Genomic DNA, 113,859 nt, shown 5'->3' with positions numbered 1-113,859 from the left:
AAGCAGTGCGTTACCGGTTGCAACGACAACTCGGGCGTGGCAAAAACATTCCACACCACGTAGGGGCGGCCAAGGTCGGCATATACCCGGTAGCTGCGGTTGTCTGGCAGTTTCAATTGCTGGCTGGCAAACACCCGCGCCTGTTCGGCCTGTTGCAGGTGCGCGCGCAAGGGTGCAGGGGTAGCAGGGTCGGCCAATACCTGCTCTACAGGCTGCCGCGCCCGCAGCAACTGCCACTGGCCCTGGGCCAGCTGCCCATAGTAGGAGACATTGCTGCAACCGTTCAGCAGGAACGCCGCAAGCAGCGGAACCAAACGGGTGAAAATGCGGTCGAGTGCCCCAAGGCCTGAGCGCTGCATAAGAAAAAGTCGAAGCATCCGGGACTGTCTGACTCGCTCAAGACCATTTCGCTCCAAGACTATCTCGCCAAGGGGGAGTTTCGCCATGCGTGCATTATTGGTCGCCGGCTCAGTGTTGTTGATCTCTGCCTGTTCAACATTGCCAGACCCAGACCCGAACCAGGCCTGGATCGACCTCACCCGCTACGACAATACTTCGCTAGACGCCGTGCAGGTCGATGAGCGTGACTGGGCTGACAGCCGCTATTTCGAGGTTCAACCCGGCAGCCACGAACTGACCGTGCGCTATCAGTTTCCGGTTAACCCCAGCAATATCGGCCCCGTCGATCAGCCACTGTGGCGCGATTGCCAGGTCAAGCTGACCTTCAAGGACTTCAGCGCCGGGCAGCGTTATCAGCTGCAGGCTGGCAGCATTGGCTTCCGCCCTTGGATAAAACTCTACGACCACCAGCAAAAACTGCTGGGTCAAGGGCTGCCGGCGGGTTGTCAGCGCACCTGAACTGCACAAACGGCGCTATGCTTGTTACTTGTAAATCGCAAGTGGGAGTTTTGCCATGCGCCAGCCCATGATGCTGATCGCCCTCAGTACACTGGGGGCTTGCGCCAGCCCCTTGCCGCCCGTCGACCCCAAGCAGGCTTGGGTCGATCTGTACACCATGACCCCCGGTCGGGTGATCATGGCCGACCGCCTCGATGGCAAGCGCCTGGACGATGGCCGTTACTTTCAGGTGACACCGGGCAAGCATGAACTGGTGGTGCGCTTCGATTATGAAATCTACTCGGGCGGCCTCATGTCACAACCCAGGGACCGAACCTGCTACCTGACCGTCCGCTTTGACAACTTCAAGGCCGGCGAGCGCTATCGCCTGGAAGCGCGGGCGCCGGTGATGGAGCCGCAGGTGCTGCTGTATGACGCCAACCGCAAGGTGGTGGTGAACGAGCCTAGCGACGTGTTCTGCATCCCGTGAGTGTGGGGCTGCTTCGCAGCCCCGGGCCCTGATGCTTATCGATCGTTCTTTTGATAGATGATCTTCTTCGTCCCGCCATCGCAGGTCCCGACGACCATGTTCTGGTCCTTGACCTCGCTGTTGGGCACGATCTCCAGCGTGTAGGACGAAACCCCTTGGGCCTGGATCTTGGCCTCGATCTCGGCTTTCAGCTCCTCGCATGGCTTGACGGCCGCCAGCGCAGACGTGGCGACAAGGGAAGCCAACACAGCGATAGCTACGCGAATCATGGAACGGCTCCTGGAAAGGGCAGTGGCGCTGCCGACGTTCTTTAGACTACAGCAAACCACCACCGTTGCACCGTTTCACCCCACCAGCGCCGCATCCAGGCTGATCTTTGCATTCAAAACCTTGGACACCGGGCAGCCTTCCTTCGCCTTGTTGGCAATCTCCAGGAACTGAGCCTCGCTGGCCCCAGGTACCTTGGCCCTGAGCACCAGATGCACCGCGGTAATGGCAAAACCGTCAGCTTGCTTGTCGAGCGTCACCTCTGCAGCCGTGTCGATCCGCTCTGCGGTAAGCCCCGCCTCGCCGAGCATCATGGATAGCGCCATCGAGAAGCAACCGGCATGGGCCGCGCCAATCAGCTCCTCCGGGTTGGTGCCGGGCGTGCCCTCGAAACGTGTGTTGAAGCCATAAGGGTTCTGCTTGAGTGCGCCGCTTTCGGTAGAAAGCAGACCTTTTCCATCCTTCAGGCCACCTTGCCAGATCGCCGATGCTGTCTTTTTCATGATGCCTCCTGGTCACTGGGTTGCTTACCTAGGGTTCAGAGGCCTGCCGCCTGCCGCAAGTTCAGAGCAATATGCTTGCAGGCATTGAATCCAACGAACGCGCCCATACAGAGTCAAAAAGGCCTCTGGCCAATCACTTTTGCGGAGGCTCCATGACGCAGCTGCGTGACCTGAAGATTTCCACCCTGGACCTGGTGCCCGTACGCGCCGACGCTGGCCCCGCGCAATCGCTGCGCAACTCGCTGGACCTGGCGCAGCATGTCGAGCGCTTTGGCTATAACCGCTTCTGGGTGGCCGAGCACCACAACATGGACGGCATCGCCAGTTCGGCGACATCGGTGCTGATCGGCTACCTGGCCGGTGGCACCTCACGTATTCGCGTGGGCTCTGGCGGGGTGATGCTGCCCAACCATGCGCCACTGGTGATCGCCGAGCAGTTCGGCACCTTGGCCAGCCTGTATCCGGGGCGTATCGACCTTGGCCTGGGCCGCGCGCCGGGTTCGGACCAGATGACGGCCTATGCCCTGCGACGCGACCGCGCTGGCGGCCCAGATGACTTCCCGGACGATGTCGAGGAGCTTTCGCGCTACCTCGGGCCACGCACTGATGATCAAAAAGTGATCGCCGTACCGGGGTACGACACCGACGTGCCGATGTGGTTGCTGGGATCCAGCCTGTTCAGTGCCCAGCTGGCGGGCATGCGCGGCATGCCCTACGCCTTCGCCTCGCATTTCGCGCCACGCTACATGCACGAGGCCATTCGCGTGTACCGCAACCACTTCAGGCCCTCGACCACGCTGGATAAGCCGTATGTGATGCTGGGCATCCCCATGGTGGTGGCGCAGACCGACGAGAAGGCCGAATACCTGGCCACCTCGGTTTACCAGCGCATCCTGGCGCTGATTCGTGGACAGAGCCTGATGCAGAAGCCACCCGTGGAAAGCATGGATGGGCTGTGGTTGCCCCATGAACGGGAGACGGTGGCCAGCTTCCTGGGGCTGGCCATGATCGGCAGCCCGCAGAAGGTAAAGGCCAAGGTAGAAGTGCTGCTGGAACAGACGGGTGCGGATGAGCTGATCTTTACCTGTGACCTGTATGAGCATGCGGACCGCATTCGGTCATATGAGCTGATGGCGCAGGCCCTCAAGGCCGAGTGACCCTCGTCGCGGGCTCGCCCGCTCCCATAGGTTGACTTGGGAGCGAGCAAGCCCGCGAATGAGCAAACACATTAGCCGCGGCGGTAAACAATCTCCTTGCTACCGGCCTCGCAGCTACCAATCACCTTGCCCGCCGGCTCGCCTTTCTTGACGATCTCCAGCTTGTAGCCAGTGACGCCCTTGGCATCCAGCTTGGCCGCAATTTCCGCCTTCAGTTCCTCGCACGGTTTGCCCGCTGCCAGCGCACCACCGGCCAGGGTCATCAGGCCCAGCGCCAGAATCAGTTTGTTCATCACTCGCGTTCCTTGTGCAGATGAAATCAGAAGGGGCCCCACCAAGGCGCCCCTTTTCTGAATACCTCATCACGCCGGGATCATACAACCCAATGTTGTTTCAGCTATTGGCGATACGGAAGCCGACCTTCAGCGTGACCTGGAAGTGCGCCGCTTTGTTGTCGCGGATATGGCCGCGGGTATCGACCACTTCGAACCATTCCAGGTGCTTGATGCTTTTACCGGCTTCGGCCAGAGCATTGTTAATCGCCTCTTCGATACTGGTGGGCGAAGACCCGACCAGTTCGATTTTCTTGTAGGTGTGATGATCGGTCATGAGTGCTCTCCGTGGTTGACAGTGAGATTCAGCCTAGCAGCGCAGGCCTGGTTTACCTGCGAGCGGTCACTGTCAGCGAAAGTTCGATCGCACTTTCACGCAGCCCAAGGGTCGCAATCCTTACAGCCCATACTGCAAAGGAGAGTCAACATGCACCGCAACTCGCTGCGTAAAACATCCCTGGAAAGCATGGAAGCGGAGATCGAGAGCCTTCTGAAAAGCTTGGAACACCTCAAGCATGATGCGTCGGAAGAGTCCCAGAAGTCGGTGAAGGCAATCCGCAGCAACGCTGAAAGCGCACTGCGTCATTCGCGCAGCCTACTGAGCGATGCGTACGAGGAAGTGAAGCAGCGCACCCGACAGACCGGCATAGCCACCCGGGACTACGCCCAGGAGCACCCATACACCACCGCCGGTGTGGCCATTGGTGCGCTGGGCCTGCTGGCGGCCTACCTGATATGCAAGCGAAACTAAGCGCTCTGCCGCGCAAGTTCCGCCCGTAACCACTGCGCCAACTGCTCGGCGCGCCCGTCTGCGGCGCGCCGTGGCACCCACAATGCCAGCGCCGCCTGGGTAGGTGAGAAGCCCCAAGGCGCACTCAAACGGCCCGCCCGCAGGTCATCGGCGACCAGTGGCTGCGGTGCAATCGCCACGCCCAATCCGGCCACGGCAGCCTCCAGCAGGTAATACAGGTGCTCGAAAGCCTGACCATAGTGAATGGCCGTCGGGTCCAGGCCCTGTTGCACCGCCCAGGTAGGCCACGCTTGCGGGCGTGAAGTGGTGTGCAGCAAGGCTTCGCCCAACAATGCCTTGGCGGGCGCCCCCTGCAAGCGCTGGAAACCTGCGAAATGTGGGCTGAGCACCGGCCCGATGCATTCTTCGGCCAGCACGTGCACCTGCATGTCCGCCGGCCACGGTGGCTCGGCATACACCAGCAACGCATCCAGCCCGGGCCGCCGCGGGTCCAAGTCGCCCTCACCCGCCGACAGGTGCAAGCGCAGCTCAGGCAAATCCGCCTGCAACCGCCCCAGCCGCGGGATAAACCACCGCGCCAGCAGGCTGCCCGAGCAGCCCAGCACGAATGGCGCGTCGCTCACATCACGGCTGAGCTCGGAACACACGCTGCGCAGCCGGTCGAAGGCCTCACCGCTGGCATCGCGCAGACGCACACCGGCATCTGTGAGTTTGATGCCACGCCCGTCCTTGACGAACAGGGCTACGCCCAGATGCTCCTCAAGCACCTTGATCTGCCGGCTGACAGCGCCGTGGGTCACGTGCAGCGCTTCCGCCGCCTGGCTGACGCTGTTGAGCCTGGCTGTAGCCTCGAAGGCGCGCAGGGCATTGAGGGGAGGGAGGTCGTGGGCCATTTTACCTGTGAGTTTTTCTGACAAGTTTACGCAATCTTATCGGTTTTCAGCCGAGCTTGCCGTGGTTAGAGTAAAGCCCATCACTCATTCACTACGCCTTGGAGCGCCCCATGACCCAGTCCCAATACCGCCCCGGCCCCGACGCCAATGGCCTGTTCGGCTCGTTCGGCGGCCGCTACGTGGCCGAAACCCTGATGCCACTGGTGCTGGACCTGGCCCGCGAATACGAAGCGGCCAAGGCAGACCCCAAGTTCCTTGAAGAGCTGGCTTACTTTCAGCGCGACTACATCGGCCGCCCCAACCCGCTGTACTTCGCCGAGCGCCTGACCGAGCATTGCGGCGGGGCGAAGATTTTCTTCAAGCGTGAAGAGCTCAACCATACCGGCGCGCACAAGGTGAACAACTGCATCGGCCAGGTGCTGCTGGCCAAGCGCATGGGCAAAAAGCGCCTGATCGCCGAAACCGGCGCCGGCATGCACGGTGTCGCCACCGCCACTGTCGCCGCGCGCTTCGGCCTGCCTTGCGTGATCTACATGGGTGCCACCGACATCGAGCGCCAGCAGGCGAACGTGTTCCGCATGAAGCTGCTGGGCGCCGAGATCGTGCCAGTTACCGCCGGCACCGGTACCCTGAAAGACGCCATGAACGAAGCCCTGCGTGACTGGGTTACCAACGTCGAAGACACCTTCTACCTGATCGGCACCGTGGCTGGCCCACACCCGTACCCCGCCATGGTGCGCGACTTCCAGTCGATCATCGGCAAAGAGACCCGTGCCCAGTTGCAAGAGAAGGAAGGCCGTCTGCCAGACAGCCTGGTTGCCTGCGTCGGCGGCGGCTCCAATGCCATGGGCCTGTTCCATGAGTTCCTCGAAGAGCCGAGCGTGCAGATCATCGGCGTTGAAGCCGGTGGCCACGGCGTACACACCGACAAGCACGCCGCCAGCCTGAACGGCGGCGTACCGGGCGTGTTGCACGGCAACCGAACCTACCTGTTGCAGGACCAAGACGGCCAGATCACCGATGCCCACTCGATTTCCGCAGGCCTGGACTACCCGGGCATCGGCCCGGAGCACGCCTATCTGCATGAGGTGAAGCGCGTCGAGTACGTCAGCATCACCGATGACGAAGCATTGGATGCGTTCCACGCAACCTGCCGTCTGGAAGGCATCATTCCAGCCCTGGAAAGCTCCCACGCCTTGGCCGAAGCGATCAAGCGCGCACCGAAGCTGCCCAAGGACCACCTGATGGTCGTGTGCCTGTCGGGCCGCGGCGACAAAGACATGCAAACCGTCATGAACCACATGGCCGCCCAGGAGAAACAGGCATGAGCCGTCTTGAACAACGCTTCGCCGAGCTGAAGGCCGAAGGCCGCTCGGCACTGGTCACTTTCGTCACAGCTGGCGACCCGGGCTACGACGCCTCGTTGCAGATCCTCAAGGGCCTGCCGGCTGCTGGCGCCGACGTGATCGAGCTGGGCATGCCGTTCACCGACCCGATGGCCGATGGCGTGGCCATCCAGCTGGCCACCCTGCGCGCCCTTGAAGCTGGCCAGACCTTGGCCAAGACCCTGCAGATGGTTCGCGAATTCCGTGTGGATAACCAGACCACGCCGATCGTGCTGATGGGTTACTACAACCCTATCCACCGCTTTGGCGTGGACACGTTCGTGGCTCAAGCCAAGGCAGCGGGCGTCGATGGCCTGATCATCGTCGACCTTCCGCCAGAGCACGACGCCGAACTGGCTACCCCGGCCCAGGCCGCAGGCATCGACTTCATCCGCCTGACCACCCCGACCACCGACGACGCGCGCCTGCCGCGCGTGCTGGAGCGCAGCTCCGGGTTCGTCTACTACGTGTCGGTGGCTGGTGTGACCGGTGCCGGTTCGGCGACCACCGAGCATGTGACCGAAGCCATTGCCCGCCTGCGCCGGCATACCGATCTGCCGATCAGCGTTGGCTTCGGCATTCGCACGCCGGAACAGGCTGCGAACATTGCCCGCTTGGCGGATGGTGTGGTGGTGGGCTCGGCACTGGTCGACAAGATCGCCCAGGCCAAAAGCGCCGATCAGGCGGTGACTGATGTATTGAGCCTGTGCTCGGCATTGGCTGAAGGGGTGCGTGGCGCACGCCGCTAAATCGCGTCGTCTGCTTCGCGGGTAAACCCGCTCCTACGGGGCCAGTGCCACCCTCTGGCTCTGCGATATCGTTGTAGGAACGGGTTCACCCGCGAAGAGGCCAGCACAGGCAACCCCCGCCTAGCCCCCAAAAACCGACAGATTCAATGGCCGCACGGCCCCCATCCAGATCGCATGATCCCGGTGATCCGCCAGTTCATCCCCGGTTTCCGGATGCATGAATACCACCAGGCCCTTGCGGTACAGCGCCAACCAAGGCAAAACCACTCCCACCACTTCGGGCCCGAACGCCAGCTGGCAACTCCAGTCCGGATGCGGCCCAACCGGTTTCTGATGCATGCGCCCCATGGTCACCGGGAACAGCCGCGCCGCCTCCTCGCACAGTTCGCGGGCCTGCTCCATGGTGGCTGCGTCGTAATAAACGTGGGCGTGATAACCCTTGATCCTCTGCACGATAACTCCTGATTGCGGTCCAACCATCACCACCTGCAACGGGAGTGATGCAGTGAAAAACGCCGAAACCCCAGTGTTCAAACTGGTCCTGTTCGGGCCTGAAAGCAGCCTGGGCAATGCCCTGATGGTCGAGCTGCTGTCGCGCCAGCACGAAGTCATTGCCGTGGTCGACGACCTCAACCGCCATTCGCCGCGCCCGGGCCTGCACTTCAAGATAGGGGGGCTGGGTGATGCCCACCAGGCGGAGCAGGGCGCAGCGGGCGGCTCGGCGGTGATCGCCCTGCTACCAGCGCTGGCGCCGGGTGACCTGCCGGGGCAGGCACGCTTGAGCGAGGCGCTGGTGGCGGGGCTTGCGCGTACGACTATACGCCGGCTGCTGCTTGTGGGCGATTTCGATGTGCTGGATGAACCGGGCAAGTACAGCGAGGAGGAACGGGAATGCGTGGCCCAGGTGGTTGATGGGTTGCAGCGCAGTGCCTTGCACTGGACGCTGATCAATGCACCGGAGGAACTGGCCGGGTTGGGCATGGAGCATTTTCGCAGTACCGAAGGCACGCTGGAGCCTGGGCTGGCTGAGCCGTTGCGGCGCTTGTCCAGGATCGCAGCGGGGATGGTGGACATGCTGGAGCTGGACTTGCACCGGGGCGAGCACCTGAACTTCGTGGTCTAGATTGCCGGGGGCTGCTGCGCAGCCCATCGCGACGCAAGGCCGCTCCCACATGGGCCGGCGTGCGCAGTGTTTTTCTGGGAGCGGCCTTGTGTCGCGATGGCCCCCAAAATCTCAAAGGCTGCGCTCCTGCTCCAACCAATCCACGAACCGCTCGATCAACGCTCCCCGCCGCTTGCGCGGTGGCAACACCGCGTAATAACCGCGTTCCGAGCGCAAACTCCCCTCCAGCGGCCGACACAGCAACCCTTGCTCCACCAACCTGTCCACCAGGTGCGCCCAGCCAATCGCCACCCCTTGCCCGGCAATCGCTGCCTGAATCAGCAAGGTATAGTTATCAAACCGCAGCTGCCCCGCCGGCGGTGGGCTGTCCACACCAAACCCACGAAATACCCCCGCCCAGTCAAACCAGCGGCTGGCCTGCTCGCCCTTCAAATGCAGCAGCGGCAATCGTTGCAAAGCCACAGCTGACAAGGCTTTGCCATGAATCAGATGGGGGCTGCACACCGGGAACACTTCCTCATCGAATAGCCAGCGGCTTTCTCCTTGGTGAAAGCGTCCATCGCCAAACAGCACCGCCACATCAATGTCCGGGCGCAACATGCCCTGGCTGCGCTCACCCGTCACCAGGCTCACATCCACCTGTGGATAAGCCTCATGAAAGCGCTGCAGCCTTGGCATCAGCCAGAACGCCGCAAAGGCAAAGTCGGTGGCGACCTGCAGCACTTCGCGCTGGCCGCGCCCGCCGGCCTGGGCAATACCGTCATCCATAGCCTGCAGCCCCTGATGCACCTGTTCGAACAGCACCTGGCCAGCCTCGGTAAGCTCGATGCCCCGGTAAATGCGGTCAAACAGGCGCGTGCCCAACTGTGCCTCCAGGCGCTTCACCTGCTGGCTCACTGCCGGCTGCGTGGTACCCAACTCCAGCGCGGCAGCAGTAAAGCCACGTAGGCGCGCAGCGGCCTCGAATACGCGCAAGGTATCCAGCGACAACCCAGCAAGGTGCTCAAACATAAGCTTGGCTAATCCCAGTCATTGCCCGCCATGGGCTTTACCCATGTTATCCACAGTCGCATCTTGGTAGGCAAGCGGTTCGCATAACCCTCAACGATGGAAGCCACTATGACGCGTCCGAATATCCTGTTCATCATGGCCGACCAGATGGCCGCGCCCTTGCTGCCGATCTACGGCCCTTCGCCCATCAAGATGCCGCACCTCGGCCGTCTGGCCGAGCAAGCCGTGGTGTTCGACTCGGCCTACTGCAACAGCCCACTGTGCGCGCCATCACGCTTCACCCTGGTCAGCGGTCAGTTGCCCAGCCGCATTGGCGCCTACGACAACGCGGCCGACTTCCCTGCCGATGTGCCGACCTACGCCCATTACCTGCGTCGCCTGGGCTACCGCACCGCGCTGTCGGGCAAGATGCACTTCTGCGGCCCGGACCAGTTACACGGCTATGAAGAACGCCTGACCAGCGACATCTACCCGGCCGACTACGGTTGGGCGGTGAACTGGGACGAACCCGATGTGCGTCCAAGCTGGTACCACAACATGTCCTCGGTGCTGCAGGCCGGTCCGTGCGTGCGCACCAATCAGCTGGATTTCGACGAGGAGGTAGTGTTCAAGGCGCGTCAGTACCTGTACGACCATGTGCGCGAAAACGATGGCCGGCCATTTTGCCTGACCGTTTCGATGACCCACCCGCACGACCCCTACACCATTGCCAAACGCTACTGGGACCGCTACGAAGGTGTGGATATCCCCATGCCCCGTGCCGAGTTCAGCCAGGCAGCACTCGACCCGCATTCGCAGCGCCTGCTGAAGGTCTACGACCTGTGGAACAAGCCACTGCCTGTGGATAAGGTTCGCGACGCCCGCCGCGCCTACTTCGGCGCGTGCAGCTATATCGATGACAACATCGGCCAATTGCTGCAGACCCTGGAGGAATGCAACCTGGCCGATGACACAGTGATCGTGTTTTCCGGCGACCACGGCGACATGCTTGGCGAACGTGGCCTCTGGTACAAAATGCACTGGTTCGAAATGTCGGCGCGGGTGCCGCTGCTGATCCATGCGCCGAAGCGCTTCGCGGCGGGCCGGGTCACTGCCTCGGTGTCGACCTGCGACCTGTTGCCAACCTTGGTCGAACTGGCTGGCGGCGCTGTGGATAAAGACCTGCAGCTGGACGGCCGCTCACTGCTGGGCCATCTGCAAGGGCAGGGCGGTCACGACGAGGTGATCGGCGAGTATATGGCCGAAGGCACCGTCGGCCCGCTGATGATGATCCGCCGCGGGCCCTACAAGTTCGTGTACAGCGAAGACGACCCATGCCTACTCTATGACCTGAGCCGCGACCCGCACGAGCGGGAGAACCTCACCGGCAGCCCGGACCACCAGGTGCTGCTGCAGGCATTTGTCGATGAAGCGCAACAGCGCTGGGACATCCCCAGCCTGCGCCAGCAGGTGCTGGCCAGCCAGCGCCGCCGCCGCCTGGTGGCCGAAGCGCTGGCCATCGGCAAGCTGAAAAGCTGGGATCACCAACCACTGGTGGACGCCAGCCAACAGTACATGCGCAACCACATCGATCTCGATGACCTCGAGCGCAAGGCACGTTATCCACAGCCCGCCCCCCTGGATTGAGAAGAGAGGCCGCCATGCACAAGTTCTCCGCCGCCGTGTTCGTCCTGGCCCTGAGCGCCACCACGGCCCACGCCGCAGACAGCGATGCGCAATGCAGTACCGTGAAAATGGCCGACCCCGGCTGGAGTGATATTGCCTCGACCAATGCCGTGGCACGCCTGTTACTGGAAAGCCTGGGTTACCAGGTGAAGATCGACAGCCTGGCCGTACCGATCATCTACGGCGGCCTCAAGGACGGCCAGGTCGACGCCTTCCTCGGCAACTGGATGCCGGCGCAGCAAGGCTTCCATGACAAGTTCATCGCCAATGGCGATGTGCAGCAGCTGTCGCGCAACCTGGAGGGAACCGAGTTCACCCTCGCAGTGCCCGACTATGTGTGGAATGCCGGGGTGAAGGACTTCGCTGACCTGCAGAAACACGCCGGGCAGTTCGACAAAAAGCTGTATGGAATCGGCTCCGGCGCCCCGGCCAACCTGTCGCTCAAGGCAATCATCGACAAGAATGAATTCAACCTCGGCCAGTGGAAGCTGGTGGAGTCCAGCGAGCAGGCGATGCTGGCCCAGGTCGACCGGGCGGTGAAGAAGCAACAATTCATCACCTTCCTTGGCTGGACCCCGCACCCGATGAACGTGAAGCTGAAAATGCATTACCTGACCGGCGGGGAAAAGTGGTTCGGCAGCAAGGGCGAGGTATACACGCTGACGCGCAAGGGTTATCCACAAGCCTGCCCGAATGCGGCGAAGCTGCTAGGTAACCTCAAGTTCACACTGGACATGGAAAACAGCATCATGGCCGAGGTGGTAGACAAGAAGATCAGCTTCGATGAAGCGGCCAAGGCCTGGGTGAAAGCGCATCCTGAACGGTTGGATGGGTGGTTGGCCGGAGTTACCACCAAGGCCGATGGGGATGCCCTGGAGGCCGTCAAAGCCAAACTGTAATCTCACAAAGCAACACACCAACCCTGTGGGAGCGGGCGCGCCCGCGAACACCGGCAAAGCCGGTGCCAAGCAACGCGTTGGCTTTTTCGCGGGCATGCCCGCTCCCACAGGGCTTGGCGACCCCTTAAGGATTGTGGATAACCCATGCATCGCCTCTCTTTACTGCTGCCCTTCCTCACCTGGCTTCCCCGCCAATCGGGCCGCAGCCTGCGCCAGGACCTGCTGGTAGGCTTGAGCGGCGCCATCCTCGCCCTGCCGCAATCCATCGCCTACGCCCTGATCGCCGGCCTGCCCGCCGAATACGGGCTTTACGCCGCCATCGTGCCGGTACTTATCGCCTGCCTGTGGGGTTCTTCCTGGTACCTGATCTGCGGCCCGACCGCTGCCATTTCCATCGTGCTCTACGCCAGCATCAGCCCGCTGGCCGTGGCCGGCAGCGCTGACTACATCACGCTTGTGTTGCTGCTGACCTTCCTCGGCGGCATTTTCCAGCTGCTGCTCGGGCTGTTGCGCTTCGGTGCGCTGGTCAACTTCGTCTCCCATTCCGTGGTGCTCGGCTTCACGCTGGGTGCCGCCATCGTCATTGCCTTGGGCCAGCTACCCAACCTGCTGGGCATGGCCCTGCCCAGCCAGGCCACCGCGCTGATGACCGTGCAAGACCTGGCCAGCCACGCAGGCGAGGTCGACCTGCCTTCCTTGCTGCTGGGCCTGGCCACCGTCGTGATCGGTGTGGCCTTCAAACTCTGGCGCCCACGCTGGCCGAGCCTGTTGATAAGCCTGATCCTGGTCAGCTTGCTGGCCTGGCTGATGCCGGGCTTCTTTGGCCATGTACCGCGGGTGGCAGCGTTCACCGGGCAACTCCCGCCTTTCAGCCCGCTGCCTTTGCTGGACGTGGAGCTCATGTTGCGTCTGCTGCCCAGCGCCGTGGCGGTAGGCATGCTGGGGTTGGTCACCAGTCTGTCGATTGCTCGCTCGTTATCGGCACGTTCAGAACAACTAATCGACCCGGACCAGGAAATACGCGCACAGGGCCTGTCGAACATTGCCGGTGCATTTTTCTCGGGTTACTTGTCTGCCGGCTCCTTCACCCGCTCGGGCCTGAGCTACGAGGCGGGCGCCCGCTCGCCCATGGCCGGGGTGTTTTCGGCGCTGTGGGTGGCGTTGTTCGCGGTGACTGGCGCCGGCCTGATCGCGCACCTGCCGATACCGGCCATGGCCGGCAGTATTCTGCTGATCTGCTGGGGGTTGGTGGACCACCGAGGGATCCGTGCATTGTTCCGGGTCAGCCGCTCGGAGTTTCTGGTGATGGCGCTGACGGCGGCAGCGACATTGCTGCTGGAGCTGCAGACGGCCATCTATGCCGGGGTACTGGCTTCGCTGTTCTTCTATTTGAAGCGCACCTCACGACCACGGATCCAACAAAGCCGTGAAGGGGACGCGGATGTATTGCGGGTAGGTGGGTCGATTTTCTTTGGTGCGGCGCATTACCTGCAGGTGCGCTTGCAGCGCTGCCAGGGGCCGCATGTAGTGATCGATGCCCGGCAGGTGAATTTCATCGATTACTCGGGTGTGGACATGTTGCACCGTGAGGCACGAAGGTTGCGGCGATTGGGGGGGAGTTTGACCTTGCACCGGGCCAGGCCCCAAGTGATCGAGGAGTTGCAGAAGCTGGAAGGGGTGGAGTTGTGCCCGATCCGGTTTGAGGAATGAGGTTGGGATTCTGGGGCTGCTTTGCAGCCCATCGCGACGCAAGGCCGCTCCCACAGAGGATCGGCGTACGACGTACTTTGTGGAAACGGCCTTGCGTCGCGATAGGGCCGCCAAGCGGCCCCGGCCATCTCAGCCCCGAGCGAGTTGCCGGCGCAGTTCAGCCAACACCGGCGCCGTATCCGGCCTCACGCCACGCCAGATAAAGAAGGCTTCAGCTGCCTGCTCAGCCAGCATCCCCAACCCATCCAGTACCTTGGCAGCCCCCAGCTTGGTAGCCCACTGGCAAAACGGCGTCGGCTCCTTGCCATACATCATGTCGTAGCAAACCGTACGACCCGCCTCGACCAAGCTGTCGGCAATCGGTGGTAATTCCCCGGCCAAGCTCGCCGAGGTGGCGTTGATGATCACATCCACAGGTTCCTGCAACCAGGCAAACCCGCTGGCCACCACCGGCCCCAGTTCATCGAACTCGCGCGCCAGCTGCTCGGCCTTTTCCACGGTACGGTTGGCAATCACCAGCGACTGCGGCTTGTGCGCCAGAATAGGCTCCAGCACGCCGCGCACGGCGCCACCGGCACCGAGGATGAGAATGCGCTTGCCCGCCAGCTCGACCCCGGCATTCACCGTCAGGTCGCGCACCAGGCCAGCGCCGTCGGTGTTGTCGCCCTGCAGGGTGCCATCAGCCAGCTTGCTCAGCGTGTTCACTGCGCCTGCGCGCCGGGCACGCGGGGTCAGGCTGTCGCACAGGCGGTAGGCCTCTTCCTTGAACGGCACGGTGACATTGCCGCCACTGCCTTGCTTGAAGAAGCCGCGCGCGCAGTCGCTGAACTCGTCCAGTGGCGCCAGCAGCGTGGCATATTCCAGGTCCTGACCGGTCTGCTCGGCGAACAGGCGGTGGATCAGCGGCGACTTGCTGTGGCCGATGGGGTTACCAAAAACGACGTACTGGTCCATGACGGCTCCTTGTTTATCCACAGGCTTACTGGCCGAGCCAGTCGCGGTCCTGCAGGAAGTACTCTGTCAGGCGCGCTTCTTCACTGCCGGGCGCGGCCTTCCAGTCATAACCCCAACGCACCTGCGGTGGCAGCGACATGAGGATGGATTCGGTGCGGCCACCGGACTGCAGGCCGAACAGGGTGCCGCGGTCATAGACCAGGTTGAACTCCACGTAGCGGCCGCGGCGGTATTCCTGGAACTCGCGCTGTTGCGGGGTGTAAGGCGTGTCTTTGCGGCGCTGGACGATCGGCAAGTAGGCGTTGATGTAGGCATCGCCGATGGCGCGGATGAAAGCGAAGCAGGTGTCGAAGTCCCACTCGTTCAGGTCGTCGAAGAACAGGCCGCCGATGCCGCGTGGCTCGCCACGGTGCTTGAGGTGGAAGTAGCGGTCGCACCAGGCCTTGTAACGCGGATACACGTCGGCGCCGAACGGTGCGCAGGCCTGTTCGGCCACGCGGTGCCAGTGGATGCAGTCTTCTTCGTTGCCATAGTACGGCGTCAGGTCGAAGCCGCCGCCGAACCACCATACGGCCTCTTCACCTTCCTTTTCGGCGATGAAGAACCGCACATTGGCGTGGGAAGTAGGCACATGCGGGTTGTGCGGGTGGATCACCAGCGACACCCCCAGGGCCTCGAAGCCACGGCCCGCCAGTTCAGGGCGGTGGGCGCTGGCCGAGGGAGGCAGGCCGGCACCAAACACATGGGAGAAGTTGACTCCGCCTTTCTCGATCACCTTACCGTCGCCGATCACCCGCGTGCGGCCCCCGCCACCGGCTTCGCGCACCCAGGCGTCCTCGACGAAGCGGGCACCGCCGTCTTCGGTTTCGAGGGCAGAGCAGATGCGGTCTTGCAGGTCGAGCAGGTAGGCTTTCACGGCCTCGGTGCGGCTAGTCATCGGGTCACCAGGAACGGGCAGGGAAGAATTCGCCGCGTAGCATACCACCGCCAGCGCGCGCGCCGCAGTTGACGACGACCAAGCAAAGGCGTCCGATAGAAGGCCTTTCCCGATCCCGACTACAGGAGTGCGAGATGGCCAAGCGTATCCAGTTCAGCCAGCATGGCGGCCCGGAAGTGCTGCAGTTTGTGGAATTCGAACCCACCCCGCCCGGGCCGCAGCAGGTGCGCGTGCGTAACCATGCGATCGGCCTGAACTTCATCGATACCTACTTCCGAAGCGGGCTGTATGCGCCGCCGTCCCTGCCTTCTGGCCTGGGTACCGAAGCGGCAGGTGTGGTAGAGGCCGTGGGCGAAGGCGTGTCCCGGCTGAAGGTAGGAGACCGTGTGGCACATGCCGGCGGCCCGCTGGGCGCCTACAGCGAGGTGCATACGCTACCGGAAGCCAACCTGGTCAAGCTGCCGGACACCATCAGCTTCGAGCAGGCGGCAGCGGTGATGCTCAAGGGTTTGACCGTACAGTACCTGCTGAAGCAGACCTATGAGGTGAAGGCGGGTGATGTGATCCTGTTCCATGCCGCAGCCGGTGGTGTAGGGTCGCTGGCTTGCCAGTGGGCCAAGGCCCTGGGCGCCAAGCTGATCGGCACCGTGAGCTCTGCCAAGAAGGCAGAGCGGGCCAAGGCGCTGGGGGCTTGGGCGACCATCGACTACAGCCGTGAAGATGTGGCCAAGCGCGTACTGGAGCTGACCGACGGCAAGAAATGCCCTGTGGTGTATGACGGCGTGGGCGCCGACACTTGGCTGACCTCCCTGGACTGCCTGCGCCCGCGTGGGTTGATGGTGAGCTTTGGCAACGCTTCCGGTGCAGTGAGCGGGGTGAACCTGGGGATTCTGGCGCAGAAGGGCTCGCTGTATGTCACCCGGCCGACCTTGGCCACCTATGCCAACAATGCCGAGAACACCCAGGCCATGGCCGATGACCTGTTTGCGATGATTGCGAGCGGAAAGCTGGTTGTGGATATCCAGCAGCGGTATCCACTGAGCGAGGCGGCCAAGGCGCAGGCAGAGCTGTCGGCGCGGCGGACTGTAGGATCGACTGTACTAATCCCCTGAGCCACACACATCCCCTGTAGGAGCGGGTTTACCCGCGAAGAAGCCACCGCGATGGATGGCACCGGCTTTGCCGGTGTTCGCGGGCAAGCCCGCTCCCACAGGTACTGCGTCGGCTTCGATAGCTTCGCTATGCCTGTGAGGGTCGGTTTGTCGGCGGTGGAGACGACTCGATGCCATCGAGTATCGCCTCGATCACACCCTCTGCCATCTCAATCGCATGCAGGTTCGACCAGAACATGCCACGGCCTTCTTCACGCATGTAGTCCAAAGCTTTGTAGCCGGTTTCGTAAGCGCTGCGCAGGTAAAGGGCTACGTGGACCAAAGCGTCCTCGGCAGAAATGTTTGGGTTGACGGTGAAGAGTGGATCGTGGCCGGCATCGCAGCGGCCGAAGGGGCGGGTGGAGGTGCATGGGAGAGGTGGATCGGGGACTATTTTCTTCATCATTGGAAAATGCTCCTCAAGGCCGCCAACCCTCACTACCACGTGAATGGGTGGCGACTGTACGCGAGGTGGTAGACCCGGGCATTTTCCAATCCAGGCAGGCTCGAAAGCCTCCCACGCACAGCCACCATAGACTGTCATGGAAAAAATGCATCCGGGCTACCACACCCGATCGCCAAGTTATTCGGCGACGGATAGAGCCTAGAGGCAGAGGTTCCCACTTAGAAGGTGATGTAAGGAGACGCGGGTCGTAGGATATTTCCGAAGTGCCCAGCTGGACAGACATTTTGGCAAAAATCAGAAAACCCTGATCACGTAGAAAGCCACAGAAGGCCCATCTATAGCACGCGAGAAAAAGATCCCGGCTTGACCGTACAGATTCGGAAGCGTAGCCTTTCTGCTTGAGGATGTGCTGGTGCGCCGGTTGAGTTTCAAGTTATCCGGGCGAGTGCATCCCCGCCATTTAGGCCGCTTAAGCGGCCTTTATTTTTTGGCTTGTTTCTATCCCCTTTCGGGATGATGGAATAGAGCTCTGCCTTGGGCTTGCGGGCCGTCAGTTCAAAAATCGCCTCATCGAAGACCTCGTTACCATAGCCATCATCGCGACCAAACGTGCTGCGAAGGGCAGTCATGTGCGTGGCACTCTTCCAGATCGACGTCGCAGCCAGTGCTGCCTTGATCTGCAGAATCATGTCATCGATGGTGTAACCATCTCGTACTACCCGGCTTCTGTAGGCATGGCTACCGATGAAAACGATGCCTGGGTCCTCAAGCTGTGGCAAATCCTGCCCGTCCTTCTGCCTATTGATCGCGTCAAACTGATCAGCGGTGAACCTACCAATTTCCACCGCCCTGACCCGGTGGTTGGACGCAAGCTGCTCAAGATTCGCCCTTATCAGGTACTCGGCATTTTCGAATAGCGGCATGTTCCCCAGTACTCCCGCCGATTGGCGACGGTTCTTGCTAGCGTCAAAGATCGAGCGCCGCACGTGCGACGCATGGCTAGCAAGCTAGAGGCTGGGGTTTATGCAGGGAAGGTGAAGACTGGGGACGCAGGGAGTAAGAAATTTCCCAAACTCAGTACCGGACAGCCATTCGAGACATAATCAGAAAAATCTGCGGTGAATTGGCCCTAACCTCGTGGGAGCGGGCATGCCCGCGAACACGGGCGAAGCCCGTGCCAGGCACCGAGTTGTATTCTTCGCGGGCGCGCCCGCTCCCACAGGGGCCCGAGACCCGAGCCAGGCGTGTGGATTGGTATCAACCCGGGCGAACGACTTCGCCGGTTGCCAGGTCGCGAATCACACTCGGGTTCTTCCGCCCGCCCAGCGCACCACCCAGCACCAGGTCCAACTGGCCATGGAAGTACTGCTCAACCCGCAAGCGGGTCTTCGCCGCCGGGCGCCCGCCAGGGTTGCACGAGGTGGAAATCAGCGGCCCCACCAGCGCGCACAGCTCACGCACCACCGGGTGATCACTGACCCGCAGCGCTACCGTGTCATGCTGCCCGGTCACCCATTCGGGCAACAGGTCCTGGTGCGGCACCAGCCAGGTGTTCGGCCCCGGCCAGGTGCTGCTCATGCGGTCGATCCAGTCTTCGGGGAAGTCCTCGAACAGGAAGTCGAACTGACGGATATTGTCAGCGATCAGAATCAGCCCTTTATCCACAGGACGCGACTTCAGCGCCAGCAGGCGATACACCGCGTCCTCGTTCCATGGGTCGCAGCCCAGGCCCCAGACCGCTTCCGTCGGGTAGGCGATCACCGCGCCCGCCCGGATCTCACGTGCGGCTTGTTGCACACGAAAACTGCTCACCATTGCTGTTTCTCCGCCTAAATACCTTGCATGTGAGCAGTGTACTTAGCCCGCGCGGGCAAACCAACGCCCGGCTTCATTGCTGACCCGGCCTTCCAGCTCCAGCTCGGTCAACTGCGCCAGCACGTCGGCCAGCGGCTGCTCGCTGCAGTGGGCCAGGCTTTCACTGGTCTGGGGTGCGGCATGCAGCAGGGCGAGCAGGGGGTGGTCGAATCTGTCCACAACCGCAGGCGGCAGGTTCTGCCAACCCTGCAAGCTTTCCAGGATCTGTTCCACAGTTTCCACCAGCAGCGCCCCATCACGAATCAGCTGGTGACAGCCCTTGGCCCCCGGGTGATGAATGGAGCCCGGAATGGCGTACACCTCGCGGCCTTGTTCCGCCGCCAGGCGCGCCGTGATCAGCGAGCCGCTGGCGAGGCTCGCCTCGACCACCAGCACACCGAGCGACAGGCCACTGATGATGCGGTTGCGCCGGGGGAAGTTGCCGGGCAGCGGCCCGGCATCCAGGGGATACTCGGAAACCAGCGCGCTGCCGTTGTCGATCATCGCCTGCGCAAGGTCCCGATGGCGCTGTGGATAAAGTTTTTGCAACCCCGTACCGAGCACGGCAATCGTGCCGCCGCCAGCCTGCAACGCGGCCCGATGAGCGGCACCGTCGACACCTACCGCCAGCCCGCTGGTAATGGTGAAACCAGCCTGCGCGAGGTAGCGGGAAAATGCCCGGGCGGTGTCGAGCGCCGGGGGTGTGGCACGTCTGCTGCCCACGATGGCCAGCTGAGGACGATCGAGCAAGGCAGGTTCGCCAGCGACAAAAAGCAGCGGCGGGGCATCGTCGATTTCTGCCAGCAAGGCTGGGTAGTCTGGGCCGTCCCACATCAGCAAATGCTGGCCAGGGCGCTCCAGCCAAGCCATAGCAGCCAGTGCGCCATCGCGTACCTCGGCACTGCGCCGGGCATCGATGGTGGCTTGGGGAATGCCCAGCGCTCGCCAGGCCGAAGCGGGCGCACTGAGCGCGGAGGAGGCACTGCCGAAGGCTTCGAGCAACGTTCGAAAGCGCCGCAGTCCAGCCTCGGGGAGGCGATGCAGGCGTAAGCGTGCCTCCAGTTCGGCAGGCGGGCAGGGCGACGAATGGTGACTGGGCATTGAGATCATCCTTGATCGAAACGGGGCCAATTACGTGGCACAACCTGTGGATAACTCTGTGAGTAACACTTTGAAAAGCTGTCCATTGATTGGGGGCTATCAAGCCCATAGTCACCCTAGACGAGCTTGCCAGGTGCCGAAATCCCCGTTTCCCTTTATTATGTGTGCTCAGGTGCGACACGCGTAGCGTGTCTCCTCCACCAAGCTGTATGGCCAGCTTGATGGGATTTCTGCAAGGAAATCGAATACTTGGGTATCCATCCCCAAGAAACAAAACCAACCCAGAAGTCCACTGCCTTCAAGGGCTTACCGCTGCGGCGGATGGCAAACCCCAAGGTCGTTCAGCTCTCGGTAGCACGACCGCAGAACCGGTACTCCCGGTTTTGGAGAGCCTCTTAGACTTAACCCACGCGGGAGTGTAGATCCCCGCAGGGGTCACCTCCTGCTCGTTTTCATTGCAGGAGGTAACAAATAACCGACCAACGGTCATTACCGTCTTGGCTCGGCTTTTCCTCAGGAGACATGAGCGGAAGCTCTGTCTGTCATTGTCCAACTGCCGCCCACACGGAGCAGTAGCGGACTCGTTGTACGACCAACGGTAGCCTACGACGGCATGCACTACTGGCAACGGTGGTGTGTGAAGCCCGTCTGACAATGTAGCCCCCATCTCGGGTGCATTCTCTCCGCGAGGAGGGGTGCAGAGACTCGGAGCAGTGCCGGGTTAAGGCGCTAGGCTGACTGGTATGGGCAACATATGTGAACTACTGATAAACACCGTAAACATAGCCAAGCCAAAGCTGCTGACAGGCTTGAACCAAAAGGTACGTGATCGGTTATTCCCGTCTGAGCTGGGGATACGTCGTCTTCCGAGATCACCGGTGAAAAAGGTAGGTCCTAACCCAGTCGTGTGACAGACAGGGAACGTGGTAAGCCCGTATCGCTGCCCTTTGGGCAGGTGAACCGTAAGGAACACTGTTGGCGGTGCGGGTATGGGATCGCAGAGAAAGCGAATGCCAGGTTGTAATGGCTTGGATAGGGGTTGGAACATCACCCCACGGGAAACCGGGCAGACTTCTGCGTGGTCTTCTGCCGCAATGACTCTGACTGAGACCGTCTCATCAACTTCAGGGCAGGCTTCATTGGCCCTTGATCTTCCAACCCTGACGGGGTGCATACGCCCCTCAGGGGTACGTGCGCATTCCGCTCGGGTGGTATCACTTTGAGAGGAAAGCAGCATGAAAGAGCTCAGCCAGCAAGGTGAGCCTGCGCTTTCCGGCACTCCGCAACAATGGCACGACGTCGATTGGCGTCGGGTTCAACGGAATGTCCGGGAAATGCAGGTGCGAATTGCGAAGGCTTGTCGGGAAGGCAAATGGCGCAGGGTTAAATCCCTGCAACGAATGCTTACTCGCTCGAAGTCGGCCAGATACTTGGCTGTACGGAGAGTCACGGAAAATCAGGGAAGCCGTACGGCGGGAGTCGATAGGCAACTCTGGGACACACCCATCGCGAAATGGAACGCGGTTGGTCAGTTGAAGACGCGGGGTTACCGGGCTCGGCCACTACGGAGAGTCTACATCCCGAAGTCGGATGGACGGGAACGCCCATTGGGCATACCGACCATGACTGATAGGGCTATGCAAGCGCTGTACATGCTGGCCCTATCTCCCATCGCCGAAACCCATGGCGATCCTAATAGCTACGGCTTCAGGATCGAACGTTGTACGGCGGATGCGATGGCGCAGCTCTTCCTGTGTCTTTCCAAACAGGCTTCCGCCTGTTGGGTTTTGGACGCAGACATCGAAGGGTTCTTCGACAACATCAACCACGAATGGCTGCTAAGGAATGCCCCTACGGATACCCGGATGCTTCAGCAGTGGTTAAAGGCTGGAGTCATCCACAAGGGGCAGTTGCACGCAACGGACGCAGGCACGCCACAAGGGGGAATTATCTCCCCGGTGTTGGCAAATCTGGCACTGGATGGTCTGGAAACACTCCTCAAGCAATACCTGGGAGTGGCAAGGGCGAAGAAACTGAAGGTGAATGTGGTGCGATACGCAGATGACTTCGTGATTACTGGCACCTCCTCGGAGGTGCTTGAGAACGAAGTAAAACCTTGGGTAGAACAGTTCCTCGCGACGCGAGGGCTGCGGTTGTCACTCAAGAAAACGCGTGTTGCTCACATCGACGAAGGCTTCGACTTCCTTGGATGGAGTTTCCGGAAATACGACGGAACGTTACTGATCAAGCCGAGCAAGAAGAACGTTAAGGCGTTCTATAGCAAGGTTCGAGAGGTGATCGACTCTCACAAGACGGTGAAGCAGGGCGACTTGATCCGAATGCTAAACCCGATGTTGAGAGGGTGGGCTCTGTACCACCAGCCAGTAGTTGCCAAACAAGCGTACAGCCATATGGACAACAGAGTGTTTATCAAACTCTGGCGATGGGCAAAGAGGCGGCACCCAAACAAGTCCCTCGACTGGGTCAGGAAGAAGTATTTTCGGGCCTCAGGGGACAGGAAATGGGTGTTCGCGACCACAGTATTGGAGGAAAATGGGACGAAACGGGAGTTCGAGTTGTACTCGCTTGCGAGTACTCCGATCGAGCGGCACAGAAAGGTGAGTGGGGAATATAACCCCTACGATCCAGCCATGGAGGCCATGGGTGAGAAACTCCGGATGGACCGGATGCTGAATAAGCTGAAGTACCGGAAACAAATCGGAAATTTATTCGCCAGCCAGAACGGCCTGTGCCTGCTTTGCAAACAACCGATCACCAAGGAAACAGGGTGGCACGACCACCACATCATCCACCGGGCCGTAGACGGTGGTGACGCTTTGGCCAATCGGGTACTCTTGCATCCTAATTGTCACAACCAGCTCCACACGCGTGGTCTGCACGTGAGCAAACCGGCTTCCATTGGAAGCTTGGTGAAGGCTTGAGCCGTATGCGCTGAAAGGCGCACGTACGGTTCTTAGGGGGGAGCTGGCCAGTAATGGCCGGTTCCCACCCGACTTTTCAACCGAACGCACAGTGACTGCCTGACCTTATGGCCATCTTGAACATTCTCGAATTCCCGGACCCGCGCCTGCGCACCCTCGCCAAACCGGTGACGGAGTTCGACGACGCCCTGCGTCAGCTGATCGACGACATGTTTGAAACCATGTACGAAGCCCCTGGCATCGGCCTGGCCGCTACCCAGGTGAACGTGCACAAGCAGGTTGTGGTCATGGACCTCAGCGAAGACCGCAGCGAACCGCGCGTCTTCATCAACCCGTCGGTCGAAGAGCTGACCCATGACATGGGCCAGTACCAGGAGGGCTGCCTGTCGGTACCAGGCTTCTACGAGAACGTCGACCGTCCGCTGCGTGTCCGGGTCAAGGCCCAGGACCGCGACGGCAAGCCGTTCGAACTGGAATGCGAAGGCCTGCTGGCGGTGTGCGTACAGCACGAATTCGATCACCTCAACGGCAAGCTGTTCGTCGACTACCTGTCGCAGCTCAAGCGCGACCGGATCAAGAAGAAGCTGGAAAAGCAGCATCGCCAGCAAGCCTGATCCCCACCTTCCTGAAGGCTTGCTCCGGCAAGCCTTTTTCTTTTTTGAAGCGAGAACTCCATGCGCATCGTCTTTGCAGGCACTCCAGAGTTTGCCGCCGAACACCTCAAGGCCCTGCTCGACAGCCCCTACGAGATCGTGGCCGTCTACACCCAGCCCGACCGCCCGGCCGGCCGTGGCCAGAAGCTGATGCCAAGTGCGGTCAAGGCACTGGCCGTGGCCCATGACATCCCGGTGTTCCAGCCGCAGACCCTGCGCAACGCCGATGCGCAGGCCGAACTGGCCGCACTCAAACCAGACCTGATGGTAGTGGTCGCCTACGGCCTGATCCTGCCGCAGGTGGTGCTGGATATCCCGCGCCTGGGTTGCATCAACAGCCACGCTTCCCTACTGCCACGCTGGCGCGGTGCCGCGCCGATCCAGCGTGCCGTGGAAGCTGGCGACGCCGAAAGCGGCGTGACCGTGATGCGCATGGAGGCCGGCCTGGACACCGGCCCGATGCTGCTCAAGGTAGTCACCCCGATCAGCGCCGAGGACACCGGCGGCACCTTGCACGATCGCCTGGCCGAAATGGGCCCGCCCGCAGTGGTTCAGGCCATCGCCGGCCTGGCTGACGGTTCGCTGCAAGGCGAAATACAGGACGATGCCCTGGCCACCTACGCGCACAAACTGAACAAGGACGAAGCGCGTATCGACTGGACCCGCCCCGCTGTCGAGCTGGAACGCCTGATCCGCGCCTTCAACCCATGGCCGGTGTGTCACAGCACTCTGGATGGTGAAAGCGTCAAGGTGCTGGCCGCCAACCTGTCCACAGGCCAAGGCGCCCCAGGCGAGATACTTTCCGCCAGCAAGGACGGCCTCGTAGTTGCGTGCGGGGACCAAGCCCTGAGCCTGACCCGCCTGCAACTGCCTGGCGGCAAGGCATTGAGCTTCAGTGACCTGTTCAACAGCCGCCGCGAGAAGTTCGCCGCTGGCAAGGTGCTGGGCCAATGAACCCACGCCTCGCCGCCGCCCGTGCGCTGGCCGCTGTGCTCAGCGGCAAGGCTTCGCTGAACAGCTCGCTGCCGGCGCAACTGGACAAGGTAGATGAACGCGACCGCGGCCTGACCCAGGACCTGGCGTTCGGCACCGCGCGCTGGCAGCCACGCCTCGACCTGCTGGCCGCACAGCTGCTGCAAAAGCCCTTCAAGGCAGCCGATGCCGATGTTCAGGCGCTGCTGCTGGTCGGCCTGTACCAGCTGTTCTACACCCGCATTCCGGCCCATGCCGCCATCGGCGAGACCGTGGGCTGTGCCGACAAACTGAAGAAGCCGTGGGCCAAGGGCCTGCTCAATGCCGTGCTGCGCCGTGCCCAGCGCGAAGGCGAGGAACTGCTCGCCGGCATGGAGCGCGACCCGGTGGTGCGTACCGCGCACCCGCGCTGGCTGCAGAAGGCGCTGAAAGCCTTCTGGCCAGAGCAGTGGGAGGCCATCTGCGCCGCCAACAATGCCCACCCTCCGATGATTCTGCGGGTCAACCGCCGTCACCATAGCCGCGATGCCTACTTGGCACTGCTGGCCGAAGCAGGCATTGGCGCCAGCGCATGTCAGTACAGCCGGGATGGCATCGTGCTGGCTGAAGCCTGCGACGTGCGCGGCCTGCCAGGCTTCGCCGAAGGCTGGGTGAGCGTGCAGGACGAAGCCGCGCAGCTATCTGCCGACCTGCTGGAACTGGCCCCCGGCCAACGCGTGCTCGATGCTTGCTGCGCACCGGGCGGCAAGACCTGCCACCTGCTGGAGGCCGAGGCTGGCCTGGCGCACATGGTGGCCATCGACCACGAAGCCAAGCGCCTGACCCGCGTGCGAGAAAACCTCGACCGCCTGCAACTGGACGCCGAGCTGATCGCCTGCGATGCCCGCGACACTGCCAGCTGGTGGGACGGCAAGCCATTCCAGCGCATTCTGCTCGACGCGCCGTGCTCGGCCACCGGCGTGATTCGCCGCCACCCGGACATCAAGATGACCCGCCAAGCCGACGACATTCCGGCTTTGGCCACACTGCAAGGCGAGCTGCTCGATGCCCTGTGGCCGACCTTGGAAGTGGGCGGCATGCTGCTATACGCCACCTGCTCCACATTGCCGACCGAGAACACTGAAGTGATCAAAGCCTTCCTCGCGCGCACCCCGGGCGCTCGTGAGCTGGACCTGGCGACCGAAGCCGGCCTGCGCCAGCCCCACGGCCGTCAGTTGCTGGCCCAGGAAGGCGGCCACGACGGTTTCTACTATGCCAAGCTGATCAAGATCGCCGCCTCGCGCGGATAAGAACAAAGGATAGGGAGTAGCGCATGAAGATCATCATCCTCGGCGCAGGGCAGGTAGGCGGTACGCTGGCTGAACACCTGGCCAGCGAAGCCAACGACATTACCGTGGTCGACACCGACGGCGACCGCCTGCGCGACCTCGGCGACCGCCTGGACATCCGCACCGTCCAGGGCCGTGGCTCACTGCCGACGGTACTGCGTCAGGCCGGTGCCGACGACGCCGACATGCTGGTGGCGGTAACCAACAGTGACGAGACCAACATGGTTGCCTGCCAGGTGGCCTATTCGCTGTTCCATACCCCGACCAAGATTGCACGGGTGCGCGAATCGTCCTACCTGACCCGCGAAGAGCTGTTCGACAACGACCATATCCCGGTCGACGTTCTGATCAGCCCCGAGCAGGTGGTGACCAATTACATCAAGCGCCTGATCGAACACCCAGGCTCGCTGCAGGTGATCGATTTCGCCGAGGGCAAGGCCCAGCTCGTGGCAGTGAAGGCCTACTACGGCGGCCCGCTGGTCGGCCAGCAATTGCGCCAGATCCGTGCGCATATGCCCAACGTCGACACCCGCGTGGCGGCCATCTTCCGCCGTGACCGGCCGATCACCCCGCGTGGCGACACGGTGATCGAAGCCGACGACGAGGTGTTCTTCATTGCCGCGAAGAAGGATATCCGTGCAGTGATGGGCGAACTGCGCCGCATCGACGAAACCAATAAACGCATTGTCATCGCCGGCGGCGGGCAGATCGGCGAGCGCCTGGCGGAGGCCATCGAAAGCCGATATCAGGTGAAGATCATCGAGATGAGCCCGGCGCGTTGTCGGCACCTCTCCGATACCCTGGAAAGCACTGTAGTGCTGCAGGGCAGCGCCTCGGACAAAGACCTGATGCTCGAAGAGAACATCGCCGACGCCGATATTTTCCTGGCCCTGACCAACGATGATGAAGCCAACATCATGTCGTCCTTGCTGGCCAAGCGCCTGGGCGCAGGCAAGGTGATGACCATCATCAACAACCCGGCTTATGTCGACCTGGTGCAGGGCGGCGATATCGACATTGCCATCAGCCCGCAGCTCGCCACCATCGGCACACTGCTGGCGCACGTCCGTCGTGGCGACATCGTCAGTGTGCACTCGCTGCGCCGTGGTGCAGCCGAGGCTATCGAGGCGGTGGCACACGGGGACTCGAAGTCGAGCAAGGTGGTCGGCAAGGCAATCGAGGACATCACGCTGCCACCGGGCACCACTATTGGTGCGATCATCCGTGATGAAGAGGTGATGATTGCCCATGACGACACCATGATCGAATCAGGGGACCATGTGATCCTCTTCGTTGTGGATAAAAAGCATATTCGCGATGTGGAGAAGCTGTTCCACGTCGGCTTGAGTTTCTTCTAGGAGAAGAGGGCATGCGCGAATCGCTGGAGAAGATGCTGGCCAAAGGTGTGGATAACCCGCTGCTGAGGTTTGGCCTGGGCAAGGCCTGGCTGGATGAAGGCAACGGCGCTGAAGCAGCGGTGCACCTGGCGCGCTGTGTAGAGCAGGATCCGAAATACTCGGCAGCATGGAAGCTGCTGGGCAAGGCCTATCAGCTGCAGGGCGAGCTGGCGGCGGCGCGCAAGGCGTGGGAAGACGGGATCGTGGCGGCGCAGGCCCATGGTGACAAGCAGGCCGAAAAAGAAATGACCGTATTCCTGAAGAAGCTCAACAGAGCAGCGGGTTGACGCGGCCCCTGTAGGAGCGGGTTTACCCGCGAATGCGATGTTGGATTCACCGACGCATTCGCGGGTAAACCCGCTCCTACAGGGGCGGTGAATGGCTTAATACCAGCGCGGCTCGCCAGCCGGGCGCTTCTTGAAGCGCTTCATGCTCCACATGTACTGGCTGGGGTACTCGCGCACATAGCGTTCGACCACCTTGCTCATCGCCGCTGCCGACACATTCACATCGGTGCTGTACATCTCTTCCGGCGCAGCTTCGAGGAACACCTTGAAGCCCGAGCCATCCGGCAACCGCAGCGCATGCAGGAACACACCTACCGCCTTGCCACCGGCCAGCATGTTCGGCACGAACTTGCTGGTCAGCGCCTGGGTGCCGAGGAACGGTACGAACACGCCCGCCGATTCCGCCGGCTCCGGGTCGGCAGGAATACCCACCTGGCCACCACGGCGCACTTCCTTGATCACGCTGAGGATGCCTTCCTTGGTCGACGGTGCCACGCGATTGCCCATCTGCACGCGCTGCTCGCGCAGCAGGTCATCCACCGCCTTCAGCTTCGGCGGGCGGTAGAAGATGATCGGCTTGCACTGGTTGCAATAGAAGTGGTTCAGCACTTCCCAGTTGCCCAGGTGGCTGGTGATGCCGACCACGCCTTTACCCGAGGCCAGGGCCTGCTCCAGCACTTCCAGGCCATGCACTTCCTTGACCAGCTCCAGCGAGCGTTGCGGCGGCCAGATCCAGGCACAGGCACTTTCGACAAAGGATTTACCGATATCCCGCAGCGCCTGGCCCACCAGTTGCTCACGGGCAACCGGGTCCATCTCCGGGAAGCATTTGGCCAGGTTGATCCGTACCACGTTGCGCGAACTGTTGGGGATTTTCCACATCAGCCAGCCAATACCGGCGCCGACACGCTGCACAGCGCCCCAGGGCAGCTTGGCAAACAGGCGCAGCACCCCGACCATCAGGGCGCCCTTGAACTTTTCCACAGGCGAATTCCTTATTTCAGCAAGGCGCGCATTGTAACCCCTCAGCGCAACAAGGCGGCGTAGCGATCGCAGTCGGTGGTGTGGTCCATGACCATGCCGGTGGCCTGCATGAAGGCGTAGCAGATGGTCGGACCGACGAACGTGAAGCCAGCTTTCTGCAGGGCCTTGCTCATTGCCTTGGCTTCATCGGTGACCGCCGGCACGTCGCTGCGCTGCTTGAAGTGGTTGATCTTCGGTGAGCCGCCGACGAACGACCACAGCCATTCGGCAGGGTTATCCACAGCCAGCCAGGCCTGGGCATTGCGCCTTGCGGCCTTGAGCTTGAGGCGATTGCGGATGATGCCTGCATCCTGCATCAATTCTTCGATGCGTTCGTCGCTCATGGCCGCCAGCTTTACCGGGTCGAAGCCGTACATCACCTCGCGATAACGCTCGCGTTTGCGCAAAACGGTAATCCACGAAAGCCCCGCCTGGAACCCTTCGAGCAAAAGCATCTCGAAGAGCAACGCCGGGTCGCGCTGTGGCATTCCCCATTCCTGGTCGTGGTAGGCCTGGTACAACGGATCGTCGGTACACCAAAAGCAGCGTGGCATAAGGCTCCAATGAGTAGAGGGCGAGGCGAATCAGGTTATACTCCCGCTCTTTACATCCGCATCCCCAGATACAGGTGAATTTCGTGAGCCAGCCTACGCCAGCCGTGCGTACCTTCCAAGACCTGATCCTCGCCCTGCAGAACTACTGGGCAGCTCAAGGTTGTGTGGTACTTCAGCCCTACGATATGGAAGTAGGCGCCGGCACTTTCCACACCGCTACATTCCTGCGCGCCGTGGGTCCAGAAACCTGGAACGCCGCCTATGTGCAGCCTAGCCGTCGTCCTGCCGACGGGCGGTATGGCGAAAACCCCAACCGCCTGCAGCACTACTACCAGTTCCAGGTGGTGCTCAAACCGAACCCGGCCAACTTCCAGGAGCTGTACCTCGGCTCGCTGAAAGCCATCGGTCTGGATCCGCTGGTGCACGACATTCGTTTCGTCGAAGACAACTGGGAATCGCCGACCCTCGGCGCCTGGGGTCTGGGCTGGGAAATCTGGCTCAACGGCATGGAAGTCACCCAGTTCACCTACTTCCAACAAGTCGGCGGCATCGAGTGCTACCCGGTCACCGGTGAAATCACCTACGGCCTGGAGCGCCTGGCCATGTACATCCAGGGCGTCGATTCGGTGTACGACCTGGTGTGGGCCGACGGCCCGTTCGGCAAGGTCACCTATGGCGACGTGTTCCACCAGAACGAGGTGGAGCAGTCGACCTACAACTTTGAACATGCCAACGTCGACAAGCTGTTCGAACTGTTCGATTTCTACGAAAGCGAAGCCAACCGCCTGATCAAGCTGGAGCTGCCGCTGCCGACCTATGAAATGGTCCTGAAGGCCTCGCACACCTTCAACCTGCTGGACGCCCGCCGCGCCATCTCGGTAACCGAGCGCCAGCGTTACATCCTGCGTGTACGTACCCTGGCCCGGGACGTGGCGCAAAGCTATCTGCAAGCCCGCGCACGCCTGGGCTTCCCGATGGCCACCCCTGAACTGCGTGACGAAGTGTTGGCTAAGCTGGAGGCTGCACAATGAGTGCTCAAGATTTCCTGGTAGAACTGGGCACCGAAGAGCTGCCACCCAAGGCCCTCGCCAGCCTTGGCGACGCCTTCCTGGCCGGTATCGAAAAAGGCCTGCAGGCTGCTGGCCTGAACTACACCGGCAAGCAGGTGTACGCCGCGCCGCGTCGTCTGGCCGTGCTGATTCGCCAGCTGGACGTGCAGCAGCCTGACCGCAGCATCAACATCGACGGCCCGCCCCTGCAGGCTGCCTTCAACGCCGAAGGCGAGCCGACCCAGGCTGCGCTGGGCTTCGCCAAGAAGTGCGGTGTGGAACTGGCCGAGATCGACCAGAGCGGCCCCAAGCTGCGCTTCTCCCAGCACATCCCGGGCAAGGCTACCGTTGGGCTGCTGCCGACCATCGTCGAAGATTCGCTGAACGACCTGCCGATTCCCAAGCGCATGCGCTGGGCGGCCAGCCGTGAAGAGTTCGTGCGCCCGACCCAATGGCTGGTGATGCTGCTGGGCGATCAGGTGGTCGATTGCACCATCCTGTCGCAGAAGGCCGGGCGTGAATCCCGTGGCCACCGCTTCCACCATCCGGAAAACGTGCTCATCACCACCCCGGCCAACTACGTCGAAGACCTGCGCAAGGCCTACGTCCTGGCCGACTTCGCCGAGCGCCGCGAGCTGATCAGCAAGCGTACCGCAGAGCTGGCCATGCAGCAGGAAGGCACGGCCATCGTGCCACCGGCGCTGCTGGACGAAGTGACCGCTCTGGTCGAGTGGCCGGTGCCGCTGGTGTGCTCGTTCGAGGAGCGTTTCCTCGAGGTGCCGCAAGAAGCCCTGATCACCACCATGCAGGACAACCAGAAGTACTTCTGCCTGCTGGACAGCGAAGGCAAGCTGCTGCCGCGCTTCATTACCGTGGCCAACGTCGAAAGCCGCGACCCGAAGCAGATCGTGCAAGGCAACGAAAAAGTCGTGCGCCCGCGCCTGACCGACGCCGAGTTCTTCTTCAAGCAGGACAAGAAGCAACCACTGGAAACCTTCAACGAGCGCCTCAAGAACGTGGTGTTCCAGGCTCAGCTCGGCACCGTGTACGACAAGGCCGAACGTGTTTCCAGGCTGGCCGCCTTCATTGCTCCGCTGATCGGCGGCGACGCCCAGCGCGCTGGCCGTGCCGGCCTGCTGTCGAAGTGCGACCTGGCCACCGAGATGGTCGGCGAATTCCCTGAAATGCAGGGTGTTGCCGGTTACTACTACGCGCTCAACGACGGTGAGCCGGAAGACGTAGCCCTGGCCCTGAACGAGCAGTACATGCCGCGCGGTGCAGGCGCCGAGCTGCCGCAGACCCTGACCGGTGCTGCCGTGGCCATCGCCGACAAGCTCGACACCTTGGTGGGTATCTTTGGCATCGGCATGCTGCCTACCGGCAGCAAGGACCCGTACGCCCTGCGCCGTGCTGCTCTGGGCGTGCTGCGTATCCTGATCGAGAAGCAACTGGACCTGGACCTGACCGGTGCGGTTGAGTTTGCAGTCAAGCAGTTCGGCGCCAAGGTCAAGGCCCCCGGCCTGGCCGAGCAAGTACTGGAGTTCATTTTCGACCGCCTGCGCGCGCGTTACGAAGACGAAGGCATCGACGTCGCCACGTACCTGTCGGTACGCGCACTGCAGCCAGGCTCCGCCCTGGACTTCGACCAGCGCGTACAAGCTGTGCAGGCGTTCCGCAAACTGCCGGAAGCCGAGGCCCTGGCCGCGGTGAACAAGCGCGTGTCGAACCTGCTGAGCAAGGCCGAAGGTGCCATCGCCGAGCAGGTCGAGCCGAAGTACTTCGACAATGCTAACGAGTTCTCCCTGTACTCGGCCATCCAGCAGGCCGACCAGGCCGTGCAACCGATGGCTGCAGCACGTCAGTACAGCGAATCGCTGGCCCGCCTGGCGGCCCTGCGTGACCCGGTCGATGCCTTCTTCGAGGCGGTCATGGTCAACGCCGAAGACGCCAAGGTACGTGCCAACCGTTATGCCCTGCTCAGCCGTCTGCGCGGCCTGTTCCTGGGCGTGGCTGACATTTCGCTGCTGGGGTAAGCCTTGAAACTGCTGATTCTCGACCGTGACGGGGTGATCAACTACGACTCCGATGCGTACATCAAGACGCTGGAAGAATGGGTGCCGATCCCTGGTTCGGTCGATGCGATCGCGCAGTTGAGCAAGGCGGGCTGGACGGTGGCCGTGGCCACCAACCAGTCCGGCATTGCCCGTGGCTACTACCCGCTGGCAACCCTTGAGGCCATGCACGCGCGCCTGCGCGCGCTGGTGGCCGAGCAGGGCGGCGAGGTGGGCCACATCGTGTATTGCCCGCATGGGCCGGACGAAGGGTGCGATTGCCGCAAGCCCAAGCCCGGCATGCTGCGGGCGATCGCCGAGCATTACCAGATCGGCCTTGAAGGCGTCTGGTTCGTCGGCGACAGCAAAGGTGACCTGGAGGCCGCCCTGGCCGTCGGTGCACAACCCGTGCTGGTGAAAACCGGCAAGGGCGAGCGGACCCTGGAAAAAGGCGTCCCGGAAACTACACTGATTTTCGACGATCTGGCAGCTATCGCCAGAGAACTAATTTAAACAGTGCGCCTTCTGGCGCATTTTTCTCAGGCGGGCATGCCCCGCAATGGTACAAGCCACTATGTCGATCCTGCAGGCGATCAGAATCTTTCTTTTTTACCTGCTGCTGGGCACCAGTTCGCTGCTGTGGTGCTCGCTGAGCTTCTTCGTCGCGCCGTTCCTGTCGTTCCCCAAGCGCTACAAGTTCATCAACGTGTACTGGTGCCGCTGCGCGCTGTTTCTGGTGCGCACCATCCTGGGCATCGACTACAAGATCACTGGCGCCGAGAACGTGCCAGCTGAGCCTTGCGTGATTCTGTCCAATCACCAGAGCACCTGGGAAACCTTCTTCCTGTCCCAGTACTTCTCGCCGCTTAGCCAGGTGCTCAAGCGCGAGCTGCTGTATGTACCGTTCTTCGGCTGGGCCATGGCCATGCTGCGGCCCATCGCGATCAACCGCGACAACCCCAAGGAAGCGTTGCGCCAAGTGGCGAGCAAGGGTGACGAACTGCTCAAGCAGAAGACGTGGGTGCTGATTTTCCCAGAAGGCACCCGTGTGCCGTTCGGCACCATCGGCAAGTTTTCCCGCGGCGGTACCGCCCTGGCCGTGAATGCCGGGCTGCCAGTGCTGCCGATTGCCCACAACGCCGGCAAGTTCTGGCCCAAGACCGGTTGGGGCAAGCGCGCCGGTACAATCGAAGTGGTAATTGGTGAGCCGATGTACGCCAACGGCACAGGGCCACGTGCCATCGCCGAACTCAACGACCGCGCTGCAGCTTGGAACGAAGCGACCCAGCGGGCCATGGGATCGCTGCCGCCAGCGGCGGAAAAACCTCAGGAGCAGATGGCTTGACCTTCTGTGGATAACTTGTGTGCAGTTTTTGGATTAAATGCTTGAATTGATAGCTAAGTGTATGAATTTGCTAGTTATTTCTTTGTATGAATTTTTTCTGAAAATCGTGCATAAGTTTTTTTGAGGCATAAGAAAACCGGCTTTTACAGCCGGTTTTTTTATGGCATGTGGACATCAGACTTTGTCGATATCTACATCCTTGGTTTCTCTCAGACAGAAGATCCCAACCACCAGGCTGATCCCGGTCACCAGCACCGGGTACCACAGCCCGTAGAAGATATCCCCGGTATAGACCACCAGCGCAAACGATACGGTAGGCAGGAAACCACCAAACCAGCCATTACCAATGTGGTAGGGCAGCGACATCGAGGTGTAGCGGATGCGGGTCGGGAACAGCTCGACCATCACCGCCGCCAACGGGCCATAGGTCATGGTCGCGATCAGGATCATCGCCACGATCAGTACCACCACCATTACCTGGTTGACCTGCGCAGGGTCGGCCTTGGCCGGGTAACCAGCCTGCTCGATTGCAGCACGCATGGCGGTTTCGTCAAAGCCGTTGATGGTCTTGTCACCGATGTTGACCACCACTTCACTGCCGGCCACGCTAACCGAGCTGTACGGCAGGCCCTGCTTGACCAGGAAGGTCTTGACCTTGTCGCACGGGCTGTCAAAACGAGCCTTGCCCACTGGGTCGAACTGGAATGTGCAGCCTTGCGGGTCGGCGGTGACCACGATCGGCGCCTGACGGCTGGCAGCGTCGATCTGCGGGTTGGCGTAGTGGCTCAGCGCCTTGAACAGTGGGAAGTACAGTACCGTGGCCAGCAACAGGCCGAGCATCAGGATCGGCTTGCGGCCGATACGGTCGGACAACCAGCCGAAGAACACGAAGAACGGCGCGCCAATCACAACGCTGATGATGAGCAGGGTGTTGGCCTGAGCCGAGTCCATTTTCAGCATCTGGGTCATGAAGAACAGAACGTAGAACTGCGCCGTGTAGAAGGTCACAGCCTGCCCCGCGTTGATGCTGAACAGGGCGGTAAGCACCACTTTCAGGTTTGGCCAGGAGGTGAATGACTCACGGATGGGCGACTTGCTGACCTTACCCTGAGCCTTCATTTTCACAAAGGCCGGCGACTCGTGCATGCTCATGCGAATCCAGGTGGAGATCGCCAGCAGCACGATCGACAGCAGGAACGGCAAGCGCCAGCCCCAGGTCTCGAACTGGTCGCCACTGATATACCGGCTACCCAGCACCACCAAGAGCGACAACAACAGGCCCAGCGTTGCGGTGGACTGGATGAAACCAGTGTGCAAGCCCCGCTTGCCGGGCGGCGCATGCTCGGCCACGTAAGTGGCTGCACCGCCCTACTCGCCGCCCAGCGCCAGCCCTTGAAGCATGCGCAGGATCACCAGGATGATCGGTGCGGCGATGCCGATGCTGGCGTAGGTGGGCAACAACCCCACAGCGAAAGTGGACAGGCCCATCAGCACGATGGTGACCAGGAAGGTGTACTTGCGCCCGATCATGTCACCCAGGCGGCCGAACACCAGCGCGCCAAACGGCCGCACCAGAAAGCCCGCAGCGAAGGCCATCAGGGCGAAGATGAAAGCGGTGGTATCGTTCACGCCAGCGAAGAACTGCTTGCTAATGACCGCTGCCAGCGCACCATAGAGAAAAAAGTCATACCACTCGAAAACCGTCCCGAGAGATGACGCGAAAATGATCTTGCGTTCTTCACGGCGGCTGGAGCTGCTGGCCGCCGCCCCCTGCTCTTGGATGTAATCCGACATCGTTGCTGTCCTCGGCCCTTAGGCCACAGTGATTATTCTTGTTGTTCCACTGTCGGCGACTTCTGACCGCAAGCCGCCGGTACTGCACGCACCCGGGTCAGGGCGTCGGTAACGCGTCTTGGTTCAGGTAGGTCTGGGTAGCAGCTCCTTTGAGGATCAGTTGCGCCGCCTTTTCGGCGATCATCAGGGTGGGGGAACAGGTATTGCCGGACGTTATGTGCGGCATGATCGAAGCATCAGCCACGCGAAGACCGGGGATGCCATGCACGCGCAGCTGGTTATCCACAACGTCCATGGCACCGTTGCCCATGCGACAGGTACCGACCGGGTGGAAGATGGTGGTGCCGATCTTGCCAGCGGCCTCGAACAGGTCTTCCTCGCTTTGCAGCGCTGGGCCCGGCAAATATTCCTTGGGCTCGAAAGCGGCGAGGGCAGGGGCCTGGACGATGCGCCGGGTAAGGCGAATGGCATCGGCAGCAACCCGCAAGTCCTGCGGAGCACTGAGGTAATTGGGGTCGATCAGCGGCGTGCTGTTCATGTCGGTGCTGCAGATGTCGATGCGCCCGCGGCTGGCCGGGCGCAGGTTACACACCGAGGCAGTAAAGGCCGGGAACTGATGCAACGGCTCACCGAAGCGTTCCAGTGACAGCGGCTGCACGTGATACTGAAGGTTGGCGGTGGCCTGTTCGGGGCTTGAACGCACGAACGCGCCTAACTGGCTCGGCGCCATGGCCAGCGGCCCACTACGGTCGTAGAGGTAACGCAGGCCCATGCCCATCTTGCCCCACAGGCTGTTGGCCATCTGGTTCAAGGTACGGGTGTTGCGGATCTGGTAGATCAGGCGCAGTTGCAGGTGGTCCTGCAAGTTGCCACCAACGCCTGGCATGTCGTGGCGAACACCAATACCCAAGCTTTCCAGCAACTGACGCGGGCCGATGCCGGAGCGCTGGAGGATGCCCGGTGAACCTACCGCCCCAGCACAGAGGATGATCTCGCGGCGCGCCGCAAACTCATGCCAGGCCCCTTGCCAGAGCGCCTTCACCGCCCTTGCGCGGGTGTTGTCGAGCAGTACCTGGTCAACCTGCACGCCGGTCAGCACAGTGAGGTTGGCGCGATCCTTGATCGGCCGCAGGAAAGCTTTGGAAGCGTTCCAGCGCACACCACTGCGCTGGTTGACCTGAAAATATCCACAACCCTGGTTGTCGCCGGTGTTGAAATCGTCGACCTTGCCAATACCGCTCTGCTCGGCGGCATCTCGGAAAGCATCAAGGATCGGCCAGCTGTAGCGTTGCCGCTCGACCCGCCATTCGCCCTCCGCGCCGTGGTGCTCGCTGGCGCCTGCAAAGTGGTTTTCGCTGGCCTTGAACAGCGGTAACACATCTTTCCACGCCCAGCCGTCGTTGCCTTGCGCGGCCCAATGGTCGTAGTCGGCGGCTTGGCCCCGCATGTAGATCATGCCGTTGATCGACGAACAGCCACCTAGCACCTTGCCCCTTGGATAACCCAAAGCGCGACCGCCGAGGCCAGGTTGTGCCTCGGTCTTGAAGCACCAGTCTGTGCGCGGGTTGCCGATGCAGTAGAGGTAACCGACGGGGATGTGGATCCAGGGATAATTGTCACGGCCACCCGCCTCCAGCAGCAGCACGCGGCAGGAAGGGTCGGCGGACAAACGATTGGCCAGCAGGCATCCGGCAGGACCGGCCCCTACGACCACGTAGTCGAAGACAGAATCGGCTGATGGCATGTGCAACCTCGCGCCTGTTTTTTATTCTTGTCCCGATCCATCTTAGTGAGTAATTTCGTGGATGAAACACGAGATTTCGCGCAGCCGCTGTGCGTTTTAGCACAGTGGCAAGCCTGTACCGACCTTTTCGCGGGCTCGCCCGCACCTCAGGGATCACGTTACCTTCAGGGTGTTCACCGCACCTGTGGGGCATGCCCGTGAAGAGGCCGGAACGAACTGCCATAAAGGACAAGCATGTTCGACTGGAATGATCTGCGGTTTTTCCTCGAGTTGCAGCGCAGCGGCCGCCTGCTGACCGCCGCCAAGCGCCTGAACACTACCCACAGCACCGTGGCCCGGCATATCGAGAGCATCGAGCAGAGCCTGGGAACCGCGCTGTTCGTGCAACATGCCCAGGGGTACGAGCTGACCCCCTCGGGTCAAGCCCTGCTCAAGCATGCCGAAGCCATGGAGAACGTCGCCCTGCTGGCACAGGAGGAAATCACCCAGGCCATCACCCCGCTGGGCAAGATTCGCCTGGGGGTAACCGAAGGCATCGGCATCATGTTCTTCACCCCACGCATGAACGCGTTGTTCGAGCGCTACCCCGGCCTGGAGGTGGAACTGGTAGCGGTGCCGCGCTTCGTCAGCATCCTCAACCGCGAGGCAGAAATCAGCATCCATCTGGAGCGGCCCAACGCCGATCTGCTGATCACCCGCAAACTCACCGACTACCGCCTGGCGCTATACGCCAGCCAGGACTACCTGGACCGCGCGCCGCCACTGCGCCACCGCGAAGACCTGGCCCGGCACAGCTGGATCGGCTACGTTGACGATTTGCTGTTCAGCCAGGAACTGCTGTTTCTCAACAGTTTCTGCCGAGCACCCAACGTGGTGTTTCGAAGCACCAGCGTGATCGCCCAGCAAGCCGCCGCCCGCGCCGGGCTGGGCATCGCCGTGCTGCCCAACTACATGGCCCGCCACGACCCGACAATGGTGCGCGTGCTGCCGGGTGAAACCATCCAGCGCAGCTACTGGATCTGCACCCGCCGTGAGCTGCACAAGTCTGTGCGCCTGCGGGTGGTGTGGGACTACCTGCTGGCGTTGTGCGCGGCCGAACAAAGCGAGTTGCTAGCCGAGTAGAGCCTTGCCGGCCAACAACAGGGCAGCGGCCCAACCTGCCACGGCAAACATCTGCTGCAGACGCGGCCCGGCCAACCTGGCTGCCAAAGGCCGCGCCAGCAGCAGGCCGAGCACCGCGCCGACGGCAAACGGGGCGCCAACCTGCCAGTGCATGACGCCCGCAAGGCTGGCGCTGACCACACTGCCGGTAGAGACCAGGGCAATCACCGCCAGCGAAGTGGAAACGATGCTGGCCATGCGCAGGTTGGTGTAGCGGTTCAGGGCAGGGATGATGACGAACCCCCCACCCACGCCGAGCAGGCCGGACAACAACCCGGACAAGGCACCCGTGAATGCCAATGCGCGCGCGCAGGGCAGGGTCCAGCGCAAACGACCCTGCAGCGGGTTCAGCACACACGGCTCGATAAAGCGATGAGCGTCATTGGCTTCGCCACGCAGCTCTTTGGCCGCCTTGCGCCATATGCGCAGGCAGGCATAAACCAGCACGCCGGCGAATACCACCTGCAACGGTGCATTCGGCAGGCGGTGCGCCAGCATCAGCCCGAACGGCGCTGCTGCCACACCAACCAACGCAATGAACAGCGCAGCCCGATAACGCACCAGCCCTTGGCGCAAGCCCAGCACGGCACCAACCGCTGCAGCCAAACCTACAGCCAACAGGCCCACCGGTGCCGCTTCGACCATCGATAGCCCCAGGCCGAACACCAGCAAGGGTACTGCAAGAATGCCACCGCCTGCGCCGGTCAGCGCCAGCACCGCGCCGATGATTGCGCCCAGGCCCGCCCCTAACAGTTGATGCTCGATCACTGCCCACCCTCGGCTACCAGCTGCGGGCGTGCCAACCACTCGCGCCCCTTGAGCATGCCTTGCCAATACAGCGGTGGCAGCGCCTGTGCCTTGAGCAGCCAGGCCAGGCGGGTCGGCTTGCGGCCATCCAGTAACCAGTTGGGGAAGCTCGGTGCCAGCTTGCCGCCATAGGTGAACTCGGCCAGGACGATCTTGCCGCGCTCGACGGTAAGCGGGCACGAGCCATAGCCGTCGTACTGAGCCAGGGTCGCCAGCCTGCCCAGCGCCACCAGCACATTGTTGGCGACCACCGGTGCCTGCTTGCGCGCCGCAGCGGCGGTCTTGGCATTGCTGGTGTTAGCCACGTCACCTAGGGCATGAACGTTGGTGTATTTGCGATGGCGCAGGGTATGCGGATCGACGTCAACCCAGCCGGAGCTATCAGCCAAGGGGCTTTCGCGAATGAAGTCTGGCGCCACCTGTGGCGGTACCACGTGCAGCATGTCGAAGGCCTCGATGCGCGTCTCGCTGCTGCCATCGGGCAAGGTACGCAAGAATGTAGCGCGCTTTCCCGGGCCGTCTACGGCAACCAACCTGTGAGAGAAGTTGAGATCGACGGCGTATTTTTCGATGTACTTCATCAGCGCGGGCACGTAGTCCGCGACACCGAACAGCACGGCACCCGCATTGTAGAAGCTGGCTTTCACCGCCCCCAAATGGCCATGGCGCAGCCAGTGGTCGCAAGACAGATACAGCGCCTTCTGTGGTGCACCGGCGCACTTGATCGGCATGGGCGGCTGGCTGAACAACGCGCGTCCTTGCTTGAGCTTTTGCACCAGTTCCCAGGTATAGGGTGCCAGGTCGTAGCGATAGTTGGAGGTGACACCGTTGCGGCCCAGGGTCTCGCTGAGCCCATCAATGGCCGCCCAGTCCAGCTTGAGGCCGGGGCAGACGATCAGCTGTTCATAGCTGATGGCGCGACCATCATCGAGGATGACCAACTGGGCCAATGGGTCGAATCCCTTTACCCGCGCCTTGACCCAGCGCACACCGCGAGGAATGGTCGACGCCATGGTGCGGGCAGTGCTGGGTGCCTTGAACACACCGGCACCGACCATGGTCCAGCCGGGTTGGTAGTAGTGCACTTCGGCAGGGTCGATCAAGGCGACGTCCAACGATGGGTCGCGGCTGATCAGGCTGGAAGCAGTGGCGATCCCGGCGGCACCGGCACCGACGATGACCACCTTGTGGTGGTCGGTATTGGCAGGGGACAACAAGGCAGGCATGGCGGTAAATCCTGGAAATCTGATTATGGGGGCAGGGCGCTTACAGCTTGTTCAGCGGGATCTTCAGATAGCTCACACCGTTCGCCTCTGGAGGGGGTAGCTGGCCGCTACGCATGTTCACCTGCACCGAAGGCAGGATCAGCACAGGCATTTCGAGCGTCTTGTCGCGGGCTTCGCGCATGGCAACGAAGCTGTCCTCATCGATACCCTGATGGATGTGAATGTTGTGGGCGCGCTGCTCGGCGACAGTTGTGACGTACTGCATGTCGCGGCCACCTGGCAGGTAGTCGTGGCACATGAACAACCGCGTCTGATCGGGGAAAGCCAGCAGGCGACGGATTGAGCGGTACAAGGTGCGGGCATCGGCCCCGGGGAAGTCGCAGCGGGCGGTGCCATAGTCGGGCATGAACAAGGTGTCTCCAACGAACACCGCGATCTCGCCGGCATCTTCGATCATGAAACTCATGCACGCGGGTGTGTGCCCAGGCGTGTGCAACGCACGGGCCTGCAGGTTGCCAATCCGGAAACCTTCCTCGTCTTCGAGCAGCACATCGAACTGGCTGCCATCACGGGCGAAGCCGGGCTCTGCGTTGAACAAGGCGCCAAACACTTTCTGCACCTGGGTAATGTGCGCGCCAATTGCGGTATGGCCGCCCAGCTTTTCTTTCAGGTAGGCAGCCGCTGAAAGGTGGTCAGCGTGCACATGGGTTTCCAACACCCACCGCACGCTGGCATTCAGTTCATTCACACGCTCGACCAAGCGATCAGCCGAAGCGCTACAGGTGCGCCCGGACTTGGGGTCGTAATCCAGCACGCTGTCGATCAATGCGCATTGTCGGGTTTCACGGTCCATGACCAGATAGCTGATGGTCGAGGTCGCCTCGTCGTAGAAGGCGTCCACGTGAAGGTTGTTGCCGATGATCATCACGTTCTCCAATTTATCCGCCCCGCCTTGTACAGGCGTAGGCAGTGACAGGAGCTTTATCAAGATGCATGCCAGGCTTTTTGCCACTCACTGGCCAGTAAAACCGGCCAGTTGCAGACCGCTGCGGGCAAAACTGGCAGCCAAGGTGGCAGTCGACTGACAGCCAATGGCAGTGTTTGGCAGTCCTTGTTACCCTGCGTCGGTCATCCATACGGTGCCGACATGCCTGAAGCCCATCCTCTCATCCTAGCTCTGGTTTCCTACCTCGAGCACGATGCCCTTCCGACCATCGTGTTGGACACCGACTACAACATCCTCGCCGCCAATGCGGCCTATCGCCGTCAGTTTGGCCGGCATGATCAGGCCCCACTGGGCGAGAAGTGCCACAGGGTTTCGCACCACTACGCTGTGCCGTGCGACCAGGCTGGCGAACATTGCCCGATGCGCAAGGCGTGGGACAGCAAGGTACCGGAGCGGGTATTGCACATTCATCACACACCACGCGGCCCGGAGCATGTGGATGTGGAGTTGCGGCCGATCCTGGATGAGCAGGGCAAGGTAGTGGCCTTTGTCGAACGCCTCACCACCATCACCCTCGCTTCGGCGCAGCCACAGGAGCAAGGGTTGGTCGGCCGCGCGCCAACCTTCAAGGCCGCGCTGGCCAGCCTGCAGCGTGCGGCACCGGCGCAGATCCCGGTGTTGCTGCAGGGGGAGTCGGGGACCGGCAAGGAGCTGTTCGCCCGTGCAGTGCACATGGGCAGCCCCAGGGCCAACGGCCCACTGGTGGTGGTCGACTGCACCGGCCTGACCGAGTCGTTGTTCGAGAGTGAACTGTTCGGCTATGAGAAGGGCGCGTTCACCGGGGCGAATCAGCGCAAGATCGGCTTGGCCGAGGCAGCCCATGGCGGCACCCTGTTCCTCGACGAAATCGGTGAAGTGCCGCTGGCGATGCAGGTGAAGCTGCTGCGCCTGATAGAGTCCGGCAGTTTCCGTCCTGTGGGCAGCCTGCGCACTGTCCATTCGGATTTCCGCCTGATATCGGCCACCCATAAACCACTTAAACAAATGGTCGCGGATGGCTCCTTCCGTGAAGACCTGTATTACCGCATCAGCGGCTTCCCGATTCGTCTGCCTGCATTGCGCGAACGGGTGGAAGATCTGCCGCTGCTCGCACAGAGCCTGCTGCAGCGCATGGCCGGCCAGCCGACGCCCAGGCTGAGTGAAGACGCCTTGCAGCAACTTGCGTTGCATCCGTTTCCAGGCAATATCCGCGAACTGCGCAACATTCTGGAACGCGCGCGTTTGTTTGCCGATGACGGAGTAATCAGACCGGAGCATTTACCGGAAGACACTGGGCTGACTGGCGCGGCTAAAGGAAGCGGCCGTCGCAATGACTTGGGTGAGCTGGCGCAGGCGCTGGAGCAGTTCAAAGGCTCGCGCAGTGAACTGGCCAGTCATCTTGGCATGAGTGAACGCACGCTGTATCGCCGCTTGAAAGCACTCGGGCTGAACTGAAAGAACGCCAGACTTTACCGGACCTTTACCTGCGCCCTGACATTGAAAGGGAAAAATCGTGGTCTGATCAGTTAACCGAACCTGGCACTCAATACCTGCCAGGCGATTAACAGGCAGAGGACCGCATCAAATGAAGAAAGCCCTAACCGTGATCTGCGCCGCGCTCATGCTCAGCACACCGCTGGCAAGCTTCGCGCAACCGGGCCCGCCTGATCGGCATGATGGCGGCCCATCGCACCAAGGCAACCCGCCACATGGTCAACCACAGCACCAGGGCCGACATGACAATGGCCGCGGACCTGCTTACCGTGATCCAAACTTCCGCCCACAACAAGGCATGCCGATACCTCATAAACAGTGGCAGCGTGGTCATGCCGTTGATCCACATTACCGTGGGGACCGTTACTGGGTAACTGACTGGAAAGCACGCCACCTGTATGCGCCACCTCGTGATCATCGTTGGCTGTATGTGAATGGCGACTATGTTCTGGTGGCCATTGCCAGCGGTGTGATCGTGAACATTCTCACCGGCTACTGATTGTTTGCAGGCACTAAAAAGCCCGCATCAGCGGGCTTTTTAGTGCCTGGCGAATTACACCTGATGTAGGTTCACAAAATAGGTGATAGGCCAGACCCCGTGAAATTGGAATCTTCGCCATTTTTTTTGTGAAATGAAGGGGTGCTTTTCACAGAAAAGCCGAGAAATCCCTACTCACCAATCACAAAAGTTGATTGGCCTGGAAAGGGCCGTTTACGACCGACGCGTGACTTTTCGGTAAGGGATGAGGAGTAGTCGCAGCGATCCTTTAGCTCCTAGTCTGGCGACCTTGGGTTCAGAATCCGACTGGCAATGCCCGCCGTCACTACTTCAGAGGAACCAGCTTCCTCTGCTGCCAAAATTGCGGGGGGCTCATGCTGGTACCCAGGCCCGACAAATGCGCAGTTGCAGCCCTCAATTGCAAGGCTATCCAAAGCGGCACGCGTGTCAATCAAGATCTGATGCATGACGATGGCCGGCCTCACGGAGGTGAAACCGGAGATTCAGATTGACTAAACCGACCCCGTAGACACCAACCTCCACGAAGGCCGCTATCGACCCAAAGCTGTCCTTCAAGAAAGGCAGCTAACGGCGAGAAGCGGTCATTTTGTATCTACAGGTTTCGGGGCGATTCACTCGTCTGATGCTCAGGAGCACCAGGATGGGCGTCAAGGAGGTGGTCATCTTGAGGTGGACTATGCTGACCAGTTGCTCTCAAATCTAATCGTGAGGTCCTCCATGGCAAACCCCAATCTGCTGGCTCTATTCAGAGATGAAGTCCTTCTGACCGGGCCTGAAAGCTCCCTTCCAAGCAACCTATCTCAGTTCTGGCTTGAGGAGCTCCAGAGTCATCTGGAGAGGTATTTCGACGGTTTGAACTCGGATTCAGATGCAGAAGAGAAGGATCTCGACATCTCTCTCCCACTCGCAGCGATCATCCACATCTTGTTCGCGAAGAATGGTGGGGAGGAGATATCCGAGAGCTCTGAAAAGCTGTACGAGTATTTCCAAGACTACCGGCTCGAACTGGCCCTTGAAGAGATCACGCGAAAGACTCATGTGGCTGCCGAGGCTGCAACCATTGAGACCATCTTCACCAACCGAGATGTCCTGGTGGAACAAGGCCCCCTTCTTCAATAGGTACCTCCACCGATGCCATCGCCGGCGGGCACGCTCCGAGGCATTGATGGAATGCATTTTGACGGCTGCCGAGATCAGCGAATGAAAGAAATTGCTGCGCCGATGTTCGATCTAATCGCTTTGTCGCTTCCACGAGGGTTGGGGTTTGGGGACAGCCCGCCAGTAGGGGCATGGCTTAGTGAGGACGGAATTTCTTGTGCCGCTCTAACCCGAAATATCAATTCCGGCAGCTTCGGAATTGTCACCTTGCGGCGTCGTGTCGATAGCGTGTGGGTGCTCCTCAGCCATGGTGAGTGCACCACTGGCGAGTCCGAAGCCCGCGCCTCAATCAGCCATTTTCTCTATACCCAAGCCCATCCGCTTCCACTCCCTTCAGGTGAACGACGACGTGCTCCTCTAAGCAGAATGGGTAAGCGCACACCAAGCGTGGTGTTCAAATCACTATTTGATCCAAGCCGCCGTATTGGGGCGTGGGCGCTGAATCAACTGTATCTCGCACTGCCATCCCCAGACAGAAATTGGGTTCCCGATTGCCAGACTGAGAATTTTCACACCCGCCTCTGGGAAGCCCACCTATTAGCGATTTTTCGTGAACAGGGACTCTTGGTCACCCAGCCTAAAGAATCACCCGATTTTCACATCGAGAATAGGCTGGGAGATGAGGCCTGGGTTGAAGCAGTGACAGCCAACCCGGAAGAGCGGTATGAGCATTTTGGCGCCTCGCCGGTCCCCCCACCCGCTGACCGACATGAGCGTTTCTTAGGAGCGGCTGCAGAAAGGTTTGCGAGGACCATCCAAAACAAATTGGACAAGCGTTACGAATCCCTACCGCACGTGGAGGGTAAGCCGCTCATTCTGGCCTTAGCCGATTTCCATGCGCCCAGTTCAATGCTGTGGAGCAGGGAGTCGCTCATCAGCTATCTCTATGGCTTTGCAGTTCACTCATCTGCGCATCGTGGTACGCACCTGATAACTGTGGAGGAAGAGACATCTCTGCTATCAGGGCGCCCCAACGGCCTATTTACGCTAATGGAAAATGCCCATCTTTCAGCGGTCATTTTCACCAATGCCTGCACAGTGCCAAAGCTCAGCCGAGTGCCGATCTCAGGTGGAGCTCATCTAGACGGGTACCGATACTTGCGGTTTGGTGAGTTTTTCGACCGTTCTCCGGGAGCATCACGAGGTATCCCATTTCTGTTGGATGTAGCGTCCAGCGACTACGGTCAGCTCTGGCCGCAATATGGCTACGAGCCGTGGTCTGCTGAAGTGGAGGTATTCCATAACCCTATGGCACTATACCCGGTGCCTAATGAGTTGATACCAGAAGTCACCCACTGGAGAGAAGTAAACGGAAGAGTCGAGTGCGAATCTTTCTTTGATGTATCCATACTCCGATCCAGAACACTCGTCCTCAGTGCAAACGCTAAGGTTCCGTCACTCGATGAGTTGCTGACAGCAGCCAGTCCTCCAGAGCTCTGACGGCGGCGGGGTGGCCGCATCGTTGCCACGCAGGTAGATGAGAATTTCTCAGCAAGCTACCCAGCCAGGGGAAGGACATGAGATCCCCTGCGCAATTCAGGACCGTTGAAGCGTCACCTCTCTTCGGGTAAAAGCATGACCGTCATACAACGCTACAACAGCGTCATACCCGAGAGCATAGGAAGAAAAATGTCGATCCAAGGACTAAAACGATACTTTGGAAACAAGATTCACGCAGTGATAATGATGGCCCCGCTTAAGCGGGAAATGATACGCCTCGGCATATGCACCCTTATGGCGATTATTCTGAATATCATCTTGTATACCGGCGTTGAAGTAGACGGCACCATCAAGCCGTGGGCAGAAACCCCGATAAAACTGTTTGCATCGTCGATGTTATTCGCCTTCATGATCAAGGCTTTTCTGCCAGTTCTCGGCTGGACGATACTGAAAGCAATGCTGTTGAGTGCGAACAATGCCTTCAGCGGCATACTGAGTTTTTTGGGCAATCAGTTCACAGGCGTCATGTACTGTACCGGAATTATTATGGGTTCTATCACGATTAAATTGTATATGGTTTCCGGGGTTTTAGACTCTGAGTTTGCTTATCTGTCCGCAATCGTATTTGCTTCCGGGGTTTTATATTTCTATGTGCTGCAATGCGCCATTCAAAAAACAATGAGTCCGGCCCTGCGTACACCAGCAGTACCGCGTTAAACCACTAGGCTGTGACTATTCATCTCTGGTGCTCAGTAGGCGCTCGCTCTGCTGAACCCTCACCCATACACAACCATTAATGGACTGGCCCGCCTTCGACTTTATGAAGAAGGCGAGCGAGCACGTGACTGATTGCGCATGTATTCCGAGATGAGACTTTCGAAATTGATGTCCGCCTCCTCAACGAGAATATTGACGTGACAGTACAGCTCTTCAGGACCTCTGAGATAATTGAAAATCCTTGATCTAACGATGCCGCAAACCCCTTCTTTGACCGCCGTAGAGGGGAGGTTGATAACATCGCCAACGCACGGGATAAGAGCTAGGCCATGGTCGCTGTTGAAGACAATGTCAGCTGGACAGGCATCAATGCTGGCATCGGATTGTCCTTGCGAAACCTGCTGATAATCAATGCTATACCTCATGTACAGCCTACCTCATTTGTTGAGTGAGGAATCAGCGCCGCGGATCGTAAACAGAAACCTCAAGTTCGCAAGCGACGGGAGCATGTAGCGGATTTTCGGTACTAGAGAGCTTGGCAACTATCGTTTTTCAAGCACATACCCTACGCCCCGAAGCGTATGTATCAGTTTGGTCTCGAAAGGGTCATCTATCTTGGCTCTGAGTCTTCGAATCGACACCTCTACAACGTTTGTGTCGCAGTCAAAATTCATATCCCAAACCTGCGAAATAATTTGGGTGCGGCTCAGCACCACACCGGTATTACGCATCAGGTAATGCAGTAACGCGAATTCTTTCGTGGTCAGGTCAATGCGCTGACCGTCCCTGAATGCCCTGTGCCGGCTCTGATCAAGCTCCAGGTCAGCGACGCGAATGACCTCTACGGATGCAGGGTGATCTGACCTGCGCATCAAGGCGCGAACCCGGGCCAGCAGCTCAGGGAACTCAAATGGCTTGATCAGGTAGTCATCTGCTCCGTTCTCCAGCCCCCGGACCTTATCCGCCAGCCGGCTTCTCGCCGTCAGCATCATGATACGGGAAGGGCAGTTTTTACGACGCAACAACTCAAGGACCTGCCAACCGTCCATCTCTGGCAGATTTATATCCAGGATAATCAGCTCATATTCGTGCTGCTTAGCCAAGAATAATCCATCTGACCCGGTGTGGACGCAATCTACGACATAGCCACATTCCGTCAGACCTTGACGCACATACTCCGCAGTTTTTACTTCATCCTCAATTACCAGAATTCGCATGGGATTTTGTCTCGATATCACTGAGCAATTAACCGCGCACGCGCGCCGGCATTATTGAAAGGGATGGTAAATCAAAATGAGCGTGCCGGGGCTCAAATGACGGATTTGTAATTTCTAGGTAATACAGTTGATAGTCTGGCGGTATATCTTGTCGCGGTTTGGGTTTGACAGTTGCGGGCCCTCTCTCCAGCAGGTGATTTGACCTTATGAAGTATTGGGTTATTTTCTTCTTTGTGCTGGCTTCGTTCCGCTCAGATGACGGCGAGGTCGCTCACATTGAAGAGACTGGTCATTGGTGTAGTCATGAACTTCACCGGCATGCGATGCGTACAATCGAACGCCTACTTGAATTTTAGGCAAAAAAAAGGCGCCCAATGGGCGCCAAATATCCACCTTTTACCAAAGGAGCACTTAAGCCACTCAAGGTGAATGCGTAATGCTCGTTTTACTAACAGGACCCGCCAATGGATAACTGGCCCAGTTAGCGAATTACAGAATCGAAAGCGGGTACTCGATGATTACACGAGTTTCATCCAGATCCGATTCGAAAGCAGTGGCACGCGTGGTTGCCTGGCGCAACCGGAAGGACAGATCTTTTGCCGGACCGGTTTGGACAACGTATTTGACTTCGACGTCACGCTCCCAACGCTTCTGATTGTCGAGCGGGTTGCCGTTGTCGTCGGTGCGCATGTAGAACTGGTTAGCGTTCGAGTAATCCGCACCCGAGCCTCTGGCGTAGCGCGTCATGAACGTCAGGCCTGGAATGCCGTAGCTGGTGAAGTTCAGGTCATAGCGCAGCATCCAGGAACGCTCTTTCGGCGAGTTGAAGTCGCTGTACTGGATGGAGTTGTCGACGAAAATCGAGTCCGACTGACGCAGGTAGTCGAAATCGTCGTCGCCGTTGTTGCGCTGATGCGACAGGGCCAGGGTGTGGGCACCGTAACGCACACCGACCTTGGCACTCCAGATGTTGTTGTCGAATTCACCCAGGCGCTTCTTACCTTCATCTACGGCTTTGTAGTAGTTGAAGCCACCGATCAGCGCCAGATCGTCGCTCAGCGGGTAAACCACGCTTGTGCCGGCGTAGTACTGATTCCAGACGTCTTTCAGCTGGCTGGCGTAGACGCTCACAGTCCAGTTGTCGTTGATCGAGTAGTCACCGCCACCGTAACCGATCCATGGCGAGTTGACCGGGCCGCCGTAGAACGTCACGAAGTTGTCGTTCAGGTTGCTTGAGACCGGCTGGCTCATCGCATGCAGACGACCACCCTGGAGGGTAAGGCCCTGGATGCTGGTGTTCTCAACGGTCACACCGCGGAAACTCTCTGGCAGCAGGCGAGAGTCACCCGATGCGACGACCGGGGTCGATGGGAAGACATCACCCACTTTCACGATGGTATCGAACAAGCGGACTTTGGCTGCGCCGCCGACCTTGGTGTATTCGTCGCGAGCTTCACCCTTGTTATCAACGGGCAGCACGTCGAAGGAGCTACGGCCGCCGTTGCGCCCATCACCGGTGTCGAGCTTGAGGCCGATCATGGCAAAGGCATCAACGCCAAAGCCAACGGTACCTTGGGTAAACCCGGAGTTGAATTTGCTGATGATCGCGTGCGCCCAGGCTTCGGAGTAGCCGTTCGTATTGCCCTTGCCACTGTTGTAAGTGGGGGCGGTGCTGTCGCGGTTATCACGGTTGAAGTAGAAGTTACGGTTCAACACTGTAAGGCTGCTGCCTTCAATGAAGCCTTCTGGCTTGTCTTCAGCTTGTGCCGAAATAGCATAGCTTCCAGACAGCGCAGAAACTGCCGCCAAATACAGTGGTACTTTGATTTTCATCCGATGCTCCTTTGATTCACGGCAGTTTTTATTATGTTTACCGGCGCGGGTGTCGTTAATTGTTCTGACCAGGCGGCGCGCCTAGCGTAGCGCGAGCTCATATTTGCAGGCCGAAGATAACGGGGGGGTGATAGGAAAATTACAATTTCGTCATCTACCTGTTGTTCGGGCCTTCGCACCGCGTGTTTGCCATCTCCGTTGCTTGTAACGAAATCATCGTGTCGGGTTTGGTTTCCCAGTATTTTCGGGCATTACAGGACATTCTTACGGAATTGTAATTTTCTAGCCACCCCTCTGATAGCTACCGCTCATTAGAGTGCCATCACCTAATCAAGTGGGGCTTGGCAGCTGTTTCGGCGTTCTCGCCAAGCTTTATCGAAGTTTGTGCACGAGGACCATCAAAGTGCCCCGGTATAACCGCAATGTCTTACCCAAGACCCCCGTCTCGCCCTGGAAGATCGCTGCACTCTGTGCAGTCATCTCTGGGTTGATGGCGCCTGCAGCCCTTGCCCAAAGCATCAGCTTGCCCCAGGCGCTTTCGACGGCCATGGATGCCAACCCAGACCTGGCCGCGGCCAGGCAAGAAATTGGGATCGCTGATGGTGCTCGCAAGCAGGCCGGGCTTATCCCCAACCCCACAATCTCGTATGACGTGGAAGACACCCGTCGTAACACCAGCCAGACGACTGTCTCTCTCAGCCAGACCCTTGAGCTGGGCGGTAAGCGGGGGGCTCGTGTTGACGTCGCCACATACGGGCAGACCGCCGCACAGCTTGAGTTAGACCGTCGCGTTAACGGCCTGCGTGCAGATGTCGTCCAAGCCTTTTACGCCGCGTTGCGGGCCCAGACAGGTCTCGACCTGGCCAAGCAATCTCTCGAACTGACTGAGCGCGGTCTTCGCATCGTCGATGGCCGTGTTCGCGCAGGTAAGTCGTCCCCAGTGGAGGCGACCCGCGCTCAAGTGCAACTGGCCGAAGCCCAGCTGCAAGTTCGACGTGCAGAAACGGAAAAAGCGACCGCTTACCAACAGCTCGCTCAAATTACCGGGAGCTCAGTCACCGTGTTTGATCGACTCGAATCGCCAACCCTCTCCCCGGGCTTGCCACCTCGCACTGAAGATCTGCTGGCTAAGCTCGACCAAACAGCAGAAATGCGTCAGGCCGTGGTGCAGATAGACAAGAGCGATGCCTCGCTCGGCTCAGAGAAAGCTCAGCGTATCCCGAACCTTACTGTCAGTGTAGGTAGCCAGTACGACCGCTCTGTGCGCGAGCGGGTCAACACTGTGGGCCTGTCTATGCCTTTGCCGCTGTTCGATCGTAACCAGGGCAACATTCTTTCCGCTTCTCGTCGTGCAGATCAGGCCCGGGACCAGCGCAATGCTGTTGAGCTGCGCCTGCGCACCGAAACCCAAACCGCGTTGAACCAATGGTCCACCGCCATGCAGGAGGTCGAGTCCTACGACAAGACCATTCTGCCTTCAGCCCAACAAGCCGTAGAGACCGCAACCCGCGGCTTCGAGATGGGCAAATTCGGTTTCATCGAAGTGCTGGATGCCCAGCGCACCTTGATCGTCGCTCGTGGCCAATACCTCGAATCGTTGGCAGCGGCGACCAATGCGCGTGCGCAGGTGGAAAGGGTTTATGGCGAAGTCGGCTCAACCGCCGGCACTCGCTGAACGGGCCAAACATTTTCTTCGGCACACAGCCTTGAACAAGCCGGTGCCTACGATCAGCAGGAGTAGCAATGGATAACAAACGCAAGATCGCCCTCGCGGTAGCCGCTGTGGCAGCCCTCGGATTTGGCAGCCTTGCCTGGAACAACAGTTCCGGACAGCAGGCCGCCAGTACTGCCGAGCATGGCGCTAACGATGGCCATGGCGACGAAAAGAAAGCCGCATCTGCCGCCAAAGAGGAAGGTGATGAGGGCCATGGTGAAGAAGGCCACAGCGAAGAGGGCGGTGAAGAAGAGGGCAAGCTGACGCTCAGCGCTGAACAGATCAAGGCCGCTGGTGTTGCCCTGGAAGCTGCAGCGCCTCGTGACCTCGGTACCGTCGTGAGCTTCCCTGGCGAAATTCGTTTCGACGAAGATCGTACTGCCCACGTGGTTCCTCGTGTTCCTGGCGTTGTTGAGGCTGTCCAGGCCAACCTGGGCGAGACGGTCAAGAAAGGGCAAGTCCTCGCGGTAATCGCCAGCCAGCAGATCTCTGACCTGCGCAGCGAACAACAGGCCGCACAGCGTCGCGTCGAACTGGCGCGTGTGACCTTCGAACGTGAGAAGCAACTGTGGCAGGACAAGATCTCTGCAGAGCAAGACTACCTCCAAGCACGCCAAGCGCTGCAAGAAGCGGAGATCTCCTTGGCCAACGCCAAGCAGAAGGTCGGCGCAATCGGTGCCTCGGTTAACTCCGTTGGCGGTAATCGTTACGAGCTCCGCGCTCCCTTCGACGCCGTGGTAGTGGAGAAACACCTGACCGTCGGCGAAGTCGTCAGCGAGGCGACCAACGCCTTCATCCTTTCCGACCTGAATCAGGTCTGGGCGACCTTCGCAGTTCCGCCGACAGATCTGGGCAAGGTCACGACTGGCCGTGCAGTGAAAGTCTCTTCGCCTGACATGAACGTCGAGGTCGAAGGGAAGGTGGGTTATGTCGGCAGCCTGCTGGGCGAGCAAAACCGTGCAGCTACTGTCCGCGTCACCTTGACCAACCCCAACGGCGCCTGGCGTCCAGGCCTGTTCGTAAACATTGCGGTCACCTTCCAGACCGATCGAGTTGCCGTAGCGGTCCCTGAGCACGCTGTGCAGACCGTTGAAGACAAACCTTCGGTATTCGTACGCACCCCAGATGGCTTTGACACCCGCCCGGTAAAACTGGGTCGCCGCGACAATGGGTACGTGGAAATCATCGACGGTATTGAAGCCGGCGCCCAGGTAGCAACCAGTGGCAGCTTCACACTCAAGTCCGAGCTCGGCAAAGCTTCTGCCGAACACGGTCACTGATGCGAACTGACAGGATGATTTCTCATGTTTGAACGTATCATCAGATTCGCCATCGAGCAGCGCATCGTAGTAATGATCGCCGTTCTGATCATGGCGGGTATCGGTATCTACAGCTATCAAAAGCTGCCCATCGATGCGGTACCCGATATCACCAACGTCCAGGTGCAGATCAACACTGCAGCGCCTGGTTACTCGCCCTTGGAAACCGAACAACGGATCACGTTTCCAGTTGAAACGGCCATGGCCGGTCTCCCGGGCCTTCAGCAGACCCGTTCCCTGTCTCGCTCTGGCCTGTCTCAGGTCACCGTGATCTTCAAGGATGGCACTGACATCTTCTTTGCCCGCCAGTTGATCAACGAGCGGCTGCAGGTTGCGAAGGAACAGCTGCCAGAAGGTGTAGAGGCCGTCATGGGTCCGGTATCTACCGGCCTCGGCGAGATCTTCCTGTGGACTGTTGAAGCCGAAGATGGCGCGGTCAAAGAGGACGGTACGCCGTACACCCCGACCGACCTGCGCGTGATCCAGGACTGGATCATCAAGCCTCAGCTGCGTAACGTCCCGGGTGTGGCCGAGATCAATACCATCGGCGGTTATGCCAAGCAGTTCCTGGTTGCGCCGGATCCAAAGCGCCTGGCTACCTACAAGCTGACACTCAATGACCTGGTCGCAGCGTTGGAAAGTAACAACGCCAACGTCGGTGCCGGCTACATCGAGCGTAATGGTGAACAGTTGCTCATCCGTGCACCGGGTCAGGTAGGCAATATCGAAGACATCGCCAACATCGTGATCACCAGTGTGGATGGTGCACCGATTCGCATCAGCAGCGTTGCTGACGTCAGCATCGGTAAAGAGCTCCGTACAGGTGCTGCTACTGAGAACGGCCGCGAAGTCGTGCTCGGTACCGTGTTCATGCTGATTGGTGAAAACAGCCGCACCGTATCTCAAGCTGTCGCCGCCAAATTGGCGGACATCAACCGCACCCTGCCAAAGGGCGTGGTGGCTGTGACTGTTTACGACCGTACCAACCTGGTTGAAAAAGCCATCGCGACGGTGAAGAAGAACCTGGTGGAAGGCGCGATCCTGGTTATCGCCATTCTGTTCCTGTTCCTCGGCAACATCCGTGCGGCTCTGATCACCGCGATGGTGATTCCGCTGTCCATGCTGTTCACCTTCACAGGCATGTTCAACAACAAGGTCAGTGCCAACTTAATGAGTTTGGGGGCACTCGACTTCGGCATCATCGTCGACGGTGCCGTGGTTATTGTAGAAAACGCGATCCGTCGACTGGCTCATGCGCAACATAAGCATGGCCGCATGCTCACCAAAACCGAACGCTTCCACGAGGTCTTTGCCGCGGCGCGAGAAGCTCGCCGGCCGCTGATCTTCGGTCAGCTGATCATCATGGTGGTGTACCTGCCGATCTTCGCCCTCACCGGCGTCGAAGGCAAAATGTTCCACCCGATGGCCTTCACCGTTGTGATGGCGCTGCTGGGTGCAATGGTCCTGTCCGTTACCTTTGTTCCTGCAGCTATTGCCATGTTCGTCACTGGCAAGGTGAAGGAAGAGGAAGGCGTGGTCATGCGCACAGCTCGACTGCGCTATGAACCGGTTCTGCAATGGGTGCTGGGACATCGGAACATCGCTTTCTCGGCCGCAGTAGCCTTGGTCGTGCTCAGTGGTTTGCTGGCAAGTCGTATGGGTAGCGAGTTCATCCCAAGCCTCAGTGAGGGTGACTTTGCGATGCAGGCCATGCGTGTGCCTGGAACGAGCCTCACTCAATCTGTCGAGATGCAGCAGCGTCTGGAGAAAGCGGTGATTGCGCAGGTGCCTGAAGTTGAGCGGATGTTCGCACGCTCGGGTACCGCAGAAATTGCATCTGACCCGATGCCGCCGAACGCCTCTGACGCCTACATCATGCTCAAGCCTCAGGATCAGTGGCCTAACCCGAAGAAGCCTCGTGATGAGCTGATTGCTGAAGTGCAGAAGGCCGCAGCGGGTGTTCCAGGAAGCAACTACGAGTTGTCGCAGCCAATCCAACTGCGTTTCAACGAGCTGATTTCGGGCGTGCGTAGTGACGTCGCTGTGAAAGTCTTCGGCGATGACATGGACGTGCTCAACAACACCGCCAACAAGATCGCGGCAGCGCTCAAAGCGGTCCCGGGCTCATCGGAAGTGAAAGTTGAGCAGACATCCGGCCTGCCGGTGCTGACCATCAACATTGACCGCGAAAAAGCAGCACGCTACGGCCTGAACATCGCGGATGTTCAGAACTCGATCGCTATCGCCGTGGGTGGCCGTCAGGCCGGCACGCTGTATGAGGGCGACCGTCGGTTCGACATGGTAGTACGCCTACCAGAGACCGTTCGCACCGACGTAGCGGGTATGTCCAGCTTGCTGATCCCGGTACCTGCCAATGCGGCACAGGGTGCCAATCAGATCGGCTTCATCCCGCTGTCCCAGGTCGCCAATCTGGACCTGCAACTGGGCCCGAACCAAATCAGCCGCGAGAACGGCAAACGTCTGGTTATCGTCAGCGCCAACGTTCGAGGCCGCGATCTGGGGTCCTTCGTTGAGGAGGCGACCGCATCGCTGGACAAGAAGGTGCAAATCCCTGCGGGCTACTGGACGACTTGGGGGGGCCAGTTCGAGCAGCTGCAGTCGGCTGCCAAACGCCTGCAGATCGTTGTTCCAGTCGCCTTGCTGCTGGTCATGACCTTGTTGTTCCTGATGTTCAACAACCTGAAGGACGGCATGCTGGTCTTCACCGGTATTCCATTCGCACTCACCGGTGGTGTTGTGGCGTTGTGGCTGCGGGACATCCCACTGTCGATCTCGGCAGGTGTCGGCTTCATTGCACTGTCCGGCGTTGCAGTACTGAACGGCCTGGTGATGATTGCCTTCATCCGCGGGCTAAGGGAGGAGGGACGAACGCTCAGACAGGCAGTCGATGAAGGTGCATTGACCCGTCTGCGACCTGTTCTGATGACAGCCTTGGTAGCGTCCCTGGGCTTCATCCCGATGGCTTTGGCCACCGGCACCGGTGCCGAAGTTCAGCGGCCATTGGCGACGGTGGTGATTGGCGGGATCCTGTCCTCCACCGCACTGACCTTGCTGGTACTGCCTGCCCTGTATCACTGGGCACACCGCAAGGATGAAGACGGCGACGAGGCCGAAGTGGTTAGCTAACAGCCTCCGCTAAAGAGAAGCCCACAACACGTGTTGTGGGCTTTTTTGTTTAAAGTGAAGTAGATGCACTTACCTTTCAAAATTGTAAGTTTCTCGTCATGCCGGTGATGCCTATGCATTGCTAAGGTTACGCCCGAGAAGTTTTGAAATTGAGAGGGTTTTATGAAAAAGCTAATTATCGCTGCTGCACTTGTTGTTTTCTCGGTGGCTTCGCAGGCCAACACTTTCTCCGAGAGCAAGCAGCTTCAATACACCAAGGAACACCAGACCGCAGTGGCCAAGTACGCGGAGAAAAATGGCAAGCCAATGCCAGAGATTCAGGATTACAAATATGGCATGAAGATAGACGTTGCGAAATTCGTACGTCAGTCGCAGGACCCCCGTACCTGCCAGGTCTATCCACGGTTGATGACCTTCGAGGACTCCCAGGGCACGCTCAAGACTGTTCGTTACTCGATGTATTCGCAATGCATCAACAACAAGTAGTAAACGATTTGAACAGAACAATTAGAGAATTCATAAATGCCAGGCAGTGCCTGGCATTTTTTATTACGCCCGATACCCCATAGCTTCGAAATGTTAACGCCTGGGCTCGGGCAAACCGTGCAATAGATCTTAGCCAACCAACAGAGACGGCTCCCCAACTGCAGAGGGCAATTGGAAGCCTTGACCCCAGAAGGGACGAGTTATGAAGAGTTTGCTTGAACGCCCTGATGACCAAGCCGGGCATGAAGGTCATAGCCATGAGCATGGCGGCATTTTTGGAATGAACACAGAGCTGATTTTCGCGCTGATCTGTGGTGCTCTCCTGGGTGCCGGAGCTCTCGCAGGAAAACTTGGCCTGATTGATCGTCTGCCTCTGATTCTGTACGTGTCGGCCTACGTGTTCGGTGGATGGTTCACCACTAAGGAAGCGGTTACCAACATCCGTCAGAAACGCTTCGAGATCGACTCGCTGATGCTTCTCGCCGCAGTCGGTGCCGCGAGCATCGGCGCCTGGGCGGAGGGGGCTCTGCTGCTGTTCCTGTTCAGTCTGGGGCATTCCCTTGAAAGCTACGCGATGGGGCGGGCCAAGAAAGCGATTGAGGCACTGTCCAAGCTCGCACCAGCCACCGCGATCGTACGCAGAGCAAATGGCACGGTGGAGATGCCCGTGGAGCTGCTGGTTCCCGGTGACGTTGTCATCGTGCGCCCCAATGACCGCCTGCCGGCCGATGGTTTTGTAGTCGTAGGCTCCTCAAGTATCAACCAGGCGCCAGTAACCGGTGAGAGCGTCCCCGTGGACAAGCAACCTGTTCCTGATGCCGAACTCGCACGCAGCAAGCCAGATGCAGTGGATGCAGCCTCGAAAGTCTTCGCCGGTACCATCAATGGCGAAACGCTCATCGAGGTTGAGGTAACCCGGCGCTCTACGGAGAGTACCTTGGCGCGGGTCATCAAGATGGTCAGTGAAGCCGAAGTCAGGAAGTCACCGACCCAGCGATTCACGGACCGCTTCCAACGCATATTCGTCCCGTTGGTTTTACTGCTGGTAGTCGGGCTGCTATTTGCCGGCATTTTCCTTGACGAGCCGTTCCGTGACTCGTTCTACCGGGCGATGGCCGTACTGGTTGCAGCCAGCCCCTGCGCGCTCGCGATCGCTACACCAAGCGCCATTCTCTCTGGCATCGCCAGGGCAGCCCGAGGTGGCGTGCTGATCAAGGGCGGTGCGCCACTTGAAGAGCTTGGATCATTGAATGCCATGGCATTCGACAAGACCGGTACCCTGACCGAAGGGCGCCCACGTATCACCGATGTAATACCCATAGGCGGCACGCAGATCGAGGATCTGCTAAACGTCGCCATCGCTGTGGAGTCGATGAGCGACCATCCGCTGGCTGCGGCAATTGTGCGTGACGGTGAAGAGATGATTGGCACACGGCGCCGATTCCAAGCCAAGAACATGAGCAACATGATTGGCCGCGGCGTGCGTGCTGAGCTTGATGGGCAGTTCGTCTGGATTGGCAAGGTCGAGATGTTCGGTACCAATGGTATTCCCGCACTCAGCAAGGCAGCCCTGGAGGCTGCGGAGCGTCTACGTCAGTCAGGCCGTACCACCATGGTGGTACGGCGTGCTGACAAGGATCTGGGCGCTATCGGGCTATTGGACACACCCCGGGAGGGGGCCAAAGAGGCACTCCAGAAGCTTAGAGAGATGGGCATCGAACGCATGGTCATGATTTCTGGAGACCACAACCGCGTTGCAGAGGCTGTAGCCAAACAAGTTGGCTTAGATGAAGCGTGGGGAGACCTGATGCCGGAAGACAAGGTCAAGGCCATCAAAAACCTGCGCCTTAGCGCCAAGGTGGCCATGGTGGGTGACGGCGTCAATGATGCCCCTGCCATGGCCAGTTCGAGCGTTGGTATCGCAATGGGGGCTGCTGGATCTGATGTTGCCCTGGAAACGGCTGATATCGCGCTTATGGCTGACGACATCAGGCAACTCCCATTTGCGGTGGGGCTGAGCCGTCACACGCGATCGATCATCCACCAGAATCTGTTCGTCAGCTTGGGGATTGTGGCCATCCTGGTTCCGTCCACCATCATGGGCTTGAGCATTGGTGCCGCTGTTGCGATCCATGAGGGCTCCACACTGTTGGTCGTCTTCAACGCCTTGCGCCTGTTGGCCTACCGCAGAAGCACCTGATCCCTGAGCTTCAATCATGAAGCTAAGCAGGGAAATGACCTGAAGTAGAAGTACGGGTCGTGCGCGATCAGCGCACGACCCGTACTTTTCTCTCACTCGTCGATCCCGATGCGCTTGAGGCTTTCAAGGGCCTTTCCGCACTCAGGTGAGCCATGCCGTAAGCCGCAGGCCAATGCAGCTTTGAGGCTCATGACACCGGCTACGAAACCGACTTGATTGCCGACTCCGTGTCCGTCCGCAAATCCCTGATCATACGCAATCTCGACAAGCGCATTGATCGCCGCCAGGGTGTCCTGTTTGTTTTTACTCTTTTGCATATCTACTCCGCGAGCATTCAGCTCATATCGCTCGGTTAGGTGGCGGCGCCTTCAGGTTTGGGGTGAGCGAATCCCGCTCCCATAGCCAATCCCTAACGGGGGGCTCAGCCCGCCACCGTAAGGAAAATCAGCTATTGAGAGCAGATGACTCGTTTTGGTCACCCGTGCTGCTCGCCTCACCGCATTGGCACTGAGTGGGTACATCCGGGTAGTCGCTGTGATTCTCAATGAACAGCGTTCGGCAGGTTTCGCACCCATAGATCCGGGGCAGGGATTTAAGGCCGCTCGGAAGCACGTCACTCAGAGGCTCGTTATGCCAAGGAGCCCCGTCAAGGATTCTTGAACGCAGGATGTTTCCCAGGCGCCAGGTGTCACTTTGTGCGCGCCAGGACCACATCGGCGCAGAAAGCGAATACTGGATGAAGGTCTCTTGTGACTGCCTGGATAGCGGGTACTTGGGGCGGGTCCAGCCGGAATCGATGATGCTGAACCCCATGCCCATTTCTGCGCTCGGGTGGGTCTTTTCACCAAAGAAACGGTCATGCGTCGCTGGAGCCGTCGCATGATGGTCAGTCGGTGGGAATACCCACAGATAACACTCATCCCGGTTGACCATGCTGATGAGCTCGCTTGGCCCCCGCATGGGGGAATTTGCAGCCAGGGCGAAGCGATCCTTCCACGACATTTTGGGAGGCGGCGCAATACCAGCAGCGATGGCCAACGTGGCAGTCTTGGGGACGAAGCGATCGCCTAGCTCGTTCAGATCCAGGTTCTTGCAGAGAGCCTTGAAGGCCTTTTTGCGAGTCTTCGAGCTGAAGGAGGGGTCAAGGAGCAGGCGAACCTGGTTCACGCCGATTCCCGCAGTTCGTAGCACCTCAATGACTTCTTCAGCCACACCGACTGCTTGAAGATCGGTCAATCCTAAGCACGTTTTCGCCCGCTCGACCGCCGCGTAGAGGTTGTACTGCCGTGTCTCGTTGTCACGACAGACCTGAATTGGCAGCTTGTCTTGGATGGCAACTTGCGGTGCAACGGAGCCGATGGCCGCGTGGAACAGCTGGTGGAGGTGCAGATGAGAGTACGGGCGGCCAGAAGCCGAGAACGAGGCGTGCAGCTGAGCAGCGAGAGGTTGAAGCAGCTTTTTTGCAGACATGACTATCCCCTAATGAGCGACGTTGGGGTAGCTGCGCTTGTAGGGCCGTTAGACGCGAAGCTGGACGTCGAATCAGGTTCAATCATGAATAGGAGTCAGGTTTGATTTGCTTGCACGGCCACCATGCAAAGCCCGACGCGGCAATCACATCAGATTCGCCGAGCTTTGGCAAGAGCGGTCATCGGTAAGCGAAAGCAGGTAGGAGGAGGGCGCTCCATGCTTGATCACCTCCAGAAACAGGAAAGCCGGAAGCACGTTGAGCGCTTCCGGCTTTCTCACGTCAGACTGATGAGAGGGATCAGAAGACGTATTGCAGGCGGGTCACGATGGCATTGCCGCTGTCGTCGCCCACGGTGTTCTCGTTGTTGTCGGTGCGCACGTTGATGTAGTTGGCACTGACTTTCACCGCCTCGTTGACGTACCAGTTCACACCCACCGTGTGGCTCTTGGCCTTGCGCTCGTTCGATTGGTCCGCCGCGGTGACCAGGTTGCCGTCTTCGACCTTGATATCGTCAAAGCGGTAGAAGACTTCCCAGGCCCCCAGTTCCTTGTTCTCTGGTTTGATAGTGTCGAACTTGGCACCATCGAGCTTGTAGATACGCGGCTCGCCGGTCAGGGTGTAAGCCATCTGGGCGTAGTAACCGGAGGCCTTCATGTCGTTGTTGGCCTGGTCAGCTTTCAGCTTGCGGCGAAGGTATTCCGCTTGAACCGAGAACGGGCCGGTGGCCCAGGCACCTTCGAGACCCCAGACCGAGTCGTCCTTCCACAGGCCATCTTGTGCAGCAGCACCGCCAAACAGCATGCGGTTGCCGTTGGTGCCGGCATCGCCGCCGCCATTGGTATCTACACCGCGGACGCCCAGACGCGAACGAATCCGGGTATCGACCGCACTGTTTTTGAGGTCGCGGTAAGCGTACTGAGCACCGACGTGCAGGACGTTGCCATCACTGTGCAGCGGTGCGAACACGCCACGTACGTTGTAGCGCTTGGTGCTGTCGCCATCCGAGTTGTTATTGGTTTCGCTGAAAACGCTACCGGAAACATAAGCCATGTCAGCGATGGTGCTGGTGGCTTGAACACCCATGCCGGCGTTGTCGTTGATCCAGTCCGCCAGGTCGTACGAGAGGTTCCGCTCCATGGCGGTGGTCCACTTCGAACTGGTGGCTTTCTCAAGACCGAAGTCGGTGTAGAAACGGCCAAAGCGCAGTTGCACCGGCTTGAAACCCGTGTAGGTCAGGCTGGCTTCGTCGAAGTAGCCGTCGGAGTCGTTGCCCGTGTTGCGGGAAAGGTCGTAGTTGAGCTGATACTTCCAGTCGCGGTACAGCACGCCACCGAGCTCAAGGTAGGCGCGACGGAAGTAGCCTGCGTCAGCGGTATCGCCATTCTTGGTGAAGACACCATCGAAACGGCCGTAGTCGGCCTGAACTCGGCCGCCCAGTTTGAAACTGAATTCCTTGTCAGAAGTCGATACTTCAAGACCGCCCTTGGTCTTCAGAACGATGTCAGCTCCGTCAGTGGTTACTGTTCCGGAGAATGCTTGCGAGGAAAATGTGCCTATTATTGCGGCAGCCAACAGCTTTTCCCGCATGTTCGAAGAACGGATCATTGCTTGCCTCTCGTATGTTAAGTGCTTAGCTACCGACGTTATATTTCGCCCTGCGCCGGCCTAAATTTATCTTGCAGATGGGAGCAGGCCACGGTTGTCACCCGCTGTAACAAGATGCCTTTGTTCTAAGCACTCTGACTAGGTTGCAAGCGAATATGACAGTTGTGTTTCTGTAGTGTTAACGGAGGAGTTTGAAACCTAACAAAACTGTTACCGAACAAGCCAGTCCTTCTTATCAAAAAAGCTCTTCTTGATCAATCTTCGAATTTCCAAAACCTGCGGATTGCGGACAAGCTTCGTTTTGATAACAAGATAGACATCTTTCTCCTCCAGGTCGTCCAGGAAACCCGGCACGGGTAGGATATTTCTCTCCAGTTTTCGGCTGTAGTCGGGCAGCACTCCAATACACGCACCGCCAACGACAAGGCCTCGTGATAGGTTGTAGCTCTTGACCCGAGTGGTACCGCCCTGATGCTCAGCCATTATCGATGCCCACTTTCGTGAGCCCGCCAAGATCTCTTCATCCCAAGGGACAACGAGCATGAAGTTGTGCAAATCCAAGCTCTCCACTGGAAGGGTGACGCTTCTTGAATAGCGGCTGGAAATGAACAGGGCGTGCCCAATCCGGCCAAGCCTTTCAAACCTATACGTAGGATGGCGATCAAGCGCGCCTTTATCATCTGGGCTCACCAAAGCGATACCCACATCGACTTCACACTCAGAAAGCATCTGCGTTGTGCATTCTGAATGGATTTCCAGCTGCATTTCGGCATGATCACGCACGTAGGCGACTAGATCGCGGTTTACGATGTCGTTCAGCACTGGCTCTGTGATCGCGATGGTAAGCCTGGGGACTTCCTTTTCACCGGACTTGCCAAGGCCGTCTGGGCCGAAGAGCTGGCACAGGTAATGGCTGACCCTCTCGCCTGTGCGGGTCAGGGCAAGCTTGTTGTGTTTGTAGACAAACACGGGAGCACCAATGTGCTCTTCCAGTTTCTCCAAGCGTTTCCGCAGGCCTACCACTGGCACATTGAGCCCTCGGGCAGCCTGTTTGAAACTGGCACAACGTGCTGTTGCGAAAAACTCTACGGCCAGCTGATCATCAATTGGCAAATCATCCAATATGTCAGGGCTGTAAGGAACAACGCTGCTTGTATATGTTTCATTTTGTGTAACCATTAGGTCCCCCTTAATTCGGGGAATCTATCTCAATGCCACCCGGTGTTTCCTTATCTTGTCAACATTGTAATCCACGGGTCATGCATGCGTTATCGGAAGGCTTTTATTTCGAAAGCGTAATTTTCAGGCAATCCCTCTGATATTGTAGCGTGCTAGCCTAGTGCGCCGACTTGTTACTTACCATATATAGATTCGGCTAATTACGCATTTACATTTAGTTCACTATTTTTTCACCTCTGCCTCCATAGGCTTTGGGCATGGAAAATCAAACCCCACCTCTTACTACCTTACTGATTCGTTATCTGGGGATCGGCTTCATAGCAACGGGAGTCCATTATGCGGTGTTCCTATTGCTGGTTACGACAGAATTCGTTACTCCGTTACTGGCCAGTATCTGTGGCGGCATGGTTGGCGCAATCGCGAGCTTCATTGGAAATAGGGCGCTCTGTTTTGTGGCAGATGGCTCTCGTAAGTTTCAGCCTGTCAGGTTTGCACTGGTCGCGTTAACCACAAACTTCGGCAATGGCGTGGGTATGTGGTTCCTCATCAAGTCGAATCTGTCACCGCTCATCTCCCAAGTCGTAGTGACCTTAAGCCTCACTGCACTTGGATTCATTGCACATCGTTTTTGGACATTCAATCATGCAGACATTACATCGCTTTCCCGAGCGCCCTGATCCCTTGTTAACCATCGTGGTCCCTTGCTTCCAGGAAGAGGAAACCATCCCCGAGTTCCACCAGCGAATCACCCGCGTGGTGAAGCGCTTACCCGTCTCCTGCGAAATCCTCTATGTCGACGACGGCAGTAATGACCGGACGGCCGACATTCTTCGCCACTATCAGGATGGGTCATCTGTACGTTGCCTGTCCCTGAGTCGCAACTTCGGCAAAGAGGCTGCACTGAGCGCCGGGATAGACCATGCCCGTGGCAGTGCGCTGATCTTCATTGATGTCGACCTGCAGGATCCACCAGAGCTCATCGCGGCCATGGTGGACTACTGGCAACGCGGCTACGACGTGGTGAACATGCAGCGCAACCTGAGAATCGGTGATTCGTGGTTCAAGCGCATGAGTGCCCGGGCTTACTACTGGGTCATGCAGCGCCTGGTGGAGAAGGTGGACATGCCGGCCGATGTCAGCGATTTCCGATTGATTGGGCCTGCGCCGCTGGCAGCCCTGCGGGCCCTGGATGAACGCTCCAGGATTCTCAAAGGCATGATCGGCTGGGTAGGCTTTCGTACCATCGAACTCCCCTACAATCGCACTGTTCGCCATGCCGGGAGCACCAAATGGAATGCAGCTGGCCTGTTCAATCTGGCCATCGAGAGCATCGTCAGCTTCTCTCGCAAACCACTGCGCATTTTCAGCCTCATCAGTTTCGGTCTTTTCGTCTCCAGCATCTGCTACATGCTTGCGTCGCTTGTGGCAGGCAGTTTCGACATCCATCACCTGATCGTCGGAATGGCTTCATTCATGTGCGTCGGTGTCGCCATGGTGGGGGAGTACCTGGGCGTGACACTCGCGGAAGTGAAGCGCCGGCCTCTCTATTTCCTGAAGCACAGCAACAAGGCAGATCCCGTGTCACTCCACCCTTCGATGGCTTCGATCGAGGGTAAGAAATGCTGAACCTGAAGAACGAGAGGACGCTGTGGTGGGTCCTGGGTTCGATTTTGCTATTGCGTTTGGTGGGGCTGGGCATCTACCCGCTGATGGACACATCTGAGGCCCGTTACGCTGAAATGGCTCGCAAGATGGTCGAGTTGAATGACTGGATCACGCCCATGTTCGACTACGGGGTACCGTTCTGGGGCAAGCCTCCGTTGTCCTTCTGGACCCAGGCCGCGAGCATGACGGTCTTCGGCGTTAACGAGTTCGCTGCGCGCTTCCCAGCGTGGCTACTCCACCTGGCAAGCTGTTTCATCATCATCAAACTCGGCACGCAGCAGATTTCTCGTAACGCCGGCATCTGGGCTGCCATTATTTTTTCCAGCACCACACTTGGCCTGGTCTCCAGCGGTGTTGTGCTGACTGACCCTGTTTTGTCGTTCTCGATTCTGCTGGCCAGCTACGGTTTCTGGCGTTGGATGAAGTGCGCCAGCAAGGCGGATGCCTACCTGATGTTCGCAGGTCTCGGGCTGGGCTTGCTTGCCAAAGGGCCGCTGACCCTGGTGCTTATGGGGGCGCCGGCATTCGCCTGGTTCGTTATCTACAAGGAATGGGGACGGGTACTGAGGCTTCCCTGGATTAGCGGCCTTGTACTCATGTTCGGTATATCCGTGCCATGGTATGTCGCGGCCGAGATGAAAACGCCCGGCTTCATGGAGTACTTCTTCGTTGGTGAGCACTGGAGCCGCTACGTCGTCAGTAACTGGGCAGGGGACCTCTATGGTAGTGCTCATGCCAAGCCGTACGGCAGCATCTGGATCCAGCTCGGATTGTCGCTACTGCCATGGGCCTTGTTTCTACCACTGTTGATCCGCAAGCGTGGATCGATGCAGCGCTTCAAAGCCTACCTCTGGCTGTGGGCCTTGGCGACACCGGTCTTCTTCACATTTGCAGGCAACATTCTGTGGACCTACCTGCTACCCGCGCTGCCAGCGTGGGCATTGCTGCTGTCTGCACGGGTCAGCGAAGTTGGCCCGAAGACCACCTGGGCTGCCGCTGCGAGCGCATTGGTGTTGCCAATCATCGGTGCGGGCATCATCTACGCCGGGGTACTAGAGGAGCGCCCTCAGAATCAGCGGGATGTGGTTCAAGCCTGGCTCAATGTGCAGTCTGCTCATTCCGCTCCCCTGATCTATCCTGGCCGCCGCTCATACTCGTCGGAGTTTTACAGCAGCGGGAAGTCCGAGAACATCAAGGATCCTGCCAAGTGGCCGCGGGATGGCTCGTTCTATCTGTCCAGGCGCTTGCGAGACAGCAAGGATGGTCTGCCCGCTGATCTAGCTTGCACATCGATCACCGAAGCGAACGCCAGCCAGCTCCTGCTGTGCCATTGGAAACGCCCCGCACAAGGTGCCGAGGGTCTGGCCGGAGAAAGCAATGCGGAAACGCCTCGCAAGAACGAAGGCTAAATTCCAAGCACAAAAAAGCCAGGTTTTACCCTGGCTTTTTTGTCGATTTCTTTCGTCATTTGAAGTCCTATTTAACCGCCGATTAATTGTCGGCTTGTTCCTTACCATCCTTGCTTTCTTTCTTTTGCTCTTGAGCGACTTGTTGTTTGTTCTGGTCCGAAGAGTCATCGCTCCATAGGCGAGCCTGTTCGGTTCGGAAGTTCTCGTTGAACTGTTTCGTTCGCTCGAAGCCGCCTTCAGCGTAAGCGGTACCCATGAGACCCAGCAGCAGGCTGCCAATAGCGATAGATTTGACAAATTTCATTGTGAACCTCGGTTCATACTAGGCCAACCTGATTAGCGGCCTTTGTTGGTTTGTAGTTTAGGAACGCGAAGCTAACGACAAGGTGAGTCAATAATTACAATTCCGTAATTTTGGCTGCAGATAGGATGCGTTAAATCTTCAAATCTGGAAGGATCATGTCTATCTCGGCACTGTCGAGGGCGACTTCGAATTTTCTCTTAAATTACAATTTTGATATCTAGCGCGTTAATTCAGCGCGGCGTTGTTGGCCGCCCTAGGAGATAGCCATGAATGACATAGAGCCCTGGGCAGTTGCTATCGGTGACTTTCGCCGCTGCACTGAAAAACTCACTGTCCAGCTCGATGAGCTGACCTCGCAGACGCGCACCTCCAGCGCTGTTCTGGAGAGGTCGAACGAACTGGTGGAGCAGGTGGACGCTGTCGGCCGGCAGATTCAGGAGGAGGTGCGAAAGGCGGAGAAGGCTTGGTCGAACGCGGAGGAGGTTGCCTTGCGCGCCGCTGCATCAGCGTATTCAGCTGCATGCCGCGGAGTCGACACCGCCATCCAGCCACTGATCTCGGAGCTTACAGCAGCGACAAAGGCGGCGGACGCCTCTATCCAGGAGCTCAAGCGGGCACCGGTGCTGGCCAAGCGTTATGTGATGGTGGTCGCCACGGCGTTCTTCATTCTGGCGCTGATCTGTGTCTACTCGACCATGCGCCTGATCGATGCCGCCGGCAGCGTAAGTGCTCAAGAGAAAGTGAATGCTCAGTACTTCTCACACCTGTGGAAAAACGCCAATCCTGACGAACAGAAGATTATTAAGTCGGTGATTCTGCGGTCGCCCATGGACCCTGTGGTCCTTCGGCACTGATGCATTGAGGCAAACAAAAGGCCCGTCGATTGACGGGCCTAATCGTGTCTGCGCAATTTAAGCGGCGGTCATTGCCGGCTGCATTTGCTGGGCTTCCGGAAAGTGAAGGTGGAACCAGGTGAAGTTTTCTTCGGTCACCTCCACGCTCGCCGATCCCTGGTGCAGACTCATGATCGACTGCACAATGGCCAAGCCAAGACCGGTACCGCCTTCGCTCCGTGCTCGGCTCTTGTCCACACGGTAGAACCGCTCAAACAAGTGCGCGTGGTGTTCCTTGGCAATACCACGGCCGGGGTTGCCGACACTCAACGTCGTACCGCTCGCACTATGCTGCACCTTAACGTAGACCGTGCGGCCGCGAGGGCAGTAACGGATCGCGTTCGAGACCAGATTCGAGACGGCACGTTGAACCATCAGGCGATTCCCGCGCACCACGTCATCACTGCCGGAGATCTGCAGCTGAATCTCGCCTTCTTCTGCTGAAATGCTGAAGAGCTCGCACACTCGCTGAACCTCGTCGACCAAGGAGACGGATTCGAACTCCACCATTGATGCTGGATGACTGACCTGGGCCAAGAACAGCATGTCGGAAACCATGCGGCTCATGCGGTCCAGCTCTTCTGTGCACGACTCCAGAACCTCCCGGTACTCGGAAAGCGATCGTTCTCTGGTCAAGGCAACCTGGGCCTTGCCCATCAGGTTGGAAAGCGGTGCTCGAAGTTCGTGAGCAAGGTCGTCAGAAAACTGCGAGAGCTGCTGAACCCCATCATCCAGGCGAGCCAGCATGATGTTGATGCCGTCGGCGAGCATTTTGAGTTCTGCCGGCATCCCATCAGTTGGAAGGCGATGGTCGAGGCTCTCGGTTGAGATTTTCGAGGCGATCTTGAGGAACTTGGTCAGTGGTAGCAGGCCTCTGCGCACAGTCCACCAGCCAATGGCCAAGATCAGTGCGAGGATGACGGGGGACATCATCAAGGCCCAGGTCAGCAACGCATCGAGCAGCGCCTCACTGGATGACTGGTCCATGGTCATATAGACGCTGACCTCTGTTCCATCGCCCAAACGCATGATTCGAGAAGCACTCAGCAGAGGACGGTCCTGCGTATCACGCCATTCGTGCTCTTTGGGCTGGGCCGCCGGCTGAAACTTGTGCACCTCCAGATTGACCTGTTTCGAGCCAATCGAGAGCAGGGGAGTCTGATTCTGTGAGGTATCGAATATGCTCACATACAGGTTGTTGTGGCCCATGACCAAATCGACAAGCTGATGCGCATCCGCGTTGACGCCGGAGATGTCCGGGATGGTGGACAGGTTGTGAGCCATCCCCGCCATCTTTACTTCCAGGTCTGCTCTGGCATTTCTTTCCAGAGCCTTGCCTACCATCAGATAGCCAAAGGTGGCGAACAGAAGCAGCAACGCTGCGCTCATCAACCCAACTTTTAACCCCAGCTTTGCAGCCAGGCTGAATGGCCTCATGCGCGTTCCTCAAAAACGTACCCAACGCCACGAAGCGTGTGAATGAGCTTGGTTTCAAACGGGTCATCGATCTTCGAGCGCAAGCGCCGGATGGCTACATCGATGACATTGGTGTCGCAATCGAAATTCATATCCCAGACCAACGAGATGATCTGAGAGCGAGTCAGCGCTTCGCCCGTTCGGCTCATGAGCAGGTGCAGAAGCGCAAATTCCTTGGTGGTGAGATCGATGCGTGTGCCACCGCGGAAGACGCGATGGCGGACGGAGTCGAGTTCCAGATCGGCAATTTTCAGCGAGCTCTTCTCGACTAACTCATCACCACGGCGTTGCAGCGAACGGATGCGAGCAAGCAGCTCAGGGAATTCGAATGGCTTCACAAGGTAGTCATCCGCGCCGCCGTCCAAGCCCTTGAGCTTGTCATTGATGCGTCCGCGGGCGGTCAGCATGATGATGCGGACCCGGCTGGTCTTACGGATGGTTTCCAGCAGGTCCCAGCCGTCGATACCCGGGAGGTTCACGTCCAGGAGGACCAACGAATAGACATTAGTGTTGAACAAGTGCAGAGCATCTACACCGTTGTGCACGATATCTACGACATACCCGCTTTCGGATAGGCCCTGCTGAAGATATTCGGCAGTTTTAATTTCGTCTTCCACAACTAGAACGCGCATAACTTATCTCAAGGTGTGAGGAAGGAGTTGGCCTAATCCGCCAAGATTATGGTTGCAGGCTGTTCGAAAGTTTGGCTGAGGGTATGGCATGTGGTAGTCGCTACCTCTGTCCATACGCCGGGTCACCTGAGGACGCTTGAATCTTAACGCGAAGAAGCTGGCCGCGGCGAAATCCTACAAATTTGTAATGTAGCCGCAAGATTTCTGACAGTCATGCAGGCTCCACCCCTAAGCATAGCGGATTCTGGGGCCTGCGGCGGTGTATGACAGATTCGCCTGGCAGGTGGAATCGGCCAGGACAGGCAGCATTTCGGTCGTTAGCTTGCAAGGACTGGTACTGGCCTTGGATCGAGGGCGCCACGCAGGCAGACCCCATGCACGGCCGCAAACCGCAGCGCCTTTCTGCAAATTAGTTCACGTGGCGGCTCGATATTCTCTCGAATAATTATCTTACAATCTATTACATGTCCAAATTGTAATTGCCCGATCATCTTGGTGTTAGCCTCCTTTGCTAGTTTAAGGGCAGCGGAAGAGGCATCGCTGCTTTGGAAATTGTCTCATTTCAAAGCAGCTTGGCAAGAGCACCGAGCAGTTGTTCGCGCCAGTGCATTCACCTGTAAACCATACGCTCCTTTGGTAGGTGAATTTTAGCGCCCCCCTACGGGCGCTTTTTTATTAAGGGACTTCTTATGAACACTACTGTATCAGCGATCGCCGTGTTTTTGCTCTTTACATCACTAACAGCCAATGCCCAAAGCGGTATGGAGATCAATAAACGCATCGAGCGTACTGCTAGAGAGGCTACAGCGGATTATGCTCAACGCGTAAAAAAGCCCATGCCTCAACTAGAAGACTACGCCTATGGCATGGACCTGGACGTTGGTAAGTTGGTGTATGTATCACCCAGTGTGCGGTACTGCGGTAATGTAAGAAGCATGATGACCTACGAAGACTCGAAAGGCGAACTGCACATGGTTCGCTACCTGGTGAAGGGCGAGTGTGTTAATAGCCGTTAAGACTCATCAAGATGATCCCTGCGGCCACCGGATCATAGAAGCTCAATGCCGAACCGGCGCAGCAGTATGGCGAAGCCTCCGAAGCTGGCCATTGTGATGAGGATGCTGCTGATCAGTGTCGGCCAAAAGCCGAGCTTAGGTAGCAGCAATGGAAAAGCAATAAACATCGGTAGGGTCGGAAGCACGTACCAGAACGTGTACCAAGCATGGTTGGAGATCTTCTCCATGCTCTGGTTCTCTAAATAGAGCCAGACCAACGTCACGACCGTGACCAAGGGTAGGGCGGCGACCAAGCCGCCCAGCTTGTCGCTGCGTTTCGCCAGCTCTGACACGAGAATCACTATACCGGCAGTGAGTAGGTACTTCGTGATGATCCAGGCCATCGCTGAGCCTTCTGGAGGTTGTTGACGAGGGCAGGCGAAGCCATTCACCAACCCCCTTGAAGCGCTCCTGCCGTTTACGGCATCCCTCACCGCATTTTTTTTGCAACATCACCCTCAGCCAGGAGGGTGATGTGTTTGCATGGTGTTTACCGATCGGTCAGTGCGAGGGTGAGGGAACGCTCTCGTGGAAAGCTGCCCGCTCGATCTGGATGGTGCAGTGATGGATTTCGAATGCATCGCTGACAGCATCCACGACGGCCGCCAACACAGCATCCCCATCTGCAGAATCCCGAACCACTACGTGCGACGTCATCACGTTACTGCCACTGCTGACAGCCCACACGTGCAAGTCATGAACGTCCGTCACGCCATCTACTCCGAGGATGGTGGCCTCGATTGCCGTAACGTCGAGCCCCCTCGGGACACCCTCCATGAGGATCCCCAGGCTTTCGCGAAGCAACTGCCACGTCCGCGGCAGAACCCAAAGGCCGATCGCCACAGCGACAATCGTGTCGACCCAGGTCCAGCCGGTGAAGCGGATGATAAGTGCCGCGATGATTACGCCAAGCGAGCCGAGCATGTCGCTCCAAACTTCGAGGTAGGCTCCTTTGACGTTGAGGCTTTCGTTGCTCGCAGATGCCAGAAGGCGCATCGAAATTAGGTTGATGATCAGGCCGGCGATTGCGATCCACATCATCGCTCCGGTAGCGATCTCCGCCGGCATGAAGAAGCGCTGGTAGGCCTCATACAAGATGTACATCGCCACCAGGAAGAGCAGCACGGCGTTGAACGTCGAAGCCAGAATTTCCAGGCGCGCATAGCCGAAGGTTCTTTTCTGATCCGCCGGCCGCTTGGCTATCTGAAGTGCAATCAGTGAGATCGCCAAGGCGGCAGTATCTGTGAACATGTGAGATGCGTCCGACAGCAGCGCCAGGCTGCCGGTAATCCACGCACCGATCACTTCTGCAATCATGAAGCTGCCAGTCAAGCCGAGCGCCATGATTAGCTTCTTCTGATGCCCCTCGCGTACTGCAGCGCTGCCATGGTCATGATTTGAACCCACGTATTTCTCCTTGCGCAGGGTTGTGGTCTCGTTGGCCTTCCTGTCTACCTAGCCTTAGAGCGTCGCTTGGCCACAGTGACTGCAAAATCTTGCTCCTGCACTCAGCAGCGAGCCGCAGGCGGTGCAACCACTCGATAGCGGTGTTCCGCAGTTTAGACAAAAGCGTGCTGACGGATCGTTGGCCGTCCGGCACTGCCTGCAGCCCTGCAGATCTTTGATGGGGGCAGGAGTGGGAGGGCGCCCGCCGTCATACACCTGATTACCGCCGTCGCAGCCCTGCTGCCGGCCATGGCGATCATATTGCTCGGCCCCATGTCCCCCGCTGTGGTGCTTGCCTCCACCGTGGTTTCCACGGCCATGGTGCCCGCCCAGGATGTTTTTGAAAAAGCTCATGGTATTCGCCCCTCATTGATGGGTGACATATTAACGAGCAAAAGTTGAAAATAATATTCTGCTCGCGAGAAAGACTTGTAAGTTGAATTGAAAGTTCAAAATTAGCCTACGACAAAACGAAACCGTTTTGTTTGTGAAATTAAATTTATCTAGCTGAGCGGAGCATTGCTTTTGGTGGGTAGTATCCCCCTAATTTTGATCATAGCGTGATCAATGACAATCAAAACAGCAGTAATTGGATTTCTGTCAGCATTGTAATCCCGAGGTCATCGTGTCGTTATCAGGTCCCGGAAATAATGCGCTCAGCGAGATTCATTTCTCTTTTTATCCCTATGCCTCACACATACTAAGCGTCCCCAACGCCTAGGGGCCTAAGGCCTCTGACGCTCCGCACATTGCGCAATCGCTCAGCATCTGTCGACGGTTTGCCTTGTAGCTCCCGCTAACTCCATAGCTACCGCCATGGATAAGCAGCTTCCAGAGTTTGATAATGACACCTTCCAAATCCATTGTTCACACCCTGTTAAGCAAATGGATCTTTGCTATTCGCAATGCGCGGCAGAAAGGCATCAGTACTAATTTGCTAATCGGCCTGGTGACTTTTTGGTTACTGCTATTCGCGAACGCTGAGCTCTGGAACGTGCTCTGGAAGCTGGTATTCAAAACCGATGAAGTGAACTGGCAGCTAGCGGCTAGCCTCCCAGTCATAGTATTCGCATGGGTGTTTACCGTTCTGAGCTTGCTGTCATGGGGGCGGCTGGCCAAACCCATACTGTGCCTGGTACTGATCAGCGCGTCTTTTGCGAGTTACTTCATGAATGCCTACGGCATCGTGATCGATTACACAATGTTCACCAACGTTGTGGAGACCGACGTCGCTGAGGCAACCGAGCTGCTGAATTGGAAGCTCGGTCTTTGGGTCGCAATGGTTGGGGTGTTGCCCGTCTACCTGATTGCCCGGGTTCCCCTCCGGCGCAAGCCTTGGGCCAAAGCTTTGGTCAGCAGGTTCATTGCTCTGTCGCTCGCTCTGTTGACCTTATCTGGCATCGCGTTGAGTCAGTACCAGTCGTATGCCTCCTTGCTGCGCAACAATCGGGAGATCCGGCTGATTCTGGTACCTACCAACTTGTTTGCGGCTGGCCATGGGTACCTGAAGCGTCAGCTGGCCTCACCTAAAACGCTGACGGCCATTGGTACTGATGCGGTAGTTAATCGACAGGGTGCGGCTCGTAAACCCAGGCTGCTGGTACTGGCAGTAGGAGAGACCGCTCGCTCCGCCAACTTCTCCCTCAACGGCTACTCCCGTGAAACGAATCCGGAACTAGAAAAGCGAAATGTCATTAGCTTCACGAACGTGAGCTCCTGCGGTACCGCTACCGCGGTCTCGCTGCCATGCATGTTCCTGGACGTGGGTAAGGCCCAGTACAAAGATGGCTTGGCCAAGAGCCGAGAAGGGCTGCTCGACGTGCTTCAACGCGCTGGCATCAGTGTCATGTGGACTGACAACAACTCGGGGTGCAAAGGGGTCTGCGACAGGGTTCCCAACCACAAGGCTGCCTCTCACGCGGATTCCCAACTGTGCACCAGCGAGGAGTGTAAGGACGGGGTGCTGCTCACGGAGATGCAAGACTTCATCAAGCGCCAGGAAGGCGATGCTGTCCTGGTGCTCCACTACAAAGGCAGTCACGGCCCGGCCTACTACAAGCGCTACCCCTCGCAATTCAAGAAATTCGCACCGGTGTGCGAGACCAACGAGCTCGACAAATGTAAGCAGGAGGAGGTGGTCAATGCCTACGACAACTCAATCCTCTACACCGATTATGTGACTGCAAATCTCATCGATATCCTGGCGGCCAACACCAAGTTCGACACTGCGCTGATGTACGTTTCGGACCACGGCGAATCGCTGGGGGAGGGTGGGCTCTATCTACACGGGCTGCCTTACGCGATGGCTCCTGACGAGCAAACAAAGGTGCCGTTGGTACTTTGGATGTCTGACTCGCTCGCGAAGAGCGAAAAGGTCAACGTGGGTTGTTTGAAAGCTCAAACCACGTCACCGCTGAGCCACGACAACCTGTTCCACACCGTGCTCGGCATGATGAACGTCCAGACGTCTTCGTATCGCTCAGCGCTGGATTTCACTGCCCCTTGTAAGCCCTTTGTCGGAGGCTCTTATTCTGGCCTCTGAATGTTCGATGTGGACCGGATCATCGGCCAGGCGGTTCTGCACCAGCCTGCTTTGACAGCTGAGAGAAGCTGGACTAATTACATAGCTGCATTCAACAACCCAAGCGGAAAAGGAAGTTTTGCATGAGCATCAAGCCAGGCCCAAAGCGCACCAATGAAGATGGCACTCCGGACAAAAGGCAGCGAGTCACCCCTGAAAAGCAGAAGGACCATCCGGACCTGAAACCCCACAAGCACAAAAAGGGGGAGTAAGAAAAAAGCAGCTCTCGGGAGCTGCTTTTTTTTTGGGGCTGTGTGCAAACCCTCCCGACCGTCTCGCTGATCAATCGGACCGCGTCGTGAGTCTTCCGCTTGGCTTGATGGATTCTGAAGCTACCTCCGGATCGGTTATCCCTTCAGTGCGGACGACGAGACTGATATCCCAGAGCGTTGAGCTGATACTCGCTGACAGCCCGAAATTGTGATTCTGCGATTTGACGCAGGCGCTCAACCTCTTCGGCAGATGAGCCAGAAGCCTGCGCCTCGTGGTATTGCTTCATCGCATCCACTGCGTCGGTATACATGGGGTGGTCGGGGAGAAGAGCTGGTATCTTTTTCGTCATGTAGCGGCAGGTCCTCACTGGATAGTCGACGGTGGTTTACCTGCTTTGAGGAGCTGAAAATCAATGACCGCCTGATAGAGCGAATCTGCCAATAGGTGAAGACGCTGTACCTCAAGGTCTGGCAATCCAGCAGCCTCCGCTTCGTGGGCCTGTCGGATAGCTTCAAGCGCTTGCCTCATCAGTGGCTCACCAGCCTCGACCATTCCAATGAATGTGCGCTTCACAACATTTTGCTCCACTCAGCTGAAGATGAATTATAGGACACCGCGGCGTGGCAAGGCCCCGAGCAGCACAGGTGTTCGACGTCCGGCTGAACGAACCAATGAGGAGCGCGCTGGCCTGGGGAGTGGCCAGGGCGCGTGTCATAGCTACGTTGTAAACCACTTTTTTCACTGTAAACCACTGTGGTTTACAGTGAAAAAAAGTGGTTTACAGCAGGCCTCCTCAGGCCTGAGTCAGCTCCAGCAGATCGCCCAGTTCCTCCCGGGCCATCTTCACTCTATCCATTCTGCGATAAGGATGATCAACCGGCATCCGGATAAGAGATTCGAACCAAGCCGAATCGAATTTGATGACTTCCTTGTGAATGTGCTCAAGCTCACCTCCGCGAGGCTGTGACACTACAAACTCCATGCTTTCAACCAAGCCAGACGCTTCACTGTCTTTGACGATTCGATGGCGGATGAAACTCATTTTGAGATCAAAATATGCCGCCTTCGAACCAGGCACCTTCTTCGATTCCAGCCGACCAGTGCTGCTGATTTCCGCCCCCGGCACCTCAGCGGCAATAGCTTTCACCAGCTCAGCATTTCCACTGACCTTCTGGCCAAACAGGCGGGTGGCGTCCGACATGTAAGCAAAGATCCATGGCACATTGCGAAGCGTCGCGCCGGTATAGAGGTAGCCACGCTCTCCCTTGTAACGCTGCAGCATGCCTCTCAACGCGTTCTCGGAAAGGACCAGTTGGGTCTCTTTCTCCAGGATGTAAACCACGCGATCGAACTGTTCGATCAATAGCTTGAGAATCTTCCGCGGGACGCCGTCAAACCTGGTTTTTCGTTCTGTTTTCTTATGCTGGCGAGGCTTGAAGTACGGGCAATCGTTACGGGCCTCACTATCAAATGGAGCGATGCCGCGAATGCTCTTAGTAGCATGTTTCCCGAATGGGTTCTTCACGTTAGGCGGTAGCTCATACAGCCCAACCAGCTGGACAGGGTTGTCGCATGCCGGGCATACAGCAAACTGAGCTAGCTTGCCCGCACTTCCAGGCTGGTACCACGGATCTCTGCGGAAGGTCTCGGCCTCGAAACCTTCCTTGTCGATGATCTTGCTTTCTGTGTCTTCGATGCGGAGCTTATAGACATCCATCTTTGCTGAAACCGTATCAATAGAGGGTTTCTGGATGGTAACGAGCGAGGATAGGCAGCAGTAGGCCTAACTGACCCTTTTGGTGGTCACCCACTGGTTTGAGGCCAGCCCAAAGCATGCCTGATCGACCTGGGCGGGCCCTAGAAACAACTAACCCCCTGATGCGCAGTACAGGTCTGGGACCTGCCCGAGGCGTGGGGGCTATTCTTGGAGCGACAGTGACACCGGCTCCGGAGAAAATCAATTGGTTTGTAGAGCAGCCGGTCAGCTAAGGTCAAACCCAGATCCTAAAGGGGAGGCCGATAGCAGCTCAGTCAGCATCATCGGCACCTTCTTCATCTTCATCGGTATCCCCAACACTGAGCCAGTCGTGAAGGTTGTACCGCACGAAGTCTTCCGCATCGAGCATGGTAAAGTCTTGTAGCACCGTGACGTCTGCTCCACCGAAGTACAGCCCATCGTTGAGATTTCTGGCCACCCCGAGCACTTCATTCAGCTGGTCGTGCAGCTCATTTGCGCGCCTGGCGTGCTCTCGTTTGGTCAAAAACCGGAACACCACCTCGTAGGGCTCAGGGGTGGTATTACCCGCTTTGCTTCAAGCCGCAGGAGTTGCAGGTCCGTTGCAGCTTGATGGTTTTACTTAAGGAGCCAAGCCAGCTCTCCAATCCGCAGATGCTGTGCACATTTTTTTGCACATATCTCACGCCACGATACCCCAGTAGATTCAGGCTTTTCGCAGCCTTTGCATAGGTGAGTCGCGATGGATTTCTACACATCTCAATGAGGAAACCTAAGCTCCGTTTTCCACGTATTCCTCCGCTACAGAACGCTTTTCTGCGGTGTGTCCCCTGACATTCGCTTTTCAGGGCGAGCTATGGGGGCCACTCAAGACGGCTATCTTTTGCCTGGCACCAATGAAAAGGCCCTCAATATTGAGGGCCTTAAATTCAATGCGGATCCGTCACGCGGGCATTTTTTGCAGCTGTCGAACTCGATCATGGACCACAAATTTAATGATTCCTTTGACATCGTTGGTGCAGTTTTCAAAGGCAAGGCGCGATACCACCTGGCGACCCTCCTTCAGAATCAGCGCCCCGATCAACTCGTCGACGAAGGACTGAGTGACATCGTTCCCAGCGAAATCTATGACAACGCTCTCACCACTGCTGAGCGAGCGTTCGATTTCGGTACGGTAGGGGATCGCTGAAGCTCGCATTCCGTACGTTCGGATAGAACTATCCCTACTTAATCGAATTTGAGTTTGCATGTCGTAACCCCTTGTATTGCATAATCCTTTTTTGCAGCCCGAGAGTTTCAGTTGACGCTGAATCTCCCATTTACCGCTCCTTGCATGATCGACTCTAGCCCTCGAGCTATCAAAAAGCCAGAGCTAGCGGAAATTCAGATCTAGGTCGAGATCGTCGTCAACCTGTCCTGCATCGTCCTTCGGCAGCAAGTCACTGATCGAAATGGTGGGCAGCAGCTCACGGGTACAGCTAAACGCGATCGATACACCATTCCACAGCGCATCATGCAGCTCCTGAGACTGCCGACGCTTTGTGTCATGTATGCCATTGCCGCTCACGATGATCAAACCACCGCCCGCCGCGTCTGCAATTTTTGCGGTAGTTGTTAACCCGATACCTTGGTTCTCGCTACCCAGGATCTGGGCCATCGCACCCCGGTTGCAGCTCACTCGCGGTTTGAGTGCCGCCTCGATCGCGTGCAAATGCGTGCGGTCATGAAGCTCAGGGTGATTCCTCAGTGTCGCGAGAAACCCACACCCATTATCGACGATGGCCATGCGTACAAGGTTCAATTTTGGATAAAACTGACAGGTCAGCCAAACGGCGGCGTCACCACGTCCCTCTCTGCGGGCGTGAGTAAGCGAGTTTTCCAATAGCTCCTTGAGCGAATACTCCAGAGGGCCCCGGTAGGAGTCAAACTCATTCCGTCCCGTGTGCTCGTCGACTGGGGCATCCGGGTCCGATTGAGTCAACCTTCCCGTAATAGCTCTAGCGAGGCGAGAGGCTGCAGCCTCTGCTTGATGGTGTTCGCTGATTTTGGTGATTTCCACCAACGAGGTGCTTCGGTCGTTTCGACGTCCTACCCCCGATAGATCTACACCCTCTACATCAATGTCCTTGAAAAAATCCATCCTGGCCAGGTAGGAGGTCAGGTCTCTGCTCAAAAACTGCATCGAAACTCGCTTCTGGACCAACTGGTTTTCAAACAACGCTCGCAGCGTGGCCATCCCTAACGGATCGATATACGAGAGGTTGCTAGCGTCTAAAACGATGTCACCAGGGCAGTTAATGATTTCTGCGCACACAGAAAACAGGTCATGGGGCGATCTTGAGCCAAGCCCCCAAGGAAGAACGATCGCGTTTTCAATATCGATGGCCTGCATGCAATTCCCTGGCAACGGAGCTAACCCTTTCGGATAGATATAGGGCTCGATAGTAGCCCATTGCCTGCCGGGTAAGCACTCACCTATTTTTTGACGAGTAGTGCCGGCATAGAATTGGCGCGCGGCAGTAGCGGCCTGTGGATGGTGGATCGCGCTCGCCTTGGGCTCAACACGCACGAAGAAAACACGGCCAACGCCCTGCCACGGGTCAGCCATTCAAGCAAAGATGGCCAGATCAAAGCCTTGTGCGAGAGCACTGGAGCAGGTTTGTGAGTCCGCCGAGCAGTTTCATCTCCGACGTCTGCTGTGGGCAAAGGCAAAGCTGGAAGGGGAACAGCGAAGAGTGACCCGATCAGCGCTGTACCGCACCGCATGTATCAGGTCTGGGGCTTGAGCTGTTAGATCGCATAAGGCTACCTTGGCCGGCAACTGGAGAACGAACTGCTCCTCGTCTTCCAATGCGTTGGCGTGGAAGTAACTGAGGAAGTACTCGCTTTGACGGAACTGGTCAGAAGCGATCTCCTCCAGGCGTTACAGCCCACTGGGCAGGCCTTCCTGACAGGCCTGGTAGAAGGGGTCGAGCAAGTATAGGCCGTCCAGGCAGGAAAGCATGGACGGCGTTCCCCACCGGGAGCCGGCGTCGTACTCCTCCAGCGGCTTGGGCACTCCCTCGCCGGGGTACAAGGCAGCCAGCGCATTGTCGAAGGGCAACCACTGGTGCAGCAGCAGGATCAGCAACCTCCAGAAATGATCTATGCCATGACGCTACACCACAACAATAATCGACACGCTTACAGGAGCATTGATTGGCGTCACAGCTGTTCAAGGAGATGTTGTCTAGGCTGGACAATACGGCAGCGGCCGATATTTCCCACCCAGCTTGGGAGTTGATCATGATGGAGCCCATCGCCGTGGTACAGATCTGGCAATACCTTTTTGGCGGACTAAAGGCGGTATTGCACTGATCATGCTGGCCATATTTGGCCTGTTTTATGTGGCTCGTGCACTATGGCCACCTGTCACAGGCACTACAGTTATTTAATTTTGTTGCTCTGTCCGCTGACGCAACTCTTCGGGCACAACCATGGCGGGTATTCTCACCAGAAGGGTGAAAACTCGTCCAAACCGGACAACAAAGGGAACTACTTCATGCACACCGAATCGTGCCAGCATGACCATGACCATGACCACTCGCACCCGTATGAGCAACCGGATGGTAGTCAGCGCGATTTGGTATGCGGTATGACGGTGCCACCGGATAGTCGCTACTTCGAGCTATACGAGGGAAGGACATACCGCTTCTGCAGTGAAAAGTGCCTGACGAAATTCCGCGCAGCGCCTGTGCATTATCTTAGCCCTCCCCAGGACCAAGAACACGCGGGCCATCTCCACTCGGCTGCCCCGCAGCCAAGCAACGCGGCGGACGCCGAATACACTTGCCCGATGCATCCCCAAATCCGCCAGCGTGGGCCGGGCAGTTGCCCAATCTGTGGCATGGCCCTAGAGCCGGTAATACCGGAGCTTGAGGAAGACGAGAACCCGGAACTCAAGGACTTCTCCCGCCGCTTCTGGTGGACCTTGCCCCTGACGGTCATCGTGACCGTGTTGGCCATGACTGCCCACCAACTCCAATTGCTGCATGGTGCCACACAGAATTGGGTGGAGTTGATTCTGGCCACTCCCGTGACACTATGGGCTGGCTGGCCGTTTTTCGTGCGTGGGGTCGCATCGATTCGTAATCGCAGCCCGAATATGTGGACCCTGATAGGTTTGGGAACGGCTGCGGCGTACCTATACAGCGTTGCGGCCACAGTGTTCCCGCAGGTTTTCCCGACGACTTTCATGCAGGATGGCCGCATCGGTGTCTACTTCGAAGCGGCTGCAGTCATCATCTCATTAACGTTGCTCGGCCAAATGCTCGAGCTCAAGGCGCGCTCACAAACCTCCGCCGCCATCAAGTCGCTCCTGGGTCTTGCCCCCAAGACGGCCCGTCGCATCGGGGCCGATGGTCAGGAGGAAGATATTCCGCTCACCCACGTGCATACGGGCGACCACCTGCGCGTTCGCCCTGGCGAGAAGGTGCCGGTCGACGGGGTGGTCCTGGAAGGCGAAAGTGCTATCGATGAATCCATGCTGACAGGCGAGCCCGTGCCAGTGATGAAGAAAGCTGGGGATGCACTCATCGGTGCCACGCTGAATACCCACGGCAGCCTTGTGATGGCGGCGCAGAAGGTCGGCGCCGAGACAGTGCTCTCGCAAATCGTGCAGATGGTCGCGCGGGCTCAGCGCTCGAAAGCCCCGATGCAGCGGATGGCGGACACCGTGGCCGGCTATTTCGTCATGGGGGTGATTCTGGTCGCGCTGGTCACGCTCTTCGGCTGGGGGCTTTTCGGACCGGAGCCTGGCTGGGTCTTCGGCCTGATCAATGCGGTCGCGGTCCTGATCATTGCCTGCCCCTGCGCGCTCGGCCTAGCCACTCCCATGTCGATCATGGTCGCTACCGGGAAGGCTGCCAGCAGTGGCGTGCTCTTCCGAGACGCCAGTGCTATCGAGAACCTCTGCAAGATCGACACGCTGATCGTCGACAAGACCGGGACCCTCACCGAGGGCCGGCCAGTGTTTCATAGCGTGGTCGGTACCGGGCAGTTCATGCCACCCGAAGTCTTGCGCCTTGCCGCCAGCCTGGACCAAGGCAGCGAGCATCCGCTGGCACATGCGATTGTCGATCATGCGCGAGCGCATGGACACAGCTTGTCCAAGCCAGAGGCGTTTGAGTCGGGCTCTGGGATCGGTGTACGTGGCCAGGTGAACGGCAAACGGCTGCAGCTTGGCAACACGACCTTGATGGAAGAGGCTGGCCTCGACACCAGTCCGTTGCGAGACCGCGCCGAGCAGCTGCGTCTGGAAGGCATGAGTATCATGTACTTGGCCGTCGATGGCGTGCTCGCTGGCCTGCTAGCGGTGTCCGATCCGGTCAAACCCACCTCCAAGGAGGCGGTAACCCGGCTACAGGCAGAAGATGTGAAGGTCATCATGGCCACCGGCGACGGCCTGACTACGGCACGTGCGGTCGCGAAACAACTCGGCATCGAGGAAGTCCACGGAGAAGTGAAACCCGAGGACAAGGAGCAACTGGTGGCGCTCCTGCAGGGCGATAAGCGCCGGGTTGCCATGGCAGGAGATGGGATCAACGATGCCCCTGCGCTGGCCCGGGCTGATGTCGGGATCGCCATGGGAACTGGCACCGATGTTGCCATGAACAGCTCCCAGTTGACGCTGGTCAAGGGCGACCTGATGGGCATCCTGCGGGCCAGAACACTATCCGTGGCCACGGTGAAGAACATGCGTCAAAACTTGGGCTTCGCATTCTTCTACAACGCTATGGGCATACCGCTGGCGGCAGGTTTGTTCTACCCGCTTACCGGCCATCTATTGTCACCGATGATTGCGGCATTGGCCATGAGCGTAAGTTCGGCTTCCGTGGTATTCAACGCACTGCGGCTGAAGCGCGTAGTCACAGACTGAAATGGGCACACCGCAACCTATGAGAGGAAGTTCCGCCATCAGCGTTTCAACGCCTGATCCATATGACTGACTGTCTAGGGCTTTGGCCTTAGCGGGTATGTCCGCGAGTTCGGCGCCAATCTGGTCCTGATGGAGGACATCGGGCAACTGCGACGTCCGCCATCTTCTGCCAAGATCGTAAGGGACAATTGTGATGCAGCAGGGGCCGCCGCCAGAGGAGTTGGACAAGATTTCAGGGCGAAGATAAATCCTTTGACCGGGCCTTGACCTTGTCATCGTGTCAAGGTTGAAGCTGTAAATGCGGCGAGAAAAGCCGTACCAGCATGAGAGGCCCGCTATGTTCGTTTTGGAAGTTTCCGGTATGGGATGTGGCAGTTGTGTCAACAAGATCACCAAGGCCATCCAGGCTGCCGATGGCGACGCGAAGGTGATCGTTGATCGTGCTGCCGGTACAGTGAGTGTCCAAAGCAACATCGAGGCGGAACGCGTCGGTGCACTGGTCCAGGCGCTTGGTTACCCAACCAAAGTCAGTCGCTAAGTCTCGTTACCGCTCAGATGGCAAGCCGCCGTGCCATGTTTCATGGCGCGGTTTCTTCATATACAGCCTGATGTCGACTGACTCCGGGTCGGGATAGCCAGCAATACTCCCCAAGAAATGGACGGCCTTCGATCACCCAGTGCCGAGTCAAGCTGTGGACGTTGACGCTGATCAAGAAAATGCTTCGCGATTGGTGTTTATCTTGAGTAAATGTATAGGCCAGCCTGGCTCACATACCCCGGCCCCTCGTTGGAGCTCATTCACAATGATGACTGCCAAGCGGTTTAGTTCTATGGCCTTGGGGATATCCCTGCTCATCCCTCTGGGGCTGGTCATGGCAAACCCTACGGGTAACGTCTACACGGCCAATGAACGGTCCGCTTCCATTAGCCAGGTAAATCTTGCGACAGGTGATGTGAGCACGGTCGCCTTGCCGATCGCACCCCACAACCTACAGGTTTCGCCCGACGGCAGCTTGCTTCTGGTTGTTGGAGTGGCTGGACATGCGGGGCATTCGAGCGGTGAAAAGCCCGGTGGGCAGTTGCTGGTGTTCAGTACCAGCGCGCTGGACAGGCCACCGTTCAGCTTCCCGGCAGGCGATCACCCGGCTCATGTGGTCACCGACGTCACCGGGCTGCGAGCTTTTGTGACCGATTCCGCTGCCAACCAGGTGCGAGTATTTGACCTTGAGCAGCGAATCGAGTTGCCCGGTATTCCAACTGGGCGTTATCCCCATGGGCTGCGCTTGAGCCCTGATGGCCGGACACTCTATATCGCGAACATGAAGAGCGACAGCGTATCGCTTATCGATGTCGTCACACTCAAAGAAACCGCGCAGATTCCCGTGGGCAAAGGCCCTGTCCAGGTCGGCTTTGCCCCTGACGGTCGCCTGGCATTCGTCTCGCTCAGTGCGACAAATCAGCTTGGCATCATCGACACGGCCAGACGCAAGGTGATCAGCAAGGTTGATGTCGGCCGCACGCCAATCCAGATGATGGCCACCGTTGACGGTCGCCAGGTCTATGTCGCGAATCAGGGCAGTGGCCAGAATCCGGACGACCGAGTCTCCATCGTAGATCTCCAGACGCGTAGCAGCCTGGGCACCGTGACCACCGGCAAGGGTGCCCATGGTGTGGCCATCAGCAGCGACGGCGCTTATGTGTTTGTCAGCAATATTGAAGCGGGCACCGTATCTGTCATCGATACGAGCAGCCGAAAGGTCGTTGCTACCCATAAGGTTGGCGCCGGGCCAAACGGGATCAGCTTCGAGCCGCCGAGTGCCCAATAATAGCCCGTCGGTGTACAACCCGAGCACGACGCGAAAAATGAGCATTCACGCCGGCGCAGTAATTTGCTTGTCGTGCCAGGTGAGGCCTAGCGCCCAGACCAAGGCATCCGGCTTTAAAACAGTGCTAAGGAGATGATGATGAACAACGTTCGAAATTTACTGATCGGACTTTGTTTGGCCGCAGCGTCCGTGGGCGCCATGGCGCAAAACACCGATGAACACTCGACACATCACCCGGCCGATGCGCCAAGCGCGGCGGCTACCGAGAAGACGCCTTCTCAGCCAATGGACAAAGGGCAAATGGCGGCGATGGACCAGCAAATGAAGGCCATGCAAGCCATGCACGAAAAGATGGCTGCAGCCAAAACGCCGGAAGCCCGTCAGGCGTTGATGGCCGAGCATATGGCGCTGATGAAAAATGGCATGGCCATGATGAAGTCCATGGAGGGTGGCATGCCTGAAATGGGGGGCATGCATGGCGGCATGGGCGGGGATATGGCCGCCCGCCACCAGATGATGGAAAAGCGCATGGACATGATGGAGTCGATGATGCAGATGATGATGGACCGCATGCCATCTGCTGCATCGAAGTAACCCATCTCCTTTCCCAGGAGTCGCTATGAACCCTCACTTCGATGAAAACGGCTCACCACACAGTTTCTGGCGTTCACGCTATGCAATCGGCCTGGTGGTAATCGGTGGGATCGCCGTCTACTTCCTGCTCACCGAGCACCTTGCCCATGTCGTTGGAGCCCTGCCTTATCTGTTGTTGCTCGCCTGTCCGCTGATGCATGTCTTCATGCATCGAGGACATGGGGGACACCATCACCAGGGCCAGAGCAAACCGGCCCCCTCCGATAAGGCTGATATCCATAAGCCGGGAGATCCATCATGAATCATGGTGAAAGCGCGTATGGCCTCTGGTCGCTGGTTTTCATCAACTCCGCGATCTTCATCATGTTTGCCTTCAGTTTCTTCAAGCCGGCAACGGCGAGAGACTGGAGGAGCTTCGGTGCATTCTCGGCCTTCATCGTTGCCCTGTTTGTGGAAATGTATGGCTTCCCCCTGACGATCTATCTGTTGTCAGGCTGGTTGCAGGCCAGGTTCCCCAACCTCGATCTGCTTTCCCACGAATCCGGCCATCTGTGGTCGACGTTGCTCGGTGACCAGGGCAACCCACACTTCAGTGTTTTGCACATTGCCAGTTACCTATTCCTGGGTTTCGGCTTCTATTTGCTTTCTGCCGCCTGGAACGTGCTATATCACGCGCAACGCCGCCGTTCACTTGCAACGGTCGGGCCCTATGGCTGGATCAGACATCCGCAGTACGTGGCATTTGTGCTGATTCTTCTGGGCTTTCTCCTTCAGTGGCCGACGCTGCTGACGCTGGCAATGTTCCCGGTGTTGCTGGTGATGTACGGGCGTTTGGCGGTTTCCGAAGAGCGGGAAATGCACAAGCAGTTTGGCGCTGCCTACGAAGCTTATACCCGCGTTACGCCTAGGTTCGTTCCGCACCTGCGCGAAAGGTTGGGTGGGGGTCATAGAGGCTGAAGCGTAGGACGAAGGAGCTACATGCCAGGAGGGTTTCAGCGGCAGTGTTTCTAGCGGGAATAGGGTATCCAAAGTCTGTTTGCTCGGATAACACTCTGAGTTGTCGCGGGTTTTCTTGTCGACAAGCTCGGTGGAATCCTTGTTGGCGTTCGGATAACTCAGGCAGTTGGATGACTTTGCGATGCCCTGTCCGCTTTCGACCCATATAGATCGTGATGCACGAAGATCTCTGCTCAAACGTCAGCTACTACTCTGATCTGAATGCATCCCGGCTACAGAGCGCAAAGACCAACTAGCGTCCCGAGGCACAGAGCTGAAGGCGGCGCGGTCAGGAATTGCGGCAGCACTTTTTCCAAAGTTTGGCTAAATGACCCTGCCTATCAGCTCTAATAGGCAGGGTTAGAAGTCAATCCGTCACTGCTTGCGAATGCCTACGATCGTCGCTGTGCCCCCATTCATTCGGAAATCGAAGCTGACCTTGTCGCCTACCTTGAGTCCCTTGAGTTGCTGCTCGGTAGCGCTGAAGCCCATGGTCATTGCCGGCCATTTCAGGGCTGATACTGGTCCATGCGCCAAGGTAACTTTACCTGGTTCCAAAGCTTTGATGGTTCCCTCAGCCGATGCAGTCGGAGCCGCCTGGCTGCCTTGGGTCTCGTTGCCTTCCATGGGCATATTCTTCATATCCGTGCCATACATGTCTTGGGCCTGCACCGCCGCCGCAACGGCGAACACCAGGCCAGCGCTGATCAGTAGCTTCTTCATCGGGTTACTCCTGTTTGGGGGTTATCGTGTACAGCGAGTCCGCGGCGCCTGACGAGCCAGTAAGCCGCAGGGATTACAAATAGTGAGAGCAAAGGCGCGGTGAGCATGCCGCCGACCATGGGTACAGCGATCCGGCTCATGACTTCGCTGCCGGTACCGCTACTCCAGAGGATTGGCATCAAGCCTGCGACGATCACTGCTACGGTCATGGCTTTGGGGCGGATGCGCTGCACGGCCCCTTCGCGGATAGCATCCAGAAGCGCAGGTTGCCCCTGCGTACCGTTGCCGTTTCGTTCAGTCCAGGCATTGTTGAGGTAGATCAGCATGATGACTCCAAACTCTGCTGCGACCCCAGCCAAGGCGATAAAACCGACACCCGTGGCCACCGACAGGTTGTAGCCCATCATGTACAGCAGCCATACGCCGCCGGTTAGCGCAAATGGCAAGGTAGCCATGATCAGCAGCGCTTCACCGAGGCGGCCAAACGTGAGGTAGAGAAGGACGAAAATAATGGCCAGCGTCGCCGGTACTACCCATGCTAAGCGCGCATTGGCGCGCTCCAGGTATTCGAACTGCCCGGAATAGCTCAAGCTTATGCCAGGATCGAGCTTCACCTGCTGATCGACTAGCCGGCGCAGGTCGGCAACGACGGAGGACAGGTCCCGTCTCCGCACGTCGATATACACCCAGCCCGAGGGGCGCGCGTTTTCACTCTTGAGCATGGGTGGACCGTCCGCAATACGCACCCGTGCCACGGTTCCCAGTGTGATTCGCCCCCCTTGGCTGGTGTAAATCGGTAGCTGCCGCAGGGCATCAACAGAGTCACGCCACTCCCGTGGGTACCGAACACTGATGGGATATCGCGCCAGGCCTTCTACGGTTTCGCCGATGTTTTCGCCCCCAACGGCGCCGGCAACAATCGCTTGGACATCAGCAATGTTCAGGCCGTAACGCGCTGCGAATTGGCGGTCGATATCCAGATCGATGTAGCGTCCACCGGTTAATCGCTCGGCGAGGGCGGAAGTCACCCCTGGAACCGTTTTGGCCACCTTCTCGATAGCCAGAGTCACCCGGTCGATCTCATTCAAATTGCTGCCGGCAACCTTTACGCCGATCGGGCTTTTGATACCGGTTGCGAGCATGTCGATACGGTTTCGAATCGGTGGGATCCAGATATTGGTTAGCCCAGGTACCTGCACGGTACGGTCCAGCTCTTCGATCAGCTTCTCAGTGGTCATCCCTGCTCGCCACTGATCCTTCGGTTTAAGTCGGACAGTCGTCTCGAACATCTCCAGCGGGGCCGGGTCGGTCGCTGATTCAGCCCGGCCCGCTTTACCGAAGACACTGGCGACCTCCGGTACCGTTCGGATCAGCCGGTCCGTACGTTGCAAAAGCTCAGAGGCTTTCTGCGCCGAAAGACCTGGCAGGGCAGTCGGCATGTACAGCAAATCGCCTTCATCCAGTGGCGGCAAGAATTCGCCGCCGAGCTGGCTCAGGGGCCAGACACTGCTGAGCAAAATCAACAGTGCACCCGCCAACGTGAGCTTTGGCCGGCGTAGAACGATCTCCAATGCTGGGCGATAGAGCCGTATCAGGGTTCGATTGAGTGGGTTGCGCTCTTCTGCCGGTAAACGACCCCGAATCCAGTACCCCATCAGCACGGGTACCAGGGTAACCGAAAGGCCCGCTGCTGCTGCCATTGCATAAGTCTTGGTGAATGCGAGGGGCGCAAACAGCCTTCCCTCCTGAGCCTGCAAGGTGAATACCGGTATGAAGGACAGCGTAATGATCATGAGGCTGAAGAACAGCGCAGGCCCGACCTCGACTGCTGCCTCAGTCATCACTTTCCAATGATCTTCGCCACGCAACGACTTTCCAGGGTGCCACGTATGCCAAGCCTCAACCCGTTTGTGCGCGTTCTCAATCATCACCACAGCGGCGTCCACCATCGCACCGATTGCAATGGCTATGCCCCCAAGCGACATGATGTTGGCGTTGATGCCCTGGTGGCGCATGACGATCAGGGCAATGAGGACACCAACCGGAAGCGAGACGATGGCGACCAACGATGAGCGCAGATGCCAAAGAAATGCAGCGCACACCAGTGCGACCACGATGAACTCTTCAATCAGCTTCTGGCTCAGATTTTCCACAGCACGATCGATCAACTGGCTACGGTCGTAGGTAGTGACCAGCTCGACCCCGGCAGGCAGGCTTTTTTCCAGCGATTCAAGCTTGGATTTGACGTGAGCGATGGCATCTTTCGCATTCTTGCCACTGCGCAGAATTACTACGCCGCCCACCGCTTCGCCCTGTCCATCAAGCTCGCCGATGCCGCGACGTGCCTCAGGGCCCAGCTGTACAGTGGCTACATCGCCCAGTGTTACGGGTATACCCTTCGCAGCCAGGCGCAGGGGAATGGCTCGGAAATCATCGAGTGACTTCAGATAGCCGGAAGCCCTTACCATGAACTCAGCTTCGCCTTGTTCGAGCACGCCGCCACCGGTTTCCTGATTGGCCTTGGCGATGGCGTCCGAAACCTCAACTTGAGTGATTCCCAAGCTGGCCATGCGCAGCGGATCGAGCACTACCTGGTACTGCTTGACCATCCCGCCTATCGTCGCCACTTCGGCAACGTCCGGAAGAGTTTTCAACTCGAAGCGCAGGAACCAGTCCTGAAGGCTGCGCAGCTGTGCCAGGTCATGGGTACCACTGCGGTCCACCAGCGCATACTGGTAGATCCAGCCTACACCAGTGGCATCGGGTCCGAGCACTGGCTTAGCGGACGCCGGTAATCGAGACTGAACCTGGCTTAGGTATTCGAGCACCCTGGACCGCGCCCAATAGAGATCTGTGCCGTCCTCAAACAACACATATACGAAGCTGTCTCCAAATGCTGAAAAGCCCCGCACTGTCTTGGCTCCGGGTACGGAAAGCATTGTGGTGGTCAGGGGATATGTCACCTGATTTTCCACGATCTGCGGTGCCTGCCCTGGGTAGGAGGTGCGGATAATCACCTGCACATCTGACAGGTCAGGCAACGCGTCGATCGGCAAACTGCGCAGAGAGAAAACGCCCCAAGCTACGGCAAACAGTGTTGCCAGCAGGACCAGGACGCGGTTGCCAACCGACCAACGAATCAGGTTCGCGATCATGGCTGGTTCTCCTGCTGGGTTATTTGCTCGATGACCATGCCTTCATCGCGCTCGCGCACTCCAAACCGGATGCGTTCGCCAACCTTGAGTCCGGCAATCAAGCGGGGATCTGCCACAGGGAAAGTCATCGTCATACCAGGCATGCCCAGCGTCACGAACGGTCCATGAGCGATGGTCAGCTGATTACCTTCTATTTGAACGATGCGCCCATTGGCCTGATGTAGAGCCGGCTGTACAGGTTGCGCAAGTGGAGCATCGCCAGCAGTAACGGCCTCGATACCTTTCAAGCTCGCTTCGGAGTCCAGCAGAAACTGCCCGGACGCCACAACGCGCTGGCCCGCCTGAAGGCCTCGCAGCACGACCACCTGGCCAGCACTTTCCTGGCCGAGCACTACTTCCACCGGCCGGAATCGACCTCCGTCTTCTGACACCATTACGAGATCGCGTTTCCCCGTCCGAATGATCGCCTCGGCTGGCACCAGTAGGCTGTCATCCTGTTGCCCGGACGGATGGAGGGAAACCTGCGCGGTCATGCCTGGGCGCAACCGGCCGCCGGGGTTGGGCAGTTCTATACGAAGCCGCAAGGTGCGGCTTTGCAGATCCGCATCAGCCAGCAATGCGGTCAGCTTGCCGGGAACAGGTTCGCCTGGGAACGCTGCCAGATTCGCCTGCACTGCCTGTCCTTCCTGTAGGCCTTGGGCTTGCGCTTCAGGTACTGCGGCCTCAAGCCAGACGTTCGCGATACCATTGATCTTCGCCAACGTTGCACCCGGTGTCATTGTCATGCCTGGCCGCAATTCCAGAGCCTGAAGGACGCCTGCTGTTGGGGCCAAGAGCGTTACCGAATTCTGGACCCTTCCCGTACGGTCAATCCGGTTGATAAGATCGGCAGGCATACCCGCCAGCAGTAGTCGTTGCCGAGCTGCAGCGCGCAATTCATTGTCCCCAGATCGCTGAAGCGCCAGGTACTCTTCCTGCAAGCCCGCCCATTCAGGCGTCAACACATCTGCCAATGGGGCGCCCTTGGCAACCACGTCGCCTGTAGCGCGGCCATAGGTGCGTTCGACGTAGCCACCGGTACGAGCCTGCAGAACGCTAAAATCCCGCTCATCGAAGGTAAGCACGCCGCTCACCTGGAGGGTTCGAGCAAGCTGCCCTTTCGCTACGGTAGCCAGACGGACCCCCAGGTTTTGTTGGAGCCCCTGTGAAACTTGAACTGCGGGGCTCACCTCAGCAGCGGTGCTTTCCTGGTACTTCGGCACCAGTGGCATGTCCATGAAGGGCGACTTGCCCGGTGCTGGAAAGTGCTGCTGGGGGTACATCGGGTCATACCAATACAGCACCTTCTGTAGCGTTTCAGGGGAGGCAGTGGACACCTGCCCACGCTTTGCTAGCTGATAGCCAACGCCACCGCCGATAGCCAACGCGGCCAATACCACAAGGCTGATAGTTGAATTTCTCATGCGCGCACCTCTCCATACGCGAAGTGCAGCCGTGCAGCTGTCGCGGCCAACTGTCCTTGCAGATCGATGTCTTGCAGTCGTGTTTCAACCCGCTGACGTCGAGCGGTGAGAACCTCACTTAAGGGTGATTTACCGGCTCGATAGTCAGCAAGGGCGAGGCGGACTCGATCCTCCGCTAGCGGTAACAATGTTTCACGGCTGCGCTGCACTGCTCGCTGCAATCGCTGGTAATCCGCAAGATCTGTCTCCAGCTGCGCTTTATGCTCACGCAATGCCGCTTCCTGTTCGTCCTCCAGTTGCCGGACTTGTGCGCGACGTGCCGCGATCATCGGGTCCTGCCGTGAGCCAGCGAACAAGGGCAGTTGGAAACTTACCTGCAGGCTCACCATATTGCTGAATTCAGGCCCGCGCCGCTGGTAATCCACCTGCCACCCCCAGTCCGACTTCTTTTCTGCCAAGGCTTGGTGCACTTGAGCTTGTGCTTCCCGCGTAAGGGCGTTGTAGGTCGCCAATTCTGGATGTGCATGTATAGCGTGTAGATAGTCCGGCGCGCTCACTGGCCAGCGCGGAAATGCTTGAGCTTGCGGATCAGCATCCTCTCCAATCCATCGCTTGAGTGCAGCCCGTGCCTGAGCGGCCTGTGTGAGCAGAACATCTTTTTGCTCATCGAGTTGCGCAGCTTCCTGGTCAGGAGCAAGTGCGTCGGCCGTCGCGCCGGTACCGCCGGCCAGGCGTGCGCGGATTGCTGCGGCCAACAGACGGTTTTCTTTGTAGAAGTCCTCAAACTGCTGCAGTTTCCGTTGAACGGTGTACGCCGCGACCCAAGCTTGGGCTGTGGCAGCACGCACTTTTAAGCGCTCGAACACCGCCTCTGCATCGGCTCGCTCAACGCTCGCTCGTGCCGTCTCAACTCGTGCCTCCCGCTTGTCCCGGTTTGGTACTTCCTGGGAGAGGCCGACAACCTGCATCGTCATGAAATCGCGGTTCATGCTCCAACGATCACTGCCGTCAACAGGAAGGTTCTGCACTCCTAGGTTGAGACGTGGATCAGGCAGCTCGCCTGCTGGGATCACAGCGTGTCGAGCGGCCGTCATTTGCTCTTGCCTGGCCTGGAGGATGGGGGCATTGCGTTCGGCAAGTTGAAGCGCTTCCTCCAGAGACAACGGTGTAGCCTGAGCCGGTAACGTCGACAACAGGCTGATCAGAGCGGCCAGACATGCCATCCCTAATCGGTAACGTGGGGGAGTCATGGAAATGATTCCTCAAAAAATCAGCGCGCAAGCGCATGCCATCATCCGGCTGCAAAACAGGACGATGGGGTGAATTTAAGAGGTAATCAGGCGCGGGGTGGCCGCCAAGGGTCAGGAGGCGCCCTGTTTACGAGGCTCACCGCATAGGTATCTACTGGCCTAGGCGCAGAATAGGTGAGCGTGGGGTTAATTATTTCGACCTGAACTGTGCTCGCGGTTCTACACTCCTGGCCCACTTTGCAGGCTTTGGAGTGGTCGGCAGCTGATCCTGGATCAGTATCCTGGCAACAATCGTGATCCATCCCCGCCATCATCTCCATCCCCATGGTTTGCATGGGGCATGGTTCAATGGCTGAGTCGACTCCCGCCATGCCGTTGAGAGGAAGCGATGCGATTAGAAGCAGGATGGTGAACAGTCGTAGGAGCCGGTTCATGATGGCCGAGTATAGGTTACACGCATGAAATGAGCATTAAGCCGTTTGAGGCTTGGAAGTGGATTGTTTGGCGTGCGGCAGAGCGATGTGAAAACTCGTCACGCCGTCAGCGGAGGTACACCAAATTCGCCCACCATGAGCCTCGATGATCGAACGCGTTATGGCCAGACCCAAGCCGGCGTTGCTTGGGCTTCCTTCCCGCCTTGCAGGGTCAGCGCGATAGAACCGGTCGAAGATTTTGTTGATATGTTCCGGATCAATCGTGGCCCCATTGTTCTGGACGGACAGGTTCACTTGATCAGCCGCCTCGACAATCCGGACGGCGATATCGTGGCCTTCGGGGGTATAGCGCAAAGCGTTGGATAGAATGTTGGAAACCGCCCGGTCAATCATTAGCCGGTCACCACGGATCGTACCTTCGCCTTGAAGGGCAAGCCGAATGCTTCGGTCTTCGGCTGCAAGCTGGTAGTACTCAATCAGTCTGGACACTAGCCCGACCAGATCGATATCAACCTGCTCGGGGATGATCAAGCCGTTATCAGCTTTTGCCAGGAACAGCATGTCATCGATCATGCGCGACATGCGCTTGAGGTCTTCAAGATTGGAGTAGAGGTTGTCTTCGTAGGCATCGAGGTCGCGTTTTTTGGTCAGAACGACTTCGGTATGCGTCAGAAGATTACTTACCGGAGTCCGCAGCTCATGTGCGATGTCGGCTGAGAAGTTTGATAGCCGGACGAACGCGTCTTCCAGGCGTGCAAGCATTCCGTTGAAGGAGAGGATCAGCTCCTGCAATTCAAGCGGCACGGGCTCCAATGGAATTCGCTCGCGAAGGGACCGGGCAGACATGGATGTCGCCACCTTGGTGATCTGCCCAACCGGCCGAAGACCGCTCTTGGCCACGATCCACCCCAATCCTGCACTAACCAGAGCGCTGATGACCAAGCCAATGCCGAACCACCATTGCAGCGTCTTGAAAAAGTGGGCATGGCTGGTGACATCCAGCATCAACATGACTGTTACCGGCGCCTGCGCCTGCGCTATAGCCAGTTGAGAGGTAATCCCCCGGAAGTTCCGCGAGTCGATTTGCCAGTCCCAAACGGCGCCAGAAGAGGCCTGCTTAAAGCGCTCAGGGATGCGGGATGCCTTGGAGTCCGAGAACAGGACAGTACCGTCAGCATCAAGAATCTCCGCAGAAAGGTCCTGATGAGCCCCCAACAAAGCACGCAGTTGAGGCTCCTGATCCTCAAGTTCATCACGTGCTGCTGAAAGTGAAAGGATGTGCCGGGTGGATTCGAGTTTCTCGGCCAGGGCTTGCTCATCCAGCATCTGGAAATGGTGCTGACTGAGCATGTAGAAGCTCACGCCGGCAACGACCAATACGGCGATGACCGCGAACATGAACATGAGGGTAAGGCGTTTAACGAGCGACGATTGGGCGCGCATTACTCGGGAACATCCATCAGATAGCCCATGCCACGAACTGTATGTATGAGCTTGGGGGCGAAATCGTCATCAATCTTGGCCCGCAACCTACGAACAGCAACCTCGATCACGTTAGTGTCGCTGTCGAAGTTCATATCCCACACCTGCGATGCGATCAGGGACTTCGGCAGTACCTCGCCGCGTCGGCGCATGAGTAGTTCCAGTAAGGAGAACTCCTTGGCTGTGAGGTCGATCCGCTTGCCATTTCGGGTGGCCCGGCGCTTAAGCAGGTCTACCTCCAGGTCAGCCATCTTCATAGTGGTCTGAGCATAGCCACTGCTGCCTCTTCGCAGCAAAGTGCGCACACGCGCTAGCAGTTCCGAGAATGCAAAGGGTTTGACCAGGTAATCGTCAGCCCCGAGTTCTAACCCTTTCACGCGATCGTCCACGCCATCACGGGCCGTCAAAAACAAGACTGGGACCTCTTTCCCTGCCGCACGTACCATCCGCAGCACCTCCCAGCCGTCTAGCCCCGGCATCATTACATCAAGAATCAGCAGGTCATACGCCTCGCTCAAAGCGTATTGCAGCGCGTCGGTCCCTGTGACCACACGATCGACGGTAAAGCCTGCCTCCGTCAGCCCTTGCTGCAGGTAGGCCCCGATTTTTGGCTCATCTTCGGCTACGAGTAATTTCATCTGCTGCGCCCCCTTGGATGCCCTTCAGTGTGCAGCAAAAAAGGCACCCAACCAGAAGCTGACGGAAAAGTAATGTCGGGCTCAGCTTGCTGACAGTGCCGGGTAGCTAGCTTGAGCACTGTGAACGGCGCCAATCAGGCGAAACTGACCCTTAGAGGAAACGCAAATGAACATGATCAAAGCGATTGTGATGGTAGTCACCTTCGGCATGGCGAGCCTCGCCCTGGCTGAAGGCGGCGCGGATCGCACCTTCGCCAGGATGGAAGCTGCACGTGCATCTTCCATGCAGGCTTACCAGGTTGCTCAGGAGAAAAAAGCAGAGGCTCCTGTTACCGCCCAAAGCCAAAAGCACCCCGGCCACGAGAGCTGCTGAGCTTAGCTTACAGAAATGTAATCACCCCGGAATCTGAACTATGTCAGCTTTCGGGGTATTGCCTCCCGCAATCCTTGTGCTTTGGCGAAAGTCTACGAGGCTTGGGGGAGCTCAATTGAAACCAGATGGCTGCGGATCCCGCAGTCTGGATATCAGCGATCTACCTGATTGGACGCAACGGCATGCAAAGCAAAACCACGAGACGTTCATTCGTCAAAGGCCTGGCTGCTACCGGACTACTGGGTGGGCTGGGCATGTGGCGCGCGCCGGTCTGGGCCGTAACCAGCCCTGGCCAGCCTAACGTACTGACCGGCACCGATTTTGACCTGTACATCGGGGAGCTCCCGGTGAACATTACCGGGGCAGCTCGAACGGCGATGGCCATCAACGGTTCGCTGCCAGGACCAATACTCCGTTGGCGCGAAGGCGACACGGTCACGCTACGGGTTCGCAACCGCTTGAAGCAGGACACGTCCATCCACTGGCACGGCATCATCCTGCCGGCGAATATGGACGGCGTGCCGGGTCTAAGCTTCCATGGCATCGCTCCCGACGGCATGTACGAGTACAAGTTCAAGGTCCACCAGAACGGCACCTACTGGTACCACAGCCATTCGGGCTTCCAGGAGCAGGTCGGTGTTTACGGTGCGCTGGTGATTGATGCCAAGGATCCAGAGCCTTTCACCTACGATCGTGACTATGTCGTCATGCTGAGTGATTGGACCGACGAAGACCCGGCGCGGGTTATGTCCAAGCTCAAAAAACAGTCGGACTATTACAACTTCCACAAGCGCACCGTTGGCGACTTCGTCGACGACGTGAGCGAGAAAGGTTGGTCTGCTGCTGTGGCCGATCGAAAGATGTGGGCCGAGATGAAGATGAGCCCAACCGATCTCGCTGACGTGAGCGGGCACACCTACACCTACCTCATGAACGGCCAGGCGCCAAATGGGAACTGGACGGGAATCTTCAAGCCAGGGGAGAAAATCCGGCTTCGCTTTATCAATGGCTCGGCGATGACCTATTTCGACGTGCGGATCCCCGGCTTGAAAATGACGGTTGTCGCAGCCGACGGTCAGTACGTTAAGCCAGTGTCGATCGATGAATTCCGGATTGCCGTTGCTGAAACCTACGATGTCATTGTCGAGCCTGAAAACGAGCAGGCTTACACCATCTTTGCTCAATCCATGGATCGCACCGGCTATTCAAGGGGTACCTTGGCTGTCCGTGAGGGCCTGCAGGCACCGGTGCCGGCTGTAGATCCAAGGCCTCTCATCTCCATGAGTGATATGGGGATGGACCACGGCAGCATGGGTGGCATGGATCACGGCAGCATGGCCGGTATGGACCACAGCAAGATGGCTGGCATGGACCACGGCAGCATGGCCGGTATGGACCATAGCAAGATGGCTGGCATGGACCACGGCAGCATGGCCGGTATGGACCATAGCAAGATGGCTGGCATGGACCACGGCAGCATGGCCGGTATGGACCATAGCAAGATGGCTGGCATGGACCACGGCAGCATGGCCGGTATGGACCATAGCAAGATGGCTGGCATGGACCACGGCAACATGACCGGTATGGACCAAAGCAATATGGCCGCCAGCGGTGCCATGCAGAACCATCCCGCCTCCGAAACAAACAACCCTCTGGTCGATATGCAGACCATGACCCCTACGCCAAAGCTGAGCGATCCGGGGATCGGGCTTCGCGATAACGGGCGTCGGGTTCTCACGTATTCGGATTTGCGTAGCACCTTCATCGACCCTGACGGCCGGGAACCTGGCCGGACAATCGAACTGCACCTTACCGGGCATATGGAAAAGTTCGCTTGGTCCTTCGATGGGATCAAGTTTTCTGACGCAGAGCCGCTGCGGCTCAAGTACGGCGAGCGCCTGCGTATTACCTTGGTCAACGACACCATGATGACTCACCCCATCCATCTGCACGGCATGTGGAGTGACCTGGAGGATGAGGACGGCAATTTCATGGTGCGAAAACACACGATCGATATGCCGCCTGGCTCGAAACGAAGCTATCGCGTAACCGCAGATGCACTCGGGCGCTGGGCCTATCACTGTCACCTCATGTACCACATGGAGATGGGCATGTTCCGAGAAGTCCGCGTGGACGAATGAACTGGAGATACGAGATGAGCAAACCAATGAAACGAAGCGCCTTTTTCCTCTCTGCCGCGATGGTTGGCCTGCTCGCGGTGTACGCCCCGTCTTCCTGGTCCAGTGACAACCATGATCAGCACTCTCAAAAGTCGTCCAACGCGGCGCAATCGAACGGCTCGAAGAGCAAGCAAGCCCAGGGCATGAACCATGAAGGCATGGATCACGGCTCCATGAAAGGCATGGATCATGGCTCTATGGAGGGCATGGATCATGGTTCCATGGAAGGAATGGATCACAGCAAAATGATGGAATCGCATGGCAGCGACAAAGCTAAGGCAGGGAAAAATGGCCAATAGCGTTGCACGACCATCGCTGCTGGCATTCGCCGTTTCTTTAGGTGTGCTGGGCGTTTCGCCCAGCTTCGCCGCTGAAATGGATCATTCCGGAATGGACCACTCGGCAATGGGCCACGATGCCATGCAGATGGACCACGCCTCATCACAGGCTGCGATGCCGGGCATGGACCACAGCCAGATGGGCGCGAGCAAGCAACCCACGCAACCTGCACCCGTTGATCACAGCAAAATGGGCCATGGCCAGCCCAAAGCGAAACCCGCCTCGATGGACCACAGCAAGATGGACCATGGAAGCATGAAAGGCATGGATCACGGGTCCATGGAAGGCATGGATCATGGCGCGATGGGTCATTCCACGATGGGAAACGGGAACGCTGATTCGCCGACCCCGACCAGCCGTACGCCAATCCCGGTGCTGACTGATGCCGACCGGCAGGCTGCCTTCCCCCCGCTTGACGGGCACAAAATGGATGACAGCGGGTTCAACAGCTTTTTCTTGCTAGACCAACTGGAATACCAAGATGCCGATGAAGGTAGCACGCTTGCTTGGGATGCATCCGGCTGGGTGGGCGGCGATATCAATAGGCTCTGGATTCGCTCGGAAGGTGAACGAACCAATGGTGTGACTGAAGATGCTGAGCTGCAGCTCCTCTATGGCCGCTCGGTAAGCCCGTGGTGGGATGTTGTCGCCGGCGTCCGGCAGGATTTCAAACCGGAGGATCCGCAGACCTGGGCTGCGTTCGGTATTCAGGGCCTGGCCCTGTATGACTTCGAAGCTGAAGCCACCGCCTTTATCGGCGAGAACGGTCAAACCGCTGCCCGTCTGGAGGGCGAGTACGACATCTTGCTAACCAATCGTTTAATTCTTCAGCCAACCGCTGAGGCCAACTTTTATGGCAAGAACGACCCGGAACGCGGCGTCGGCTCTGGCCTGGCAAACACCGAAGTCGGGCTGCGGTTACGGTACGAGATTGTTCGCCAGTTCGCGCCATACATAGGTGTCACCTGGAGCCGTTCCTACGGCAAAACCGCCGATTTCATTCGGGATGAAGGCGGGGACGTGGACGAAGCTCGTTTTGTGGCCGGTATTCGGATGTGGTTTTGAGAACTCAACATGAAAAAAACAATTACAACGCTGGTGGCGGCAGGTGCTGTTACTAGCGCAGCAGTGCTAGGTGCTGCTTACTTCGGTCTCGTGAACGTTGGTGCGGACGACCCACACTTCCCCGCTGTGCATGCGTTTTTGGCCATGGCGCGGGATCGCTCGATTGAAGTCCGAGCAAGCGACATTGAGGTGCCAAACCTTAAAGATCCTGCTCTCATCCAAGCAGGGGCAGGCAACTACAACGCCATGTGTATCGGTTGCCACCTCGCGCCAGGGGTGGAGAAAACTGAACTCAGCCAAGCCCTATACCCATCCCCACCAAACCTCACCGAGATAGGTGTAAGCGGTGACCCTGCTGCTGCGTTTTGGACCATCAAGCACGGTATCAAAGCGACAGGCATGCCAGCCTGGGGTAAGAGCATGGACGACCAGTACATCTGGGGAATCGTCGCGTTCCTGGACCAGCTACCGCAACTCAATGCTGAGCAGTACCAGATGATGGTCGCTTCCAGTGGTGGTCACCAACATGGCGGTGGCGAAAGCGATATGCATAACCATGAAGGCCAACACGGTGGTGCGAAATCAGGTCATGGAAATCATGATGATTCCGCAGCAAACGGCGTGGCTGAGGAAAGTCATGATCATGGCAGTTCGCATTCGGAGTCTTCATCAGTAGCGGAGCACCACGGTGAACACGAGTCCGGCGAGGCGCACTCGGACCACCACACAGGTTCTACTCCCAAAACCCATGTGCACAAAGACGGGAAGGAGCACACTCATGACAAGTAAGCGCCGCTTCCTCGGTTTAAGTACCGCAGCGTCACTTCTAATCGCCTCAGCCGCCTTTGCTGCGGAGCCCCTGACTATCGATGTGCACCGGGACGCTAATTGCGGTTGCTGTAAGAAATGGATAGCGCACTTGGAGGCAAACGGCTTCAAGGTCGTCGACCACGTTGAAACGGACATGAGGGCGGTGAAGCAAGAGCTAGGAGTAGCTCCGAGGCTGGCTTCGTGTCACACCGCGGTTATCGATGGCAAGTTTGTGGAAGGTCACGTCCCCGCAGCCCAGGTGCAGGAGCTCATAAAGCGCAACGACCTGGCAGGCGTCGCGGTACCTGGCATGCCCGCTGGCTCACCAGGTATGGAGGTTGATGGCATGAAACACGCCTATCAAGTCATCGGCCTCACCAAGAGTGGGGACGATCAAGTAGTTGCCAGTTATCCTGACACGTAATGCAAGATGCCCCGGGGGAAGGGCTTCTGCCGGCCAGCCGACCAGCTGCAGCGCTGGTCGTGGTCAGCTTACTCCAAGACTTACCCTGTCCCTTCGGTCAGTTTTGACCTCTACAGTTAATTCCAGCAGAGCGATATTCGAGGATTTTCAACTCACCTGTTGAGTCCTCGTAATTCATCTGTGTCGGCATCACGTCGCAGCTACCTTTGAGCGAAGTCATACTGATAACTCTCGCCACATCCAGTTTCATTCCGTAGCGATAATGGATCACTTCAGGTGGTTTTTTTCCATTGGCAGCGGCGTAGGCACGCATTGCTTGCTCATTTGCCTGAATCATCTTTCCGTGTAAGCGATCAGATCCTCCTTCAGCTAAAGCGGATGAGGAGGCGATTACGAGCATGAGGGCGGCAATGCTTTTAGCGGTGTTCATTTCTGTTACTCCATGAAGACATGAGTGAAGCTTACCGACTGGGAGCTGTCATCCACGTGATCCAGGAATTACATGTTTGTAAGCAGGCTATCGATAATGATGGCTCTGAATACACGTGAAAGCCGCGTCGTTTCAGGCTGCGACAGTTTTAATTCTCTAGCGAATCAGTCTGAACCGGCGTTTTGGGTGATTGCGACAGTTTTGCGTTTCCTCTCCAAATGGCTGCAGGCCGCGAAAGACGGGACCCTCTAGCGACAGTTTTAATTCTCTAAATCCACCACCCGCAGAAAATTTCGTCACGCCCCAGAATGGGAATTTGCATTCGGGGCGCACCACGATTCATCTCGTGCCAGAAGCCGCCTGCAGTGCAATCAATTGGCGAGCCAAGACTCGACTACCTCAGCGCCATACTCGTTTTTCCAGGCCTTAAGCGTACGCTGATTACCACCCTTGGTCTCAACAACCTCTCCGCTGTGTGGATTCTTGTAGACCTTCACTTCGCGTGGTTTCCGAGAGGTTTTTGGGGCCATATCAGTGGAAGCCACCGCTTGCGGATCGAGGATCAGCACCACTTGGCGCAGGCCGTAGCCATACTCGTTGAGCAAACTGCGCAGCTTCGTTTCAAATTCCATTTCCTGCTTCAGGGCAGAGTCATTTTTCAGCGCTTCCAGCTCCGCCAGTTGGGCTGCGAGCTGTTGTTCGAGCAGGCGGAATTCAGCGAGACGGGACATAAGATTCTCCAAAATGGGTTCGATGATTTTAGCAATCAAGAAAGAAAGCGTGCTAACTATCTTGATCCCACATGCCTGAATCGGCAATCACGAGGCTGAGCGATCGGTGTGGATAAAAACGTGATGGCTTCAGGATCGTCGATCTGGGCGGCTTCACTTGCGAGGTAATCGATCAGCTTTTTGCTTCTTACCCAAACGTACTGCCGGCAAGCCGCGTTTGGAATGGATGGCCCCGCAACGGGGCGAAACCTGGCCTCCCAAAGGTGCTTGAACGCCTCCCTGGTCGACTTCCCCAAATACACCGCAATCTCCGGTCCCAAGATATAGCCACGCCTGAATCTGTCGATGGCTTGAGGCTTAACCATCAATTGCGTACGCCGGCCTCGTTCGACAGCAGTGCTCCATAGCAGACCCAGTCGAACGAACGCGTATGCGCATTGTTCTTTGACGCCTAACAGCGCAGCAGCCTTGACTACCGACAGGCCGGGAAAGACCGGACTCTTGTTCTCAGCTCGGGCTTGTTGCCACGCTGCAAAATCTTGCGGCTTGAGTAACCACGCCCCTACCGCAACCGAGCCATTCTCAGCTGGGCCGTAAGCGCGAAGTTCACCTGCACGTATTGCCTGAACCAACTCGACCAACCCACCCCCCTTGGGCAGAGAATGCTTGGCCAAGTAGTTGATCGACACCAGGCTCTGGTCAGAGCTGGTAGGCAGCTTCTCATCAATCAATTCGTTGATCGAGCGGCAGTCAATCAGCCACCTTTCGCCTGGGCGCGGTTCTCCACCAAAGAACTGGAGGGTACCACCAGCTAGCAGCTGCCTAACCCGATTGCGACAGAGGCTTAGCAAAGTCGAGGTTTCTTTCATATCAGCCACGCCCTGGAGATGCTGCGAGATTGCCTTCAAATGATCCAGGTCCACGACCGTAAAGACTCGATCTTCATGGACCTTCTCCCGATAGGCGATTTGTCCCTCCTGATGAAGGCGTTTTATGACTGATACCCCGAGACCACAAGCTTCAGCAGCAGAATCGAACGACACCCAACGATGTCTCTCAATCGTCTCCTCACTCAAATTGCGATTTCGCTTCGCTAACGGTGCTTCCCACGCATGCTGCAGAAATGATTCGAACTCTCGACGAAGAAAGTCAAAACAAGAGTCATCCAGATCACGGTGGATGTCGTGGTATATCGGGCCGAACGATCTGCTGAGCGTCCAATGTTCGTTATCGGAATGGACTGCCTTGAGGCCACTCAGCAGTTCTCTGAATGCGAGAGGCCAGTTCATGAGAACCACGCCCGCCGCGTTTGCCATAAGCCGCGATATCTCTAGCGAACCCGAATCAGCAACCTTCAGCGGCTGGGTTCTTTCCGTAGGCAAACTTCTGACAGCGAGACGCGATGACAACTCGTGAAACTGTTCGTAGGTGAGGGCCGCCAATCCCGCGTCAGCTGGCAACGAGTCGGCGTAAAACCTATCTTCAAAGCCAGAGGTGAGCCAGGCGGCCGTATCACTCGCCGGCGCGATCTCAAAATTGGTCCCACTCAATGAGGTGCCACACGCTTGGCAACTATTCGCACTCATTGCGCTTGGATCGGTTTCCTTCAGACAGTTGGGGCACCGCCCGTGGAGTTCAGTGCCGTGGACAGAACACGTCGTAACCAGGGTCAAGCCCCAGCTTTCTCTCCAATAACCGGCTTCGCCCAAACAGATCGGACAGTAACGAGCGTGATGAGTCGTCCATAACTTGACCCCCTTGGGCCTTGGATCACGAAACTCAGCAGATACCGCAGGCCAGCTCAGTGGTCCTTCCATCATCTGCAGCCAGTCCGCAACATCGGTCTCGTCGGCTCGTGCAAAGGCGGTGAGCAGTTCCTTTCTGGGTAATCCGTTGGCTTTCGCCAGGCGCTGCAGGTACCCCAAAAGACTTTCGTCTTGGTGTGGTCGTGGGTTGATTAAAAGACCAAACATTCCTACACATCCATGAAATCGAAGACATAAAAATCAGGGGAGTAGAGCCGGGCCGATAAGCCCGGCCCTTGGCCGTCAGGTACTGCTCTCTTCGAACGTCTCAAACGGCTCCCGCTTCCCGAACAGAGGCTGGAAATTGAAGCTCGCACTGAAGGGGTTTCGATCCTCGGTGGCGTAGCTCCAAACCTCGTCTTCAAAAGCCTGGGCCAGCACAGGAAGTTCAATCCCGACAAGGTCCTGGACTTGAACCAGCCAAACAGCCCTGTCCACAATCTTGATGAGGTAGTCGATCAATCCATAGGAAGCCAGGTAGAAGCGTTTAATCATCGCTGGCTCTACAAAACTGATGGTTTGAACAGGCAGTTCGCCCTCGATTGCCTGCAACAACATCACGAAATGAAGAGACGTATTAGCGGAGAAGGTGAAGCGATCGTATGCCACCGTGGCCGAAAACCTGCGTCGCAGTTGCTCGTTTGCTAGCAGGAGATTTTCGGTGCGCTTCAGCCCAATCAGAACAAACGCGATACTGGTTTCATTCATCAGACTCTTGATCCAGTCTGCTGCCTCATACGCACCATTACGACGATAATCGACCAGGTGCTGCGCCTCATCGAGGACCAACATCTCCACGCCAAGGTTCTTCAGCAGCAGGACTACTCGCGCAAATTTAACCTCTGCCGAATGTCCTCGTGCCTCTGCGAAGGGATCCTTCAGCTCTGCCAAAATGGCTGCTGCCAGGTTCTTTTTGGTTGGAGACGAAGGCATCTCGACGAACAGAACTGTCCGCTTCTGTGGGTCATGGCTCTCCAATTCCTCCAATGACCGAATGTACTCCTTGACCAATGTGCTCTTGCCCACTCCGCTTGGACCTTGGATCAGCAACCCTTTACTTGCTCTGGTACGCCGACTATCGCCGTGGATATCGCCTAGTCGCGTCAACGCTCGCTCGACTTGAGGGCTGTGAATAAAACGATCGCGGAGCGTAAAGCTGTATTCACCATGCTCGTAGCATTCGTACAGATTGATGGCGTTCATGGCTTAGAACTCCCAGCAGGGCGACGAACCGAGACCTTGAAGGCTGCTGGCGGAATGTTAGGAATAGAGTCACCGGTCCATTCCACTTCAGCGAGTACCTTGGGTGGAGGCGTGCTTTCGGTCACTCGACCCTCCTTGTCGATTTTCGCTATGGCAGCTGCGCGTCGTTTTCTGAGCGTCTGCGAACGGCGGGCCTCGTCTGCATCTTCCATAATTTCCTGGTAGCACCTGTGCGTAGCCTCGAAGCTAGGCTGCTCATTATATTTTTCTCGCAGCGCTTTCTCGGCAGCCTTCCACACCTCCCTGCTCTTACCGGCCATTCGCTCATCTTTGGCGGGCACTTTGAAGAACAAGTTTCTGAAGCGGTCGTGAACCCAAACGTGCCCGGCTTCGTCTCGATAGCGGACGTTTACCTTTTCTCCGTCTGCCAAACGCATACGGAGCTCAGCAAGTTCCGTAGAGTGGTAGCCCACTTTGGCAACCTCGATGCCGTAATGGTGAACCTTCACCGAGGCCCGCTTGGCCAGAATGCACTCCAACGAGTCCAGGTCGACGGGAAGGCTGATGACATGGTTCGCCTCGCTAGTCCCCCAGACTTGAGCCGGTGTTCTGTTGTCCAGCCCCCGATGAGGAGTCTGGTGGTAACCATCGACGATCCATTTCACTACCACCGCCTCCAATTGAGGGAGCGTGAAACATGCATTCTTCTCCGAGTCGTAATCGCCACGCTGCTGGATATTCGAGAAGGTGGTACCCGGGAGGTTGTGGATAAGCCCCAGGTTCTGTGTGCTGAAAAAGCGTTCGACGGCACCTTTCCTTTGAGGGGCCCTTGAAGCGGGATACATGATCTCGATACCCAACTCGTTGAATCCCATGATGAGATCGCCCGCGTGAAATTCCGCTGCGTTGTCTGGGACTATTCGAGCCGGCAGCCCACGTGCCCACCATTCATTTCTCACTTTCGGAAAGCGCTTCAGCAATTCGGCTTTTGGACGGATTGAGCGTTCGATCACACGAAGCACGGTTTCCGTATTTGGCGCCGACAGGTGGAGCAAATATCCCATCACCATTCGAGAGAAGCGGTCGAGGACGATCGTCAGATAGGGGCGCCCAATGCACAGCCCCGAGGTTTCATCCACAAGCTGGACGTCCAACAAGGTGTGATCAATTTCCCAACGTTCCAAAATCTCATGGACACGTAGGACACCCGCCGCAACACGGTGCTTCTTGTCTGCTGCGTGTTTTCCGAGCCTCTCCTTATCCACAAGGTACGGATCCAGCTTGGCGATGTACCTTCGGACAGTCATTCCGCTTGGGATCTTGAGCTGATCCGAAGGCAAACGACTTTTGTTCCTCTCTTTTATCTGATCCTCGAATTCTGAAACGACCACGCTGACCGCTGGAATCGTATCCTGCAGGTAGGTTTTATTAATCACCCCTTCAAGAATAACTTCGAGCTCTCCCTGTATCGCGGCAGCCCGACCCTTTTTGGCATGCTGAGGGATAAGCTTTACTACGTTCTGGCCAATGTATTTGGCTGCCCAACGTCGAATAGTGGAAACCGAGGGTGCGCACGCATCCCCAATCTTTTTGGCGATATCTCTAAGCTTCTTGATCATGTCTTCGTCACCCGGTAGCTTGTATTTACCGCGCTTAGTTAGGTCGTCCAGATACTTGCGTCGACGCAATGCCTCATCTCCATGTTTTTTGGGGAAGCATGAAATATCTGGAGGGACGTTCCGCACATACGGAACCCTCCCAAGGTATGGCTGATCAGCGGAGATCTCGATCTCGCGCTTCTCGTAGGCCTCATAGAACTCCTTCTCGGATAGCTTCGTGGGCTCACCAAGCTCATCGAAAAAGAGCAGCTTCCGGTCAATAAGCCTCTTCTCAAGCACCATCAGTACGCCACGAACGATGACGACCAATTTCACCCTAAGGGAAAAGGTTTGCATGACGGTGCCCCCCTTGCAGGAAGACCGGGGAGTCAGTGTCAATTGACCTATCAAGGTCAATGCCCACCACCCCAAGGCCTAACAAGCGCCAGGCTTTCCCCTCACCAACCACGTAGAGCAGATCTGCAACGGTCATAGGCGGCCATTCGTTGAAGGTCGCCATTACCTCCTCCAACGCCTGATGCGAAAGCTCTGGACCGCGCCGGTGATACATCAGCCTTCTAAGATTGGTAGCCAGGGGTTCAGCTTCAATTAACTTTTCAGTGATCACCGAAAAGTTACGGGCAGTGGCGTTGAAGTAGCGCTCAGCGGCATCCAGTCGCTGCCTGACGCTGGCAATCTTCAGTCGGTCGTGAGGCTTCACTTCAAACCACCACTCGCGCCCATCCGCGAGGAAAACCTGTACGTCTGGGTAATATTTGAAGTAGCCCTGGAGCGATGGAACACGTTCCTCACTGGGCTGCGGGACGTAGCCGATGACCGCAGGAGACAGCTCAAGAAGCCGAAAAAGAGCGCCTTCGAGCTGGGACTCCCAGGGCACAGGCTTTTTATTTTTGAGCGATGGGAAGTAGCCGCGGTAATGGTTGGACCGCCGCGTGACCACCTTTCGTACTGTCATGAAACACCTCCGAAAATCTCGAAACGAGCGCCGACGCTGCGCCAAAAAATCAAGGCGCAGGGCGGGCGAAGTGAGGCCTTTCGACAGGCAACACTGTGCCGTCGAGTAACCTCGCTAAGGTCGAAAAAATGGGAGAGGATTGACAGTCGCTTCGAAAAAGCAGACATTGCGGGTTCTGAGGACGCAAGTCTGCTTCGCTAAGCGCGGTCAGTCCTCTCGGGATTGATCGCGTTTTTCTACATTTTCAGGTCTCCTTTTCTCTCATTGGTCATGACTCTCATGACTGATCAGAATCTAAAGCAATCGGCTTGCTCTCTTTATTTCTAAACGGCCACTTCGTGATCGCTGGAGCAATTTGGATCAGGTCTGAAGCTCTCGCTTCAAACAGCTGATTTGGCTGAAAATCTTCAGTGCAAAGCGGAAAAGTTGGTCATAGATCTTATTCCAACATCCCTTCGAAATCTACAAAAAATCCAAAATGGCAACTTCCACCAAATTCCATTTCCATACTAAATTGTTCAAATTAATACTTAACACGTACGCTTAATTAACTATTAAGGTGTTCAAATATTAGTTTTAAAGTCCTCTCAATCTCTCTGCTGCTCAGATCCGCCCGCCGACCCTCTCAGCACTTCCAGCGCCCCATCAAATCACTTCCTCAAATCCCCCCATCTGCATCATTTTCCAATGAGCGGAGTAGGGCGCCCCGGCAGGAATTCCAGGCAAAAAAAAGCCCGCGAAGGCGGGCTTGATGGTGACCGACAGGGGCCATGGTTGAAGCCCGGCCGGTCATCTATTTGTGAAAGCGTGCAGCTTTTCTGTGAACCTACACCTGATCAGAAGTCCAGGTTCGACACCGACAGCGCGTTACTTTCGATGAAGTCACGACGCGGCTCGACCGCATCACCCATCAGGGTGTTGAAGATCTGGTCAGCGGCGATGGCATCTTCGATCGTGACCTTGAGCATACGGCGAACGGTCGGGTCCATGGTGGTTTCCCACAGTTGATCCGGGTTCATCTCACCCAGCCCTTTGTATCGCTGAATCGTATGGCGCTTGGTGGTCTCGTTCATCAGCCAATCCAGGCCCTCTTTGAACTCGACGATTGCCTTGCGGCGTTCACCGCGCTGCACGTACGCACCTTCACCCAACAGGCTCGAAAGCTTGGCACCAATGTTGACTACGGTACGGTAGTCATTGCTGCCGAAGAAATCGCGGTTGAAGGTGATGTAGCTGGCAAGACCGTGAGAGGTAATTTCCACTTCAGGCAGCCACACGTTGCGCTCTTTGTCTTCACGCAGGCTGGCGTTGTAAGCCAGGCCAGACTTCTGGCTGGAGTTCAGACGCGCCTGGAACTGGGCCAGCCAGGCCTGCATCACTGCGTGGTCACCCAACTGCTCCAGGGTCACCTCCGGCAGGTAGACGAAGTGCTCAGTCAGCTCTTCCGGGTACAAGCGCGACAGGCGCTTGAGAGTCTTCATGACACTACGGAACTCATTCACCAGCGCTTCCAGCTGCACACCGGAAACTGCTGGCGCCGATTCGTCCAGGTGCAGGCTGGCATCTTCCAGAGCCGACTGGGTCATGTACTCTTCCATGGCCTCATCGTCCTTGATGTACTGCTCCTGCTTGCCTCGTTTCACCTTGTACAGCGGCGGCTGGGCAATATAGATGTAGCCACGCTCGACCAGCTCCGGCAGCTGACGGAAGAAGAAGGTCAGCAGCAGCGTACGGATGTGCGAACCGTCAACGTCAGCATCGGTCATGATGATGATGTTGTGATAACGCAGTTTGTCGATGTTGTACTCTTCGCGGCCGATGCCACAGCCCAGCGCGGTGATCAGCGTGCCCACTTCCTGGGACGAAATCATCTTGTCGAAGCGCGCTTTCTCGACGTTGAGGATTTTACCCTTCAGCGGCAAGATCGCCTGGGTACGACGGTTGCGGCCTTGCTTGGCCGAGCCACCCGCAGAGTCACCCTCCACCAGGTACAGTTCAGAGAGAGCAGGATCCTTCTCTTGGCAGTCGGCCAGTTTGCCCGGCAGACCCGCGATATCCAGCGCACCTTTACGGCGAGTCATTTCACGGGCTTTACGGGCGGCTTCACGGGCGCGAGCCGCGTCGATCATCTTGCCCACGACGGCCTTCGCCTCGTTCGGGTTTTCCAGGAGGAAATCGGCGAAGTACTTGTTCATCTCCTGTTCCACGGCGGTTTTCACCTCCGAGGAGACCAGCTTGTCCTTGGTCTGCGAGCTGAACTTCGGGTCCGGTACCTTAACCGAGATGATTGCGGTCAGGCCTTCACGGGCGTCGTCGCCAGTGGTTGCCACCTTGTTCTTCTTGGCCAGGCCTTCCTGCTCGATGTAGCTGTTAAGGCTACGGGTCAGCGAGGAACGGAAACCCACCAGGTGGGTACCGCCATCACGCTGCGGAATATTGTTGGTAAAGCACAGCAGGTTTTCGTTGAAGCTGTCGTTCCATTGCAGGGCGACTTCAACACCCACGCCATCGTCACGCTGAACGTTGAAGTGGAACACCTGGGAGTTGACCGGCGTCTTGTTGGTGTTCAAGTACTCGACGAACGCACGCAGACCGCCTTCGTACTTGAAGAACTCTTCCTTACCGCTGCGCTCATCCTTCAGCAGAATGCCAACGCCCGAGTTAAGGAACGACAGCTCGCGGATGCGCTTGGCCAGGATGTCCCAGCTGAAGTGAATGTTCTTGAAGGTTTCAGCCGATGGCTTGAAGTGGATGTGGGTACCCGTGGATTCACTGTCACCGACAACCGCCATGGGCGCTTGTGGAACACCGTGAACGTAAGTCTGTTCCCAGATCTTGCCGCTACGGCGAACGGTCAGAACCAGCTTCTCGGACAGGGCGTTCACAACCGACACACCTACACCGTGCAGACCGCCGGATACTTTGTAAGAGTTGTCGTCGAACTTACCGCCGGCGTGCAGCACAGTCATGATGACCTCGGCTGCGGAAACGCCTTCTTCCTTATGCACATCGACCGGAATGCCGCGACCGTTGTCGCGCACACTGATAGATTCGTCCGGATGGATGATGACAGTGATGTCATCGCAGTGACCGGCGAGGGCTTCGTCGATCGAGTTGTCGACCACCTCGAAGACCATGTGGTGCAGGCCACTACCATCATCGGTGTCGCCAATGTACATGCCGGGACGCTTGCGTACGGCATCCAAACCTTTCAGCACCTTGATGCTGGAGGAGTCGTACGTTTGATTTTCGCTCATGCCTTCACTCCCGATGGTCGTGGGTCTGGGTGATACGGCCTTGTTCCACGTGGAACAAAGCAACTGGCGTTTCCGTCTGCCAGCCTTCCCTCAGTAATTCGTGATCTACACAGGTGATGAACACCTGGCAGCGTAATTCTTCAAGCAAGCGGCACAGTGCGCGGCGATGCTGTTCATCCAGTTCGGACGGCAAGTCATCCACGAGATAAATACAGTGACCGCGGCGAGCCTGACTGACGAGGTGGCCTTGGGCAATGCGCAATGCGCATACCACCAACTTTTGCTGACCACGCGACAGGATGTCGGCTGCGTTGTTGCCAGCCAACCGCAAACGCAGATCAGCACGCTGCGGACCGGCTTGGGTATGGCCCATCTGCTGATCGCGAAGGAGGGAGGAGGCGAGCACTTCTTGCAGTTCCCGGTCCTTGTCCCAGCCTCGGTAGTAGCTCAGGGTCAACCCGTCCAGCTCGACCAGTTCGCTCAGGGTTCGCTCGAAGACGGGCTTCAAGGCCTTGATGTAGTTGCGACGGTATTCATCTATTTCCGCGCTAGCCAGGCACAATTCCCGGTCCCAGGCGGCTTGCGAAGCTGGGTCAAGTGTACCATGACGCAACCATGAGTTCCGCTGCCGCAGCGCCTTCTGAAGGCGTTGCCAGGCTGGCAGAAAACGAGGTTCCACGTGGAACACCCCCCAGTCCAGAAACTGGCGGCGTATTTTTGGGGCACCTTCCAGCAGTCGGAAACTGTCTGGGTTGATGAGCTGAAGCGGCAGTAACTCAGCCAATTGCGCGGCGCTGCGCGCATTCTGCCCATCGATGCGAATAGTAAACTCCCCTTGTCGCTCACGGGACACACCCAGGTTGCTCGTACCACCCTCCGTCAGCTGAACCTCGCCGAACACAGTACAGGCAGCCTGTTCGTACTGAATAACCGGATTCAGGCGGGTGCTGCGAAATGAACGGGCCAGGCCGAGCAAATGCACGGCTTCGAGCACGCTGGTCTTGCCGCTGCCGTTGGCGCCGTAAAGGATGTTGATGCGGGGGGAGGGTAAGAGTGTCACCGGGTGCAAGTTGCGCACCGCGGTGACCATGATACGTCGAAGGGACATTTCGCCTGCTACAGGTTACAGGCGCATCGGCATGACAACGTAGGAAGAATCGTCATTGCCAGCTTCCTGCAGCAGCGCACTGCTGTTTGAATCGGACAAGATCAGACGAACTTGCTCAGTAGTCATCACGCCCAGCACGTCCAGCAAGTAGCTGACGTTGAAACCGATCTCCAGCGAGCTACCGTCATAGTCCACGCTGATTTCTTCTTCAGCTTCTTCCTGCTCGGGGTTGTTAGCCTGGATCTTCAGTTGACCGGCAGCCAGCTGCAGGCGAATACCGCGGTACTTTTCGTTGGAAAGAATCGCAGTACGGCTGAAGGCTTCACGCAGCGCCTGGCGGTCTCCGACGACCAGCTTGTCACCGCCTTTGGGCAGTACGCGCTCGTAGTCCGGGAATTTGCCGTCCACCAGCTTGGAGGTAAAGGTGAACTCGCCAGTAGTGGCGCGGATGTGATGCTGACCCAGCACGATGCTGACCATGCCTTCAGGATCGGTCAGCAGGCGCGCCAACTCCAGGATACCTTTACGCGGCACGATGACCTGGTGTCGATCTTCCTGCTCGATCGGCGCGCTCATCGAGCAAAGCGCCAGGCGGTGACCGTCGGTGGATACAGCGCGCAACGTGTTGCGGGAAACCTCAAGCAGCATACCGTTGAGGTAATAGCGCACATCCTGCTGGGCCATGGCGAAGCTGGTTCGCTCGATCAGGCGGCGCAGCTTGCTCTGCTCCAGGTTGCAGGTCAGCGAACCCGGGCCTTCTTCCACAGTCGGGAAGTCATTGGCAGGCAGGGTCGACAGGGTGAAGCGGCTGCGGCCGGCCTTTACCAACAATTTCTGCTCATCGACCTTGATATCGATCAGGGCGTCGTTAGGCAGGCTTTTGCAGATGTCCATCAGCTTGCGCGCAGGAACAGTGATCTCGCCAGGCTCGGCCGGCTCTTCCAGTTGCACGCGGCCTACCAGCTCGACTTCCAGGTCGGTACCGGTCAACGACAGTTGCTGGCCTTGTACGACCAGCAATACGTTGGACAGGACCGGCAAGGTCTGACGGCGCTCGACGACACCGGCGACCAGTTGCAGGGGTTTCAACAGGGCTTCGCGTTGAATGGTGAAATGCATGGTCTAGTCCCTTGCCTTCAATTAGCTGCGCAGACGGCCATCAGGTCGTCAGCGTCCGCAGCAGGTTCTTGTAGTCCTCGCGGATGTCCGCGTCGGATTCCTTCAGTTCATTGATTTTGCGGCAGGCGTGCAGCACGGTCGTATGGTCGCGACCACCGAACATGTCGCCAATTTCCGGCAGACTGTGGTTGGTCAACTCCTTGGACAGGGCCATGGCTACCTGACGCGGGCGCGCGACAGAACGCGAACGACGCTTGGACAACAGATCGGAGATCTTGATCTTGTAGTACTCAGCGACGGTACGCTGAATGTTATCCACACTGACCAGTTTGTCTTGCAGCGCCAACAGATCCTTGAGCGATTCACGAATCAGCTCGATGGTGATGTCACGCCCCATGAAGTGCGAGTGAGCGATAACCCGCTTCAGTGCACCTTCCAGCTCACGGACGTTGGACCGGATGCGCTGAGCGATGAAAAAGGCTGCGTCATGCGGGAGCTCGACTTTGGCCTGGTCGGCCTTCTTCATCAGGATCGCTACGCGGGTCTCCAGCTCTGGTGGCTCGACAGCCACCGTCAGGCCCCAACCAAAGCGCGACTTCAGACGCTCTTCCAGGCCTTCGATTTCCTTGGGATAGCGGTCAGAGGTAAGGATTACCTGCTGGCCGCCCTCGAGCAAGGCGTTGAAGGTGTGGAAAAACTCTTCCTGCGAGCGCTCTTTGCGAGCGAAGAACTGGATATCGTCGATCAACAACGCGTCCACCGAGCGGTAGAAGCGCTTGAATTCGTTGATGGCATTGAGTTGCAGCGCTTTGACCATGTCCGCGACGAAACGCTCCGAATGCAGGTACACCACCTTGGCGTTCGGATTTTTCTTCAGCAGATGGTTACCCACAGCATGCATAAGGTGGGTTTTACCCAAACCCACACCGCCATAAAGGAACAGCGGGTTGTAGCCATGCTTAGGGTTGTCCGCAACCTGCCAGGCAGCCGCGCGGGCGAGCTGGTTCGACTTACCTTCGACGAAGGTGTCAAAGGTAAAGGTCCGGTTCAGGTAACTGGTGTGCTTGAGCGCACCTTCAACCTGCACGGTGCGTTGTTCAGCCCGGCCACCACCACTGGGCGGCGCCGCAGCGGGCTCGGCCATGGCATCAAAGCTGTCACGCGAAGACGTCTCGACCAGTACAGGCTCGGCTGCAGCCACGGCAACGGGTTCAACCGCTGCGACAGGGGCCGTCTTGTGTGCCTGAGTCTGCGCCAGCGAAGCCGCAACGGCAGCGCTGACCGGCGCGTTGGGCGCAGCCCTTGGGGCCGAGCTGCGACGGCTACCTATTAATAAGGAAAGGGCTGGTGCAATGCCGCTACCGTTCTCACCCAACAGCTCGAGCAAGCGACCCAGGTACTTTTCATTGACCCAATCGAGAACGAAACGGTTAGGCGCATAGACGCGCAACTCGTCGCCTTCGGCTTCGACCTGTAGCGGACGGATCCAGGTGTTGAATTGCTGGGCAGGCAGTTCATCGCGCAGAAGCTCCACGCACTGCTGCCAAAGTTCCACTGACAC

At 58.1% G+C, this 113,859-nt stretch carries 107 protein-coding genes and 2 pseudogenes (1 of these 109 only partly in view); 52 read left to right on the top strand and 57 right to left on the bottom strand.

Annotated elements, in window-relative coordinates; all coding sequences use genetic code 11:
• Positions 1-359 carry the beginning of an aminopeptidase gene (locus AC3RCM_RS00545; RefSeq protein ID WP_064492525.1) on the bottom strand. 718 nt of this gene lie to the left of the window's left edge, so the window shows 359 of its 1,077 coding nt (coding positions 1-359); its start codon is at positions 357-359; the stop codon falls past the left edge of the window.
• A gap of 85 nt (positions 360-444) precedes the next feature.
• On the opposite strand from AC3RCM_RS00545, the gene AC3RCM_RS00540 reads away from it, so the two are divergent.
• Positions 445-858 carry a PA0061/PA0062 family lipoprotein gene (locus AC3RCM_RS00540; protein WP_129931868.1) on the top strand — a complete coding sequence of 138 codons (414 nt, stop codon included), beginning with the start codon at positions 445-447 and terminating at the stop codon, positions 856-858.
• 55 nt (positions 859-913) lie between these two features.
• A complete protein-coding gene (locus AC3RCM_RS00535) occupies positions 914-1,327 on the top strand; it encodes a PA0061/PA0062 family lipoprotein (protein ID WP_064492526.1) in 414 nt (137 codons plus the stop codon).
• A 35-nt stretch (positions 1,328-1,362) separates the two neighbouring features.
• On the opposite strand, the gene AC3RCM_RS00530 is transcribed toward AC3RCM_RS00535, so the two are convergent.
• Positions 1,363-1,596: a DUF1161 domain-containing protein gene (locus tag AC3RCM_RS00530; protein ID WP_020191563.1), complete on the bottom strand. Its 234-nt coding sequence runs from the start codon at positions 1,594-1,596 to the stop codon at positions 1,363-1,365.
• Between the two features lie 75 nt (positions 1,597-1,671).
• Positions 1,672-2,097 (bottom strand): OsmC family protein, encoded by a 426-nt coding sequence (locus tag AC3RCM_RS00525; protein ID WP_003253070.1) that lies wholly within the window; start codon positions 2,095-2,097, stop codon positions 1,672-1,674.
• A 152-nt stretch (positions 2,098-2,249) separates the two neighbouring features.
• Here AC3RCM_RS00525 and AC3RCM_RS00520 point away from each other — a divergent pair, with 152 nt between their 5' ends.
• Entirely contained in the window at positions 2,250-3,254 is a 1,005-nt protein-coding gene (locus tag AC3RCM_RS00520) for an LLM class flavin-dependent oxidoreductase (RefSeq protein WP_492629297.1), read from the top strand.
• A 71-nt stretch (positions 3,255-3,325) separates the two neighbouring features.
• On the opposite strand, the gene AC3RCM_RS00515 is transcribed toward AC3RCM_RS00520, so the two are convergent.
• Positions 3,326-3,547 carry a DUF1161 domain-containing protein gene (locus AC3RCM_RS00515; RefSeq protein ID WP_064492528.1) on the bottom strand — a complete coding sequence of 74 codons (222 nt, stop codon included), beginning with the start codon at positions 3,545-3,547 and terminating at the stop codon, positions 3,326-3,328.
• A gap of 100 nt (positions 3,548-3,647) precedes the next feature.
• Entirely contained in the window at positions 3,648-3,863 is a 216-nt protein-coding gene (locus tag AC3RCM_RS00510) for a dodecin (protein ID WP_003253076.1), read from the bottom strand.
• Between the two features lie 150 nt (positions 3,864-4,013).
• On the opposite strand from AC3RCM_RS00510, the gene AC3RCM_RS00505 reads away from it, so the two are divergent.
• Complete coding sequence (locus AC3RCM_RS00505; protein WP_003253078.1) at positions 4,014-4,337, top strand: ElaB/YgaM/YqjD family protein; 324 nt, start codon at positions 4,014-4,016, stop codon at positions 4,335-4,337.
• Here the strand turns inward: AC3RCM_RS00505 and AC3RCM_RS00500 are convergent.
• On the bottom strand, positions 4,334-5,230 hold the full coding sequence (locus AC3RCM_RS00500; protein WP_198747078.1) for a LysR family transcriptional regulator: 897 nt from the start codon (positions 5,228-5,230) through the stop codon (positions 4,334-4,336). The genes AC3RCM_RS00505 and AC3RCM_RS00500 overlap by 4 nt on opposite strands.
• A 110-nt stretch (positions 5,231-5,340) precedes the next feature.
• Here AC3RCM_RS00500 and trpB point away from each other — a divergent pair, with 110 nt between their 5' ends.
• Both trpB and trpA read left to right on the top strand, forming a co-directional pair.
• Positions 5,341-6,558 carry a tryptophan synthase subunit beta gene (gene trpB / locus AC3RCM_RS00495; RefSeq protein WP_010951489.1) on the top strand — a complete coding sequence of 406 codons (1,218 nt, stop codon included), beginning with the start codon at positions 5,341-5,343 and terminating at the stop codon, positions 6,556-6,558.
• Entirely contained in the window at positions 6,555-7,364 is an 810-nt protein-coding gene (gene trpA / locus AC3RCM_RS00490) for a tryptophan synthase subunit alpha (RefSeq protein WP_064492530.1), read from the top strand. Before trpB ends, trpA begins: the two co-directional genes overlap by 4 nt.
• A 120-nt stretch (positions 7,365-7,484) precedes the next feature.
• Here the strand turns inward: trpA and AC3RCM_RS00485 are convergent, their stop codons facing one another.
• Positions 7,485-7,817, bottom strand: coding sequence for a DOPA 4,5-dioxygenase family protein (locus AC3RCM_RS00485; protein ID WP_020189868.1), 333 nt, complete (start codon positions 7,815-7,817; stop codon positions 7,485-7,487).
• 52 nt (positions 7,818-7,869) lie between these two features.
• Here AC3RCM_RS00485 and AC3RCM_RS00480 point away from each other — a divergent pair, with 52 nt between their 5' ends.
• A complete protein-coding gene (locus tag AC3RCM_RS00480; protein ID WP_198747079.1) occupies positions 7,870-8,487 on the top strand; it encodes an NAD(P)-dependent oxidoreductase in 618 nt (205 codons plus the stop codon).
• Positions 8,488-8,598: 111 nt separating this feature from the next.
• Here the strand turns inward: AC3RCM_RS00480 and AC3RCM_RS00475 are convergent, their stop codons facing one another.
• Complete coding sequence (locus tag AC3RCM_RS00475) at positions 8,599-9,498, bottom strand: choline sulfate utilization transcriptional regulator (RefSeq protein WP_409319852.1); 900 nt, start codon at positions 9,496-9,498, stop codon at positions 8,599-8,601.
• Positions 9,499-9,606: 108 nt separating this feature from the next.
• On the opposite strand from AC3RCM_RS00475, the gene betC reads away from it, so the two are divergent.
• The 3 genes from betC to AC3RCM_RS00460 all read left to right on the top strand — a co-directional run bounded on the left by betC (position 9,607) and on the right by AC3RCM_RS00460 (position 13,772).
• Entirely contained in the window at positions 9,607-11,124 is a 1,518-nt protein-coding gene (gene betC / locus AC3RCM_RS00470; protein ID WP_104886841.1) for a choline-sulfatase, read from the top strand.
• Between the two features lie 14 nt (positions 11,125-11,138).
• The gene (gene choX, locus AC3RCM_RS00465) at positions 11,139-12,062 is read left to right on the top strand and encodes a choline ABC transporter substrate-binding protein (RefSeq protein ID WP_003253093.1); all 924 of its coding nucleotides are present in this window, start codon (positions 11,139-11,141) and stop codon (positions 12,060-12,062) included.
• Positions 12,063-12,206: 144 nt separating this feature from the next.
• On the top strand, positions 12,207-13,772 hold the full coding sequence (locus AC3RCM_RS00460; protein ID WP_064492534.1) for a SulP family inorganic anion transporter: 1,566 nt from the start codon (positions 12,207-12,209) through the stop codon (positions 13,770-13,772).
• 129 nt (positions 13,773-13,901) lie between these two features.
• Here the strand turns inward: AC3RCM_RS00460 and aroE are convergent, their stop codons facing one another.
• Both aroE and hemF read right to left on the bottom strand, forming a co-directional pair.
• Positions 13,902-14,726, bottom strand: a complete 825-nt coding sequence (aroE, locus tag AC3RCM_RS00455) for a shikimate dehydrogenase (protein ID WP_003253098.1) — start codon at positions 14,724-14,726, stop codon at positions 13,902-13,904.
• Positions 14,727-14,751: 25 nt separating this feature from the next.
• Entirely contained in the window at positions 14,752-15,663 is a 912-nt protein-coding gene (gene hemF, locus AC3RCM_RS00450) for an oxygen-dependent coproporphyrinogen oxidase (protein ID WP_014754944.1), read from the bottom strand.
• Positions 15,664-15,797: 134 nt separating this feature from the next.
• On the opposite strand from hemF, the gene AC3RCM_RS00445 reads away from it, so the two are divergent.
• Positions 15,798-16,775, top strand: a complete 978-nt coding sequence (locus tag AC3RCM_RS00445; protein WP_064492535.1) for an NADPH:quinone reductase — start codon at positions 15,798-15,800, stop codon at positions 16,773-16,775.
• A 127-nt stretch (positions 16,776-16,902) separates the two neighbouring features.
• Here AC3RCM_RS00445 and AC3RCM_RS00440 read toward each other — a convergent pair whose 3' ends face one another.
• From AC3RCM_RS00440 to dprA, 4 genes are all read right to left on the bottom strand, one after another.
• Positions 16,903-17,220 (bottom strand): hypothetical protein, encoded by a 318-nt coding sequence (locus tag AC3RCM_RS00440; RefSeq protein ID WP_064492536.1) that lies wholly within the window; start codon positions 17,218-17,220, stop codon positions 16,903-16,905.
• Between the two features lie 428 nt (positions 17,221-17,648).
• Positions 17,649-18,143: a hypothetical protein gene (locus AC3RCM_RS00435; RefSeq protein WP_064492537.1), complete on the bottom strand. Its 495-nt coding sequence runs from the start codon at positions 18,141-18,143 to the stop codon at positions 17,649-17,651.
• Between the two features lie 334 nt (positions 18,144-18,477).
• A complete protein-coding gene (tsaC, locus tag AC3RCM_RS00430; protein ID WP_010951476.1) occupies positions 18,478-19,035 on the bottom strand; it encodes an L-threonylcarbamoyladenylate synthase type 1 TsaC in 558 nt (185 codons plus the stop codon).
• A gap of 42 nt (positions 19,036-19,077) precedes the next feature.
• Entirely contained in the window at positions 19,078-20,175 is a 1,098-nt protein-coding gene (gene dprA / locus AC3RCM_RS00425; RefSeq protein WP_019436826.1) for a DNA-processing protein DprA, read from the bottom strand.
• A 1,235-nt stretch (positions 20,176-21,410) separates the two neighbouring features.
• Between dprA and ltrA the strand changes: the two genes are divergently transcribed.
• The 6 genes from ltrA (at position 21,411) to AC3RCM_RS00395 (ending at position 27,754) form a co-directional block, all read left to right on the top strand.
• Positions 21,411-23,117 (top strand): group II intron reverse transcriptase/maturase, encoded by a 1,707-nt coding sequence (ltrA, locus tag AC3RCM_RS00420; RefSeq protein ID WP_197862758.1) that lies wholly within the window; start codon positions 21,411-21,413, stop codon positions 23,115-23,117.
• 107 nt (positions 23,118-23,224) lie between these two features.
• Positions 23,225-23,731, top strand: a complete 507-nt coding sequence (gene def / locus AC3RCM_RS00415) for a peptide deformylase (protein WP_003253111.1) — start codon at positions 23,225-23,227, stop codon at positions 23,729-23,731.
• A gap of 60 nt (positions 23,732-23,791) precedes the next feature.
• Positions 23,792-24,724 carry a methionyl-tRNA formyltransferase gene (gene fmt / locus AC3RCM_RS00410; RefSeq protein WP_064492538.1) on the top strand — a complete coding sequence of 311 codons (933 nt, stop codon included), beginning with the start codon at positions 23,792-23,794 and terminating at the stop codon, positions 24,722-24,724.
• Entirely contained in the window at positions 24,721-26,031 is a 1,311-nt protein-coding gene (rsmB, locus tag AC3RCM_RS00405; RefSeq protein WP_492629296.1) for a 16S rRNA (cytosine(967)-C(5))-methyltransferase RsmB, read from the top strand. Before fmt ends, rsmB begins: the two co-directional genes overlap by 4 nt.
• A 23-nt stretch (positions 26,032-26,054) precedes the next feature.
• Entirely contained in the window at positions 26,055-27,428 is a 1,374-nt protein-coding gene (gene trkA / locus AC3RCM_RS00400) for a Trk system potassium transporter TrkA (RefSeq protein ID WP_010951472.1), read from the top strand.
• Between the two features lie 11 nt (positions 27,429-27,439).
• A complete protein-coding gene (locus AC3RCM_RS00395; protein ID WP_047603763.1) occupies positions 27,440-27,754 on the top strand; it encodes a tetratricopeptide repeat protein in 315 nt (104 codons plus the stop codon).
• Between the two features lie 96 nt (positions 27,755-27,850).
• Here the strand turns inward: AC3RCM_RS00395 and AC3RCM_RS00390 are convergent, their stop codons facing one another.
• The gene (locus AC3RCM_RS00390) at positions 27,851-28,738 is read right to left on the bottom strand and encodes a lysophospholipid acyltransferase (RefSeq protein WP_003253121.1); all 888 of its coding nucleotides are present in this window, start codon (positions 28,736-28,738) and stop codon (positions 27,851-27,853) included.
• Positions 28,739-28,779: 41 nt separating this feature from the next.
• Complete coding sequence (locus tag AC3RCM_RS00385; protein ID WP_020192530.1) at positions 28,780-29,331, bottom strand: DNA-3-methyladenine glycosylase I; 552 nt, start codon at positions 29,329-29,331, stop codon at positions 28,780-28,782.
• Between the two features lie 83 nt (positions 29,332-29,414).
• Here AC3RCM_RS00385 and glyQ point away from each other — a divergent pair, with 83 nt between their 5' ends.
• From glyQ to AC3RCM_RS00365, 4 genes are read left to right on the top strand one after another with little or no spacing between them, the layout of a single operon-like run.
• Positions 29,415-30,362 carry a glycine--tRNA ligase subunit alpha gene (glyQ, locus tag AC3RCM_RS00380; protein WP_003253126.1) on the top strand — a complete coding sequence of 316 codons (948 nt, stop codon included), beginning with the start codon at positions 29,415-29,417 and terminating at the stop codon, positions 30,360-30,362.
• On the top strand, positions 30,359-32,413 hold the full coding sequence (gene glyS, locus AC3RCM_RS00375; RefSeq protein WP_020192531.1) for a glycine--tRNA ligase subunit beta: 2,055 nt from the start codon (positions 30,359-30,361) through the stop codon (positions 32,411-32,413). The genes glyQ and glyS overlap by 4 nt, the downstream gene beginning before the upstream one ends.
• Positions 32,414-32,416: 3 nt before the next feature.
• The gene (gmhB, locus tag AC3RCM_RS00370; protein WP_003253129.1) at positions 32,417-32,944 is read left to right on the top strand and encodes a D-glycero-beta-D-manno-heptose 1,7-bisphosphate 7-phosphatase; all 528 of its coding nucleotides are present in this window, start codon (positions 32,417-32,419) and stop codon (positions 32,942-32,944) included.
• A 46-nt stretch (positions 32,945-32,990) separates the two neighbouring features.
• Positions 32,991-33,776: a lysophospholipid acyltransferase family protein gene (locus AC3RCM_RS00365; protein ID WP_010951467.1), complete on the top strand. Its 786-nt coding sequence runs from the start codon at positions 32,991-32,993 to the stop codon at positions 33,774-33,776.
• A gap of 174 nt (positions 33,777-33,950) precedes the next feature.
• Here AC3RCM_RS00365 and AC3RCM_RS00360 read toward each other — a convergent pair.
• Positions 33,951-35,570 (bottom strand): annotated as a pseudogene (locus tag AC3RCM_RS00360) (MFS transporter).
• Between the two features lie 97 nt (positions 35,571-35,667).
• Positions 35,668-37,314 (bottom strand): GMC family oxidoreductase, encoded by a 1,647-nt coding sequence (locus AC3RCM_RS00355; RefSeq protein WP_064492540.1) that lies wholly within the window; start codon positions 37,312-37,314, stop codon positions 35,668-35,670.
• A 234-nt stretch (positions 37,315-37,548) separates the two neighbouring features.
• Here AC3RCM_RS00355 and AC3RCM_RS00350 point away from each other — a divergent pair, with 234 nt between their 5' ends.
• Positions 37,549-38,436, top strand: a complete 888-nt coding sequence (locus AC3RCM_RS00350; RefSeq protein WP_064492541.1) for a LysR family transcriptional regulator — start codon at positions 37,549-37,551, stop codon at positions 38,434-38,436.
• On the opposite strand, the gene AC3RCM_RS00345 is transcribed toward AC3RCM_RS00350, so the two are convergent.
• Genes AC3RCM_RS00345 through AC3RCM_RS00335 form a run of 3 tightly spaced genes read right to left on the bottom strand, consistent with a single transcriptional unit; the run spans position 38,425 to position 41,433 of the window.
• Positions 38,425-39,243, bottom strand: coding sequence for a sulfite exporter TauE/SafE family protein (locus AC3RCM_RS00345; protein ID WP_014589206.1), 819 nt, complete (start codon positions 39,241-39,243; stop codon positions 38,425-38,427). The two genes, AC3RCM_RS00350 and AC3RCM_RS00345, sit on opposite strands and share 12 nt — an antisense overlap.
• Positions 39,240-40,508: an NAD(P)/FAD-dependent oxidoreductase gene (locus AC3RCM_RS00340; protein ID WP_010951462.1), complete on the bottom strand. Its 1,269-nt coding sequence runs from the start codon at positions 40,506-40,508 to the stop codon at positions 39,240-39,242. The genes AC3RCM_RS00345 and AC3RCM_RS00340 overlap by 4 nt, the downstream gene beginning before the upstream one ends.
• 40 nt (positions 40,509-40,548) lie before the next feature.
• Positions 40,549-41,433 carry an MBL fold metallo-hydrolase gene (locus AC3RCM_RS00335; RefSeq protein ID WP_020192714.1) on the bottom strand — a complete coding sequence of 295 codons (885 nt, stop codon included), beginning with the start codon at positions 41,431-41,433 and terminating at the stop codon, positions 40,549-40,551.
• Positions 41,434-41,655: 222 nt separating this feature from the next.
• Between AC3RCM_RS00335 and AC3RCM_RS00330 the strand changes: the two genes are divergently transcribed.
• From AC3RCM_RS00330 to AC3RCM_RS00310, 5 genes are all read left to right on the top strand, one after another.
• Positions 41,656-42,948: a sigma-54 interaction domain-containing protein gene (locus tag AC3RCM_RS00330; protein WP_003253147.1), complete on the top strand. Its 1,293-nt coding sequence runs from the start codon at positions 41,656-41,658 to the stop codon at positions 42,946-42,948.
• Positions 42,949-43,078: 130 nt separating this feature from the next.
• Positions 43,079-43,486: an RcnB family protein gene (locus tag AC3RCM_RS00325; protein ID WP_010951459.1), complete on the top strand. Its 408-nt coding sequence runs from the start codon at positions 43,079-43,081 to the stop codon at positions 43,484-43,486.
• A 738-nt stretch (positions 43,487-44,224) separates the two neighbouring features.
• Complete coding sequence (locus tag AC3RCM_RS00320) at positions 44,225-44,626, top strand: hypothetical protein (protein WP_012269857.1); 402 nt, start codon at positions 44,225-44,227, stop codon at positions 44,624-44,626.
• 81 nt (positions 44,627-44,707) lie between these two features.
• A complete protein-coding gene (locus AC3RCM_RS00315; protein ID WP_223296393.1) occupies positions 44,708-46,105 on the top strand; it encodes a hypothetical protein in 1,398 nt (465 codons plus the stop codon).
• Positions 46,106-46,294: 189 nt separating this feature from the next.
• Complete coding sequence (locus AC3RCM_RS00310; RefSeq protein ID WP_012269855.1) at positions 46,295-46,822, top strand: hypothetical protein; 528 nt, start codon at positions 46,295-46,297, stop codon at positions 46,820-46,822.
• 101 nt (positions 46,823-46,923) lie between these two features.
• Here AC3RCM_RS00310 and AC3RCM_RS00305 read toward each other — a convergent pair whose 3' ends face one another.
• The 3 genes from AC3RCM_RS00305 to AC3RCM_RS00295 form a co-directional block, all read right to left on the bottom strand.
• The gene (locus AC3RCM_RS00305; RefSeq protein ID WP_010951457.1) at positions 46,924-47,247 is read right to left on the bottom strand and encodes a hypothetical protein; all 324 of its coding nucleotides are present in this window, start codon (positions 47,245-47,247) and stop codon (positions 46,924-46,926) included.
• A 117-nt stretch (positions 47,248-47,364) separates the two neighbouring features.
• Positions 47,365-48,039 carry a heavy metal response regulator transcription factor gene (locus tag AC3RCM_RS00300; RefSeq protein ID WP_003253420.1) on the bottom strand — a complete coding sequence of 225 codons (675 nt, stop codon included), beginning with the start codon at positions 48,037-48,039 and terminating at the stop codon, positions 47,365-47,367.
• A 489-nt stretch (positions 48,040-48,528) separates the two neighbouring features.
• Positions 48,529-49,872 (bottom strand): OprD family porin, encoded by a 1,344-nt coding sequence (locus AC3RCM_RS00295; RefSeq protein ID WP_003253422.1) that lies wholly within the window; start codon positions 49,870-49,872, stop codon positions 48,529-48,531.
• Positions 49,873-50,275: 403 nt separating this feature from the next.
• On the opposite strand from AC3RCM_RS00295, the gene AC3RCM_RS00290 reads away from it, so the two are divergent.
• From AC3RCM_RS00290 to AC3RCM_RS00270, 5 genes are all read left to right on the top strand, one after another.
• The gene (locus AC3RCM_RS00290; RefSeq protein ID WP_010951456.1) at positions 50,276-51,547 is read left to right on the top strand and encodes a TolC family protein; all 1,272 of its coding nucleotides are present in this window, start codon (positions 50,276-50,278) and stop codon (positions 51,545-51,547) included.
• Positions 51,548-51,615: 68 nt separating this feature from the next.
• The gene (locus tag AC3RCM_RS00285; protein WP_012269854.1) at positions 51,616-52,866 is read left to right on the top strand and encodes an efflux RND transporter periplasmic adaptor subunit; all 1,251 of its coding nucleotides are present in this window, start codon (positions 51,616-51,618) and stop codon (positions 52,864-52,866) included.
• 24 nt (positions 52,867-52,890) lie between these two features.
• Complete coding sequence (locus tag AC3RCM_RS00280; protein WP_010951454.1) at positions 52,891-56,052, top strand: CusA/CzcA family heavy metal efflux RND transporter; 3,162 nt, start codon at positions 52,891-52,893, stop codon at positions 56,050-56,052.
• A gap of 162 nt (positions 56,053-56,214) precedes the next feature.
• Entirely contained in the window at positions 56,215-56,538 is a 324-nt protein-coding gene (locus AC3RCM_RS00275; protein WP_003253432.1) for a DUF2790 domain-containing protein, read from the top strand.
• A gap of 202 nt (positions 56,539-56,740) precedes the next feature.
• Positions 56,741-58,738, top strand: a complete 1,998-nt coding sequence (locus AC3RCM_RS00270; protein WP_010951452.1) for a heavy metal translocating P-type ATPase — start codon at positions 56,741-56,743, stop codon at positions 58,736-58,738.
• Between the two features lie 92 nt (positions 58,739-58,830).
• Here AC3RCM_RS00270 and AC3RCM_RS00265 read toward each other — a convergent pair whose 3' ends face one another.
• The 4 genes from AC3RCM_RS00265 to AC3RCM_RS00250 form a co-directional block, all read right to left on the bottom strand.
• Entirely contained in the window at positions 58,831-59,055 is a 225-nt protein-coding gene (locus AC3RCM_RS00265) for a hypothetical protein (protein WP_010951451.1), read from the bottom strand.
• Between the two features lie 127 nt (positions 59,056-59,182).
• Positions 59,183-60,208 carry a hypothetical protein gene (locus AC3RCM_RS00260; RefSeq protein WP_011953109.1) on the bottom strand — a complete coding sequence of 342 codons (1,026 nt, stop codon included), beginning with the start codon at positions 60,206-60,208 and terminating at the stop codon, positions 59,183-59,185.
• 298 nt (positions 60,209-60,506) lie between these two features.
• Positions 60,507-61,814, bottom strand: a complete 1,308-nt coding sequence (locus AC3RCM_RS00255; protein ID WP_009395904.1) for an OprO/OprP family phosphate-selective porin — start codon at positions 61,812-61,814, stop codon at positions 60,507-60,509.
• A 210-nt stretch (positions 61,815-62,024) separates the two neighbouring features.
• Positions 62,025-62,993 carry a LysR family transcriptional regulator gene (locus tag AC3RCM_RS00250; protein WP_011953108.1) on the bottom strand — a complete coding sequence of 323 codons (969 nt, stop codon included), beginning with the start codon at positions 62,991-62,993 and terminating at the stop codon, positions 62,025-62,027.
• Between the two features lie 257 nt (positions 62,994-63,250).
• Between AC3RCM_RS00250 and AC3RCM_RS00245 the strand changes: the two genes are divergently transcribed.
• Genes AC3RCM_RS00245 through AC3RCM_RS00235 form a run of 3 tightly spaced genes read left to right on the top strand, consistent with a single transcriptional unit; the run spans position 63,251 to position 66,067 of the window.
• Positions 63,251-63,670: a GtrA family protein gene (locus AC3RCM_RS00245; RefSeq protein WP_010951446.1), complete on the top strand. Its 420-nt coding sequence runs from the start codon at positions 63,251-63,253 to the stop codon at positions 63,668-63,670.
• Positions 63,636-64,619 (top strand): glycosyltransferase family 2 protein, encoded by a 984-nt coding sequence (locus AC3RCM_RS00240; RefSeq protein WP_010951445.1) that lies wholly within the window; start codon positions 63,636-63,638, stop codon positions 64,617-64,619. Before AC3RCM_RS00245 ends, AC3RCM_RS00240 begins: the two co-directional genes overlap by 35 nt.
• Positions 64,613-66,067 carry a phospholipid carrier-dependent glycosyltransferase gene (locus AC3RCM_RS00235; RefSeq protein ID WP_010951444.1) on the top strand — a complete coding sequence of 485 codons (1,455 nt, stop codon included), beginning with the start codon at positions 64,613-64,615 and terminating at the stop codon, positions 66,065-66,067. The genes AC3RCM_RS00240 and AC3RCM_RS00235 overlap by 7 nt, the downstream gene beginning before the upstream one ends.
• A gap of 82 nt (positions 66,068-66,149) precedes the next feature.
• On the opposite strand, the gene AC3RCM_RS00230 is transcribed toward AC3RCM_RS00235, so the two are convergent.
• Positions 66,150-66,371 (bottom strand): hypothetical protein, encoded by a 222-nt coding sequence (locus tag AC3RCM_RS00230; RefSeq protein ID WP_010951443.1) that lies wholly within the window; start codon positions 66,369-66,371, stop codon positions 66,150-66,152.
• 266 nt (positions 66,372-66,637) lie between these two features.
• Between AC3RCM_RS00230 and AC3RCM_RS00225 the strand changes: the two genes are divergently transcribed.
• Positions 66,638-67,225 carry a hypothetical protein gene (locus AC3RCM_RS00225; protein ID WP_010951442.1) on the top strand — a complete coding sequence of 196 codons (588 nt, stop codon included), beginning with the start codon at positions 66,638-66,640 and terminating at the stop codon, positions 67,223-67,225.
• A 57-nt stretch (positions 67,226-67,282) separates the two neighbouring features.
• Here the strand turns inward: AC3RCM_RS00225 and AC3RCM_RS00220 are convergent, their stop codons facing one another.
• Positions 67,283-68,701: a heavy metal sensor histidine kinase gene (locus AC3RCM_RS00220; protein ID WP_011953107.1), complete on the bottom strand. Its 1,419-nt coding sequence runs from the start codon at positions 68,699-68,701 to the stop codon at positions 67,283-67,285.
• On the bottom strand, positions 68,698-69,372 hold the full coding sequence (locus tag AC3RCM_RS00215) for a heavy metal response regulator transcription factor (RefSeq protein ID WP_003253457.1): 675 nt from the start codon (positions 69,370-69,372) through the stop codon (positions 68,698-68,700). The genes AC3RCM_RS00220 and AC3RCM_RS00215 overlap by 4 nt, the downstream gene beginning before the upstream one ends.
• Positions 69,373-70,061: 689 nt before the next feature.
• On the opposite strand from AC3RCM_RS00215, the gene AC3RCM_RS00210 reads away from it, so the two are divergent.
• Entirely contained in the window at positions 70,062-70,388 is a 327-nt protein-coding gene (locus tag AC3RCM_RS00210; protein ID WP_011953106.1) for a DUF2790 domain-containing protein, read from the top strand.
• 32 nt (positions 70,389-70,420) lie between these two features.
• Here AC3RCM_RS00210 and AC3RCM_RS00205 read toward each other — a convergent pair whose 3' ends face one another.
• The 3 genes from AC3RCM_RS00205 to AC3RCM_RS00195 all read right to left on the bottom strand — a co-directional run bounded on the left by AC3RCM_RS00205 (position 70,421) and on the right by AC3RCM_RS00195 (position 72,227).
• Positions 70,421-70,771, bottom strand: a complete 351-nt coding sequence (locus AC3RCM_RS00205; protein ID WP_011953105.1) for a DUF3147 family protein — start codon at positions 70,769-70,771, stop codon at positions 70,421-70,423.
• Between the two features lie 157 nt (positions 70,772-70,928).
• The gene (locus AC3RCM_RS00200; protein ID WP_010951438.1) at positions 70,929-71,834 is read right to left on the bottom strand and encodes a cation diffusion facilitator family transporter; all 906 of its coding nucleotides are present in this window, start codon (positions 71,832-71,834) and stop codon (positions 70,929-70,931) included.
• Positions 71,835-71,888: 54 nt separating this feature from the next.
• Complete coding sequence (locus tag AC3RCM_RS00195) at positions 71,889-72,227, bottom strand: zinc ribbon domain-containing protein (RefSeq protein WP_071890582.1); 339 nt, start codon at positions 72,225-72,227, stop codon at positions 71,889-71,891.
• Positions 72,228-72,717: 490 nt separating this feature from the next.
• On the opposite strand from AC3RCM_RS00195, the gene AC3RCM_RS00190 reads away from it, so the two are divergent.
• Both AC3RCM_RS00190 and AC3RCM_RS00185 read left to right on the top strand, forming a co-directional pair.
• A complete protein-coding gene (locus tag AC3RCM_RS00190) occupies positions 72,718-74,415 on the top strand; it encodes a phosphoethanolamine transferase (RefSeq protein ID WP_003298414.1) in 1,698 nt (565 codons plus the stop codon).
• Positions 74,416-74,537: 122 nt separating this feature from the next.
• Complete coding sequence (locus AC3RCM_RS00185; protein ID WP_003253468.1) at positions 74,538-74,666, top strand: hypothetical protein; 129 nt, start codon at positions 74,538-74,540, stop codon at positions 74,664-74,666.
• Between the two features lie 143 nt (positions 74,667-74,809).
• Here AC3RCM_RS00185 and AC3RCM_RS00180 read toward each other — a convergent pair whose 3' ends face one another.
• The 7 genes and pseudogenes from AC3RCM_RS00180 to AC3RCM_RS00150 all read right to left on the bottom strand — a co-directional run.
• Entirely contained in the window at positions 74,810-75,016 is a 207-nt protein-coding gene (locus tag AC3RCM_RS00180) for a hypothetical protein (RefSeq protein WP_011953104.1), read from the bottom strand.
• A 14-nt stretch (positions 75,017-75,030) separates the two neighbouring features.
• Positions 75,031-75,240, bottom strand: a complete 210-nt coding sequence (locus tag AC3RCM_RS00175) for a hypothetical protein (protein ID WP_015268418.1) — start codon at positions 75,238-75,240, stop codon at positions 75,031-75,033.
• Between the two features lie 220 nt (positions 75,241-75,460).
• Positions 75,461-76,384, bottom strand: coding sequence for a hypothetical protein (locus tag AC3RCM_RS00170; protein ID WP_011953102.1), 924 nt, complete (start codon positions 76,382-76,384; stop codon positions 75,461-75,463).
• A gap of 310 nt (positions 76,385-76,694) precedes the next feature.
• On the bottom strand, positions 76,695-76,928 hold the full coding sequence (locus AC3RCM_RS00165) for a hypothetical protein (RefSeq protein WP_156867445.1): 234 nt from the start codon (positions 76,926-76,928) through the stop codon (positions 76,695-76,697).
• Positions 76,929-77,345: 417 nt separating this feature from the next.
• On the bottom strand, positions 77,346-77,600 hold the full coding sequence (locus tag AC3RCM_RS00160; protein ID WP_128337688.1) for an STAS-like domain-containing protein: 255 nt from the start codon (positions 77,598-77,600) through the stop codon (positions 77,346-77,348).
• 174 nt (positions 77,601-77,774) lie between these two features.
• The gene (locus AC3RCM_RS00155) at positions 77,775-78,794 is read right to left on the bottom strand and encodes an ATP-binding protein (protein ID WP_015268415.1); all 1,020 of its coding nucleotides are present in this window, start codon (positions 78,792-78,794) and stop codon (positions 77,775-77,777) included.
• A 423-nt stretch (positions 78,795-79,217) separates the two neighbouring features.
• Positions 79,218-79,553 (bottom strand): annotated as a pseudogene (locus AC3RCM_RS00150) (helix-turn-helix transcriptional regulator); the annotation flags it as partial.
• A gap of 47 nt (positions 79,554-79,600) precedes the next feature.
• Here AC3RCM_RS00150 and AC3RCM_RS00145 point away from each other — a divergent pair.
• From AC3RCM_RS00145 to AC3RCM_RS00115, 7 genes are all read left to right on the top strand, one after another.
• The gene (locus AC3RCM_RS00145) at positions 79,601-79,759 is read left to right on the top strand and encodes a hypothetical protein (RefSeq protein ID WP_011953098.1); all 159 of its coding nucleotides are present in this window, start codon (positions 79,601-79,603) and stop codon (positions 79,757-79,759) included.
• 43 nt (positions 79,760-79,802) lie between these two features.
• Positions 79,803-82,319 (top strand): heavy metal translocating P-type ATPase, encoded by a 2,517-nt coding sequence (locus AC3RCM_RS00140; protein ID WP_012269848.1) that lies wholly within the window; start codon positions 79,803-79,805, stop codon positions 82,317-82,319.
• 337 nt (positions 82,320-82,656) lie between these two features.
• The gene (locus AC3RCM_RS00135) at positions 82,657-82,857 is read left to right on the top strand and encodes a heavy-metal-associated domain-containing protein (protein ID WP_004575963.1); all 201 of its coding nucleotides are present in this window, start codon (positions 82,657-82,659) and stop codon (positions 82,855-82,857) included.
• Between the two features lie 265 nt (positions 82,858-83,122).
• A complete protein-coding gene (locus AC3RCM_RS00130; RefSeq protein ID WP_011953096.1) occupies positions 83,123-84,145 on the top strand; it encodes a YncE family protein in 1,023 nt (340 codons plus the stop codon).
• 138 nt (positions 84,146-84,283) lie between these two features.
• Complete coding sequence (locus AC3RCM_RS00125) at positions 84,284-84,739, top strand: hypothetical protein (protein ID WP_011953095.1); 456 nt, start codon at positions 84,284-84,286, stop codon at positions 84,737-84,739.
• A 25-nt stretch (positions 84,740-84,764) separates the two neighbouring features.
• Positions 84,765-85,040 (top strand): DUF2933 domain-containing protein, encoded by a 276-nt coding sequence (locus AC3RCM_RS00120; protein WP_011953094.1) that lies wholly within the window; start codon positions 84,765-84,767, stop codon positions 85,038-85,040.
• Positions 85,037-85,696 (top strand): methyltransferase family protein, encoded by a 660-nt coding sequence (locus AC3RCM_RS00115; protein WP_011953093.1) that lies wholly within the window; start codon positions 85,037-85,039, stop codon positions 85,694-85,696. Before AC3RCM_RS00120 ends, AC3RCM_RS00115 begins: the two co-directional genes overlap by 4 nt.
• 414 nt (positions 85,697-86,110) lie before the next feature.
• On the opposite strand, the gene AC3RCM_RS00110 is transcribed toward AC3RCM_RS00115, so the two are convergent.
• The 6 genes from AC3RCM_RS00110 to AC3RCM_RS00085 all read right to left on the bottom strand — a co-directional run bounded on the left by AC3RCM_RS00110 (position 86,111) and on the right by AC3RCM_RS00085 (position 94,880).
• Complete coding sequence (locus AC3RCM_RS00110) at positions 86,111-86,458, bottom strand: copper-binding protein (RefSeq protein ID WP_011953092.1); 348 nt, start codon at positions 86,456-86,458, stop codon at positions 86,111-86,113.
• Positions 86,455-89,613 (bottom strand): efflux RND transporter permease subunit, encoded by a 3,159-nt coding sequence (locus AC3RCM_RS00105; protein WP_011953091.1) that lies wholly within the window; start codon positions 89,611-89,613, stop codon positions 86,455-86,457. The genes AC3RCM_RS00110 and AC3RCM_RS00105 overlap by 4 nt, the downstream gene beginning before the upstream one ends.
• Positions 89,610-91,076, bottom strand: coding sequence for an efflux RND transporter periplasmic adaptor subunit (locus tag AC3RCM_RS00100; RefSeq protein WP_011953090.1), 1,467 nt, complete (start codon positions 91,074-91,076; stop codon positions 89,610-89,612). The genes AC3RCM_RS00105 and AC3RCM_RS00100 overlap by 4 nt, the downstream gene beginning before the upstream one ends.
• A complete protein-coding gene (locus tag AC3RCM_RS00095; protein ID WP_011953089.1) occupies positions 91,073-92,326 on the bottom strand; it encodes a TolC family protein in 1,254 nt (417 codons plus the stop codon). The genes AC3RCM_RS00100 and AC3RCM_RS00095 overlap by 4 nt, the downstream gene beginning before the upstream one ends.
• A gap of 470 nt (positions 92,327-92,796) precedes the next feature.
• Entirely contained in the window at positions 92,797-94,203 is a 1,407-nt protein-coding gene (locus tag AC3RCM_RS00090) for a heavy metal sensor histidine kinase (protein ID WP_011953087.1), read from the bottom strand.
• On the bottom strand, positions 94,203-94,880 hold the full coding sequence (locus AC3RCM_RS00085) for a heavy metal response regulator transcription factor (RefSeq protein WP_011953086.1): 678 nt from the start codon (positions 94,878-94,880) through the stop codon (positions 94,203-94,205). Before AC3RCM_RS00085 ends, AC3RCM_RS00090 begins: the two co-directional genes overlap by 1 nt.
• A 166-nt stretch (positions 94,881-95,046) precedes the next feature.
• Here AC3RCM_RS00085 and AC3RCM_RS00080 point away from each other — a divergent pair, with 166 nt between their 5' ends.
• From AC3RCM_RS00080 to AC3RCM_RS00055, 6 genes are all read left to right on the top strand, one after another.
• A complete protein-coding gene (locus AC3RCM_RS00080; RefSeq protein ID WP_011953085.1) occupies positions 95,047-95,253 on the top strand; it encodes a co-regulatory protein PtrA N-terminal domain-containing protein in 207 nt (68 codons plus the stop codon).
• 182 nt (positions 95,254-95,435) lie between these two features.
• Entirely contained in the window at positions 95,436-97,394 is a 1,959-nt protein-coding gene (locus AC3RCM_RS00075; RefSeq protein ID WP_012269846.1) for a copper resistance system multicopper oxidase, read from the top strand.
• Positions 97,395-97,408: 14 nt separating this feature from the next.
• Positions 97,409-97,732: a hypothetical protein gene (locus tag AC3RCM_RS00070; protein WP_012269845.1), complete on the top strand. Its 324-nt coding sequence runs from the start codon at positions 97,409-97,411 to the stop codon at positions 97,730-97,732.
• The gene (locus AC3RCM_RS00065) at positions 97,722-98,837 is read left to right on the top strand and encodes a copper resistance protein B (protein ID WP_070091301.1); all 1,116 of its coding nucleotides are present in this window, start codon (positions 97,722-97,724) and stop codon (positions 98,835-98,837) included. The genes AC3RCM_RS00070 and AC3RCM_RS00065 overlap by 11 nt, the downstream gene beginning before the upstream one ends.
• Before the next feature lie 9 nt (positions 98,838-98,846).
• Positions 98,847-99,626, top strand: a complete 780-nt coding sequence (locus AC3RCM_RS00060) for a c-type cytochrome (RefSeq protein WP_011953081.1) — start codon at positions 98,847-98,849, stop codon at positions 99,624-99,626.
• Positions 99,616-100,071 (top strand): DUF411 domain-containing protein, encoded by a 456-nt coding sequence (locus tag AC3RCM_RS00055; RefSeq protein WP_011953080.1) that lies wholly within the window; start codon positions 99,616-99,618, stop codon positions 100,069-100,071. Before AC3RCM_RS00060 ends, AC3RCM_RS00055 begins: the two co-directional genes overlap by 11 nt.
• A gap of 97 nt (positions 100,072-100,168) precedes the next feature.
• Here the strand turns inward: AC3RCM_RS00055 and AC3RCM_RS00050 are convergent, their stop codons facing one another.
• The 10 genes from AC3RCM_RS00050 to dnaA all read right to left on the bottom strand — a co-directional run bounded on the left by AC3RCM_RS00050 (position 100,169) and on the right by dnaA (position 113,859).
• Positions 100,169-100,501 carry a DUF2790 domain-containing protein gene (locus AC3RCM_RS00050; protein WP_011953079.1) on the bottom strand — a complete coding sequence of 111 codons (333 nt, stop codon included), beginning with the start codon at positions 100,499-100,501 and terminating at the stop codon, positions 100,169-100,171.
• A gap of 371 nt (positions 100,502-100,872) precedes the next feature.
• Positions 100,873-101,232: a histone-like nucleoid-structuring protein, MvaT/MvaU family gene (locus tag AC3RCM_RS00045; protein ID WP_010951431.1), complete on the bottom strand. Its 360-nt coding sequence runs from the start codon at positions 101,230-101,232 to the stop codon at positions 100,873-100,875.
• 56 nt (positions 101,233-101,288) lie between these two features.
• On the bottom strand, positions 101,289-103,205 hold the full coding sequence (locus tag AC3RCM_RS00040; RefSeq protein WP_010951430.1) for a TniQ family protein: 1,917 nt from the start codon (positions 103,203-103,205) through the stop codon (positions 101,289-101,291).
• Positions 103,206-103,280: 75 nt separating this feature from the next.
• Complete coding sequence (locus AC3RCM_RS00035; protein ID WP_010951429.1) at positions 103,281-104,240, bottom strand: TniB family NTP-binding protein; 960 nt, start codon at positions 104,238-104,240, stop codon at positions 103,281-103,283.
• Positions 104,237-106,195: a TnsB C-terminal domain-containing protein gene (locus tag AC3RCM_RS00030; RefSeq protein ID WP_011953078.1), complete on the bottom strand. Its 1,959-nt coding sequence runs from the start codon at positions 106,193-106,195 to the stop codon at positions 104,237-104,239. Before AC3RCM_RS00030 ends, AC3RCM_RS00035 begins: the two co-directional genes overlap by 4 nt.
• Positions 106,176-106,814 carry a TnsA endonuclease N-terminal domain-containing protein gene (locus AC3RCM_RS00025; RefSeq protein WP_011953077.1) on the bottom strand — a complete coding sequence of 213 codons (639 nt, stop codon included), beginning with the start codon at positions 106,812-106,814 and terminating at the stop codon, positions 106,176-106,178. The genes AC3RCM_RS00030 and AC3RCM_RS00025 overlap by 20 nt, the downstream gene beginning before the upstream one ends.
• 836 nt (positions 106,815-107,650) lie before the next feature.
• Complete coding sequence (gyrB, locus tag AC3RCM_RS00020) at positions 107,651-110,071, bottom strand: DNA topoisomerase (ATP-hydrolyzing) subunit B (RefSeq protein WP_064491469.1); 2,421 nt, start codon at positions 110,069-110,071, stop codon at positions 107,651-107,653.
• A 4-nt stretch (positions 110,072-110,075) separates the two neighbouring features.
• Positions 110,076-111,179, bottom strand: coding sequence for a DNA replication/repair protein RecF (gene recF / locus AC3RCM_RS00015; protein ID WP_064491470.1), 1,104 nt, complete (start codon positions 111,177-111,179; stop codon positions 110,076-110,078).
• A 15-nt stretch (positions 111,180-111,194) separates the two neighbouring features.
• Positions 111,195-112,298 carry a DNA polymerase III subunit beta gene (dnaN, locus tag AC3RCM_RS00010; protein ID WP_020192712.1) on the bottom strand — a complete coding sequence of 368 codons (1,104 nt, stop codon included), beginning with the start codon at positions 112,296-112,298 and terminating at the stop codon, positions 111,195-111,197.
• Positions 112,299-112,338: 40 nt separating this feature from the next.
• On the bottom strand, positions 112,339-113,859 hold the full coding sequence (gene dnaA, locus AC3RCM_RS00005) for a chromosomal replication initiator protein DnaA (protein WP_064491471.1): 1,521 nt from the start codon (positions 113,857-113,859) through the stop codon (positions 112,339-112,341).

Source organism: Pseudomonas sp. GW823-FHT05G12, assembly GCF_058795575.1.
Note: the sequence above shows the minus strand (reverse complement) of the source record. Positions and strands in the feature narration are given on the sequence as shown.

Bases quoted from the DNA above. Each gene is read 5' to 3' on its own strand.
- AC3RCM_RS00540 (WP_129931868.1), top strand. From the start codon at position 445: ATGCGTGCATTATTGGTCGCCGGCTCAGTGTTGTTGATCTCTGCCTGT.
- AC3RCM_RS00535 (WP_064492526.1), top strand. From the start codon at position 914: ATGCGCCAGCCCATGATGCTGATCGCCCTCAGTACACTGGGGGCTTGC.
- AC3RCM_RS00530 (WP_020191563.1), bottom strand. From the start codon at position 1,596: ATGATTCGCGTAGCTATCGCTGTGTTGGCTTCCCTTGTCGCCACGTCT.
- AC3RCM_RS00525 (WP_003253070.1), bottom strand. From the start codon at position 2,097: ATGAAAAAGACAGCATCGGCGATCTGGCAAGGTGGCCTGAAGGATGGA.
- AC3RCM_RS00520 (WP_492629297.1), top strand. From the start codon at position 2,250: ATGACGCAGCTGCGTGACCTGAAGATTTCCACCCTGGACCTGGTGCCC.
- AC3RCM_RS00515 (WP_064492528.1), bottom strand. From the start codon at position 3,547: ATGAACAAACTGATTCTGGCGCTGGGCCTGATGACCCTGGCCGGTGGT.
- AC3RCM_RS00510 (WP_003253076.1), bottom strand. From the start codon at position 3,863: ATGACCGATCATCACACCTACAAGAAAATCGAACTGGTCGGGTCTTCG.
- AC3RCM_RS00505 (WP_003253078.1), top strand. From the start codon at position 4,014: ATGCACCGCAACTCGCTGCGTAAAACATCCCTGGAAAGCATGGAAGCG.
- AC3RCM_RS00500 (WP_198747078.1), bottom strand. From the start codon at position 5,230: ATGGCCCACGACCTCCCTCCCCTCAATGCCCTGCGCGCCTTCGAGGCT.
- trpB (WP_010951489.1), top strand. From the start codon at position 5,341: ATGACCCAGTCCCAATACCGCCCCGGCCCCGACGCCAATGGCCTGTTC.
- trpA (WP_064492530.1), top strand. From the start codon at position 6,555: ATGAGCCGTCTTGAACAACGCTTCGCCGAGCTGAAGGCCGAAGGCCGC.
- AC3RCM_RS00475 (WP_409319852.1), bottom strand. From the start codon at position 9,498: ATGTTTGAGCACCTTGCTGGGTTGTCGCTGGATACCTTGCGCGTATTC.
- betC (WP_104886841.1), top strand. From the start codon at position 9,607: ATGACGCGTCCGAATATCCTGTTCATCATGGCCGACCAGATGGCCGCG.
- choX (WP_003253093.1), top strand. From the start codon at position 11,139: ATGCACAAGTTCTCCGCCGCCGTGTTCGTCCTGGCCCTGAGCGCCACC.
- AC3RCM_RS00460 (WP_064492534.1), top strand. From the start codon at position 12,207: ATGCATCGCCTCTCTTTACTGCTGCCCTTCCTCACCTGGCTTCCCCGC.
- aroE (WP_003253098.1), bottom strand. From the start codon at position 14,726: ATGGACCAGTACGTCGTTTTTGGTAACCCCATCGGCCACAGCAAGTCG.
- hemF (WP_014754944.1), bottom strand. From the start codon at position 15,663: ATGACTAGCCGCACCGAGGCCGTGAAAGCCTACCTGCTCGACCTGCAA.
- AC3RCM_RS00445 (WP_064492535.1), top strand. From the start codon at position 15,798: ATGGCCAAGCGTATCCAGTTCAGCCAGCATGGCGGCCCGGAAGTGCTG.
- AC3RCM_RS00440 (WP_064492536.1), bottom strand. From the start codon at position 17,220: ATGATGAAGAAAATAGTCCCCGATCCACCTCTCCCATGCACCTCCACC.
- AC3RCM_RS00435 (WP_064492537.1), bottom strand. From the start codon at position 18,143: ATGCCGCTATTCGAAAATGCCGAGTACCTGATAAGGGCGAATCTTGAG.
- tsaC (WP_010951476.1), bottom strand. From the start codon at position 19,035: ATGGTGAGCAGTTTTCGTGTGCAACAAGCCGCACGTGAGATCCGGGCG.
- dprA (WP_019436826.1), bottom strand. From the start codon at position 20,175: ATGCCCAGTCACCATTCGTCGCCCTGCCCGCCTGCCGAACTGGAGGCA.
- ltrA (WP_197862758.1), top strand. From the start codon at position 21,411: ATGAAAGAGCTCAGCCAGCAAGGTGAGCCTGCGCTTTCCGGCACTCCG.
- def (WP_003253111.1), top strand. From the start codon at position 23,225: ATGGCCATCTTGAACATTCTCGAATTCCCGGACCCGCGCCTGCGCACC.
- fmt (WP_064492538.1), top strand. From the start codon at position 23,792: ATGCGCATCGTCTTTGCAGGCACTCCAGAGTTTGCCGCCGAACACCTC.
- rsmB (WP_492629296.1), top strand. From the start codon at position 24,721: ATGAACCCACGCCTCGCCGCCGCCCGTGCGCTGGCCGCTGTGCTCAGC.
- trkA (WP_010951472.1), top strand. From the start codon at position 26,055: ATGAAGATCATCATCCTCGGCGCAGGGCAGGTAGGCGGTACGCTGGCT.
- AC3RCM_RS00395 (WP_047603763.1), top strand. From the start codon at position 27,440: ATGCGCGAATCGCTGGAGAAGATGCTGGCCAAAGGTGTGGATAACCCG.
- AC3RCM_RS00385 (WP_020192530.1), bottom strand. From the start codon at position 29,331: ATGCCACGCTGCTTTTGGTGTACCGACGATCCGTTGTACCAGGCCTAC.
- glyS (WP_020192531.1), top strand. From the start codon at position 30,359: ATGAGTGCTCAAGATTTCCTGGTAGAACTGGGCACCGAAGAGCTGCCA.
- AC3RCM_RS00365 (WP_010951467.1), top strand. From the start codon at position 32,991: ATGGTACAAGCCACTATGTCGATCCTGCAGGCGATCAGAATCTTTCTT.
- AC3RCM_RS00355 (WP_064492540.1), bottom strand. From the start codon at position 37,314: ATGCCATCAGCCGATTCTGTCTTCGACTACGTGGTCGTAGGGGCCGGT.
- AC3RCM_RS00350 (WP_064492541.1), top strand. From the start codon at position 37,549: ATGTTCGACTGGAATGATCTGCGGTTTTTCCTCGAGTTGCAGCGCAGC.
- AC3RCM_RS00340 (WP_010951462.1), bottom strand. From the start codon at position 40,508: ATGCCTGCCTTGTTGTCCCCTGCCAATACCGACCACCACAAGGTGGTC.
- AC3RCM_RS00335 (WP_020192714.1), bottom strand. From the start codon at position 41,433: ATGATCATCGGCAACAACCTTCACGTGGACGCCTTCTACGACGAGGCG.
- AC3RCM_RS00330 (WP_003253147.1), top strand. From the start codon at position 41,656: ATGCCTGAAGCCCATCCTCTCATCCTAGCTCTGGTTTCCTACCTCGAG.
- AC3RCM_RS00325 (WP_010951459.1), top strand. From the start codon at position 43,079: ATGAAGAAAGCCCTAACCGTGATCTGCGCCGCGCTCATGCTCAGCACA.
- AC3RCM_RS00320 (WP_012269857.1), top strand. From the start codon at position 44,225: ATGGCAAACCCCAATCTGCTGGCTCTATTCAGAGATGAAGTCCTTCTG.
- AC3RCM_RS00315 (WP_223296393.1), top strand. From the start codon at position 44,708: ATGAAAGAAATTGCTGCGCCGATGTTCGATCTAATCGCTTTGTCGCTT.
- AC3RCM_RS00310 (WP_012269855.1), top strand. From the start codon at position 46,295: ATGTCGATCCAAGGACTAAAACGATACTTTGGAAACAAGATTCACGCA.
- AC3RCM_RS00305 (WP_010951457.1), bottom strand. From the start codon at position 47,247: ATGAGGTATAGCATTGATTATCAGCAGGTTTCGCAAGGACAATCCGAT.
- AC3RCM_RS00300 (WP_003253420.1), bottom strand. From the start codon at position 48,039: ATGCGAATTCTGGTAATTGAGGATGAAGTAAAAACTGCGGAGTATGTG.
- AC3RCM_RS00295 (WP_003253422.1), bottom strand. From the start codon at position 49,872: ATGAAAATCAAAGTACCACTGTATTTGGCGGCAGTTTCTGCGCTGTCT.
- AC3RCM_RS00285 (WP_012269854.1), top strand. From the start codon at position 51,616: ATGGATAACAAACGCAAGATCGCCCTCGCGGTAGCCGCTGTGGCAGCC.
- AC3RCM_RS00280 (WP_010951454.1), top strand. From the start codon at position 52,891: ATGTTTGAACGTATCATCAGATTCGCCATCGAGCAGCGCATCGTAGTA.
- AC3RCM_RS00275 (WP_003253432.1), top strand. From the start codon at position 56,215: ATGAAAAAGCTAATTATCGCTGCTGCACTTGTTGTTTTCTCGGTGGCT.
- AC3RCM_RS00270 (WP_010951452.1), top strand. From the start codon at position 56,741: ATGAAGAGTTTGCTTGAACGCCCTGATGACCAAGCCGGGCATGAAGGT.
- AC3RCM_RS00265 (WP_010951451.1), bottom strand. From the start codon at position 59,055: ATGCAAAAGAGTAAAAACAAACAGGACACCCTGGCGGCGATCAATGCG.
- AC3RCM_RS00260 (WP_011953109.1), bottom strand. From the start codon at position 60,208: ATGTCTGCAAAAAAGCTGCTTCAACCTCTCGCTGCTCAGCTGCACGCC.
- AC3RCM_RS00255 (WP_009395904.1), bottom strand. From the start codon at position 61,814: ATGATCCGTTCTTCGAACATGCGGGAAAAGCTGTTGGCTGCCGCAATA.
- AC3RCM_RS00250 (WP_011953108.1), bottom strand. From the start codon at position 62,993: ATGGTTACACAAAATGAAACATATACAAGCAGCGTTGTTCCTTACAGC.
- AC3RCM_RS00245 (WP_010951446.1), top strand. From the start codon at position 63,251: ATGGAAAATCAAACCCCACCTCTTACTACCTTACTGATTCGTTATCTG.
- AC3RCM_RS00240 (WP_010951445.1), top strand. From the start codon at position 63,636: ATGCAGACATTACATCGCTTTCCCGAGCGCCCTGATCCCTTGTTAACC.
- AC3RCM_RS00235 (WP_010951444.1), top strand. From the start codon at position 64,613: ATGCTGAACCTGAAGAACGAGAGGACGCTGTGGTGGGTCCTGGGTTCG.
- AC3RCM_RS00230 (WP_010951443.1), bottom strand. From the start codon at position 66,371: ATGAAATTTGTCAAATCTATCGCTATTGGCAGCCTGCTGCTGGGTCTC.
- AC3RCM_RS00225 (WP_010951442.1), top strand. From the start codon at position 66,638: ATGAATGACATAGAGCCCTGGGCAGTTGCTATCGGTGACTTTCGCCGC.
- AC3RCM_RS00220 (WP_011953107.1), bottom strand. From the start codon at position 68,701: ATGAGGCCATTCAGCCTGGCTGCAAAGCTGGGGTTAAAAGTTGGGTTG.
- AC3RCM_RS00215 (WP_003253457.1), bottom strand. From the start codon at position 69,372: ATGCGCGTTCTAGTTGTGGAAGACGAAATTAAAACTGCCGAATATCTT.
- AC3RCM_RS00210 (WP_011953106.1), top strand. From the start codon at position 70,062: ATGAACACTACTGTATCAGCGATCGCCGTGTTTTTGCTCTTTACATCA.
- AC3RCM_RS00205 (WP_011953105.1), bottom strand. From the start codon at position 70,771: ATGGCCTGGATCATCACGAAGTACCTACTCACTGCCGGTATAGTGATT.
- AC3RCM_RS00195 (WP_071890582.1), bottom strand. From the start codon at position 72,227: ATGAGCTTTTTCAAAAACATCCTGGGCGGGCACCATGGCCGTGGAAAC.
- AC3RCM_RS00190 (WP_003298414.1), top strand. From the start codon at position 72,718: ATGACACCTTCCAAATCCATTGTTCACACCCTGTTAAGCAAATGGATC.
- AC3RCM_RS00185 (WP_003253468.1), top strand. From the start codon at position 74,538: ATGAGCATCAAGCCAGGCCCAAAGCGCACCAATGAAGATGGCACTCCG.
- AC3RCM_RS00180 (WP_011953104.1), bottom strand. From the start codon at position 75,016: ATGACGAAAAAGATACCAGCTCTTCTCCCCGACCACCCCATGTATACC.
- AC3RCM_RS00170 (WP_011953102.1), bottom strand. From the start codon at position 76,384: ATGGATGTCTATAAGCTCCGCATCGAAGACACAGAAAGCAAGATCATC.
- AC3RCM_RS00160 (WP_128337688.1), bottom strand. From the start codon at position 77,600: ATGCGAGCTTCAGCGATCCCCTACCGTACCGAAATCGAACGCTCGCTC.
- AC3RCM_RS00155 (WP_015268415.1), bottom strand. From the start codon at position 78,794: ATGCAGGCCATCGATATTGAAAACGCGATCGTTCTTCCTTGGGGGCTT.
- AC3RCM_RS00140 (WP_012269848.1), top strand. From the start codon at position 79,803: ATGGCCACCTGTCACAGGCACTACAGTTATTTAATTTTGTTGCTCTGT.
- AC3RCM_RS00135 (WP_004575963.1), top strand. From the start codon at position 82,657: ATGTTCGTTTTGGAAGTTTCCGGTATGGGATGTGGCAGTTGTGTCAAC.
- AC3RCM_RS00130 (WP_011953096.1), top strand. From the start codon at position 83,123: ATGATGACTGCCAAGCGGTTTAGTTCTATGGCCTTGGGGATATCCCTG.
- AC3RCM_RS00125 (WP_011953095.1), top strand. From the start codon at position 84,284: ATGAACAACGTTCGAAATTTACTGATCGGACTTTGTTTGGCCGCAGCG.
- AC3RCM_RS00120 (WP_011953094.1), top strand. From the start codon at position 84,765: ATGAACCCTCACTTCGATGAAAACGGCTCACCACACAGTTTCTGGCGT.
- AC3RCM_RS00115 (WP_011953093.1), top strand. From the start codon at position 85,037: ATGAATCATGGTGAAAGCGCGTATGGCCTCTGGTCGCTGGTTTTCATC.
- AC3RCM_RS00110 (WP_011953092.1), bottom strand. From the start codon at position 86,458: ATGAAGAAGCTACTGATCAGCGCTGGCCTGGTGTTCGCCGTTGCGGCG.
- AC3RCM_RS00105 (WP_011953091.1), bottom strand. From the start codon at position 89,613: ATGATCGCGAACCTGATTCGTTGGTCGGTTGGCAACCGCGTCCTGGTC.
- AC3RCM_RS00100 (WP_011953090.1), bottom strand. From the start codon at position 91,076: ATGAGAAATTCAACTATCAGCCTTGTGGTATTGGCCGCGTTGGCTATC.
- AC3RCM_RS00095 (WP_011953089.1), bottom strand. From the start codon at position 92,326: ATGACTCCCCCACGTTACCGATTAGGGATGGCATGTCTGGCCGCTCTG.
- AC3RCM_RS00090 (WP_011953087.1), bottom strand. From the start codon at position 94,203: ATGCGCGCCCAATCGTCGCTCGTTAAACGCCTTACCCTCATGTTCATG.
- AC3RCM_RS00085 (WP_011953086.1), bottom strand. From the start codon at position 94,880: ATGAAATTACTCGTAGCCGAAGATGAGCCAAAAATCGGGGCCTACCTG.
- AC3RCM_RS00080 (WP_011953085.1), top strand. From the start codon at position 95,047: ATGAACATGATCAAAGCGATTGTGATGGTAGTCACCTTCGGCATGGCG.
- AC3RCM_RS00075 (WP_012269846.1), top strand. From the start codon at position 95,436: ATGCAAAGCAAAACCACGAGACGTTCATTCGTCAAAGGCCTGGCTGCT.
- AC3RCM_RS00070 (WP_012269845.1), top strand. From the start codon at position 97,409: ATGAGCAAACCAATGAAACGAAGCGCCTTTTTCCTCTCTGCCGCGATG.
- AC3RCM_RS00065 (WP_070091301.1), top strand. From the start codon at position 97,722: ATGGCCAATAGCGTTGCACGACCATCGCTGCTGGCATTCGCCGTTTCT.
- AC3RCM_RS00060 (WP_011953081.1), top strand. From the start codon at position 98,847: ATGAAAAAAACAATTACAACGCTGGTGGCGGCAGGTGCTGTTACTAGC.
- AC3RCM_RS00055 (WP_011953080.1), top strand. From the start codon at position 99,616: ATGACAAGTAAGCGCCGCTTCCTCGGTTTAAGTACCGCAGCGTCACTT.
- AC3RCM_RS00050 (WP_011953079.1), bottom strand. From the start codon at position 100,501: ATGAACACCGCTAAAAGCATTGCCGCCCTCATGCTCGTAATCGCCTCC.
- AC3RCM_RS00045 (WP_010951431.1), bottom strand. From the start codon at position 101,232: ATGTCCCGTCTCGCTGAATTCCGCCTGCTCGAACAACAGCTCGCAGCC.
- AC3RCM_RS00040 (WP_010951430.1), bottom strand. From the start codon at position 103,205: ATGTTTGGTCTTTTAATCAACCCACGACCACACCAAGACGAAAGTCTT.
- AC3RCM_RS00035 (WP_010951429.1), bottom strand. From the start codon at position 104,240: ATGAACGCCATCAATCTGTACGAATGCTACGAGCATGGTGAATACAGC.
- AC3RCM_RS00030 (WP_011953078.1), bottom strand. From the start codon at position 106,195: ATGCAAACCTTTTCCCTTAGGGTGAAATTGGTCGTCATCGTTCGTGGC.
- AC3RCM_RS00025 (WP_011953077.1), bottom strand. From the start codon at position 106,814: ATGACAGTACGAAAGGTGGTCACGCGGCGGTCCAACCATTACCGCGGC.
- gyrB (WP_064491469.1), bottom strand. From the start codon at position 110,071: ATGAGCGAAAATCAAACGTACGACTCCTCCAGCATCAAGGTGCTGAAA.
- recF (WP_064491470.1), bottom strand. From the start codon at position 111,179: ATGTCCCTTCGACGTATCATGGTCACCGCGGTGCGCAACTTGCACCCG.
- dnaN (WP_020192712.1), bottom strand. From the start codon at position 112,298: ATGCATTTCACCATTCAACGCGAAGCCCTGTTGAAACCCCTGCAACTG.